At 50.9% G+C, this 81931-nt stretch carries 70 protein-coding genes and 3 pseudogenes; 33 read left to right on the top strand and 40 right to left on the bottom strand.

What is annotated here, in order from left to right:
• Positions 1–74: 74 nt before the first annotated feature.
• Both BOO20_RS02955 and BOO20_RS02950 read right to left on the bottom strand, forming a co-directional pair.
• Positions 75–1664 (bottom strand): carboxylesterase/lipase family protein, encoded by a 1590-nt coding sequence (locus BOO20_RS02955; protein ID WP_158068725.1) that lies wholly within the window; start codon positions 1662–1664, stop codon positions 75–77.
• Positions 1665–1755: 91 nt separating this feature from the next.
• The gene (locus tag BOO20_RS02950) at positions 1756–3087 is read right to left on the bottom strand and encodes a S9 family peptidase (protein WP_076790437.1); all 1332 of its coding nucleotides are present in this window, start codon (positions 3085–3087) and stop codon (positions 1756–1758) included.
• 258 nt (positions 3088–3345) lie between these two features.
• Here BOO20_RS02950 and rlmN point away from each other — a divergent pair, with 258 nt between their 5' ends.
• The 6 genes from rlmN (at position 3346) to BOO20_RS02920 (ending at position 9832) form a co-directional block, all read left to right on the top strand.
• On the top strand, positions 3346–4434 hold the full coding sequence (rlmN, locus tag BOO20_RS02945) for a 23S rRNA (adenine(2503)-C(2))-methyltransferase RlmN (RefSeq protein WP_083694512.1): 1089 nt from the start codon (positions 3346–3348) through the stop codon (positions 4432–4434).
• A 21-nt stretch (positions 4435–4455) separates the two neighbouring features.
• Complete coding sequence (locus BOO20_RS02940; protein ID WP_076790436.1) at positions 4456–5226, top strand: hypothetical protein; 771 nt, start codon at positions 4456–4458, stop codon at positions 5224–5226.
• Between the two features lie 10 nt (positions 5227–5236).
• The gene (adk, locus tag BOO20_RS02935) at positions 5237–5896 is read left to right on the top strand and encodes an adenylate kinase (RefSeq protein WP_076790434.1); all 660 of its coding nucleotides are present in this window, start codon (positions 5237–5239) and stop codon (positions 5894–5896) included.
• 69 nt (positions 5897–5965) lie between these two features.
• Positions 5966–8398: a primosomal protein N' gene (gene priA / locus BOO20_RS02930; RefSeq protein ID WP_076790432.1), complete on the top strand. Its 2433-nt coding sequence runs from the start codon at positions 5966–5968 to the stop codon at positions 8396–8398.
• A 108-nt stretch (positions 8399–8506) separates the two neighbouring features.
• The gene (locus BOO20_RS02925) at positions 8507–9007 is read left to right on the top strand and encodes a DoxX family membrane protein (RefSeq protein ID WP_076790430.1); all 501 of its coding nucleotides are present in this window, start codon (positions 8507–8509) and stop codon (positions 9005–9007) included.
• A gap of 6 nt (positions 9008–9013) precedes the next feature.
• Positions 9014–9832 carry a lipopolysaccharide assembly protein LapB gene (locus BOO20_RS02920; protein ID WP_076790428.1) on the top strand — a complete coding sequence of 273 codons (819 nt, stop codon included), beginning with the start codon at positions 9014–9016 and terminating at the stop codon, positions 9830–9832.
• A gap of 33 nt (positions 9833–9865) precedes the next feature.
• Here BOO20_RS02920 and aroQ read toward each other — a convergent pair whose 3' ends face one another.
• From aroQ to BOO20_RS02895, 5 genes are all read right to left on the bottom strand, one after another.
• Positions 9866–10342 (bottom strand): type II 3-dehydroquinate dehydratase, encoded by a 477-nt coding sequence (gene aroQ, locus BOO20_RS02915; protein WP_076790426.1) that lies wholly within the window; start codon positions 10340–10342, stop codon positions 9866–9868.
• A gap of 59 nt (positions 10343–10401) precedes the next feature.
• Positions 10402–11886 carry an ATP-dependent protease ATPase subunit HslU gene (gene hslU, locus BOO20_RS02910; protein ID WP_076790443.1) on the bottom strand — a complete coding sequence of 495 codons (1485 nt, stop codon included), beginning with the start codon at positions 11884–11886 and terminating at the stop codon, positions 10402–10404.
• Positions 11887–11967: 81 nt separating this feature from the next.
• Positions 11968–12516, bottom strand: a complete 549-nt coding sequence (hslV, locus tag BOO20_RS02905; RefSeq protein ID WP_076790424.1) for an ATP-dependent protease subunit HslV — start codon at positions 12514–12516, stop codon at positions 11968–11970.
• Positions 12517–12519: 3 nt separating this feature from the next.
• Positions 12520–13971 (bottom strand): RNA polymerase factor sigma-54, encoded by a 1452-nt coding sequence (gene rpoN / locus BOO20_RS02900; protein ID WP_076790422.1) that lies wholly within the window; start codon positions 13969–13971, stop codon positions 12520–12522.
• On the bottom strand, positions 13971–14543 hold the full coding sequence (locus tag BOO20_RS02895) for a DUF3109 family protein (RefSeq protein WP_076790420.1): 573 nt from the start codon (positions 14541–14543) through the stop codon (positions 13971–13973). Before BOO20_RS02895 ends, rpoN begins: the two co-directional genes overlap by 1 nt.
• Before the next feature lie 196 nt (positions 14544–14739).
• Here BOO20_RS02895 and folD point away from each other — a divergent pair, with 196 nt between their 5' ends.
• The 8 genes from folD (at position 14740) to BOO20_RS12695 (ending at position 21673) form a co-directional block, all read left to right on the top strand.
• The gene (gene folD / locus BOO20_RS02890; RefSeq protein ID WP_076790419.1) at positions 14740–15627 is read left to right on the top strand and encodes a bifunctional methylenetetrahydrofolate dehydrogenase/methenyltetrahydrofolate cyclohydrolase FolD; all 888 of its coding nucleotides are present in this window, start codon (positions 14740–14742) and stop codon (positions 15625–15627) included.
• A 6-nt stretch (positions 15628–15633) separates the two neighbouring features.
• Positions 15634–17001, top strand: a complete 1368-nt coding sequence (gene radA / locus BOO20_RS02885) for a DNA repair protein RadA (RefSeq protein ID WP_076790417.1) — start codon at positions 15634–15636, stop codon at positions 16999–17001.
• Positions 17002–17089: 88 nt separating this feature from the next.
• Positions 17090–17428 (top strand): phage holin family protein, encoded by a 339-nt coding sequence (locus tag BOO20_RS02880; protein WP_006365857.1) that lies wholly within the window; start codon positions 17090–17092, stop codon positions 17426–17428.
• A 47-nt stretch (positions 17429–17475) separates the two neighbouring features.
• Positions 17476–18432 carry an alcohol dehydrogenase catalytic domain-containing protein gene (locus BOO20_RS02875; RefSeq protein ID WP_076790415.1) on the top strand — a complete coding sequence of 319 codons (957 nt, stop codon included), beginning with the start codon at positions 17476–17478 and terminating at the stop codon, positions 18430–18432.
• A gap of 22 nt (positions 18433–18454) precedes the next feature.
• Positions 18455–19996, top strand: a complete 1542-nt coding sequence (locus BOO20_RS02870; RefSeq protein ID WP_076790413.1) for an ABC transporter ATP-binding protein — start codon at positions 18455–18457, stop codon at positions 19994–19996.
• A 13-nt stretch (positions 19997–20009) separates the two neighbouring features.
• Positions 20010–21041, top strand: coding sequence for an ABC transporter permease (locus BOO20_RS02865; protein WP_076790411.1), 1032 nt, complete (start codon positions 20010–20012; stop codon positions 21039–21041).
• 146 nt (positions 21042–21187) lie between these two features.
• The gene (locus BOO20_RS02860; RefSeq protein ID WP_076790409.1) at positions 21188–21430 is read left to right on the top strand and encodes a DUF2934 domain-containing protein; all 243 of its coding nucleotides are present in this window, start codon (positions 21188–21190) and stop codon (positions 21428–21430) included.
• Between the two features lie 81 nt (positions 21431–21511).
• On the top strand, positions 21512–21673 hold the full coding sequence (locus tag BOO20_RS12695) for a hypothetical protein (RefSeq protein ID WP_144277108.1): 162 nt from the start codon (positions 21512–21514) through the stop codon (positions 21671–21673).
• Positions 21674–21765: 92 nt separating this feature from the next.
• Here BOO20_RS12695 and BOO20_RS02855 read toward each other — a convergent pair whose 3' ends face one another.
• The 3 genes from BOO20_RS02855 to BOO20_RS12690 all read right to left on the bottom strand — a co-directional run bounded on the left by BOO20_RS02855 (position 21766) and on the right by BOO20_RS12690 (position 23910).
• Positions 21766–22500, bottom strand: a complete 735-nt coding sequence (locus BOO20_RS02855; protein ID WP_076790407.1) for a PASTA domain-containing protein — start codon at positions 22498–22500, stop codon at positions 21766–21768.
• Between the two features lie 64 nt (positions 22501–22564).
• Positions 22565–23539 carry a polyprenyl synthetase family protein gene (locus BOO20_RS02850; RefSeq protein ID WP_076790405.1) on the bottom strand — a complete coding sequence of 325 codons (975 nt, stop codon included), beginning with the start codon at positions 23537–23539 and terminating at the stop codon, positions 22565–22567.
• 74 nt (positions 23540–23613) lie between these two features.
• Entirely contained in the window at positions 23614–23910 is a 297-nt protein-coding gene (locus BOO20_RS12690; protein ID WP_144277107.1) for a hypothetical protein, read from the bottom strand.
• A gap of 10 nt (positions 23911–23920) precedes the next feature.
• Here BOO20_RS12690 and tatC point away from each other — a divergent pair, with 10 nt between their 5' ends.
• Together tatC and BOO20_RS02840 are read left to right on the top strand one after the other, a co-directional pair.
• Positions 23921–24850: a twin-arginine translocase subunit TatC gene (gene tatC / locus BOO20_RS02845; RefSeq protein ID WP_076790403.1), complete on the top strand. Its 930-nt coding sequence runs from the start codon at positions 23921–23923 to the stop codon at positions 24848–24850.
• Positions 24847–25872: an alpha/beta hydrolase family protein gene (locus BOO20_RS02840; protein ID WP_076790401.1), complete on the top strand. Its 1026-nt coding sequence runs from the start codon at positions 24847–24849 to the stop codon at positions 25870–25872. Before tatC ends, BOO20_RS02840 begins: the two co-directional genes overlap by 4 nt.
• On the opposite strand, the gene coaE is transcribed toward BOO20_RS02840, so the two are convergent.
• Positions 25837–26499, bottom strand: a complete 663-nt coding sequence (gene coaE / locus BOO20_RS02835; protein ID WP_076790399.1) for a dephospho-CoA kinase — start codon at positions 26497–26499, stop codon at positions 25837–25839. The two genes, BOO20_RS02840 and coaE, sit on opposite strands and share 36 nt — an antisense overlap.
• Positions 26496–26843: a hypothetical protein gene (locus BOO20_RS02830; RefSeq protein ID WP_076790398.1), complete on the bottom strand. Its 348-nt coding sequence runs from the start codon at positions 26841–26843 to the stop codon at positions 26496–26498. The genes coaE and BOO20_RS02830 overlap by 4 nt, the downstream gene beginning before the upstream one ends.
• Before the next feature lie 149 nt (positions 26844–26992).
• Between BOO20_RS02830 and BOO20_RS02825 the strand changes: the two genes are divergently transcribed.
• The gene (locus tag BOO20_RS02825) at positions 26993–27595 is read left to right on the top strand and encodes a superoxide dismutase (RefSeq protein WP_076790396.1); all 603 of its coding nucleotides are present in this window, start codon (positions 26993–26995) and stop codon (positions 27593–27595) included.
• A gap of 149 nt (positions 27596–27744) precedes the next feature.
• Here BOO20_RS02825 and BOO20_RS02820 read toward each other — a convergent pair whose 3' ends face one another.
• Positions 27745–28602, bottom strand: coding sequence for a DUF4292 domain-containing protein (locus BOO20_RS02820; RefSeq protein WP_076790394.1), 858 nt, complete (start codon positions 28600–28602; stop codon positions 27745–27747).
• A gap of 251 nt (positions 28603–28853) precedes the next feature.
• Here BOO20_RS02820 and BOO20_RS02815 point away from each other — a divergent pair, with 251 nt between their 5' ends.
• On the top strand, positions 28854–30035 hold the full coding sequence (locus BOO20_RS02815) for a class I SAM-dependent rRNA methyltransferase (RefSeq protein ID WP_076790393.1): 1182 nt from the start codon (positions 28854–28856) through the stop codon (positions 30033–30035).
• Positions 30036–30044: 9 nt separating this feature from the next.
• Here the strand turns inward: BOO20_RS02815 and BOO20_RS02810 are convergent, their stop codons facing one another.
• From BOO20_RS02810 to BOO20_RS12910, 4 genes are all read right to left on the bottom strand, one after another.
• Complete coding sequence (locus BOO20_RS02810) at positions 30045–30617, bottom strand: 5'-nucleotidase (RefSeq protein ID WP_198935405.1); 573 nt, start codon at positions 30615–30617, stop codon at positions 30045–30047.
• Between the two features lie 292 nt (positions 30618–30909).
• The gene (locus BOO20_RS02805) at positions 30910–31725 is read right to left on the bottom strand and encodes a tetratricopeptide repeat protein (protein WP_083694505.1); all 816 of its coding nucleotides are present in this window, start codon (positions 31723–31725) and stop codon (positions 30910–30912) included.
• Positions 31722–32399 (bottom strand): HAD family phosphatase, encoded by a 678-nt coding sequence (locus BOO20_RS02800; RefSeq protein ID WP_076790389.1) that lies wholly within the window; start codon positions 32397–32399, stop codon positions 31722–31724. Before BOO20_RS02800 ends, BOO20_RS02805 begins: the two co-directional genes overlap by 4 nt.
• 17 nt (positions 32400–32416) lie before the next feature.
• Positions 32417–32590, bottom strand: a complete 174-nt coding sequence (locus BOO20_RS12910; RefSeq protein WP_198935404.1) for a hypothetical protein — start codon at positions 32588–32590, stop codon at positions 32417–32419.
• Between the two features lie 231 nt (positions 32591–32821).
• Here BOO20_RS12910 and BOO20_RS02795 point away from each other — a divergent pair, with 231 nt between their 5' ends.
• Positions 32822–33172, top strand: a complete 351-nt coding sequence (locus BOO20_RS02795; protein WP_076790388.1) for a hypothetical protein — start codon at positions 32822–32824, stop codon at positions 33170–33172.
• A gap of 427 nt (positions 33173–33599) precedes the next feature.
• Complete coding sequence (locus BOO20_RS12565) at positions 33600–36761, top strand: tetratricopeptide repeat protein (RefSeq protein WP_233120859.1); 3162 nt, start codon at positions 33600–33602, stop codon at positions 36759–36761.
• 68 nt (positions 36762–36829) lie between these two features.
• On the opposite strand, the gene trxA is transcribed toward BOO20_RS12565, so the two are convergent.
• Together trxA and BOO20_RS02775 are read right to left on the bottom strand one after the other, a co-directional pair.
• Positions 36830–37159 (bottom strand): thioredoxin, encoded by a 330-nt coding sequence (trxA, locus tag BOO20_RS02780; protein WP_076790386.1) that lies wholly within the window; start codon positions 37157–37159, stop codon positions 36830–36832.
• Positions 37160–37252: 93 nt separating this feature from the next.
• Complete coding sequence (locus tag BOO20_RS02775; protein ID WP_076790384.1) at positions 37253–40828, bottom strand: DNA polymerase III subunit alpha; 3576 nt, start codon at positions 40826–40828, stop codon at positions 37253–37255.
• Between BOO20_RS02775 and BOO20_RS12835 the strand changes: the two genes are divergently transcribed.
• On the top strand, positions 40808–40978 hold the full coding sequence (locus BOO20_RS12835) for a hypothetical protein (RefSeq protein ID WP_198935406.1): 171 nt from the start codon (positions 40808–40810) through the stop codon (positions 40976–40978). The genes BOO20_RS02775 and BOO20_RS12835 overlap by 21 nt on opposite strands.
• 28 nt (positions 40979–41006) lie before the next feature.
• Here BOO20_RS12835 and BOO20_RS02770 read toward each other — a convergent pair.
• Positions 41007–43371 (bottom strand): annotated as a pseudogene (locus tag BOO20_RS02770) (glycoside hydrolase family 65 protein).
• 272 nt (positions 43372–43643) lie between these two features.
• Here BOO20_RS02770 and BOO20_RS02765 point away from each other — a divergent pair.
• Positions 43644–44846, top strand: coding sequence for a leucine-rich repeat domain-containing protein (locus BOO20_RS02765; RefSeq protein ID WP_076790382.1), 1203 nt, complete (start codon positions 43644–43646; stop codon positions 44844–44846).
• 82 nt (positions 44847–44928) lie between these two features.
• Here BOO20_RS02765 and BOO20_RS02760 read toward each other — a convergent pair whose 3' ends face one another.
• The 3 genes from BOO20_RS02760 to BOO20_RS02750 form a co-directional block, all read right to left on the bottom strand.
• Entirely contained in the window at positions 44929–46863 is a 1935-nt protein-coding gene (locus BOO20_RS02760) for a biotin/lipoyl-containing protein (RefSeq protein WP_076790380.1), read from the bottom strand.
• 131 nt (positions 46864–46994) lie between these two features.
• Positions 46995–48527, bottom strand: a complete 1533-nt coding sequence (locus BOO20_RS02755) for a fumarate hydratase (RefSeq protein ID WP_076790377.1) — start codon at positions 48525–48527, stop codon at positions 46995–46997.
• 135 nt (positions 48528–48662) lie between these two features.
• Positions 48663–49127: a universal stress protein gene (locus BOO20_RS02750; RefSeq protein WP_076790375.1), complete on the bottom strand. Its 465-nt coding sequence runs from the start codon at positions 49125–49127 to the stop codon at positions 48663–48665.
• A 233-nt stretch (positions 49128–49360) separates the two neighbouring features.
• Here BOO20_RS02750 and BOO20_RS02745 point away from each other — a divergent pair, with 233 nt between their 5' ends.
• Positions 49361–50929, top strand: a complete 1569-nt coding sequence (locus BOO20_RS02745) for a bifunctional aminoglycoside phosphotransferase/ATP-binding protein (RefSeq protein ID WP_076790373.1) — start codon at positions 49361–49363, stop codon at positions 50927–50929.
• Positions 50930–51111: 182 nt separating this feature from the next.
• Here the strand turns inward: BOO20_RS02745 and BOO20_RS02740 are convergent, their stop codons facing one another.
• The 8 genes from BOO20_RS02740 to BOO20_RS02700 all read right to left on the bottom strand — a co-directional run bounded on the left by BOO20_RS02740 (position 51112) and on the right by BOO20_RS02700 (position 60706).
• The gene (locus BOO20_RS02740) at positions 51112–51987 is read right to left on the bottom strand and encodes a VIT1/CCC1 family protein (protein ID WP_076790370.1); all 876 of its coding nucleotides are present in this window, start codon (positions 51985–51987) and stop codon (positions 51112–51114) included.
• A 31-nt stretch (positions 51988–52018) separates the two neighbouring features.
• Entirely contained in the window at positions 52019–53911 is a 1893-nt protein-coding gene (htpG, locus tag BOO20_RS02735; RefSeq protein WP_076790368.1) for a molecular chaperone HtpG, read from the bottom strand.
• A 277-nt stretch (positions 53912–54188) separates the two neighbouring features.
• Entirely contained in the window at positions 54189–55058 is an 870-nt protein-coding gene (locus BOO20_RS02730) for an N-acetylneuraminate synthase family protein (protein WP_076790365.1), read from the bottom strand.
• A 133-nt stretch (positions 55059–55191) separates the two neighbouring features.
• Positions 55192–55710: an HAD family hydrolase gene (locus BOO20_RS02725; RefSeq protein ID WP_006365826.1), complete on the bottom strand. Its 519-nt coding sequence runs from the start codon at positions 55708–55710 to the stop codon at positions 55192–55194.
• A gap of 427 nt (positions 55711–56137) precedes the next feature.
• Positions 56138–57526: a class II fumarate hydratase gene (fumC, locus tag BOO20_RS02720; protein ID WP_076790362.1), complete on the bottom strand. Its 1389-nt coding sequence runs from the start codon at positions 57524–57526 to the stop codon at positions 56138–56140.
• A gap of 191 nt (positions 57527–57717) precedes the next feature.
• Positions 57718–58320: a methyltransferase domain-containing protein gene (locus tag BOO20_RS02715; protein WP_076790359.1), complete on the bottom strand. Its 603-nt coding sequence runs from the start codon at positions 58318–58320 to the stop codon at positions 57718–57720.
• 379 nt (positions 58321–58699) lie between these two features.
• Positions 58700–59233, bottom strand: a complete 534-nt coding sequence (locus BOO20_RS02705) for an inorganic diphosphatase (protein ID WP_076790353.1) — start codon at positions 59231–59233, stop codon at positions 58700–58702.
• Positions 59234–59371: 138 nt separating this feature from the next.
• On the bottom strand, positions 59372–60706 hold the full coding sequence (locus tag BOO20_RS02700) for a sodium:alanine symporter family protein (RefSeq protein ID WP_076790350.1): 1335 nt from the start codon (positions 60704–60706) through the stop codon (positions 59372–59374).
• Positions 60707–60914: 208 nt separating this feature from the next.
• Between BOO20_RS02700 and BOO20_RS02695 the strand changes: the two genes are divergently transcribed.
• From BOO20_RS02695 to BOO20_RS02665, 7 genes are all read left to right on the top strand, one after another.
• Positions 60915–62510, top strand: coding sequence for a peptide chain release factor 3 (locus BOO20_RS02695; protein ID WP_076790347.1), 1596 nt, complete (start codon positions 60915–60917; stop codon positions 62508–62510).
• A gap of 162 nt (positions 62511–62672) precedes the next feature.
• Positions 62673–63668 carry a DUF4351 domain-containing protein gene (locus BOO20_RS02690; protein ID WP_076790344.1) on the top strand — a complete coding sequence of 332 codons (996 nt, stop codon included), beginning with the start codon at positions 62673–62675 and terminating at the stop codon, positions 63666–63668.
• Between the two features lie 248 nt (positions 63669–63916).
• The gene (locus BOO20_RS02685) at positions 63917–65035 is read left to right on the top strand and encodes a nitrogen regulation protein NR(II) (RefSeq protein WP_076790341.1); all 1119 of its coding nucleotides are present in this window, start codon (positions 63917–63919) and stop codon (positions 65033–65035) included.
• Complete coding sequence (locus BOO20_RS02680) at positions 65032–66387, top strand: sigma-54 dependent transcriptional regulator (protein WP_076790338.1); 1356 nt, start codon at positions 65032–65034, stop codon at positions 66385–66387. The genes BOO20_RS02685 and BOO20_RS02680 overlap by 4 nt, the downstream gene beginning before the upstream one ends.
• A gap of 264 nt (positions 66388–66651) precedes the next feature.
• A complete protein-coding gene (locus tag BOO20_RS02675; RefSeq protein ID WP_076790335.1) occupies positions 66652–68034 on the top strand; it encodes a sulfite exporter TauE/SafE family protein in 1383 nt (460 codons plus the stop codon).
• Positions 68024–68644, top strand: a complete 621-nt coding sequence (locus tag BOO20_RS02670; protein ID WP_076790332.1) for a DUF305 domain-containing protein — start codon at positions 68024–68026, stop codon at positions 68642–68644. Before BOO20_RS02675 ends, BOO20_RS02670 begins: the two co-directional genes overlap by 11 nt.
• Positions 68641–70923 (top strand): heavy metal translocating P-type ATPase, encoded by a 2283-nt coding sequence (locus BOO20_RS02665; RefSeq protein ID WP_076790329.1) that lies wholly within the window; start codon positions 68641–68643, stop codon positions 70921–70923. Before BOO20_RS02670 ends, BOO20_RS02665 begins: the two co-directional genes overlap by 4 nt.
• Before the next feature lie 27 nt (positions 70924–70950).
• On the opposite strand, the gene BOO20_RS02660 is transcribed toward BOO20_RS02665, so the two are convergent.
• The 3 genes from BOO20_RS02660 to BOO20_RS02650 all read right to left on the bottom strand — a co-directional run bounded on the left by BOO20_RS02660 (position 70951) and on the right by BOO20_RS02650 (position 73220).
• On the bottom strand, positions 70951–71604 hold the full coding sequence (locus BOO20_RS02660; protein ID WP_144277105.1) for a CAP domain-containing protein: 654 nt from the start codon (positions 71602–71604) through the stop codon (positions 70951–70953).
• Between the two features lie 78 nt (positions 71605–71682).
• The gene (locus BOO20_RS02655; RefSeq protein WP_076790327.1) at positions 71683–72771 is read right to left on the bottom strand and encodes an SO_0444 family Cu/Zn efflux transporter; all 1089 of its coding nucleotides are present in this window, start codon (positions 72769–72771) and stop codon (positions 71683–71685) included.
• Between the two features lie 83 nt (positions 72772–72854).
• Positions 72855–73220 carry a helix-turn-helix transcriptional regulator gene (locus tag BOO20_RS02650; protein ID WP_076790324.1) on the bottom strand — a complete coding sequence of 122 codons (366 nt, stop codon included), beginning with the start codon at positions 73218–73220 and terminating at the stop codon, positions 72855–72857.
• 182 nt (positions 73221–73402) lie between these two features.
• Between BOO20_RS02650 and bfr the strand changes: the two genes are divergently transcribed.
• On the top strand, positions 73403–73870 hold the full coding sequence (gene bfr / locus BOO20_RS02645; protein WP_076790319.1) for a bacterioferritin: 468 nt from the start codon (positions 73403–73405) through the stop codon (positions 73868–73870).
• A 130-nt stretch (positions 73871–74000) separates the two neighbouring features.
• Here the strand turns inward: bfr and BOO20_RS02640 are convergent, their stop codons facing one another.
• The 4 genes from BOO20_RS02640 to BOO20_RS02625 all read right to left on the bottom strand — a co-directional run bounded on the left by BOO20_RS02640 (position 74001) and on the right by BOO20_RS02625 (position 77241).
• Positions 74001–74291 carry a type II toxin-antitoxin system Phd/YefM family antitoxin gene (locus BOO20_RS02640; protein WP_076790316.1) on the bottom strand — a complete coding sequence of 97 codons (291 nt, stop codon included), beginning with the start codon at positions 74289–74291 and terminating at the stop codon, positions 74001–74003.
• Positions 74292–74390: 99 nt separating this feature from the next.
• Positions 74391–75365: a DUF1848 domain-containing protein gene (locus BOO20_RS02635; protein ID WP_076790314.1), complete on the bottom strand. Its 975-nt coding sequence runs from the start codon at positions 75363–75365 to the stop codon at positions 74391–74393.
• Between the two features lie 136 nt (positions 75366–75501).
• On the bottom strand, positions 75502–76782 hold the full coding sequence (locus tag BOO20_RS02630; RefSeq protein WP_076790311.1) for a Y-family DNA polymerase: 1281 nt from the start codon (positions 76780–76782) through the stop codon (positions 75502–75504).
• A gap of 6 nt (positions 76783–76788) precedes the next feature.
• Positions 76789–77241, bottom strand: coding sequence for a LexA family transcriptional regulator (locus BOO20_RS02625; RefSeq protein ID WP_076790309.1), 453 nt, complete (start codon positions 77239–77241; stop codon positions 76789–76791).
• 338 nt (positions 77242–77579) lie between these two features.
• Here BOO20_RS02625 and BOO20_RS02620 point away from each other — a divergent pair.
• Positions 77580–78269 (top strand): annotated as a pseudogene (locus tag BOO20_RS02620) (rod shape-determining protein); the annotation flags it as partial.
• Between the two features lie 117 nt (positions 78270–78386).
• On the opposite strand, the gene BOO20_RS02615 reads toward BOO20_RS02620, so the two are convergent.
• A complete protein-coding gene (locus BOO20_RS02615; protein WP_076790304.1) occupies positions 78387–80864 on the bottom strand; it encodes a sodium-translocating pyrophosphatase in 2478 nt (825 codons plus the stop codon).
• A gap of 312 nt (positions 80865–81176) precedes the next feature.
• On the opposite strand from BOO20_RS02615, the gene pth reads away from it, so the two are divergent.
• Positions 81177–81749 carry an aminoacyl-tRNA hydrolase gene (pth, locus tag BOO20_RS02610; RefSeq protein ID WP_076790301.1) on the top strand — a complete coding sequence of 191 codons (573 nt, stop codon included), beginning with the start codon at positions 81177–81179 and terminating at the stop codon, positions 81747–81749.
• A 5-nt stretch (positions 81750–81754) separates the two neighbouring features.
• Here pth and BOO20_RS02605 read toward each other — a convergent pair.
• A pseudogene (locus BOO20_RS02605) lies at positions 81755–81931 on the bottom strand (alpha/beta hydrolase); the annotation flags it as partial.

Here is an 81931-nt window from a genome sequence, read left to right as displayed (position 1 = left end):
GACAACTCTATCATACTTTACGCCTCAAGAGGCGGGGAATATGACCCATAGAGATTCAACCATCTCCCCTCTTTTCACTCTTTTGCCGCAGCTCTTCGCATGCTGCTTATCCGATCGATGAAATCAGCCTCTTTGCTGAACAGCTCTCTGTTGATGTGCAGGGTATCCGAAAACTCCAGATTGATGTCGGTTGTGGCGGTGTATGCCGGCCAATCAAGAAGGCCCGGACCATTGGGATTACCGGTTGCAGCAAAGTTGACCCAGTAAGCCATCATCTTTTCGGAAAGCCTCCTGTCCGTCTGATTGTAACCCCCGGATTCGGGCATATTTCCGAAAACGTATGCCAGTTCAACACCATGATGCACTCCAAGTTTTCGCGCCAGCACCGTGTCGGGAAGGCGGGTGAACTGGTAGAGATATGCCCTGGATTTTTTTTGTTCCATGGATCGGACCATGAGCCTTGCCGGTTGTGCATTTGCTGCTACCGTAAGGATTTTATCAATAGCCGGGGCAACATCTCCGGCTGTTGGCGCAGGGAAGAGTTCAAAGGCTTTCGCGGAATTATCGCCAAACCTTGATTGCAGGAATGATCGATATTGCTCAACTGATACATCTTTTTCATCGGCGAGATAAATATTGCCTTCATTGAGCGTGCTTCCGGTGATAAGCGGCACATCATGCTGCTTTCCTGCACGGTATGCTGCCAGCGGATCTTCGGGAAGCACCCGGCCATCAAATACCGGCGCAAAAAAAAGACCATCGGCAAATATGCTTGTAGTGCAATCGGCTGCCTTCACTATCTCCTCTGCTGACCTGGAGCGCATGGCAGCCACTACATCCCGAGCACTGTCGCAGCCAAGTTTCGAGGCCAGTTGCCGGCCCATTTTCGACACATTAGCCATGTCGCCGTTAAAGGCCAAAGAGAGGTACTCCGAACCGATAATCGGCCCGCCGCTTTCAGCTATAGCCCGATGAAAAAGCCCTGCTGACAACGGAGTGATCAACTGCAGCGAAACCGATCGGGATCCGGCGGATTGGCCGAAAAGGGTTACCCTACCCGGATCCCCTCCGAATGCAGCGATATTGCGATGTATCCATTTCAGGGCAGCGATCTGGTCGAGCAAGCCGTAGTTGCCCGAGGTGCCATAGGGGGATTCCTTTGAGAGCAGCGGATGAACAAGAAATCCCAGCGGCCCGAGGCGGTAATTGATGGTCACAACAACCACCCCCTTTCGGGCAAGATTCCTGCCGTTGTATTCGGGCAGTGATGCGGATCCAAAATTAAAGGCTCCACCATGAATCCAGACCATAACCGGCAGTTTCTCATCAGGTTTTTTGGCCGTGGTCCAGATATTCAGGTAGAGGCAGTCCTCGCTGTACAGAGCGTTATCCTTCTCTTTCGGCTGCGGGCAGGAGGGGCCGAACTCCTTGCAGTTTCTCACCTGTGCCCACGAAGCGACCTCCTCCGGGGGCTTCCATCTCAAGGAACCAACCGGGGGTGCCGCATAGGGAATCCCCAGGAAGATACGCACGTCGCCCTCTGCTCTGCCGCATATCGGTCCGCTATGCAGCTGAATAACATTACAGCTTATTCCGCCGGCGATCACCGGAAGCGGCAACACGGTGAGCAGCAGCAGAACTGCCAGCAGTTTACGAAAAGCCATACTTCCCATCCTTCCTGAATCTCCGCATCTCCGGATTTGAAAAGCAGTGTGCCACACAGGGTAGTCTCTTCGAGCAAACAGATACAGTATTTTACCTCCCCGTATCCTTGAAAACCTCATCCAGCCAGTCGAACAGGATCTCCCCCATCAGACTGCGGTTCTCGCCGATGCAGTGGCTGGAAGCCCCGTCCTCAAAACCTGTAACAATCAGCCTTGAACGGGAGTCGGGCAATTTAGCCATGCATTCCAGCTGCTGGCGCTGGACCTCCTTGCTGGCATACTCGCCCGCACCTACCAGCAAGAGGGTGGGAACCGTAACCTTTGCCGGATCAAAAGTAAAGCCCTTGTTGGCCGCAACCAGACCGGGAATATTGTCCATCTTCACGCCCCAGCGAAAAGCCACAAGTTTGACCACATTACGATGGAAGCTGGCAAAACCCTCCAGCACCCCGGGAGTCGTGGTAGCCACCGGCATGGTGCTGAAGAGCTGTTCGGCATCAACCACTGCCGCCGTGACTGCTACAGCCTTGATGCGGGAATCATGCATGGCAGCCTGGGGCACAAAACCCCCGCCGCCACTGATACCATAGGCCGCAAACCGCAAGGGATCAACCTCCGGGCGCTTGAGAACATAGTCAATGACTGCCGAGATGGGAAGGTTCATGGCTGGCCGGAAATACTTGCCTTTCCAGGGGAGCAACCCCTGGCCCGGAAGATCTACAGCGACGAAGTTGTATCCCCGCTCAAAGGTCTGGGGGGCAATGTGGAACCATAGATCTTCGGCAAACGTCTCCCCGCCGCCGACCATGAAGAGCGTCGGGCGAGGTTTCCCGCTCTTGTCAGCCTTGCGGAAATAGCCGGGCAAAACCACCCCCTCGAAGGGCACTTCGAAATACTCCAATGGCGGGTCCATCAACTCACCGGCCTTGCGGAGCAGCGTGCGGCTGCGGCCGGCAACTTCGTTGATGCGGGGATCATCGGGCAGCATGGAGATGATGCCCGCACGATAGTAATAGGAAGCCCGCTGCATCTGCCGGGCTGCACTGACCTTGTGGCCTTTGTTCAGGCTCTTTTCCGCTCTTGCCGCAAGCCGGTCTGCCATCCTGATCCACTCCGCCTGCCAACTGGCCGCCTCCCCGTCCTTGATCTGACTTGCGGTGTAGTAGGCCTCGCCGATCTCCATGCCATGGTTGCTCGTATTGCCGAGCAGGAAGCCGAAGGTCCAGTCCATATCATTATCCTTGAAATGGTAGCGCACCGTCGGGTCATGGGCATCGAAGTCGCTCTTCTTCTCACCGGGGTTTACGGCCTCTGCATCGGAGGTTTTCTTCTTTTCCGTTGCCCGGGATGAACGGCTGCCGCCTGTTGTCAGAACAACAGAGCAGAGCACCATAATTACTACCCTCAAGACTCTTCCGTACATTTCACCCTCCTTCTTTAGCTACATGAACCTTGTAATATAAAGCCACACCACCTGATATATTTCCGGGTTACTTCAGGGCAGTTACTCCCCGATTAAGGGGCCGCAGAAGGCGGTCTGCGATCCACAGTAAAGATAGAACAATATCAACACTGGTTTACGCAAAAGAGCATATATTCCGCATGAAGCATCACTGGCGCGCGTTCTGTGAAATCCATACAGCGCAACCGCAAACGTATACACCCTCTGTCGTAACATGAAATGGAGACCATGACCACCGCTCTTCCCAACATTATTGATCTGAGCTTCCCGGAGCTTCAGCATGCCATTGCATCGCTTGATGAACCCTCATTCAGGGCGGCACAGATTCATCAGTGGCTTTTCTGTCATCAGGCAAAGAGCTTTGAGGAGATGACAACACTCAGCCGGACACTTCGCCAAAAGCTTGCAGAAACCTTCTCTATCAGCCATCTTCAGCTTGTCGATCACCTTGAGAGTACCGAAGAGAGCGGGGAGAACCGCACAGAAAAACTCCTGCTGAAACTGCCGGATAACGAACTGATTGAAACCGTCCTCATTCCTGCCGAGAACAGATTGACCGCTTGCCTCTCCTCGCAGGCAGGGTGTGCGTTTCAGTGCACATTCTGTGCAACAGGAAAAATGGGACTGCATCGAAATCTTACCGCCGGGGAGATTGCCGGACAGGTTTATGCGCTCAATGCCATAGTTTCAAGGAGAAATCCCGACAAAAAAATCACCAATATTGTCTTTATGGGTATGGGAGAGCCGCTCATGAACTACGACAATATTCTGGAATCGATAGAAACCCTGACAACAAAAAACTACAACGTCACGCTATCCCAGAAAAAAATAACCATTTCAACCGTGGGTGTTATTCCGCAAATACAGAAACTGGGCGCTTCAGGATTGAAAACCAGGCTCGCCGTCTCCCTTCATGCTGCCGAACAGCAGAAACGGGAGTCACTCATGCCGGTCGCAGCAAAGCTCTATCCGCTTAATGAGCTCGGTAAAGCACTTGCCGGCTATAGCTCGGCAACCGCCATGCCGGTCACGATTGTCTATATGCTGCTGAAAGGTATCAACGACTCGCTTGAAGACGCAAAACTGCTGGCACGGTTTGCTCACGGCTTTTTATGCAAAATAAATTTGATTGATTACAATTCTATCATTAATATCAGGTTCAAGCCTGTAAACAGCTCCTCCAGAGAGGTGTTCCAGCAATACCTCATTGATTCAGGCCTGCATGTCACGGTCAGAAAAAGCTACGGTACGACAATTAATGCGGCATGCGGTCAACTGGCAACAACCGGCATGGCAGAATCGCAATAATCTATAATCGCCTTAAATACCATGGATTTGATCGATTTAATTCCTTTCCAGAATGAGTTCAACAAAACGTATCACGGCTTAACCAGCAATGCAACACACACGTCGGAAACGCCGGTATTTCATGAACTGAAAGTCAGACGATACGACAAACCTGTTGACGAAGTCAGAGATTTTATTTCCAGCAAAATTGATCACTGGGTTGGCTGGGAACTGAAAAGTGAAAAAACAGCTGTCGGCGGCACGACCACCATCAGGGGGGAAGTGACCTCCGTGCTTCTTTTCGGCATAAAAATCGATGTAACATTCGGCCTTTTTGAGGAGACCGATATCAATGGCCGGCCGATAACCACGGTCAACGCAAAAGCAGAAACCCGCATTGAATCGAGAGGTGATCTGGGCGAGAGCCGCAGGATTATCCGAATGATGCTTGGCGCACTTGATTTTGAGTTCCGCCATCAGCAGATAAAGGATGAGGACTATCACTATCGCTCGGTCGATGTAAACGGGCCATCAGCATCATTCCAGCAGATATTTGATAACGCCCGCCTTCACCATCAAAAAAAGCCGGAAGGGAGCCCTAAAGCAACCGCTATCGAATTCAAGAAAAGAGCACCGGTTCAAACCATACAGCTTAACAAGCCAGCCGAAAAAAATGGTGATACCTCTCATTCGGCAGGCAGTGCAGCAGAGAACGGCTCTTCTTCAGCTCAATCTGAAACCCCGGCATCAGCTGGCAAGGCAGTAGCCTCTCGGCCAAAAGTGACGATCATTACTACCAAAAAAAACATATAAACACGGTTTGATGATAATAATTCTACTCGGAGCACCAGGTGCGGGAAAAGGCACGCAGTCAAACTTCATCTCCAAATCTCTGGGTATACCACAGATTTCAACCGGTGATATGCTGCGCGCTGCGGTAAAAGCGGGAACACCTCTCGGTATCCAGGCAAAACAAATCATGGATGCAGGGCAGCTTGTTTCCGATGAGATCATTATCGGACTGGTCAAAGACCGGTTGAAAGATGCTGACTGTGCCAATGGCTGCCTTTTTGACGGCTTTCCCCGTACCATCGCACAGGCAGAAGCACTGAGAAGTGACGGGATCAAAATCGACCATGTCGTTGAGATCAATGTTGAAGACCGTGATATTATCGAAAGGATGAGCGGACGCCGCGTACATCCGGCTTCAGGAAGAACCTACCACATACAGTTCAATCCGCCGAAAACAGATGGAATTGATGATGAAACCGGAGATCCACTGGTGCAGAGGGCGGATGATGAGGAAGAGACGGTAAAAAAACGCCTTGAAGTTTATCATGAACTGACCTCGCCGCTGATCAATTACTATCTGAACCTCTCTTCACAGAACTGCACCGCAAAGGGGCCGAAATACAACAGGATCAAGGGAACCGGAAAAGTGGAAGAGATTCGCGACAGGATTCTCGAAGCGATCAATGGCTGAGCATTCCCGAAAGCGTATTCCGATAAAAAAAAAGTCAGTGCCCGACACTGACTTTTTTCATTCACCACCATGCAAGCACTGATCGTCGCAGAAAAACTGTTCAGGGGAGAACCATTTACCGTAATGGTACCCGCCTCAATGGAGCAGGAGATCCAGGCCGGATGCATGGTACTCCTTGCCCGAAAAAAAGGAGCAGAGTCCATCTCAATCGGCTACATCATCGAGCTTGCCGAAGATAATCCGGCTGAACCCTCAGAAACAGAGATCATCGATCTGCTCTATGATGGCAAACCGCTCCTTGGTGAAGATCTCCTGAATCTGACCGGGTGGATGGCTGATTACTACCTCTCCCGCAGAATTGACACCATCAGTGCAGCGCTTCCGGTGGCTGTGCGCACCACGATTCATGACCTGGTGGAACTCACCGACTTTTCCCTTCAGGCTGAAAACAGGCGGGTCATCAACACGACATTGCGGCGCTCAATCATGCAACTGATGATCAGGGAAAAACGGTTGACCATGCTTCAGCTTCAGCGGCGGCTCGGCAAAAAACAGCTCTACCGGACCCTCTCGGAACTTGAACGCGGCGGGCATCTGAGACTCACCAAAAAGTTCACCTCCACACAACCGAAACTGCAAACAGCTTACCGCCTGAGCGAAACCATACCGGAGAGCGCTGAGGAGAGCCTTCATGGCGCGCCGAAACAGCTTGAAGCGTTCCTTGCACTCTCATCCACTACCGGCCCCTGTGTTCCGGCAGAGACCATAGGCAGCTCAAGGGAGACGCTCAATGCTCTGGTAAAAAAAGGATTCGTTGAAAAGGTTCAGATTGAGGTGAAAAGTAATTTTTCAAGCGGATTTGCTGAAGAGCCTCAATCAGTCAAAAATCTGACAGCCGAACAAAAACAGGCACTTGAAGCATTGCAATCTGCCCTGAACAATAAACGGTATGCCACCTTCCTTCTGCATGGAGTGACAGGAAGCGGAAAAACCCTTGTCTATATCGAGTTCCTGAAACGTGTCCTTGCCGCAGGCAAAACCGCCATTGTTCTTGTACCGGAAATATCGCTCACGCCACAGACCGCCGGACGATTCCGTCAGCACTTCCATGATGATATCACGATACTGCACAGCGGGATGAGTAATCAGGAAAAATATGACGCGTGGCACAGCCTCAGGCAGGGGAAAACCAAAATAGCGCTCGGGGCACGGTCAACCATTTTTGCTCCACTTGAAAACCTCGGGGCAATCATTGTAGATGAAGAGCATGACGGCGCCTACAAACAGGATCGAACCCCCCGTTATCATGCCAGGGATACGGCAATCATGAGAGCCCTCTTCAGCAAGGCAATCTGTGTGCTCGGTTCGGCAACCCCCTCTTTTGAATCATACCATAATGCCCGAAACGGCAAATACAGCCTGATCAATCTCAGGGAACGTGTTGATGGTGCAGCAATGCCTCTTATCAAGCTTGTCTGGATGAAAGAGAGTCCGAAAGCCTCGTCATCAATTTCAGAGCTGCTCTTCCGCCAGATAGAGCTTCGCCTCAAAAAAAAAGAGCAGGTCATCCTTCTGCAGAACAGACGGGGGTTTGCAGGCAGTATCTTCTGCCTCTCCTGCGGTCACACCCCCCTTTGCCGGTTTTGCAACATCCCGATGGTCTACCATGCAGCCGAGAATCATCTCCGCTGCCACTACTGCGGTCATCGCGTAAAATTCAGGGCGTCATGCGAAAAGTGCCAGTCAACCGACCTGTTTTTCAAAAGCAGCGGAACCGAGCGCATTGAGGAGGAACTGCAAAAGCTCTTCCCGGAAGAAAAAATTCTCAGAATGGATGTTGATACAACAACAAGGAAAGGCTCTCATGGACGGATACTCAAAGAGTTTCATGATCAAAAAGCCCGCATCCTGCTCGGGACACAAATGGTTGCCAAGGGACTCGACTTCCCTGCCGTAACGCTCGTCGGAGTGCTTATGGCTGATATCGGGCTTAATATTCCGGATTTCCGAGCATCTGAACGGACATTCTCACTGCTCACACAGGTTGCCGGTCGGGCCGGCCGCTCTACCATGCCCGGAGAGGTCTATCTTCAGGTCTACAACAAGGAGAGTGACGTATTCACCGCCCTCCTGCAGGGCAGTTATGAAAAGTTCTTCGAACAGGAGAGTGCAACAAGAGCGGCACTCCGATACCCCCCGCTGTCACGACTCATAAAATTCGAGTGCAGTGCAACCGATGAAAAGGAAGCGGAATCGGCTGCGCTCTATTGCAAGGAGACCCTGACGGCCCATCTCCCGATCGAGAGCGGTACCGTTCTCGGACCAGCCCCCGCTGGAATCGCGAAAATAAAAGGACGATTTCGCTACCACGTACTGGTAAAGCTGTTCGAGGCAAAACTCTCGGCAGCGTTCGTCAGAGAGATGAGTGACCATATCATCTCCCGCTTTCGCAGTGCGGCACTCTCTTTTATTGTCGATGTCGATCCGCAGAACCTCATGTAGCGGTTTGCGAAAAAAAGTCCCCCTCGCCTTTCGTACCCGTTAAAGTAAAATATATTTATATTCAGCACAGTCAACAGCAAGGATCAACGAAACTCATCGCATCTGCTCATGAAGAGGTTTGAGTGGAAAAGGGAATACTTCAAACACTATCCGCTTAAAACTGCGGGAGTTATTCTTTTTCTTTCCGGCCGGTATCTCTTTGCGCTCTTCTTTCTTTACGGATTCTGGCACAAACTTGTAAAAGGTTGGCTCTGGAGCGACCTCATGCAGTTCTATTTTCTCAAAAGGCTTGCCGAACTGCCGGCTGAATCGTTCCAGGCACTCTACCTTCAGCAGTTTGCCATACCGCTTGCATTTCCGATTGCATGGATTGTTACCGTTGGAGAGCTCATCATCGCTATCGGGCTCATCTTCGGTATTGCCGTCAGAGCCAATGCGGCGTTTGCACTCTTTCTGGTAGTGAATTTTGCTGCCGGTGGTTTTTACAACCTCTCCCTTCCCCCATTCATGCTCTTTGCTCTCCTTATGATAATCTCTCCTTCAGGCCATTGGCTGGGACTTGACAGGATTCTGCACAATAAATACCCTGCTGCAATCTGGTTTAAATAAAGCACCATGACCAATACCCCGATATTTCGACGACTCTGCGGCTGCCGGAACTCACCCCTTCTTCTCTTTGCACTTTCAGCGCTCTTCTCGTTCATGCCGGTATCAGCCAAAGCAGTAGAACGCAGCGAATCGCCGGTTGAACTGGCTGACAAGGCATTCTGGAACATGAACTATCCGACTGCCGATTCAATCTACACCGCTGAACTGCACCGTAACCCGAGAAATGCCGATCTCTACTGGAAACTCGCCAGGCTGCATGTAAGCCTTGGTGAATCGGTCGATCGCAATAAAAAGGATGAACGGCTGCGCTACTACCGTAAAGCCCTGGAGTATGCAAAAACCTCTATCACCATCGACAGCACCATCGCAAAAGGGCACTCCTGGTATGCCGCTGCACTGGGTATCATGGCGGACAAAACAGGCTCAAATGAAAAACTGAACCGTGCAAAAGAGATAAAAAGGGCGATTGACAGTGCCCTGCGATTAAACCCGAACGATGAGACGGCCCTCTCGATTCTCGGATCCTATTATTGTGAAGCGGCTAAAATCAGCTGGTTTAAACGGATGGTGGGCAATGCCTTCATCGGCGAAATGCCGAAAGGCAATTATGATCTCGCAGAAAAAGCGTTCAGGAAAGCGATCAGCATTGACTCAAGAATTATCCGCAACTATCATGAACTTGTCCTGATCGAGCTTGATCAAAACAACAGGACTGAAGCTCTGAAACTCATGAAAACTGCGCTCAACAAACCGGTGATCATGCCGAGTGACCGGAGGCGAATCGAGGAGATGCGCGCGCTGCTGAAAAAATATTCCGAAGAGTGAGAGAGGGAGTCTCACCTCCCTCAGGAGAGCAGCTCAGTCCCCGTTCACCGCTACGGTTATTCTCTTCTTCCTGGGAGCAATGCCGAGCAACGAGCGGACGCCAAGATGGTAGCTGTTCGCTCCGAACCCGCTGATTACTCCCATGCACACTTCCGAAATCACCGATGAACGCCGGAACTCCTCACGAGCAAAGATATTGGAAAGATGAACCTCAACAACCGGCAGGCCGACCGCACTGATAGCATCACGCAATGCTATGGAGTAGTGTGTAAAGGCTCCTGCATTCAGTATGACCCCGATAAAACCGCCCTGGTCCTCACACTCAAAGAGTTTTTCAAGCAGCTGCCCCTCCTCCTCGGACTGGAAAAAATCAAAGCGAATGTCAGGAAAGCTTTCAGCAACTCCGCGATTGATATCGTCAAGTGTCTGATGGCCGTAAATTTCCGGTTCGCGTTTGCCGAGTCGTGAAAGATTCGGACCGTTAAGCACAAGTATGGAATTCCCGCTCATGGTTATGGCTTCTGGCGGCCCCTGCAGGGGTGCAGGTGCCGGCTGTTAAGAAAAAACGGTTAGAGTATGTATTGACTGAGATCCCTGTCAGCGACAACGTGGTTCAGTTTTTCCTTGACCATTGCTTCATCAATCTCAATCTTTTCATCGGAGACATTTTCCGGAATGTTGAACATCAGCTCCTCAAGAAGATTGGTCAGAATAGTATGAAGACGCCTTGCTCCGATGTTCTCTACACTCTCATTGACTTTAGCCGCAATTCTGGCAATTTCACGGATTGCACCCTCACTGAAGCTCAACTCCACCCCTTCAGTGGCAAGAAGAGCGGTATACTGCTTGATAAGGGCATTTTTCGGCTGGGTAAGAATCAGGAAAAAGTCCTCCTCGGTAAGACTTTTCAACTCCACCCTGATCGGAAAACGCCCCTGAAGCTCGGGGATAAGATCGGAAGGCTTGGCTACATGAAAGGCTCCGGAAGCAATAAAGAGCACATGGTCGGTCTTGACCATACCATGCTTTGTGGCAACATTTGAACCCTCGACAATCGGCAACAGATCGCGCTGAACACCCTCCCGGCTGACATCCGGCCCCTTGCCGCCTGCTCCGGTTGATGGTGCCGCGATTTTGTCAATTTCATCGATAAAGACAATACCTGACTGCTCAACCTTGTTTATGGCCTCCTTGACAACGCTCTCCATATCAATAAGCTTCTGCACCTCCTCCTGTTCGAGCAGTTTACGGGCTTCGGCTATCGAGACGCGTCTCTTTTTTCGCTTGCGGGGCAGCCCGCTCATAAGGTCCTGCATCATACCGCCGATCTCCTCCATCTGGCCGAGAGGGCCGAAAATCTGCATCATACCGCCACCCGAAGAGTCACTGGAGATATCCATCTCAATCTGGCGATCCTCAAGTTTGCCGCTGCGCAGCCTCTCCAGCATTTTCCGGCGGCTTCGGCGGTTTGCCTCCACTGACGGATCACCCTCTTCCGTGGAGAGAGAGAGCAGAGCCTCCCCTTCCGTGTCAGCGTCATCATCAAGTGAGTCCTGTGATTGCGCTACAGGAGGAAGAAGAATATCGAGCAGCCGCTCTTCAACAAGCAGTGCTGCCTTTTCACGAACCTCTTCAGACTTCTCGCTTCTGACCATTGCCACACTCTGATCAACAAGGTCACGAATCATCGACTCGACGTCACGCCCGACATAACCCACTTCAGTAAACTTCGACGCCTCAACCTTGACAAACGGCGCTTTGGCAAGCTTGGCCAGGCGGCGTGCAATCTCGGTTTTTCCTACACCGGTAGGCCCGATCATGATAATGTTGTTCGGCATGATCTCATCACGAAGCTCATCACTCACATTCTGACGGCGAAGCCTGTTACGGAGCGCTATGGCAACCGATTTTTTTGCATCCTTCTGGCCGATAATATATTTGTCAAGAAGCGCAACAATCTGGTTCGGGGTCAGATTATGCTCCGCAATAGAACTTCTTCTCCCCCCGTTTCCTTCAGGCAGAGCAAAAACATTCACCTTACTGTTCATAGTCATTTCAATGCAGAAAAAATTGTAATTACCACCCGGAATTTCACACAACAAGGCATCCGGAACACAGGAGAAACAACCCGACAGTTATAACTCTTCCACAATAATGTGATCGTTGGTATAGATACAGATATCGGATGCGATCTTCAAACTTTCCTGAACGATATCCCTGGCCGAAAGCGATGAGTGCTTCATGAGCGCACGCGCGGCAGAGAGCGCATACATGCTCCCGCTTCCGATAGCGACAATACCGTCCTCTGGCTCTATGACATCACCCGTTCCGGAAATGATAAGCGCCTTGTCACTGCTGACAATAGCAAGCATAGCCTCCAGACGGCGGAGATACTTGTCGGTTCTCCACTCTTTGGCAAGTTCCACGGCAGCACGATCAAGCTTTCCGTTATAGGCCTCAAGCTTCTCCTCAAACCGGTCAAGAAGGGTTACCGCATCAGCCGTTGCACCGGCAAACCCTGCAATCAGCTTCCCCTGATACAACCTCCTGATTTTGCGTGTCGAATGCTTGATGACGGTGTTGCCAAGAGTCATCTGACCATCACTTCCAAGCGCCGCCTTGCCATCTCTCAATACGCCGATCACCGTTGTTGAACGGATGATGGGCTTCTCGTTGTTTTTCATCAATTAAAATATTTTTTTCCTTAATCTTGCCACTGGAATTTGCATTTGTTCACGGTATTTTGCAACCGTTCTTCTCGCAATATGCACCCCTCTTTTCATCAACAACTCCGTCATAGCGTCATCACTCATCGGATTGTTGTGATCTTCACTCTCAACCATTTCAGCAATATATTGCCGGATGATCTTGTTCGAAAGATCTTCCCCGTCCTCAGTTGAGAGCCCTGCGCTGAAAAAGTACTTCAGCTCAAAAACGCCAAACGATGTCTGTACATACTTGCCGTTTACGGCCCTGCTGACAGTCGAAATATCAAGTCCGGTATCGGCCGCAATTATTTTCATACCCAGAGGCACAAGCTGCTCCGGCCCGGAGATAAAAAAAGCATACTGCCGGTGCATGAGTGCTTCAATAACCTTCAGCAGGGTCTGACGCCGGGTCTCGATGGCACTGGTAAACTCTTTGGCTCGATTGAGATTCTGGCGGATAAACTTTTTATCCTCTTTCAGGCTCTGCCTGTTCTTGAGCAAATCCTGATAGCGGTCGGTGATCCTGACAGAGAGCGCACTCCGGTCATTGAGCACCGCGGTCAGCTCCCCATTTTCATACGTCACAAGAAAATCGGGTGTAATATAATGGCCGCCCTCATCCTGAAAAACTCCCGGATGGGGATCAAGAGCGGCAATAGCGGAAATTGCCGACTCTACGCGTTCAGCGGGCTCATCGAGTTTTTTCAGCAGTTTTGCATAGCGACGATGAAGAAAATCATCATAATGGCCGGAGAGGATCCTGCGGGCCATCTCATAGGTAGCCGGTTCATGCCGGGTTCTGAAGAATTCAATCTGAACAAGAAGCCTTTCGCGAAGATCCCTGGCGGCAATACCGGAAGGATCCAGAAACTGGATTTTGCGAAGCATCAATTCCAGTTCGCTTTTACGAACCTCTATCCCTTCAAGCTGGAGGCTCTCGATAATAACCTCAAAACCATCGGTAAAATAGCCATCACCATCAAGGTTGCCGAGAATCTCAAGCGCAATTTTACCCTCTCTGGGCCCGACATCTTCGTGGAGGGCAAGCTGGCGGAGAAGCTGTTCATAAAAACTGTCATGCTGAACCGCCTGAAAAAAACGGTCCTTTGGCGCACTCTCATGGGTAAAATTCAGCCTGCCTTCGGCGGCTTCACCCGACAGCGGAGGATCATTTCCCTCTTTAAGTGAACTTTTTCTGAACCGCTCCTCGGAGTCAAACATCTCCTCATCATCATGGGTGTCCGGCACGTCAGGCAGGTCACCGGCAATATCTTTTCGTTCTTCAACAAGTTCAAGAAGAGGGTTCTCCTGCAACTCTTCAAAAATCCGCTCTTCAAGGTTCAACAACGGCAGCTGGAGAAGCTGACTGCTTAAAATCTGCTGGGCAGAAAGAAGGGTGGTTTGTTTCTGTTGAAGCCTGATTTCCGGCATTACCTTAAGGAAGATGTATCGACGAATAGTTTCAAACTCCTGACCCAGTCAGATCCGTAGCGTATCTCAAGAGCTTTATACACATAATCAATAAGTTGAATCCGAAGCTCTCCGCCTGCCTTGCGGGCAGAGCGGCACATTGCATGCTGTTCATAGACAAGATAATCCAAACCGAACTTTTTTCTCACCCTTATCGGAAACAATCGGCAGGAGAGCGGTTTATCAAAATCACACAGCCCATCACGAAATGCGATTTCAATGGCGCAAAATGTTATACCGTCACGAACAGTGCTGAAGACGCACTCCCGGTTCTCAATGGTTCTGCTGTAGGGCCGGCCCTGATAGATCTCAACCGGACCATGCCGCCTCAGATACTTCAGGTTTTTTTCCGGAATCATCCTCAACAGCTCTTCCGGTGCGTGGAGAAGTGCCTCTGCCTCCGCATCGGTTAATGGAGCACCGAGCTCCCCCTCAACACAACATTTTCCTTTACACTCATGAAGGTCGCAGGAAAAAAAAGCCTGCAAGAGATCCCTGTCAACAAGAACATCACCGATTGAAACCAGAGACATAACTATCTATAATTGATTATATTATATACACATGGATGTATCTTGACTGGAAATCCCGCCTCTTTTTGCACGCCTCCCCCGCCACTCTCTGCGTTTCCTGCTTGCGGCTTCGCTGAATTTTTCATAGCTATATGCTTTCACAGGCGGAACAACGCGTTCACCGACAAAAGAACAGACACAACAAAGCCAAACGACCATGCTCATTATTGATGGAAAAAAGGTCTCTCTCGACCTGAAAGAGGAACTGAAAACCGGAGTTGAAACCTACAGAAAAGCTACCGGCAAGGTACCAGGCTTGACCGTCATTATTGTCGGCCATGATCCTGCCTCGCAGGTTTATGTACGCAATAAAGCCAAAACATGCAAAGAGATCGGCATGTTTTCGACCGTAATTGAAATGCCCTCCGACACAACCCAGGCTGAACTGCTTGAAAAGATTCAGGAGTTGAACAATGATCCGGCGGTTCACGGCATTCTGGTTCAGCAGCCGCTGCCGAAACAGATTGACGAATTTGCCGTTACGATCGCCATTGACCCGGCCAAGGATGTTGACGGATTTCACCCTGAAAACCTCGGCCGCCTTGTCATGGGAGAGCTTGACAAATGTTTTGTCAGCTGTACCCCCTATGGAATCCTTGAACTGCTCGGACGTTACAATATTGAAACCAAAGGAAAACACTGTGTGGTAGTCGGACGCAGCAATATTGTCGGAAAACCGATGGCAAATCTCATGCTGCAGAAAAGCGATGCAACAAACTGCACCGTCACCATCTGCCACTCCGCCACAAAAAATATTCCCCACTACACCCTTCAGGCTGATATTCTCATCGCGGCTATCGGCAAAGCAGGATTTATCACGGCTGATATGGTTAAACCTGGCGCAGTGGTCATAGACGTCGGTATCAACCGCATCGAAGACCCTGCGACCAGGAGCGGTTACCGTCTGGTCGGTGATGTTGATTTTGAGGGCGTTTCTGCCATTGCTTCCGCCATGACCCCTGTTCCCGGAGGAGTCGGCCCCATGACCATAGCCATGCTGCTGAAAAATACCCTCCACTCCTTCCAGCGTATCAACGGCCTCTGACAATCCATGGCCAGAACAGCAACCAGATACGTCTGCTCAAACTGCGGCGCCGTTTCGCTGAAATATCAGGGGAAATGTTTTGAATGCCAGAGCTGGGGAACCCTCCAGGAGACCCGCCTTGAACCGGCAGAGAAAACCCGTCGGGAAAGTTCCTCCGGCGGGTTGCCGGTTTTGCAGAATCTCCATGACGCAAACGCTTCAGAGTTCCGCCGCACCCTGACCGGTATCGGAGAGCTTGACCGGGTGCTCGGAGGAGGACTCATGCAGGCCTCTGCTGTGCTTGTCGGGGGTGAGCCGGGAATCGGAAAATCAACCCTCATGCTGCAGCTTGCCCCGCGCCTTGCTCCGGCAAAAGTACTCTATATTTCCGGCGAAGAGTCACCGAACCAGATTCGCGAACGGGCCGAACGGCTCTCTATCCGGGCGGAAAACCTCTGGCTTATCCCGGAAGTGAACCTTGAGCGGATTCTTGAGATCATTGAGCGGGAAAAACCGGCTCTGGTCATTATCGACTCCATCCAGACCATATACTCAGGCGAATACCAGAGCTCTGCGGGCACCATAACCCAGATCAGGGAGTGCGCAGCAATGCTGATCCGGGCAGCAAAACAGCAGAATGTCATCCTCATGATTATCGGCCATATCACCAAAGAGGGTGCGCTTGCCGGGCCGAAAGCGCTTGAACATATGGTTGATACAGTTCTTCAGTTTGAAGGGGAAGGTTACCAGCGTTACCGGATTGTCCGGTCGGTAAAAAACCGGTTCGGCTCAACAAACGAAATCGGCGTCTTCCGCATGGATGAGAGCGGTCTTGAGGAGGTCAGCAACCCCTCCGAGTTCTTTATTTCCGGCCGTCGGGCCGATGTGCCCGGAAATGCTGTCCTTGCCGCTATTGAAGGCTCAAGGGCCCTTCTTGTTGAGGTGCAGGCCCTTGTGACCAAAAGCAACTACTCCATGCCCCAGCGCATCAGTACGGGTTTTGATTTGAAACGGATGTCGATTATCCTCGCTGTGCTTGAAAAAAGATTGAGCATCGAAACATGGGGTCAGGATGTCTTTGTTAAAATTGCCGGAGGTCTCAAGCTCGCTGAACCGGCGGCAGATCTCGCTATTGCTGCCGCTGTTGCCTCCGGGCTCATGAACCGTCCGGTCGATCCTGCAACGGTTTGCTGCGGCGAGATCGGTCTTGCCGGAGAGCTTCGGGCTATCAGCGACAGTGAGCGGCGCATCAGGGAGGCCGCTCACCTCGGCTTCAAACGTATCGTGCTGCCCGAAGCAAACACCCGTGAACTGAAACCATCACTCCGGAAACTGCCGATCACCATCTCGGGATGCACCACACTTCATGAGGCGCTCGACAGACTCGACATCTGAAGTGCCTCCGTATTATTGCCAACAGTCCGGAGTTTCGTACATTTGACTCTGAACCGGGCGATGAACATAACTTTTGACACCTGCTGTTATGAGTATACTTTTACAATGGCTGATCAATGCCCTGGCGGTCTACGCTACCGCGCATCTGCTTGAAGGCATTCACATCAAAAGCTTCGGGGCGGCGATTCTTGTAGCCCTTGTTCTCGGCCTTGTCAACGCTCTGTTGAGACCGGTGCTGGTCTTTTTCTCAATCCCCTTTATCATTCTCTCGCTGGGGCTTTTTCTGCTCGTCATCAACGCCCTGCTGCTCCAGCTCTCCGCCTCAATTGTCGGCGGATTTACCATTGACAGCTTCTGGTGGGCAATTGGCGGATCGGTGGTGATCAGCCTGATCTCCTGGATCCTCAGCTCTCTTTTGAATCTGTGACTGCCCCGAAAAACCATAGTTACCACACAACGTTTCAGTTATTACCTATGCAGGGAGAAGTTCAGGCCATTGTCTTGCAGAAAGCCAACAAAATGAAACTCCAGAACGCCCCGTACCTTGCCGATCAGCCAGGTGATGTTCTGATAAAAACCATTGCAAGCACCATAACACCGGGATATGACCGGCTGCTTTTGACCAATAAGCCGGTTACAAGCAGAGTCTTCACCTACCCGATCATGCCCGGCAGCGAGTCCATCGGTCAGGTGATCAATACCGGACCCGGTGTAAGCGACCTCAAGCCCGGTGATTTTGTCTATGCCTTCAAGGGTGACCGCTGGAGAGGAATTGAGCCCTACGCCGGTTGTCATGCGGAAATGATTCCCACTTCCCGCAGCAATGTTTTTGCACTTGGCCGCCAGCCCATTCACCGCGATCTGCTCATCGGCGTTCTCGGCTATGTCATCAGTGCCATTGAAAAAGTAGAACTCGCCCACTCATCGAGAATACTTCTGCTCGGTCTTGGATCCGTAGGGCTTATGGTTTCCGAGTATCTGAATTTTCTCGGTTTTCACCATTTCGATGCCGTTGAAACCTTCAGTATCAGAGGACAGCTCTCCCATGCCGAAAATATCGCGCTCGATATCAGTGACTTCACCACCGAGTTCAACAACCGCTATGATCTCATTATTGAAACCACCGGCAGGGTGCTCCTGATTGAAAAAGCGATGCGTCTGCTGAAACAGCAGGGAAAAATACTCCTGATGGGTAATTATGAGGTCATGGCCTACGATTACCGTCTTATCTGTCATAAGGAACCCGTTATCATCTCTTCCGGCATAACCACATTCAACCAGATATCGTCAGCTGCCGCAGTGCTTGAAGGGGGCAGAATTGATGGCGAAAAGTTTTTTACCGATGTTTTTCCGGTCTCCCAGTTCGAACTGGCCTACCGCAGGGCGCTTGACAGCAAGGAGTCCGTCAAAACCGTTCTGAGCTGGGTATAACCACTGAATATCACCAGAGATTATGGGTGTGGCAATCCGGTTAAACGGAGTAACAAAAAAGTTCGGCACCTTTGCCGCAAACAACAACATCTCTCTTGCTGTCGAGGAGGGCACCATTCACGCCCTCGTCGGTGAAAACGGCGCAGGAAAGAGCACCCTGACCAACATCATCTACGGCATGCTGCGTCCCACATCGGGCGAGATTGCTATCAAGGGAAACGCAGTCAGATTCTCCTCTCCCCGCGAAGCAATTAATGCCGGCATCGGAATGGTTCACCAGCACTTTATGCTGATACCGGAACTGACGGTAGCCGAAAACATCATGCTCGGCAATGAAGAGTGCCGACTCTTCAGTCGCATTCCTCTGAAGAGGATCAGAGCACAAATCGAGAAAGATGCTGAAGCTTTCGGGCTTGGCATAAACCCTGACGAGAAGGTTGCGCAGCTCAGTGTCGGCCGACAGCAGCGGGTTGAAATCCTCAAACTGCTCTTCCGCAATGCCTCCATCATGATCTTCGATGAACCGACAGCAGTGCTCACTCCATCGGAAACAGAGCAGTTTTTCACGACACTCCGCTCAATGCGCGACAAGGGAAAAACCATACTGCTCATTACCCATAAGCTCGATGAAGTGCTTGCCGTCGCCGACACCGTAAGCGTAATGCGAAAAGGAGAGCTCATCGGCACCCTCAAGGCTGCCTCGGCAACAAAACCGGAACTGGCAAGAATGATGGTGGGCCGAAGCGTGCTCCTCAAGGTCGATAATCCTCCCTCACAATCGGGCAAAACCCTGCTCTCACTAAGAAATCTCGGATTCATCACCCCGAAAGGTGAAACAATGCTTGATCATCTCTCGCTTGACCTGTCGGCCGGTGAAATCTACGCTATCGCCGGAGTAGAAGGCAATGGTCAGCGTGAACTGCTGCAGGTAATCCGGGGTCTTGCTCCGGCAGGCAGCACACTATCCGGCGAAGCAACGCTCAGGGGATGCTCGCTGATTGGAAAAACCCCTCGGGAAATAACCCGCATGGGGGTTTCCCATATTCCTGAAAACCGCCTGAGAGAGGGGATCATTCTTGACTATCCAGTCTCTTCCAACCTGATCTTCGGACGCCATCAGGAGCGATCCTTTCACAAAGGTGCGGGGTTTGATGATGCAGCAATAAAAAGCCACAACCGGATGATGATAAAGGAGTATGATATCCGGTGCAGCTCCCCGGAGCTCCAGCCCATCAGCGCACTCTCGGGAGGCAACCAGCAGAAGGTCGTTGTGGCAAGGGAGTTCAATCGCCCCGGAATATCGCTCCTGATACTTGCCCACCCTACACGCGGCGTTGATATCGGAGCTATTGAAATGATCCATAAAAAGATCATAGATGCCCGCATGCAAGGAGTGGCAATCCTCTTGCTCTCATCCGAACTGGAAGAGATCGTTGCACTTGCAACACGGGTCGGGTGTCTCTTCAAGGGATCAATCCGCCACGAATTCAGCCGGGATGAAGTCGCATTAAAACGGGCAGATGAGCATGAGTTCATCAAAGAGATCGGCCTTCATATCACCTGATACATCTCCGATTATGACAAAAAAGACCGGACAGCTTGTCACTCCCGCTCTCGCCATTCTTTCAGCTCTCCTCATCAGCACCCTCTTCATTAGGTTGAGCGGTCAGGATCCTACCATGATTTTCAGCAAAATGGTGCGCTCCACGATCGGCTCTTCATACGGCACCGGGCAGGTAGTGTTCAGATTGACAACGCTCATCCTCTCAGGGCTTGCGGTCGCTATTCCATTCAAGTTGCGCCTGTTCAACATCGGTGCTGAAGGCCAGCTTCTGATGGGCGCATTTGCTGCGGCAATAACCGGATCACTCATTCCGGAAACACTCTCTCCCGCTCTTGCCATTGCACTCTGTATCCTTTCGGCGATGGCTGCCGGAGGCTGCTGGGGGCTCCTTGCCGGAGTGCTCAAAATGCAGTTCGGTGTCAATGAGGTCATCGCAACCATTATGCTTAATTTTATCGCCCAGGGCATAACTGGATACCTGCTGACCTGGCATTTCGCACTCCCCTCCACGGTTCATACTGCACCGATACGTTCTGCTTCCGGCATTCCTTCAATTGAGAGCCTTACCGGCTGGTTTGCCAACTCACCGGCAAACCTCTCTTTGCTCTTCTCCATTGCGGCTGCACTGCTCTTTCAGATCATCCTTTTCAGAACACGGTTCGGCTATGAGATGCGTGCTGCCGGTCTTCAGCCGGAAGCCGCACGGCATGCAGGAATCAATGCCGGCATGCATACACTCATTGCAATGGGCACAGGAGGCGCTGTAGCCGGGCTTGGCGCTGCGAATATCATCCTTGGCTACAAACATTACTATGAAAGCGGAATGACCGGAGGGATCGGATTTACCGGCATTGCCGTAGCACTTCTTGCAGGAGCAAACCCTGTATGGATAATCTGCACAGCACTCTTTTTCAGTTCTCTTGAATATGGCGGGCTAACGGTCAATGCCTGGGTACCGAAGGATATCTTCATGATCATCGAGGCTATGACCATTCTGCTTGTCATCTCCTTCAGCGCACTCGAAAAACAGTTCCTGAACAGATAAACAGCAAAGCTTGCCGGATTTTTGCACAGAAAAGAGATGGGGAGATAAAAATTTTCTTGTAAACCACCCGGTAACAGGAATATTTTTTATCTTTATTCAATAAAGATGGGATCACGGTGAACCATATAATAAAGGAGACGAAAACAATGGCAAAAAAAATCGTTGAAAAAGAGGGAACAGAGAAAGCTCCGGCTAAAAAACCCGCAGGAGCAAAAAAGGCGCCTTCTGCCACTGCAAAAAAACCCGGAAAAGCAGCAGCGGGCCTTTCGCAGGAACAACGCGAGGAGCAGGTACGACTTGCGGCTTACTATCGGTGGGAACAAAAAGGAAAACAGCACGGTTCCCATAACGATGACTGGTTCGAAGCTGAAGATTCGCTTACGGACTGAGAACAACCATTTTTGCATGATTGAAACAAAAAGGCCATTCCTGAAGAGTGGCCTTTTTTATACTGCGAGCAGATAACTTCTATGCTAAAAAATATTTTCGACTCCCTCTCCCTTCTCTTCGCCGGTATCTGGCTGGTGATCCGCATCATCCTGGAGTACTTCGGCTTCATCAGCGACGGAAATGACCGGACAACCGGCATCAAGGATCTTCGCGATGAGTATAAAAAAGCAAACTACAAATAACACTCCTCTTCCGGCTGTACCCAACAATAGGCATCCAAACCTATATGGAATAATCAACAGCCGGCACTGCTCTTGATTGTCGTGATCGCCCCCTATTCTGCTGTGACCACCGTCAGCTCAACCTGCTGACCGGGTGCAACATAGGAACCGACCGCCGGCTTCTGGCTGATGACGGTATTGGGTACAAGAATGGCAGAATATTCGGTAATGATTTTTCCTGAATTAAGACCCGCTTCGGTGATAACCTGGCTTGCCTGCGACAGGGACATTCCAAGCACATCGGGAACAACAACCTTTCTCAGGCCTTCAGAAGACTCCTGATATCTGCCGATGATAAGAGAGAGCGCCGTGCCGGAACTCACCACCGTCTGCGGGGGAACGGACTGACTGAGTACCTTTCCATCATCTTCCGGATTGGTTACGGGACTCATCTGAACGCCTTCAAGTGTCAGCTCCATACGGGCGGCAGCCTGACGGGCATCGAATTCAGGACGCCCCTGAAAATCAGGCATCGGAAAGGTAGGTTTGTCTCGCCGGTTGAGTACCAGATAGACATTGCGTCCAGGCTTTACTTCAAGTCCGGCTTCCGGCATCTGGGAAATCACAACATTGGAATCAATGCCGCTGAGATATTTGACATAGTAGCTTTTCTTTGCCTCAAACCCTGCATGCCGAAGTTTTCGCACGGCATCCTCATAGGGCATTTCCGTAACATCAGGAACAACCCGAACGCTCCCCTGTGAAACATAAAATGGCATTATCAGTTTGTCGAATATCCCGATAACCCCTAAAACCAGTAAAATGACTACCCCGACTTTTTTCTTCATCTCGCTATTAACGGTTATTTCTCTTCATTTTCAATCATCACTGTTCATCGACACAGGGGACATACTAATTATCTCTTTTCATAACAAAATCCACAAGCTGCAACAGAGAGTGTTTGGCCGTACTCTCAGGAAAATGGGCGATGGAGGAAACTGCATTTGCGGCTAACCCTTCTGCCACTTCTGCCGCATAAACAAGACCGCCTTTATTTTTTACAAATGCCACAACATCACCGCTTCTTGATGCCCGTTTACCGGCACTTTTCAGAATGGAGCGGATGCCCTTCTGTTCTGACTCGGAAGCGTGGGAGAGGGCATAAATAAGCGGAAGGGTAATTTTCTTGTCTTTGATATCAATACCCATCTCCTTACCGGTTTTTTTGGAATCCCCCGTATAGTCGAGCAGATCATCCCGGATCTGAAAGGCAAGCCCGAGATACTCTCCATAACTTTTCAGCGAAGCAATAGCGCTCTCATCAGTTGTCGAACTCATGGCTCCCATAGCACAGGCTGATGAGATGAGAGAGGCCGTCTTGTCGGAAATCACACTCAGATAATCCTCTTCAGAAATATCCAGACTGCGGGTTTTCTGAATCTGAAGAATCTCCCCTTCACTCATACGGCGAACAGCTTCCGAAACCATATGCAGAAAACCATAATCCTTGTGTTCAAGAGAGTAGAGGAGACCCCGGGAGAGAAGATAATCACCGATAAGTACGGATATCTTGTTTTTCCACAGGGCATTGATTGAAGCCAGACCTCGCCGCATCTCGGCACCATCAACCACATCATCATGAATAAGGGTGGCCGAATGAAGCAGTTCGACCATAATTGCCGCCCGATAGCTCGACTCATTTACCCCGCCGCAGAGCTGTGCCGAAAGAAGAACAAGTGCCGGACGAATCTGCTTTCCCTGCTGTTTGAGAACATAGCGGGTTACCTTGTCAACCAGCGTATTCTGGGCATAGAGCACCGTTTTATAACGCTGCTGAAAAATCTCAATTTCATCGTTTACCGATGCCGTGACATCCTTGATATTCACCAGATCCCCGGAAATTTATCGTGACAAGCTCCCCAGATTGGAAGCTCCTGAAAACATTGAACAGGCTTGCTGTGTTACATAAAAAGCCGTAAACACTTTTCTTTCGTGAAATTAAAAGAATCTTCCACCACAAAAAAATGATTCCTGTCAAAAAAAAGAGAGGCTGTAACTGCTGCATCACTGTTATGAAGGGAAGATACGTAACGATGGGGTAACCCTGAAATTCTATCTGGCTGACCGTGCATCAATAACAGCACCTGTTGAGTAAAAAAAGCGTCATGGCAACAGCAATAAACATTTTCTTTGCTGCAAACATCTTTGTTGCTATGTTTTGATGCATCCGCACGAAACATCTCTACATGTTCACGCATAAATAAAATTATGAGCGAGGAAAAAGATACCACACAATCACCGGCAGCGCAGGAAAAAGGAGAAGAGAGCAGAACCGATGAAAATTCCGGGTTCATGAATCCCTATCCCCATGCTGTGGAGGAGTCCGGTGCTACCGATGAAGGTGAGCGGGAAAACGAAGAGGCTCCGGAGCGTGCGGAAGACGCTGTGCAGCATGATTCGGGCGCGGAAGGCGAACTCAATGTAATCGGCCATCTTGAGGAGATCCGGGCCCGGCTGATCAAGTCCGGGCTTGCCCTGCTCATCATTACCGCACTCTGCAGCATCAAGGCCGATTTTCTGGTAAACGATGTGCTGATCGGGCCATTGACAAGAAGCAGCAAAACCCTTGTGCTTCAAAACCTGATCCCCTACGGGCAGATATCGCTCTATCTGCAGGTCGTCTTTTTTTCAGGATTCATCATCTCGTTCCCCTTTATAGCCTGGCAGATCTGGCAATTTGTTGCGCCCGGCCTGCACGAAAACGAACGCAAGGCAGGCAGATTCTCCATACTCTTTATCTCCCTCTCCTTTTTTACCGGTATCGCGTTCGGCTATTTTGTCTTTCTCCCTGTTACCCTGCAGTTCTTTGCGGGGTTCGGAACACCCCTGATCAAAAACAACATCTCCGTTCAGGATTATGTCAGTTTTGTGATTGGCGCACTCCTGACCGCCGGACTGGTTTTTGAACTCCCCTTCATCTCCTATGTCCTCTCAAAAATCGGACTCCTCACCCCGGCCTTCATGCGTTTTTACCGCAAGCATGCCATTGTGGTCCTGCTGGTTGTGGCCGCCGTGGTAACACCCTCAACCGACGTTGTCACCCAGCTTGTCATCGGCCTTCCGATGATTTTGCTCTATGAGGTGAGTATCCTTATTTCCGCACAGGTCAACCGCAAGAGAAACGAACTGCTGCTATGACAGGCCATAGAGACCCATACCCCCGCATGATCGAAGTAACGTTGTCGGGCAAAACGCTCAGGGGAAACCCTCTGGGGGATCCCTGCTCACGCAGGATTCCGGTCTATCTGCCGCCTTCATACAACGATAAAAAACGATTTCCCGTCATCTACCTCCTTGCGGGATTTGCCTCAACCGGTCAAAGCTTCATGAACTACAGTTTCGGCCGTCAAACGGTGCCGGAAATGGCCAATGCACTTATAACCGGCGGGAAAATGGCGGAGTGCATTATTGTCATGCCGGACTGCATGACCCGTTACGGAGGCTCCCAGTATGTCAATTCAGTAGCTACCGGCCGGTACGAAAGCTATCTGGTTGAAGAGGTTATCTCTACTATTGACAACACCCTCTGCACCCTTTCAGAGAGAAAGCACCGTGCCGTTGCAGGAAAATCATCCGGAGGGTTCGGCGCGCTCCGCCTGGCTATGAGGCATCCGGAGCGGTTTGCCGCGGCGGCATGCCACAGCGGCGACATGGGATTCGAACTCTGCTATAAACCGAATTTCCCGGCGGCAGCAAGAGTGCTGGAACAATACCGGGGCAGTATAGCGGACTTTCTGCTCTCCTATGAAAGTGCTCTAAAAAAAAACCAGCGGGAGTTTACCCTGCTTGATATCATCGGCATGGCTGCCGCCTACTCTCCTGATGCTTCCAAAGAGGCTCCGGGAAATATCCGGCTTCCCTTTAACCCCCATACCTGTGAGCCCATTGAGGATGTGTGGCAGGAGTGGCTTGCTTTTGATCCTGTAGAGATGATCGAGCGTGAGGAGTATCGTGCAGCACTGCGTTCACTCAACACTCTTTTTCTTGACTGCGGAACGCTTGACGAGTACAATCTTCAGTTTGGTCACCGAATCTTTTCTGCCAAAGCAACTGCATACGCCATAAACCATCACTATGAGGAGTTTAGGGATTCACACAGCAACACCTCGTACCGCTACGCCGTATCACTCCCCCTGCTCGCAGCGTCGATTGCCGACTGAAGCTGCAAGAGTGAGCAGTTTCTGAAAAACTCTTTCGGTCTCTTTTTTCAGCTCCTCCCTGGAGCCGTTGTTCCGGATCACATAATCAGCCTTCTCGGTCAGCTTCTCCTGCGGCCACTGCATGGCAATACGCTGCATGATCTCCTCACGGGTTCCCATCCCTTTCTCAACGGCGCGCAGAATACGGCGATCCATATCGGAGGCCACAACCACAACGACATCAACATCCCGGTTGCCGCCCGTTTCAAAAAGAATTGCGGCCTCCTTGACCATAATCCTCGCACCCTGCTCTTCCGCTTCAAGCAGAGCCTTTCTGAACTCCCGGTAGACCCTCGGGTGTATAAGGCAGTTAAGCGCTTCAAGTTTTTCGGGAGAGGAGAACACAACCGAAGCAACTGCTTTCCGGTCAAGAGCAAGCGCTCCCCCGGCATCATGCCGATAGACTGCATCACCGAAGAGCTCCCGCATCCCCTTGATGACCGCGGAATCGGAGAGCTGCAGCTCCTTTGCCACGCGGTCAGACTCGAAAAGAGCACAGCCCGATTCAGACAGATAGCTGCAGACTGTTGACTTTCCGCAGCCGAGCCCGCCGGTTACACCGACAACCAGAGGTTTATGGCTGCTCATTGTGCGGAATCTGTTTTTTTACGGATATTCTCCCTTACCTGAAGAAGGACCAGCCGCCAAAGATCGGGATTGCGGCTGTAGGTTTGCGTCTTGAAGGTAAAGCGTTCACGACTGAGTGTATGGCGCACGAGCAGCGTGTCAAGCTGAGCAGGATCAAGAAGGGCTGAAACGATCACATCATCGCCTGCCGGTATGCCTGACTGAAGAAGATAGTCGCTGTAGAAGCCGGCAAAACGAATATCATCCATATCAAGCTTTGAAACTTTTTTTTCACTGCACCCAAAAAGGGCAGAACTGAAAATCAGGCAAAGAGTACATACCGAAAATCCCTGTCGCAACGTCATTTGCCTGCAACTCCTTTATTGATATTTTCTTAGGATAAATGAGAAGAATCAGGAATTTTTCGTTTTCAAGAAACTAAATCCCCAAATAGTAAGTTTAAACATTTTTAATCATACCTCGCCTTCTTTTAATATCAAAATAACAACCAATTATGGCATATCAGCAACCACCCCTTCCGTTCGCAGAAAACGCACTTGAGCCTTATATTTCCGCCAAAACTCTCGGTTTTCACTACGGGAAACACCATGCCGCATATATCACGAACTACAACAATCTCGTTGCCAACTCGAACCTGGACGCACTGAGCCTTGAAGAGGCAATCGCCATTGCAGCAGCAGACCCGCAGAAAATCGGCATTTTCAATAATGGCGCCCAGGCGTGGAACCACACCTTCTACTGGAAAAGCCTCACACCAAACGGCGGCGGCCTGCCAACAGGAGAACTTGCCGCTAAAATCACAGAGGATTTCGGCAGTTTCGACAAGTTCAAGGAAGAGCTGAAAAATGCCGCTGCAACCCAGTTCGGCAGCGGTTGGGCCTGGCTTGTACTTGATGGCAGCACCCTGAAAGTGGTCAAAACCGGTAATGCCCAGACCCCGCTGACCAGCGGTCAGAAGCCGATCCTGACGATTGATGTCTGGGAGCATGCCTACTATCTTGATTTCCAGAACCGCCGGCCGGATTATGTAGCCTCGGTTATCGACAACCTCCTCAACTGGGAGTTTGCCGCCGCCAACTACAAGGCCGCAAAGTAAGGTCAGCGAGTGGGCTTGTTATAAATTGTTAGATAAAATCAATCTATAACTTCCGGTTTTTCATACGTTGAAAAGGGCGCCTCCAAGGGAGCCCTTTTCTGTTTTTAACGGATGCAATGATCAGAAGCACCGTTCAAAATCGTACACCATTACATCCACGGCAACGCCTTGGCCTCATCCAGATTAATCACCCGTGCCCTCTTCGGCATCGAAAACGTGGCAGAAAGAGTCCCCTTGTTAAATGAGCGCTCATCGTAGGAGATCACCAGCTGATGCTCTCCTTTAATGCCGGAACCGCTGTTGTAGAGGAGCATATCAATCTCTTTTGGCACAAGCGTACGCTGCGCGGCAATAGTGAGGGTTTCGTAATTTCTGAAATGCACTTCGGTAGTCGTCACTCCCTCCCTGTTTTTCAGCAGGAGGGCGCTGAGCGTTCTGGTCACCGGATCAATAACAATCTCCTTGCTCCCCGTCAGACTCTCTACCGTAAACATCAGATTTCCCGCCCCTTTTTTAACCGATCTGATGGCACTCACCGGCTCTGAAATCTTAACAAGCCCGAGCAGAGACTCCGAGAGCAACCGGTAGCCGGAATTCACGCCGAGCATTTTCTCAAGATTCTCATCGTTGTTGCTGCCGACAAAAAGCAGGTTGTTGATCAGATCATGGACATAGAGTGAATCACGGCTGAAAAACATGTCGGCGACCGGCCACCCGAGCAGACCCGCACTGACGATCATACGAGCCTCGGCTCCACGATTGAGCCGGATATTGCAGAAAACCCGCTTCTGCCGTGTAGGTGTTTTTATCCAGACATCGGCATAACCGTCAAGAGAAACAACCGCCGGTGAAGCTGAAGCCACTTCACGATAGAGATCACTATACTCGGCAATCATTGCAATCTGTTCTGCAGGCAGCTCCTGGCGCCCCACACTCCTGAATTCAGAACATCCCGCGCCAAAAACAAGCAGGCATAACACCCATACCATCAATCCGATCCTCTTCATAACACACACTTTTATTTAATCATCCACACTTCACCGAACGCTCTCATCATCACTTTTATCCTGAGCCGATTTATTTCCTTTGAGATTGATCTCTTTTACAGCACATTGCAATCAGTCGCAAAGAGCACCGCATTGAACGCGCCCGAGTCAATATTTCATGTATCGGGAAACCGATACCGTTGCATTGATATTGAATTTTCATAGTAATGTACAATGCAGCACTATCAAAACCACTACCCATTTTCCATCCCATGTACGCACTATACCTGAAACCGAAAGAACATCACCGCATCCAGAAAGGCCATCTCTGGGTGTTCAGCAATGAACTTGCCAATGTTCCCCGTGATATAGCCGCCGGTGAAACCGTACAACTCTTTACCCACGACAAAAAATTCATGGGCACCGGTTTTTATAACCCGCACTCCCTGATCGCTTTCAGGCTCCTCACCCGCAAGGATGAACAGCCCGACAAGGATTTTTTCCTTAAACGATTCCTTGAAGCGCTCAAGCTTCGCGAAAAAACCTACTCACCGGAAGAGACCAACGCCTACAGGCTTGTACATGGAGAGTCGGACGGTCTTCCGGGTCTGATTGTAGACCGCTTCAACCAGGCAATCGTCCTTCAGGCATTTTCCGCCGGTATGGATGTGCATCTGCCGCTTATTACCAAGGTACTGCAGGAGCTTTTCAAACCTGAAGTTATCGTTGTTCGCAACGAATCCATCCTCAGGGAGCTCGAAGGCATTCCTCTCTACAAGGATGTTGTCATGGGTAACCGCAAGGCAACAAAACAGACCATATATGACGCAGGCATCTCCTATGATGTTGATGTGTTCGAAGGGCAGAAAACCGGATTCTTCCTTGACCAGCGCGAAAACCGCAGAGTTATCCGGAAGTTTGCCAAAGATGCCGAAGTGCTTGATGTCTTCACCAATGACGGAGGATTTGCCCTCAACGCACTCTACTGCGGTGCAAAATCGGCCATTCTCGTTGATGCCTCCCAGGAGGCGCTGCAACGTGCCGAGCATAACGCAAAACTGAACAATTTCAGTGAGTACAGCCTTGTTGCCGCCGATGCCTTTGATATGCTGGAACAGATGGGTGAGGCCAAAGAGTCGTTTGACCTTGTTATTCTTGACCCTCCGAGCTTCACCAAGAGCCGCAAAAACCTGCCCGGCGCACTGAAAGGATACAAGAGGCTCAACAAGCTCGGCATGCAGCTCGTAAAAAACGGAGGATTTCTTGCCACCGCCTCATGCAGCCACCATGTCTCCGAAGAGGATTTCCTGCAAACCATCCACCAGGCTGCTCTGGCAGCAGGGTGCCAGCTCAGGCTGATCTACAAAAATTCACAACCCTTCGATCATCCGGTGCTGCTCTCGATGCCGGAAACCAGCTACCTCAAGTTTGCCTGCTTCTACCTGACGCGCTGACCAACTCCCCTACCGGAAAGCCTTTACCAGCTCATAGACCTCCTGCCATGTTTCAGCCCTCGGGCCCGCAACATGGCGGTTGGTGCTGTTGGCAAAGCAGATAGTGTAGAGCCCCTTCTCCCGGAGCTGCAGGATATTATCAGCGGTATCCTCGACATAGATATCCGCCCCGACCTGCTCCTTCTCCTTCATGAAACAGAGATCCCAGTAGGGAATGCCGTTGCTGTCTAGCCACTCGACGGTCTGCTGGACGGCGGAAGCGTGGAAATAGTGGATAAAGAGGCGGTGCGTGATGATGCGGATACGGTAGCCATCATCGGAGAGCAGACGCAGATACTTGCGGGCTCCGGGAATCATCGGCATGGTTTTAAAGAGCTCCCGCTGGGTGACGGCAAAGCGGTGGAGGCTCTCATACTGGCTTTTACCGGTCACACCCCACTCTGAAAGACCGTAGGAGACCTCCCTCGGCAAACCATCAAGCGGACACTCGAACCACTCGGAAGCAATTTCGCGCATCCGGTCATAAAAATCTGCACAAACCCCGTCCAGATCAACACCAATAACTGTTTTCGGCTTCTCCATCATCATCTCATGGTAAGGTGAAGGAATTCAGACTCTACAATTAAGCTCCGGAGGAGCGACATATCGGTAGACCGACGCGAGTCGGAAAGAGGATTTCGAGCACCGCCCAACAAACTGATCGAATCGTGCAACAAATTTATAAGTGCTATCGGGCGTCACTATAAATTGTCGTGAGCGGTTTGAGTACGAGGCGGACGGAGCACAAAAACCGGAATGTACACAGGAGTACATGAGGATTTCGAGCACCGACCAACGATGTAATCGAATCGCGTAACAAATTTATAGCTACGCCCTAAAATGAGCGGTCAAATAATTTCCTGTACTTCCTCGTCACCTCATCATCCTCTCCGAGGTAGCGGAAAATAGCAATACAGGCCTTGCGTGATCCATCGTCATCGTACGAGCGGTTCTGCACAATCACCTCGATAAAGCCGGCAAGTGCCGCATCAAAATGCTGCTGCTTCAGCTCTTCAACAGCCGCAAAATAGTCATCACGAACACCGTCATCAGGAAGGTTGTCCTTACTGATCATACAGAGCCGGGCAAGCACCCTGACGGTCTCTGCCAGAGCGGCATACTGCGGCTCACTCTCAAGCGAAGCACTCAGGCGAAGCGCCTCCTCGGGGTGCACAAAGAGCCGAAGCCTTACGAGCAGTGCTCTTGCCAGAAGATTATCCGCCTCCTTGTGCAGCACCCCCTCAAGGAGCGAAACTGCCATGGCAGGTTTCCCCTGCTCTACCAGTTCGGCGGCAAGGGTAATCTCTTTTTCGTAAAGACCCGGCAGTGCCTGTTTCAGCCACTCCCTGATCCGCTGTTCCGGAATGGCTCCCGAAAACTCGCCGGTCATCTCGCCCTTGATAAAAAGCTGGACTGTGGGAATCCCCCTGACGTGGCAGGTTGAAGCGATATCGGGATGGTCATCCGTATTGATCCTGACCAGCTTCCATCGCCCCTCACTCTCCAGGGCAAGCTTCTCAAGCACCGGAGTCAGCATATGACAAGGCGCACAAACCTCTGCCCAGAAATCAACCAGAACCGGAATATCATGACTCTGTTCAATCACATCGCACTGAAAATCAAAAGGCTGCTGAGCATTCATATCGGTCATAAACTATAAGTGGAAAAGGGTTCTGTCCGGTCACAACGAAAAACAACATGTTTAAGCACTCCGGCGATGCTCTCTTCGACGGCAAAAGCGCGTTCAAACCGCTGAAGTCTGGTGAGGCTGTTCGGCACCACCACACAGGCAATACCAGCCGCATGGGCAGACGCAAAGCCCCTCAGCGAATCCTCGACAGCCAGAGCCTCTCCGGGTGCAACCCCGAGCGCATCAAGAGCCAGGAGATAGGGTTCCGGATGGGGTTTTGGATGCTCCACCTCATCCTCGGTTACAATCACTTCAAAAAAGTCCAGCAGACCGCTTTCGCGGTGCATCATATAGATCTGGTCACGCGGGCTGCCCGTCACCATGGCAAGCTTTACCCTTCCGGTCAACGCCTGAAGGGTTTCAAGTACATCCGGCCTTACCGGTATATCCTTTCCGATCAGCTCCCGGTACTCCCGGTTGCGCCTCTCGATCAGTGGCCCGACAAGAGCATGATCCATTCCAAGGTCGGCAGCAATCTCGAAACTTCTCTTGGCGTTGCCAAGGTACTCCTCAGCCCAGTACTCTTCAGTCAACGCAATACCGTAACCGGCAAAATGAGTACGCGTCAGCTCAAAAAAAACCGATTCGGTGTCAAGCAGAAGCCCGTCATTGTCAAATAAAAGCGCGTCAATCATAAGGTCAGCACTTCCCGCTATTTCGAAAGTTCAACAGTAGCAATTCGTATGTATGAAGAGGCTTCATCAAGTATTTTAAGAGCCTGGCGGATTTCATAATCATCATCCACATAATCCTTTGCCCGGTTCAACCTCTTCTTTGCATCCTCAATGGCATCAGATGCCAACTGTAGATTTGAGCTGATGGACATGGCACTCTCCCTGTTTGGTTATTCTGTATTGCAATACGTACCGTAATGTAGCACCAAATGCTCAAAAGTGGTAACGAAGCTAAAAGTAAAACAACCATTTCAGAGTAATCTGCAAGCTCGCACGTTCTCTTTTCTCCCTGAATGTGAAGAACCAATGCATTTACGCCAGAATTCCCGTATTTTGCAAAAAAACTGTACAGACAATAATTACAGGCACCCATGTAATACATCATGTACGAACCCCACCATACCAGACCCATCCCCTCCGCCCGGTTTGCACTCAGGATCATGCTGCATGGAGCGGTTGCTCTCTGCATTGTCGTCTTTTCACTTCTTATCGGTATTGCAGGATACATGGCAACCGAACAGATGGGGCTGCTCGACGCATTTCTGAACTCATCAATGCTGCTTGGAGGAATGGGGCCGATAAAAACCGAGGGACTCTCTCCTGAAGGAAAGCTCTTCGCCGGTTGCTACGCACTCTATGCCGGGCTGGTCTTTATCGCCGTGATGAGCATCATGCTCGCACCGGTTGTGCACCGGATAATGCACCGCTACCACTGGGATGAAAAACACGATTGAGAGCACCATGACAACAAAACCAAACTGTTATAGTGTTCCTGCCCTGCCGAGTTAAAAAAAGTCAGTAGCGTGGAATCGCCTCTTATGGAACGCGATCGTGCAAAATAAAGAGGCCACGGCGCGTCCAGTCTCACTCTTCCTGGCATAGCTAACACTTCATTATGGGGTTCACAACAAATAGGTTATCCTTTTTTAAAAAAACAGCAACTGTAGTATTAATTACCTCTGTCACTTACGTCCCCTAATCTACCCGAAAAAGAGTGCTTCTGCTGGGTGAATTCCCGTGATATGGTTCTTTTTTAACCCCAAACCGCTTATCTTTTCTCCTGAAGCTCTCACCTTGCAGGGTCAGGTATAACACGTTATCCTGCAAGCCTGGGGCTTTTTTTATGCGCATTCGATCAAGCCAGGCTAACTAATCATGCACATGCCCCGAACAAGTTCAAGCGATTCAGCGCAAGTAAAAGCAAAATTCAAAAGTGCGTTATCGTTTCATCAACAGGGAGAACTTGCTCAGGCAGAAGCGCTTTACGAGGAGATTCTGACAATACAGCCAAAGCAGGCTGACTCACTGCACATGCTTGGGGTTATTGCTTTGCAGAAAAAAGAGTACCGTAAAGCAGTTGATCTGTTCGGAAAAGCCATAGAGATCTATCCCCGCCATTCGGCCTTCTACAACAACAGAGGAAACGCACTCTATGAACTCAGGCATCTTGATGCAGCGCTTGCAAGCTTTGACCAGGCCATTGCGCTCAAGCCGGACTTTGCCGATGCGTACGCAAATAAGGGCATGGTGCTCTATGATCAGGGAGAGTTCAAGGCCGCTCTTGCAAGTTTTGACAAAGCTCTTGATCTCAAATATGACATTGCCAAAGCCTACTACTATAAAGGAAATATACTCCATCACCTGAATCAGTCTGGAGAAGCTCTTTCTTGCTTTGATCAGGCCATTGCGCTCAAACCGGATTATGCTGAAGCTTACGCTAACCGTGGGCTTGTGCTTAAGGATCGAAAAGAGCTGGATGCTGCGCTAACAAGCTTTGACTCTGCGATAAGACTCCAGCCTGACCTTGTTGCTCCCAGGGTTAACAAAGCAATAACCCTGCTCCTCAAGGGCAACTTCAAAGAGGGTTTCGAGCTTTTTGAGTATCGCTGGAAAAACGAGAAGTATCCATCCCCGAATCGCCACTTTTCGCAACCCCTTTGGCTTGGCAGAGAGCCTCTGAAAGAAAAAACCATACTGCTCCACAGTGAACAGGGGCTGGGCGATACCATCCAGTTCTCCCGGTACGCCAAATCCGTTGCTGATCTTGGGGCACGGGTCATCATGGATGTTCCTCTTTCGCTCATCAGTTTAATCAGGGAGATTGACGGGGTCTCTGAAACCGGCATACCCGGATCTCCATTACCACATTTCGACTTTCACTGTCCGTTGCCGAGCTTGCCTCTGGCATTCAGGACCGAGTTGGAGACCATTCCTTCCCCGCAACACTACCTGAAAAGCGATCCCGGCAGGGTAGCGCACTGGAATCTCAGGTTAGGGAACCAAACCAAACCCTGTATCGGTCTGGTCTGGAGCGGAAACACAGAGCCTTACCAAAACCGGAGCATTCCCCTCTCATCACTATTGCAGTGTCTCCCGTCAGGCTTTCACTATGTAAGTCTGCAAAAAGAGGTCAGAGAGCCTGACAGGGAAACACTGCTTGCTCATCCGGAGATCGTGGATTTTGGCGATGAACTGGTTGATTTCAGCGATACAGCTGCCCTCTGTGAGCTGATGGACATCACCATCACTATTGACACCTGTGTGGCACATCTGGCCGGTGCTTTGGGCAAAACGGTCTGGATAGTTCTGCCATTCGCTCCTGACTGGCGCTGGTTGCTTGATCGAACGGACTCTCCATGGTATGATTCCGCAACGCTCTACAGACAAAAGAGTACAGGAGATTGGGAGGGGGTATTGCAACAGCTCAGCGCAGATCTGATCACCGCTTCGACCCGGCTTGTTTCATCGCGCCCCTCAAACACCCTCACGGAGGCACAACTTGATGCAACATTCCGGCAGGCGTTAACACTGCATCAGCAAGGCAAGATCGCACAGGCAACGGTGCTTTACGAGCAGATTCTGGCAGTTTCACCAAAACACGTTGATGCACTTCACTTGTCCGGGGTGGCAGCGCTCCAGTCAAGAGAGCATCAGAGGGCTGCAGATCTGATTGGCAGGGCTATTGTGCTCTCTCCGGACAATGCAACCTTCTACAGTAACCGCGGCATAGCTCTTAAAGAACTCGGGCTGCTGGACGCAGCTGTAGAGAGCTATGACAGTGCCATTGCACGTAAACCGGAGTACCCCGAAGCCTACTCGAATCGAGGTCTGGCTCTCCATGAACTGAAAAAGTATACACATGCTCTTGCAAGCTTTGACAAAGCCATAACCCTCAAACCGGCTTTTCCCGAAGCGCTCTCCAATCGTGGAAATACCCTGCAGGAGCTCAACCGGTTTGAGGAGGCTCTCGACAGTTATGGACGGGCAATAGCCCTTAAAGCAGACTATGCTGAAGCTCTCTCGAATCGCGGCCTTGCCCTCCAGCAGCTCAACCGGTTCGACGAAGCGCTCAACAGCTTTGAGCAGGCGATTGCATTGAGAGCAGACTTTGCCGACGCATGGCTGAACAGGGCACTCGCCCTGCTCCTCAAGGGCAACTTCCAATCCGGCTGGGAGCTCTATGAGTGGCGCTGGCGGTATAGCAGATTCAGCTCCCCGAAACGTGACTTTGACCGGCCACTCTGGCTTGGAAAGGACGATCTTGCAGGAAAAACCATTCTTTTGCACAGCGAACAGGGATTGGGCGACACCTTACAGTTCGCCCGTTACACCCGGTTGGTTGCAGAATCAGGAGCCCGGGTAATTCTGGAACTGCCTCAACCGCTCTACGGGTTACTCAACCATCTGGAGGGTGTTACGCATGCTCTTCAGCAGGGTGATCCGTTGCCCCGGTTTGATTATCACACTCCCCTGCTCAGCTTGCCGCTGGCCTTCAAAACAGCGTTGGACACCATTCCCGATGCCGGTGGCTACATCAAAAATGATCCGCTTAAACTCGAATACTGGCGAGAGCGGCTCGGAGAGAAGAGCGCTCCCCGTGTCGGCCTGGTATGGAGCACTTCGGTGAAGCCTGACCACAACCGCAATATAGCGCTCTCCCTGCTGATTGAGCAGCTCCCTGAAGGCTTTCTCTATGTCAGTCTGCAAAAGGAGATAGAGGTGAGCGACAGGGATGCGCTCAACTCCTGCACCGATATCGTGCACCTTGGCGATGAGCTGAAGGATTTCAGCGATACGGCTGCACTCTCTGAACTGATGGATATCGTCATCACCATCGACACCAGTGTCGCCCATATAGCCGGTGCATTGGGCAAAGCGGTCTGGATACTCCTGCCCTATACACCGAACTGGCGATGGCTGCTTGACAGAGCGGACTCTCCGTGGTACAATTCAGCCAGACTCTATCGCCAACAACGCTTTGGCGACTGGAAGAGCCTGCTCGAAAACGTCACGCTTGATCTGGTCACGGAATACGGGAAATAACTGCATAAAAAAAGCCTCTGTCCCGTTAGAGAGAGAGGCTTTCCTGTTCCCTTGAACTTCAGTGGATATCAGACGAGCTGATCGTCGATTTTTTTGGCAATCTGTTTTTTCGGTACCGCTCCAAGCAACTGGTCAACAACCTGACCGTTCTTGAAGATCAAAAGGCTCGGAATGCTTCTGATGCCATATTTGGCAGCAGTGGCCGGGTTCTCATCAACATTGAGTTTTGCAATGACCGCCTTTCCCTCATAATCACCGGCAAGTTCTTCAATAACCGGGCCAAGCATCATGCATGGTCCGCACCATGCAGCCCAGAAATCAACAAGAGCCACTTTCGATGAATCAAGAATCTCGGCCTGGAAATTCTGGTCTGTTGCTACAAGATATTTTCCGCTCATTTTATTTTATGTACCGGTTTGAATTAGTAATACTGGAAACGTTTCTGCAAGAGAGCCGATAAGTGATGAAAGTAATAAAAAAAACAAATTTCTCTACCCCGAAATCCTGACATTGTCCGGTCCAAGTATCTTCTCAAGCTCTTCAATGGCGCTCTCGGAGGCCTCTACAGGGGTATTGCGGGCAAAAACCGTTATCATTTCAATATTATCTCCCGACTGCGCATTCACTTCGAATTCAACCGGAGTGCCCCCTTTATGTGCGTCAAATACTTTTTTTACTCCCGCCAGCCGTTCAAGCTGAAACAGGTCATCGGCATCAATTTTCAGAACAATTTTTTTAACAAGGGAGTTTCTCACCTTTTTAATCGGCACAACCTCCCTGACAAGCAGTTTGAGCATACCGCCGCTCACCTCTCCTTCGGCAATCAGCATCAACACCTCTTCGGGTTTTATCAGATGCCCGTACTGCTCAAAAACGCTGGCAAAAACGGTAAAATCCGCCTTTCCGGTAAAGTCCTCAATGGTGCCGAACAGCATCTGTTTTCCTTTCCTGTCCTGATAGGGCTTTACCGATACAATGACCCCGATAACCTTGTACTGCTTTGCCGCAATAATCTCCTTTGCATTGAGCTGAAGCGTCGTAAAAGCCTGCCAGTCGCGACGGTAGGGTGAAAGGGGATGATGGCTCAGATAAAATCCCACAAGTTTCTTTTCATGCAGCAGTTTTTCTGCTTCCGCCATCGGTTCTGCCTGATCCATATCAGGATAGTGCTCCTCTTCAAGCAGAGCGCCCTCTTCAGCGGTAAAAAAGCCGCACTGACCCAGCGTTACCGAGCGGTTCTGCATCTGGCCGAACTTGATAGCCTTGTCCACATTGGCAATCAGCCGTGCCCGATGCTGGTCAATCTCATCAAAGGCACCGGCAAGGATAAGGCACTCAAGAGCCTTGCGATTCATGACCCGAAGATCGACCGATGCTGCCAGGTCAAAGAGGTTCTGAAAGTCCCGCTTCCGGCGCAGCCTTGAGGTAACAACCCCCCGTGCGGCACCGCCGACCTGCTTGATGGCGCTCAGCCCTACCCGGATGGAGCATGAACGGCCATCATCGGAATCTTCAACAGAAAAGAGGGTATCACTTTTATTGATCGAAGGCGGCAGGGTCGAAATACCAAAGCTCTTGGCCTCATCGGTCAGGTGTTTCATCCGCTCAGTATCGCCAATTTCGCTGTTCAGCACTGCGGTCATAAACTCAATGGTGTAGTGAGCTTTCAGGTACCCGGTCCAGTATGCCAGAACCCCGTAAGCCGCAGAGTGACTTTTATTGAATCCGTATCCGGCAAACTCGGCCATCAGCTCGAACACCCTTGTGGCCAGGGTATCATGCACACCCTGCGCAATCGCTCCCTGAACAAAATCCGCCTTGTACTTCTCCATGATCTCTGGCATCTTTTTCCCCATAGCTTTGCGGAGATTATCCGCCTTGGCCAGAGAGAATCCTCCCATCACCTGGGAGATCTGCATCACCTGCTCCTGATAGACAATAACACCATAGGTCTCCTTGAGAATCTCTTCAAGCATCGGGTGCATATAGTCAATCGCTTCTCGCCCATGCTTGCGGTCAACAAAAAGATCGACAGCATTGCGCTTCTCATCGATCCGTGCGTTCAGTGCTCCCGGCCGGTAGAGGGCACTCATGGCTATGATATCACCGATCTGGGTTGGCTGCAGTCGGGTCATATAGCTCTGCATCCCCGATGACTCAAACTGGAAAATGCCGGCCATCTTGCCCTCCTGGAAAATCCTGAACGTCTTGCGATCGTTCATGGGAACCTTCTCCAGCTCAATATCAAGATCGTAACGCCGCTTGATCATGCGGAGCGTTTCGTCAATAACGGCAAGGGTTTCGAGGCCGAGATAATCAATCTTGAGCAGTCCCGCCGTTTCAATCCAGTTCTTGTCGAACTGCGTAACGAGCTGCTTTTCGTCAACACCGTCGGAACCCTTCATGCTGCCCGGACCGGGTTCGTCAAGATCGATCTCATCAGCGAATTTACGAACCTCGGTTTCTATCTTGTTGGAAACATAGAGAGGAACCTGCTCTTCGAGAGGACCGGATGTAATAACGACCGCACCTGCATGCATGGAGACATTGCGGGCTCTGCCCTCAAGAGCACGGGCATAACGTACAAGCTCGCGGATTTCGGGTGAACTTTCAGAAAACTGCTTCAGTTCATTGCTTTCATGCAACGCCTTTTCAAGCGTAATGCCCGGTTTGGTCGGAACAAGTTTCGCCAGTTTGTCTACCAGCGGTAGTGGAACCTCCAGCACCCTGCCGGCATCACGTATCGCCGCTTTGGCTCCAAGCGTACCGATCGCAATCACTTTGGCAACACTCTCGGTACCATATTTTTCAACCGTGTATTCCAGAACCTTCTGCTTGCCCACCGGAGTAAAGTCAATATCGATATCGGGCATTGAGGAGCGCTCAGGATTCAGAAACCGCTCAAAGAGCAGCTTGTAGCGTAGGGGATCAATCCTTGTAATACCGGTAAGGTAGGCCACAATACTTCCGGCAGCTGATCCGCGTCCTGGCCCTACCGAATAGCCGAGGGTACGGGAAGCTGCAATCAGATCACTGACAATGAGAAAGTAGGAGCTGAAGCCCATCTTTTCAATCACGCCAAGTTCAAGCTCTATGCGCGCCTTGACATCCTCCTTGGTGATCCCTTCGGCTTCCGAATCAGCATATTTCTCCTTTGCGCCCTCCCATGTCAGATGGCTGAGATAAGCAAACTCGTCCTGAAACCCCTCCGGCAGGGGAAAATGCGGCAGAACCGGCTCCTTCTGGCAGAAGGTGTAGGTACACTTTTCTGCAATCAGCAGTGAGTTGCTTAGCTCACGATGCTCATCACTGAAAAGACGGCTCATCTCGTCTGAAGACTTCAGATAGTGATCAGAACCGGCCAGTGCCTGAAGGTTCTGACTGGAGAGCTTCTCCTTGGTTCGGTTGGCAACCATCGCGCGGTAACAGCCGGCATCCTTTCTTTCGAGATAGTGAACATTGTTGGTTGCAACCAGTTCAATCGATAATTTTTCGGCAAGCGCTATGGTCTCCCTGTTGAGCTTTTCATCAAACGGTGTCTGGTGTTGCTGCAATTCGAGATAGAAGTTATCACCAAAAATCTCCTGGTAGTAGGCTGCAAAAGTTTCCGCTTCATCAATCGCACCGGCCAGCAGAGCCCGACCTATACGTCCCGAACTGTATGCGGATAAACAGACCAGCCCGTCATGATAGTGTTCAAGCAGACGGCTCTCAATATGCGGCATACCGTTGACAAAGCCGTCTTTTGCCGCCCGTGAGAGCAGAATACAGAGATTGCGATAGCCGGTATCGTTCTGTACAAGAAGCACAAGGGAGGGTGACGTGGGTATACGGCTGTGCTGGTGTGTATCGGATTCAAGCAGGAGGAGTTCACTGCCGATAATAAGCTTGATACCGGCATTTTTTGCTTCATAGAAAAGCTCCGGCATATTGAAAATAGCGCAATAATCAGTAACCGCGACACTCTTCATACCGAACCCTGCCGCTGCGGAAAAAAGTTCACCCGGAAAAATCGGACTGCTCTGCATTGAATAGTGCGTATGAGCATGCAAATGAACAAAATCCATAACGATAAAGACCTTCAGGGTTTGATTGATAGCCAGGGAAAAGAGCGGATAGATCGCTCCGCCTGCCGGGGAGCTTGTGAAGATGAAAATAGCAATTTTTTCGGTATCTCAGCCGCTCTCTCCATCATCCTGCAGAGAGTCGATGGGTGAAAACGATTCAGCGTAATCCAACGCTCTTTCAGGAAGAGCAATAAGGCAGCACGGTCAACCGGTTAACCTCTATTTTGTAGGTTTTCCGGTAGAGGCTCAAAGGTACCGGACTCTCTTCTGCGGATCGGATCATGACCTCCACGCTCTCATGATAAACCGTAATCTCAACCGCCCGCCCGCCCCACCGTACAGTGAACGAAAGGCTTTCCCATTTTTTCGGAAGCCATGGTTTGAGCACCAGACGATCGGACTTTATCGAAAACCCTCCGAAGCCGTAAATTGCCGTCTGCCAGGTACCACCAACCGCCGCAGCATGAATACCGAGCGCACTGTTCTCATGGAGGTTTTCAAGGTCGAAGAGAGCGGTCTTCATAAAATAGCTGTAAGCGCGTGTACGCCTGCCGGTAGTAAGACCCATCATGGCATGGATACAGTGACTCAGTGAGGATTTATGCACGGTACGCCGCTCGTAATAGTCATAATTGGCCATTTTATCCTCATCGCTGAATGCATGAGGAAAGAGCAGCATCATGCTCATGACGTCAGCCTGCTTGATAAGCCTTGTTGACTGAATATTGCGGTAATGTACACCCCGGGGAAGCACCGGATGACCCTTGCGGTCAAAATCGGTAATCACATAATCCCTGAGTGAAAAGTATCCATCAAACTGTTCATAGATCTCTGTTTCAGCGTTATAGGAGAGCTTGAGATTGCGGCTGATATCCATCCAGGACTCCACCTCCTCACCCGCCAGCTCTATCTTCGACGAAATGTTCCGGAGCATCCCTGCGTCATTGCGTACCATATACTTGTAAAGCATCGCAGCAAGACGAAGATGCCATTTGACAATAAAATTGGTATAGGCATTGTTATTGACATGCTCATGAAACTCATCAGGACCTATAACACAGTGGATCTCATACTGCTCGCCGATTTTGACCACACGCGAAGCCCAGAAGCGGGCTGTCAGAAAAACCATTTCAAGCCCGTAATTGATCAGAAAACTTACATCGCCGGTGACCCGGAAATACTTTTCCACACCGTATATGACGTCGGAAACAATATGATCCTCCTCGCTCCCGGTGTAGATGAGCCTGATGGTCTTCTCAAGCTTTGAGGCAAATTTCGGCGTAACATCCTCTCCGGTAACTGCCGACTCCCATGGATATTTAGCCCCTTTATAGCCCATTTTCCGGGCATTTTCCCTTGCTCCGCCAAGTGTATTGAAGCGGTAGGAGAAGCATGTTCCGGGCAATTTCCGGAAAATTGTAGATATAAAACGGAAGAATGAATATTTCGGTATCCCAGAAAACATGTCCGAGGTAGCCCTCGGAACTGAGGAATTTCGCCCCGATACCGGACGGGCAAACCGGCTCGTTGATAAGCAGTTGGTAGATATTGTAGCGTAATGCATGCTGAGCCTCTTCGTCACCCCTGATAACGACATCAGAATGCTTCCACTTCTCACTCCATACCGCAAGATAAGCCGTTATTTCACGCTCGGTACCACTGCGGACAAACGCTTTAAGCTTGCAGATCGAACCTTTGAACATCTCATCCGGCTTTATCTCCCTGCTCGTGGTAACAACTGCCAGCTTTTCAAAGATATAGCTCTCCCCTTTTTTTGCCTCGATGGTGATTTCGCTGGTAAACTTCTCTCCGTAAATTCTCGGCTCCCACTTCAGGTAGTGGAAAGAGGGTGAAACCAGACGCCATGAAGCTGCTTCCGAAATCCGTATTCCCCGCTCACGGGTTTTCATCTCCAGATACATAAAAACCCTGCCCCGCTCAATTCTTTCAAGTTGAAGATGCTTGAGCATTTCGCGAGGGAAAAACCCCCTGTTGCAGACATCTCCGTTCAGGCCGGTCAGCACCCGGATCGGTCCGGAAAAATTGCGGGGAGTAATTTTGACCTGCATGTATCCCAGATGCATGTCATGCATAAAGACAAGGCGAACAGTTTCGAGGGTGATGACCTTTCCGGCAGGATCCCTGAAGGTGGTACTGCGGTGCAGTGCCCCTTTTTTCAGATCAAGAGTCTGCTCGTGATGAAGTGCCTTGCAGCTTGAAAGACAGAATTTCTGCCCCTCAACCCATAACGACAGATCAGTCCACATCGGACATTTGACCAGCTCTTCAACATCGGCCTCCGATTTATCATAGATGCCATTCAGATACGTGCCGCCGGAGTGTCCCGGCGGAAGCTCCTCAAGACTTCCCCTGATATTGAGATAACCGTTTCCAATGGTCAGAAGGGTCTCGTTGACCTGTATACTCTTTTCGGATTTTCGAAACCCTTTTCACCTTAAAAGCCACTCCTCACCCGAAAGCGTGAGCAGCTTGTCCGTTACCGTTCCGGCAACGTTTCCCGGCGTTAACGCAGGGTTATCCATAAAAGGCTCCTCTCGGTAGACATCCTTTATTGAGGACTATACTTCACTGAACACCTGCTCAGTTTTCGCCAATAAACAAACTTACTTTAACAAACAAAGAACACCGGTTAAAGGCAATTAGTTTATTCATCGTCATACCGGTAAGGTGAAGTGAAATAAAGCGTAAAATACCTGCATGAATTTTCTGATCCTGTATGGCGGTAACGCTTTTTTTCTTATTATTTAATAATATTCCACCCTTTCTCTTAATCAACGCAAGATGCCGTATAATTTTGGAGCAAAACACCTATAATCAGTGCCCGGTTTGCAGTTATCCGCTCACAGAGCAAAGTGCAGTATGTCCCCGATGCGGAAATGATATACTTGAAGATATAACCTCACTTGACGAGCAATCACAGGAACTTCACCGTCAGCATATAGAGGAGAAAAAGGCTGAATGGTATACCCGTTGCCTTACCGAAAAACTCAATTGCAGTCCAAACCATCCAGCGGGTCCGCCGGTTGAACAACCTCCAAAGGATAATGGACGGCATCTTTATTGCCAGTCTGATGAGATTGAATACCTTCGCACCATCTCAAGGGCAGAGCTGCTCCGTGAGAGCAGTGCCCGTAAAAAGTGGTGGCAGACCATGACTGATGAGTGGAAAGAGATCATCAAAACCACTCTGAAAGTTGTCCGTGAACCTTCCGAGCAGGAGCTGCTTGATTTTCTTGAAACCACACACCTTCGCTGTGACAATCGAAGAATTCACGACCTCCTGCCTGTCAGGGTGCTTGAAAAACTTCAGCAGCTCCGCTGCGATGAGTCACCTGTTTCAGATCTTGAACCGCTGGCTTCTCTTGAGAAACTGCAGCGCCTCTATGCTTTTGACTGCGACTTCACGTCACTTGATCCCCTGCGCAACCTGACAAGCCTCAAACTGCTCTGGATTTCAAGCACACAGATCACGACGCTTGAACCGGTCAGCAAGCTCTCCAATCTTGAAGAGCTCTACTGTTCCGAAACACCGATCAATGACCTTTCACCGCTGAAAAAGCTTTTCAAGCTCGAAAAGCTGAGCTGTTACAAAACCGGGATCTCCTCCCTTGCACCGCTCAGACATCTTGAAAATCTCATCGAACTTGGCATCAACAGCTCCTACGTTACCGACCTGTCGCCACTCTCCGGACTCGGCAACCTCGAATATCTCCGCTGCAACAAAACAGCCATCGAAAATATCGAACCGCTGCGTTCACTTGCCGGTCTTCGTGAACTGAGCCTGGCAAATACCCATGTCATGACCATCGAAGCGCTTGAAGAGCTCACCTACCTTGAGGAGCTTGACATCTCAAACACGCTCGTCTCGTCCATCGACCCTCTGATGCAGCTTCAGAACCTTGAAAAAATAGAGCTTTCGCCCGGCAACATCCCCCGTGACGAACTCGAACGCTTCATCGAACTCCACCCCGAGTGTGAAGTAATTCTCAGAAAGTAACGCATCACCCCTCTCCCCTTTTAACGACAAAACCCCCGATCTCAGGGGGTTTTGTCGTCTGCGCAGTAGATTTATACTTCTGCTATCCGATGGTCATCATAATCTCTCCCATGCCAATGGTATCACCCTTGGCGACCGTGATGGAGAGGATTTTCCCGGCGCAGGGGGCTTTGACCGGATTTTCCATTTTCATGGCTTCAAGGACGGCCACCTCTTCGCCCTCCTTCACATCATCGCCAACCTTGACGGAAATCGAGAAGACGTTGCCGGGCATGACGGCAAGTACCGGGGTGCCAGCGGCTACTGCCGAAGCGGCTGCTGGTGCCGGTGCAGAAACAGCGGGTTGCGTTGATGCTCCCTGGGGGTTGATGGATGAACCTTCGGCAAAGGTCACATTAAAGGGAGAGCCATCAACATAGACGGTAAAGTTACCGGCCATGGAGATAACTTTCGGTGCAACGGCGACAGGAGCAGCTTCTACAGGAGCAGGTTTGGAGAAGAGCTCCTCAAGGCGGTGATTGACCTCCTTCTGATGGATATCGTGCTTGTGCGCTTCGTGGTAGGCGGCAACCACCTCAGCTTTGGTTTTTGCCTTGATTTCAACCGCAATATCGGCCTTGTAACGGATACCGGTTGAGCAATCGCCCTGAAGGAAAGCGATACCCTTTGCTCCGCAGGTCGCTGCGATAAAGATGTTCTCGTCTGTCTGCGGAATATGGGCTTTCTGAAGCAGCGCACGGTTATACTCGATCCCAAGCTCCGGGTTGCGGTCGTTGATGTCGTGTACATCCTCCGTGGTCGGCTCAAGACCGAGCTGTTCGGATGCAAGCCTGACCACTTCGGGATCAGGGGTGGAAGGTGTGCGGCCAAAGTAGCCGAGCACCATCTTGCCATATCCGTCGGTAATCTTCTTCCAGTCACCCTGAATGGTATTGGCAAATGCCTGCTGAACATAGAACTGTGAAACCGGAGTTACCGATGCGCCGAAACCGCCTTTGACAACCACTTCACGCATGTTCTTGATCACATCGGGAAGCAGGTGCAGCGTGTTGTTGTCGCGCATCATCTGGGTGTTTGCCGTAAGGGCACCGCCGGGCATGGGTGAAAAGGAGATCACAGGATTGACCGCCGTTGCTTCGGGCGGCATATAGTATTTGTACATCTGATCGATAAAGAGCGCCTCGACCTCAAGATATTTTTCATGATCAATGTCAAGGGTATACTCGGTACCGCGAAGCCGCTGCCACATGGTGAGAATATCAACCTCCGCTGTTCCTCCGCTCACCGGAGCCATGGAGAGGTCAATAATGTCGGCTCCGCCGGTGATGGCGGCAAAGTTGCAGGCCACACCCATTCCTGCCGTATCGTGGGTATGAAACTGGATGATGGTCCCTTCTGGCAGCATCTTGCGCGCCCCCTTGATGGTCTCGTGAACAACAGCCGGAGTTGTGGTACCGGAAGCATCCTTGAAGGCTACACTGTCGTAAGGAATATCGGCATCAAGAATCTCCTTCAGCTTGTCGAGATAGAACTGGGGGGTGTGACAATAGGTCTCATGCAGCCCCGGAGGAAGACCCATCATGGCCACAACAACCTGGTGCTTCAGCCCGGCATCATGGATACACTGGCCGGAGTAGGCGAGGTTGCGGATATCCATCAGCGCATCGAAATTGCGGATGGTGGTGATACCGTGCTTCTTGAAAAGTTTGGCATGGAGATCGATAATGTCACGTGACTGTGAAACCAGACCGACGACATTGGCTCCGCGTGAGAGGGTCTGCAGATTGATATCCGGCCCGACAATCTCGCGGGCGGCATCCATCATGGTAAAGGCATCCTCCTCACAGTAGAAGTAAAGGCTCTGAAAGCGGGCACCGCCGCCTATTTCAAAGTTATCGGTTCCGGCATGAACGGCGGCTTCCAGTGCAGGCAGAAAATCCTCGGTCTTGACCCTTGCACCAAAACATGACTGAAACCCGTCACGAAAGGAGACGTCCATAAACCTTATTTTTTTCATATACTCCGTCCTCTCAGTTAAATTCTTCAATTATTGGTAATGCCCTGGTGATCCTCACCTCCGGACAGGCAGGAGAGAAACTCCACGGTTAAAACGTTTCTTAAACAGCCATACCGCAATTGCCGGAGAGCTCAGTGACTCTCTGTGGCAAATTTGCCGAGGCGACGCAGCGACTCCTCATCAATCTTGCTGTGCAGGCTGTTACCGTGCGAATCCATGGTCACAATAGCCGGGAAGGCGTTCACCTGCAAGTGCCACATCGCTTCAGGTACACCCATCTCCTCAAGAAAATCAACACCGGTCACCTTTTCAATGCACCGTGCATAGTACTGGGCCGCACCACCGATCGCGTTCAGATAGACGGCACCATGATCCTGCAAACCCTTGAGGGTTTTTGGTCCCATGCCCCCTTTACCGATGATCGCCCGCAGGCCGAGTTTTTTGATCACATCTGCCTGATATGGCTCCTCACGGCTTGAGGTGGTCGGCCCCGCAGCCGTAACGCGGTAGCTGCCGTCTGCATTTTTCAGCACAACCGGACCGCAATGAAAGAGCACTCCCCCATTGGAGTCGAGATGGGCAGGAAGGTCATGATGCATGATATAGTGATGGAAGGCATCGCGACCGGTATGCATTTCTCCATTGATGAGCACCATGTCGCCCACCTTGAGACTGCGGATCTGCTCTTCGGATATCGGAGCCTGGAGAACAACCTCCCTGCCGGTAAGGGGAATACCTTCACCCCTTGCCATTCTCTTGATCTCATCGCTGTCACGATACTGCCAGTGGACAATAGAGCCGTTTTCAGGGTCAAGCAGTACGCCAAGCCTGCGGTATGCCCAGCAGTTATAGGCCACCGAAACATAAAAACTTGCAGGTACCCGGTGTGATTTGCCGATTTTACAGCCAAGCAGGGTGGTCTTGCCGCCGAACCCCATGGGGCCGATCTCCATCGTATTGGCTTTCCGGAGAATATCCTGCTCAAGCAGGTCGAGCTCACTGTCGGGGTTGCGGTCGTCAATGCGGCGGAAGAGCTGCTTTTTGGCAAGCTCAAAACCGCTGGTACGGTCACCTCCAATGCCTACGCCGATAAAACCGGGGCTGCACCCCTGCCCCTGCGCCTGATAAACCGCATGCAGCAGACATTTACGCACCCCTTCAAGGTCACGTGACGCACTTCCGAGTCCGGGAATCTCCATCGGGAGCGAATACTGAATATTTTTGTTCTCACACCCGCCGCCCTTGAGGATCAGCTTTACCTCTATCTCACTCTTCTCCCATGGTTCAAAATGGATCACCGGAAAATGATCACCGAGATTATTGCCGGAGTTTTTTCCCGTAAAGGCATCCACGGCATTCGGGCGAAGCTTGCCGGATCTGGACGCTTCAGCGATGGCCTCCTCGATCTCCTTTTTCATCTGAAGCTGATCAACACCGCGAGGAGTATGAATAAAAAAGGTCGGCATACCGGTATCCTGGCATATCGGCGAAATATTGTCAACAGCCATATCGATGTTAACCGATATGGTAGACATGGCAAGACCTGCCTGTGAGGCGGGATCTTCCTGATCAATTGCTCTTGAAATTGCACAACGCACGTCACTCGGCAGATTTGCCGAAGTTTCAGTAATAAGCGTAAGTATGGACTCCCTGAAGTTTTTCATAGACTATGATAAAGCTATTATTTACAAGAATTTATAATAAAACATATCCATCAGCCCCCGGCTCGTCGGAATTACAACTATTGCGACCGCAACAGGTCAGGAATGAAGAAGAGAGATGCGATGTTCAGATGTACATCACTCGGCAACAACTTTGTCTGCAGCACTCTTTTTAACCAGGAGAACAGGAATATCAGAGGAACGGAAAACATCTTCAGCCACACTGCCCATCATCAGCCGTTGCAGACCGCTTCGGCCATGGGAGCCCATAATAATGAGATCAGCACCCCAGAGGCGGGCCTGCTCACTGATCACTTTGGATGCCTCTCCCCTGAGAATGCGTATATCGGCACTTAATCCCTTTTTTATCTCCGCCATCAGGAGCGTTGAAATATTTTCAGGGATAGCATCATCCTCTTCCGGTATAAGGCACTCCGGCGCATCACCTTCCGGAACCTTCACGCAGGGAGCCTGCGGAGTGACGATATGCAGAATCCTGACATGAGCACCAACCTGCCGGGCAAATTCAATGGCATAGCGAACAGCATTGTCCGAAGTGGCAGAATAATCAGCCGGGCAGAGTATCTTGGAGAGATGGATCATAAACGTAAGGTTAACCCGCGATGATAAGATGCCAAATATCCTTTCCGCAAAATCTTAATGTACATTTTTTTTCTTAATCCATGAGCATCTTCAGGCATAACCAAAGAGGATTGAGCAGCTTTCATTCATTGATTTTTCAGGTCAATCAGCCTGCTCACCTTTTCTGGCAACCTGGTTATATTGCATGAACTGACTCTTTGCGACTTTTGAGGCAAATCTTAACTCCACCCGATATGGAATCGCTGAGAGAAGCACTGACAAACCCCCAGGCTTACCCGCATAAAACCGGCACCATCGAGGTTGTTGAAACCCATATCTCCTGGATTTTCATCACCCGCGACTTCGCCTACAAGGTAAAAAAGCCGCTCGATCTCGGGTTTCTGGATTTCTCCACCCTCGAAAAACGCCTTCACTGCTGCCGTGAGGAGCTGCGGCTCAACCGGAGGCTCTGTCCTGAAATTTACCTTTCGGTTGTGCCGATTATCCGCCATGGAGAGCGACTTCTGCTTGATGAAGATGGAAACGGTGAAGGCGAAATTATCGACTACGCAGTTAAAATGGTACGCTTTGACCGTACCATGGAGCTCGACCGGATGATGGCTGCCGGAAAACTTCGCAGTGAGCATATTGACTCACTCTCGCTCCTGATTGCCCGTTTCCATGAGGGTCTCGCTTCCGCTCCGCCCGAAAGCGGATTCGGACTGCCGGAGAATGTGATCAAACCGGTGCTCAACAATTTTCTGCATATGGAACCGGTGCTCGATATAACCGGGGAAAAAAAGCGGATTGAAGCCCTCAAGGCATGGAGCCTTCAGGAGCATCAAGCGCGCCATCAACTCTTTCTGCATCGAAAGCGTAACGGTTCAATCCGCCAGTGCCATGGTGACATGCATACCGGAAACATGGTGCTCTGGCGTGAGCAGATCCTGATTTTTGACTGCATCGAGTTCAGCGAGATGCTCAGCATTATTGACGTCATCAGTGATCTCGCCTTTCTCTTTATGGATCTTGAGCATGCCGGGCTTATTGCTCTGGCGTGGCGCCTCCTGAACGGCTATCTGGCAGAAACAGGCGATTACTGCGCCCTGCCGCTGCTGCGCTTTTATGCCATGTACCGGGCCATGGTGAGGGCAAAAGTAACGGCAATCCGTTACAGCCAGACAACCGAGCCTGCGGCTGCGGTAAAGAGCCTCGAAGAGCACCGCTCATACCTTGAGCTTGCGGAAACATATACCCGGAAAAAAAGCCCCCTGCTCTGCATAATGTTCGGCGTATCCGGCAGCGGAAAAAGCCATCTGCTCACCGCTCTCGCTCCGGAAATACCCGCAATCCATCTGCGTTCGGATGTTGAACGAAAAAGGATCTCCGGACTCAAGCCGCTTCAGAGAAGCAAACAGGAGGGTACTCTGTCAATCTACACCGATGAGGTCAGCCGGGCAACCTACACACGCCTCCTTGAACTTGCGGAGCTCTGCATCAGTGAAGGTATTTCGGTTGTGGTTGATGCCACCTTCCTGAAAAGAGAACAACGCAAGGTGTTCATGGAGCTTGCTGCTCTTCGAAACACCCCGTTCAGGATTCTTCATGTTCATGCTCCGGAAACACTGCTCTTTGATCGGGTGCAGAAACGATTCCGTGAAGGGAGTGATCCCTCTGAAGCTGACAGTGCTGTACTCAAGGCGCAGCTTGTATCAATGGAGCCGCTCAGTGCAGAGGAAGAGGCCGTGAGTATATCGATAGATAGCTCTCTGGAGATCGATACAGGAGCCATTGCCAAGCAGTTGCGACTGCTGAGAAACTGAATGGATGATATGGAGGTGTCATTCCGACCGCAGGGAGAGATCTCTCATCTATTATTCGGGAGGGATTCGGGATGACAAAATGTCACAAGGCAGATACATTTGGCTGTATGCAAAAAAGCCGCAGCACAAAAAAGCATTGTGCTGCGGCATAAAAAAAAGAGACAGGGGAAAGTTACTGGTAGTTAGATGACAACCCCGAATGCATACCGTATCGCATACCCCGCAAGGAAACTCAGAGCAGCCACGCTGAAACTCAATCCGATCATCTCAAGGAAACGGCTCTTGAACGGCTCATCACGCACCACTGAAATATAGTAGTTGAAAAACCCGATGATGCAGATTGCCGCAAAAAATGCCAGCCCGAGGCAGATATACAGGTCCTCAAGGAACAGATAGGGCAGAATCAGCAGAAGCACCGTAACGATATAGGCAATACCGGTGTAGAAGGCGGCAAGAAAAGGATTTTTTCCACCCGGATCCGACTTGGTGGCAAGATAGCCGGATGCAGCCATGGAGAGGGCCGCGGCAAAACCGGTAATGGCTGCCGTCAACGCAACAAGAGTGGTATTCTGCAGGGCAAAGGTCAAACCGGCAAGCACACCCATCAATTCAACAAGGGCATCATTGAGGCCAAAGACAATCGCACCGGTATATTTAAGGCGATCTTCATCGAGCAGTGAAATAAGCGCCTGTTCATGCTCCTCCTCGTCACGGACAATCCCGTTGATCTCCTTGAATGAACCCGGAATCCGGCTGTAGGTATCATGCGCCCTGTGCTCCCCCTTCTCCATCAGCTTCAGGCCGAAGGTGAAACCGAAGAGCATGCTGACAAACGAGTAGAACCACACCTTGAAGCGTCCGGGAGCTATTTCTCTGCCGGTATAGCTCTTCCAGACATTGTAGTGACGCATCTCATCGTCGGCAATCTGGCAAAGGATGCGCCGGTTCTTCACCCCGCCCACCTTGTCGGAAAGATTCTTGTAGATGTAGTGCTCGGTTATCTCGTTTTTCTGAAAAACCGCCGCTGCCCGTGCCTCGAACTCCCTTCCCTTTTTCACAAAGTAACTGGTTAAAAGTTTGTAATGCCGCTTACCTTGACAGCGTTGCCGCCTCTATCAGTTCATTCATTCTCGATAAAAAGTCTGTTGTCGAGTCAAGACTTCCCTCAACAAGCAGCGCACCTTCATAGAGCTGTCGAATTGCCGTTTTGATCAGCGGATTCCCGGCGTTTGCGATAATCATACCGGAAATATTACGGATAATGGGATGAGCGGTGTTCACCTCAAGAATCCTCTTTCCGGCAGGCATGTTTATCCCGCCCTGCATCATCTTCATCATCTTCTCCATCTGGCTGTCAAGCCCATCCTTTCCGCTTACCAGCGTAACCGGAGAGCTGACCAGACGGTGGGATTCGATAACATCCTCGACACTCTCTCCAAGCGTATCACGGAAGAGCTGGAGCACCGGCGCAAGCAGATTGTCGGCAAGCGGCTCTTTGTCATCCTTCTTCTCTTTTGAAAAGTCAATATCGGCTTTTTCAAGCGATTTCAGGGGCTTTTTGTCATACTCATGAATTGAGGGGATAACAAAAACGTCAACCGGATCGGTGAGCAGCAGCACCTCTATCCCCTTCTCCTGGAAGTACTCAAGATTAGGGTGGGCAAGCAGTTGACTGCGGCTCGCCCCGGAAAGGTAGTAGATCTCTTTCTGTTCGCTGCCCATTCTTTCCGTGTACTCCCTGAGGGTCACGTAGCTGTCATCAGCGGTTTTTGTGCTCTCGAATCGCAGCAGCTCAATAAGCTTTTCGCGATTGGTAAAGTCCGTATTCAGACCGATTTTGATAATCGGGCCGAACGCCTTGTAGAAGGTTCTGAACTTTTCAGGCTGCTCCTGGGCCAGTGTTTCAAACCAGCCGAGAATCTTGCTGGTAAGAATCTGACGGATTTTGGCCATCACAGGGCTGGACTGCACAACCTCTCTTGAAACATTAAGCGAAAGATCTTCGGTATCGACCACGCCGGAGATAAAGCGCAGGTACTCCGGCAGCAGATCGCGGCACTCATTCTGGATCAGTACCTTCTTCACATAGAGCTGGGGTCCGCGGTTTTCAAGCTCGCCCTGACGGTAGAGCAGCTCGGGCGGAGCCTCGGAGGGCAAAAAGAGCAGGGACTTGAAGCTGACCATACCCTCAACAGAGATCGGCAGATAGTCAAGCGGATCCTTGTAGTCATTGGCAATGAACTTGTAGAACTCGTTGACCTCTTCATCCTTCAGCTCATTTTTTGAACGCTGCCAGAGAGCGGTGATGCTGTTCAGCTGCTTGTCAGCCAGATAGATCGGGAAATCAACAAAGTTGGAGTACTTTTTGACAATCTGCTCAACACGGTACTCCTCGGCAAACTCCTTGTAATCCTCTTTCAGCTTGAAGGAGATTTTTGTGCCCCGCTGAGCCCTCTCGATTTTTTCAATCGTATAGGTTCCCTGGCCGCTTGAACGCCACCGGTAGGCTTGTGAATCAGGCCTTGCACTGCGGGTTTCAACCGTTACCTCTTCGGTTACCATAAATACCGAATAGAACCCTACACCGAACTGGCCGATAAGATTGCCGTCAAGCTCTTTCTGCTGCTCTTTGAGCGACTGCATAAAACCGAGCGTGCCCGACTTGGCCACCGTGCCGAGATTGGCAATCAGCTCCTCCTCCGTCATGCCGACACCGCTGTCTTCAATGGCGAAGGTCAGCTCTTTGGAATCGATGGAGAGACGGATGGCGAGCTCTGACTCCTTGTCAAGAATATCCTGATCGGTCAGGGCATTGAAACGCACTTTGCTCAGGGCGTCGGAACCATTGGAGATCAGCTCCCGGAGAAAAATTTCAGGGTGGGTATAGAGTGAATGGACAATAAGATCCAGAAGCTGCTTCATCTCAGCCTTGTATTCAAACTCCTGTACAGGTGCGGTATCGTTTTTGCTCTTCTTGCTCATGATTGCTTTACGTTGTTTTTTTTGACTTGTGTTCCGGAAATTCCGGATAGCTGTTAGCATATTTCAGTGTCGCACGGCAGCAGAACTGCGCACTCCCCGGCTGAAAAAACAGACCGGATAAACGACGGGTAAATTTAAGGGAGGAAAATAAATATAACAAGCACCCGGAACAATTAATAGTGATGGCCGGGTAACAGATATATACACTGAATAAGCATGCATAAAAAAAGCCGGAACTGGCTTATTCCGGCTTTTTTCATGCTTTACTTTCCCGATTTCAGGAGCGGCGTAACTTCTTGCGAGCCGCTGCTTCTCCCTCATAGACACGCTTCACTCCGTCACCGAGGGCTTTTTCAATATCGCGAATGTTTGAAACCAGCCGCGACATACCCGATATCTCAACCGAGGCGGCCTGATCAGAGCCCCACATGGCCCGGTCAAGCGTAACATGGCGCTCTACAAAAGCCGCACCGAGGGCCACCGCCGCCCAGGTGGTGGAGAGCCCGACCTCATGACCGGAGTAGCCGATAGGCACTTCAGGGAAGAGCGATTTATAGGTCGTGATCATCCGGAGATTCAGCTCCTCAATCGGGCAGGGGTAGGTCGAATTGGTGTGGGCAATCATCAGATTGTCACGTCCAAGCTCTGTAATGGCCGTTTCAACCTCTTCCATGGTTGACATACCGGTTGAGATGGCAAGCGGCCGTCCGGTTGCCTTGGTTTTTTTCAGCAGCCCGAGGTCGGTCAGCGAAGCTGAAGCTCCCTTGTAACAGGGAGGATTAAACTGCTCCATAAAATCAACCGAATCCTCATCCCAGCACGATGCAAACCATAAAATCCCCTTCTCAAGACAGTAACGGTCAATTTCAAGGTACTCATCGCGCCCGAACTCGACCTTGTAGCGATAATCGATATACTTCATGCGGCCCCAGGGGGTATCACGCTCAATATCGCGCTGATCTTTCGGAACACAGAGTTCGGGTGTACGCTTCTGGAACTTCACCGCGTCACATCCGGCAAGAGCAGCACCCTCAATCAGCTTTTTGGCAACCTCCATCGAACCGTTGTGATTGATACCGATTTCAGCGATAACAAATACAGGTTGGCCGTCCCCTACTTTTCTGTTTCCTATCGTTAATTCTGCCATAAACAAATAATAAATGATATGATAAAACGAGCCTTGCCGTTGCCTTTAAGCGAATGCACGGGAATCGCAGTTATAAAAATATGCTCTCTTTACTGGTAAATACGTTCTATCCGTCAGCTGTAACCGGTCAGAATCAGGAGACTCTGAGATCAATCAGCCACTCGGCAAAATCCCTGAATGCGCCGTGACCTCCATCAGCTTTGGCCCGATAGTGAACACAGGGCTCTACAAAAAGCGTTCCGTCCTGGGGGCAGGCCGTCAACCCTTCCGGAGCAATAACATGCATGATCCCGATATCGTTTACATCGTCACCAATATAGGCAATTTCACAGAGTGCAAACCCTGTTTCCGCCTGCACGGTATCAAGCATCGCAACCTTGTCCTTGATGCCGAGATAAAGGTTCCTGATCGCAAGTTTCTCCGCCCGTTTTTTAATGCTCGGTGACAGCTCACCGGTCATAATTCCGGTCTCGATGCCTTCAGCCCTGAGCCGCTCAACCCCCATGCCGTCCCGGATGGAGTAGCGCTTCATCTCCTCCCCCCGCTCCGAATAATAGACCCCGTTATCGGTAAGCACGCCGTCATTATCAGAGAGCACCAGCTTTATCCGCCCTGCTCTTCTCCTGAGTTCTTCGATCGGCAGTGACAACATAGGTTAACGGGAAATTGGTTTTGAAAACAAAACAGTCGCCAATATATCACTTTTCCACCATATCACAGGAAGAAGCCGTAAAAAGATACATTTTTGCTTCTTTTTCAGATAAGGGCACTATCCAACGCAGTAACCGGGTTTCGGAACAAATAAATAGAGGGGTCCATAGGTTATCAACAATCTGTCCACAATTGATTACGCATCTTTCACCGAGCGCAAACAGCCGCAACTGACGCGGCCCGCAGAAAAGCGGTAATTTCAACTTATTATTTTACAACAACATAATATTTAACTGCAATCAAAACAGGAACATCACCATGTTAACGCTTACAGCTTGAAGTTCAAGGAAATCAACACTTTTCAACACATTCCGCCACATGTCAACATATACGTAAAATGAGCCACCGTTTCTTGCAATGAGCATCTGTCAACCGATCATTTTCCCTGGATCAACCCACCGGTCAAACTCCTCCGCTGTAAGATATCCTGACAGCACTGCTGCTTCGCGCAGCGTTATGGCCGAGTCAGCCGCTCGCTTCACAATTTCAGCCGCCCTCTCATAACCGATATGCGGATTCAGGGCCGTTGCAAGCATGAGCGAGCGCTCCAGATGAGCCGTAATGCGCTCCGGCTCCGGCTCAATCCCCCTGACGCAGTTGATGGCAAAGGAGAGAGAGGCATCCCCAAGCAGTTCAGCCGACTGCAGGATGTTGGCAATCATGACCGGCCCGAACACATTGAGCTCAAGATGACCCTGCATGCCTCCAACGGAAAGCGTAACATCATTGCCTATAACCTGTGCGCAAACCATGGTGAGTGCCTCCGCCTGTGTCGGATTGACCTTGCCCGGCATAATCGACGAACCCGGTTCATTTGACGGCAGGCGAATCTCGCCGATTCCGCAGCGGGGGCCGGAGGCAAGCAGACGGATATCGTTGGCAATTTTCATCAGGCTGACCGCCGCCTGTTTCAAGGCCGCATGGGTTTCAACCAGAGCATCGTGTGCGGCTGTAGCCTCAAACTTGTTCTCCGCACTCACAAAGGGGTGTCCTGTGAGCTGGGCAATGGTCCGGGCTACTTTTTTGGCATACCCTTCCGGGGCATTGAGCCCGGTTCCCACCGCCGTTCCACCAAGCGCAAGCTCGGTCAGATGCGGCATGGTATTGCTGATGGCAGCAAGCGCATGATCAAGCTGGGAAACATAGCCCGAAAACTCCTGTCCGAGCGTTATCGGTGTAGCATCCATTAAGTGCGTACGGCCGGTTTTGACAATATCCATGGTGGCTTCCGAAAGCACCGAAAGCTCATGGCGGAGCTGCTGCATGCCCGGAATGGTTTTCCGACCGATCATGCCGTAAGCCGCAATGTTCATCGCCGTCGGGAAAGCGTCGTTGGATGAGTGTGAGAGGTTGACATCATCATTGGGTTTCAACAGCCGCTTCCCCTCCCCGAGTCGTTTGCCGGAAAGAATATGGGCACGATTGGCAATCACCTCGTTGACATTCATGTTGGTCTGGGTACCCGATCCGGTCTGCCAGATCACAAGAGGAAAGTGGTCGTCCAGCTCCCCGGTAATGATCTCGTCGCACACCATGGCAATGGCGTTCATCTTCTCCACATCGAGCACGCCAAGCTCACAGTTGGCAATTGCCGAAGCTTTTTTCAGATAACCGAACGCCTCAATAACCGCCTTCGGCATCGAACCCGGAGGCCCGATCCTGAAATTCTCAAGCGACCGTTGGGTCTGAGCCCCCCAGTACCGATCCGCCGGCACCCTCACCTCACCCAGAGTATCCTTTTCAGTACGGTATTTCATCGCTCTGTCGTTTTAAAGTGATCTCTCATTAAAAGCACTCTGTTTCTCACGTAACATATCTACCTCTTAAAGTTACGCGAACTCTACCCACAAACGCAAAAAGCGGGCATTGCATGAAAACAGTGACTGCCTTTCTGACGATAGTCGAATATATGAGCAGTTCAGTGCAGCGAAGAACCCAAGGGGCCAATCTATCCCGGGAAATGGATTGAGGCCAGATTACGCAGCTCCGGTTCCGGTATCATGGTCGTGACAGCAAGTGCCCACAGGTCGAAATAGGGAGCACTTCGCCTCCGGAAGGCAACCATGGTAAATCCGGCAACCCGCAGCGTTCCGGTCAGCACCTTTTGTGTAAATCCGCAGCGATGGGCCATGTACTCCTGACCCCTGGCCAGGGAGGGACGATGACCATAAAGGATGTCAAGAGGCGAAATCGGACCTGCCGGTGAAACATAAGCCTGATCGGTAAGCTTGTCATCAGCGATCAATGCGGCAACCGATTGCAGATCCGGACAGGTAATGACTGCAAAGCCTTCAGGGTTGAGTACACGCCTGAACTCGGCAAGTGCAACAGGAACCTGGTGAGCATAGAGATGCTCGATACTGTGGCTTGAGAATACAGCATCAACTGATGCACTCTCAACGGCGGACATATCCGTCATGGTACCGATAATATCAGGAGAAACTGCTGAATCAATATCAAAACGCAGCTCTGACCATTCCGGAGTATTGAATCCGCGAGTTGTCTGGCTCTTCTTGCGGGGTCCGCATCCGACATGGAGAAAACGTTTCATCGTTGTTTGGAGATGGTGGTCTGGAGGATGATGGATGTAATCAGATCAAAAGCACAATAAAAAGAAATCAATTCTCAAGCAAATCAAACCGTGTTCCGGCGATAGCCAGAACCAGCTCGGCAGGTTCGGCAATCACTACTGCCAGAAAAGAAAAAAAGCGGGCACTGCCTGAAAACAGTGACCGCCTTTCTGACGACAGTCGAATATATGTGTGTGCGCAAGGATAAACCTCATCTGGTTCCGCTAATTTATTGTCGTGAGCGGTTTGAGTGCGAGGCAGACGGAGCGGAGAAACCGGAGTGTACATGAGAGTACATGAGGATTTCGAGCACCGGCCAACGAAGCAATCAAATCGCGCAACAAATAAACAGTGGGACCATTAAGAGAATACCTTGATATAGTTGTCAATCGAATGCTTCACGCACTCACGGGCGACCGCTGCATCCTGGAACTCTTCGACAAGCACCGTCTTCTCTTCAAGCGCCTTGTACTCCTCAAAGAAGTGCTTGAGCTCGGAACCGAAGTAGGGTGGCAACTGGTCGATGTTGTGGACGTTGCTCATGCTGACATCATCCTCGGCAACTGCGATGATCTTGTCATCACCTTCGCCATGGTCAACCATGCGCATAACACCAATAACCCTTGCGCGTACCATGCACATCGGAACAATGTCACACTGGGATATAACGACGATATCAAGCGGATCATGATCATCACCAAGTGTTCTCGGGATGAAGCCGTAGTTTGCAGGGTAGAAAATGGAGGAGAAAAGAACACGGTCAAGCTTCAGCATTCCGGTTTTCTTGTCGAGCTCATACTTGGTTTTACTTCCTTTTGAAATCTCGATAATGGCGTTGACAACATTCGGCTGACCCTCTCCAATCTCAACGTCGTGCCAGGGATTAAAATTCATGGTATGACTTGCTTATTTGATTAATAAAACGGTGTGCTATTATACCATTTTTTTTATAACCTCAAGGGGTGAAAAATCCGGAAATCAGGATTATTTCACCCCCCTGAAAAGCGATGGCAACTTCTTTTAAAACTCCCCTCACCTTTCGGCTTTCGGACGGGAAAAATAGTCTTTGGTTTCGGCGGCAACGACAGGGCTGAGCACGATAAGGGAGACAAGGTTCGGCAGCGCCATAAGGCCGTTGGCAATATCGGCAAAGGTCCAGACCGCCTGAAGGGATGCCACGGAACCAACCATGACGGCGGCAACCCAGAGCCAGCGGTAGGGCATGATGAGTTTTTTGCCGAAGAGGTACTCTATCGCCTTTTCACCGTAGTAGGACCAACCAAGAATGGTTGAAAAAACAAAGGTGAGAAGGCCGAAGGTCAAAACGGCATTGCCAATATAGGGCACCTCGGTAAAGGCTGCGCTGGTAAGCTCGGCCCCTTTCAGACCGCTCTGCCACATGCCGGAGTTGACCACCACGATCCCGGTTGCAAGGCAGACAACAACAGTGTCCCAGAAGGTACCGGTCGAAGAGATAAGCGCCTGTTTTACCGGATGTTTGGTCTGGGCCGCAGCGGCTACAATCGGAGCGCTGCCGAGGCCCGACTCGTTGGAGAAGAGTCCCCGGGCAATACCGAAGCGCATCGCCTCCCTGACACCTGCTCCGGCAAATCCGCCGATAGCGGCCTGACCGGAAAACGCCGATGAGATGATAAGCTGGATGGTATCCATGATGGTCTCATGACGGATAACAAGCAGAACAACACAGCCAAGAACATAAAAAATTGCCATAAAGGGCACAAGGTACTCACAAACCTTCGCAATGGAGCTTATTCCGCCGATAATGACAATGGCGGTGATCACGGTGATCACGGAGCCGGTTATCCAGGGGGAGATGTTGAAATTGTGCTGCACCATAACCGCAATGGAGTTTGCCTGCACCATGTTGCCAATACCGAATGCGGCAACCGAGGTAAAGAGTGCAAAGAGCACTGCAAGCCACTTCATCTTCATCGCCTTTTCAAGCACATACATCGGCCCGCCGGAAACCGTGCCATCCTCTGCAACCGTGCGGTACTTCACCGAGAGCACCGCTTCTGCATATTTGGTGGCAATACCGAAGACGCCGGTCAGCCACATCCAGAGCACCGCACCGGGGCCGCCGGCGGCAACCGCAGTGGCAACTCCGACAATGTTGCCGGTTCCGATTGTGGCGGCGAGGGCGGTAACAAGAGCGCCGAAATGGCTGATCTCCCCTGCGCCCTCTTTCGATCTCGTAAAGGACATCCGGATCGCCGTAAAGGTGTATTTCTGGATAAAGCCGAGCCGGAAGGTCAGGAATATATGGGTTCCGAAGAGCAGAACAAGCAGCGGAACACCCCAGACATATCCGCTGATCTGATCGAGAATTTTTTCAAGTGAAGCCACATTACCCCCATTAATGGTTAGATGATGATGTATGTTATTTTCCGAAAATAACTAATCGAGAGCAATCCCGCGACAGTAAAAGCATCCTGCCAGCCCGGATTCTTTTTATTGCCCTGCTTCTTTGTATCTTGGCCCACTCTTCAGACCATTTTTTTACAACACCCTGCCTGGCAGTCATGAACTGAAAGCAGGAGCACGAAAACACGCAATGGATTTAATAAAGGAAACCGCACGGCGGAAAACGTTTGCCATCATAAGCCACCCGGATGCGGGTAAAACCACACTGACCGAAAAATTTCTGCTCTTCGGCGGCGCCATCCAGACGGCCGGTGCTGTAAAAAGCAACAAGATCCGCAAAACCGCTACCAGCGACTTCATGGAGATCGAAAAGCAACGTGGAATATCGGTTGCCACCTCGGTCATGGGGTTTGAATTTACAGGAAAAAGGGTGAATATTCTCGACACTCCCGGTCACAAGGACTTTGCTGAAGATACCTACCGCACCCTGACGGCAGTGGACAGCGTCATTCTCGTCGTGGACTGCGTCAAAGGCGTTGAAGAGCAGACCGAGAAGCTGATGGAGGTTTGCCGCATGCGCCACACCCCGGTCATCATCTTCATCAACAAGATGGACCGTGAGGGGCGCAACCCCTTTGAACTGCTTGACGAGCTTGAGGCAAAGCTTCAGATCAACGTCAGGCCGCTCACCTGGCCGATCAGCCAGGGGCAGAGCTTCAAGGGGGTATATAACCTTTACAAAAAAGGGCTCAACCTCTTTGAAGCCAATACCACAAAAATCAGCGAAAGCATCATCAAGGTCAGCGACCTGAACGATCCCGAACTGGAAAAATGGATTCCGGAGAGCTTCTGCCGGAAACTTCGCGAAGATATCGCCCTGATTGAAGGGGTCTATGAACCCTTTCATGAGGAGACCTATCGTGACGGCCTGCTTGCTCCGGTCTTTTTCGGCAGCGCCATCAACAACTTCGGCGTCAAGGAGCTGCTTGAAACCTTTCTCACCGTGGCCCCAAGCCCGGATGAACGTGAAGCGGCAGAACGCATTGTCAGGGCTTCGGAACCGGCGATGAGCGGGTTTGTCTTTAAAATCCACGCCAATCTCGACCCGAATCATCGAGACCGCACCGCCTTCTTCCGGATCTGTTCCGGCAGTTTTGAGCGCAACAAGTTTTACTACCACACCCGGCTGCAGAAAAAAATCCGCTTTTCAAGCCCGACCCAGTTCATGGCCAATGAAAAAAGTGTGGTTGACGAGTCGTTTCCCGGAGACGTGATCGGCCTTTACGACAACGGTTCACTGAAAATCGGTGATACCCTTACCGAAGGCGAGGAGCTTCACTTCCGCGGTATCCCGAGCTTCTCTCCGGAGATCTTCAAGGCGCTCGAAAACCGCGACCCGATGAAGGCCAAACAGCTCGACAAGGGGATACGCCAGCTCACCGAAGAGGGGGTCGCCCAGCTCTTCATCCAGCACGGAGCCCGCAAAATTATCGGCACCGTCGGCGAACTCCAGTTCGACGTCATCAAATTCCGTCTGGAACACGAGTATGGTGCCCAGTGCGACTTCACTCCCCTGCGCTTCCACAAGGCATTCTGGATAACCGGCAGCAACAAGGAGATGCTTGACGAGTTTCTGCGCCGCAAATGGAATGCCATTGCGCTTGACAAGGAGGATCATCCGGTCTTTTTTGCCGAGAGCGAATGGATGATGAAAACCGCACGGGAGGACTATCCCGACCTGGAGTTCCATACTACCTCGGAGTTCAAAACCGAAGGTTCGAAATAAGGGGCTCTACATCCTTGCAATGGGGATGATAGCACTGCATAAAAGGGGGTATTTTGTTTTCAGGATTGTCGAAGATATATTTGAGTTTATAGCGACGGACTGTGGATTGCTGCGGAATATGACAGGTCTGTCGAATGTACATACCTGTATACAGCGTAACGTATGGATACTTCGAGCGACCAATACGATACCCCCTGGAAAAAGGCTATTGAGCACTACTTCCAGGAGTTCATGGCATTTTATTTCCCGGATGCCCATGCTGAAATAGATTGGTCAAAAGGTCAAATCTTTCTGGATCAGGAGCTGCGGGCCGTGGTTCAGGATGCCGAATTAGGAATGCGTTTTGTTGACAGGCTGGTCAGGGTCAATGTACTGAATGGTGATGAAAAATGGATATACATTCACGTTGAAGTACAAGGGGCAATGCAGGCTGAATTTGCCAAACGCATGTTTGTCTACAACTACAGAATTTATGATCGATATGACCGGCCTGTAGCCAGTTTGGCGGTACTGGCTGATGAGCATAAGCAATGGAAACCAACCTCTTATGGTTTTTCCGTGCTGGGATGCACCCACGCCATCACATTCCCGGTGGCCAAGTTGGCCGATTACGAAAACAAACTTGATGAACTGCTGACATCGGATAATGCTTTTGGATGGATTACTGCAGCGCACATCCTGACTCAGCAGACCCGAAAGAAGCATCAGGAACGCTACGAAGCAAAACTCCGTTTGATAAGAATACTCTATCAGCGTCAATGGGATAAACAACGAGTCATTGATTTATTTTGTGTTGCAGATTGGTTGATGCAACTGCCGGAATGGCTGAACAGCATGATCTGGCAAGAACTTGAAACAATCGAGGAGAGACAAAAAGTGCAATACATTACAAGCGTAGAACGAATCGGAATGGCCAAGGGGATGGCCAAGGGGATGGCCAAGGGGATGGCCAAGGGAGAAGCAGAAGGAATAGTCAAAGGCCGTGTTGAAGGCGAATCCAGATTACTGAAAAGACAGCTTGAACGCCGCTTTGGCCTTTTGCCTCAGTGGGTATCAGAGCAGTTAGGAAGTGCCAAAGAAGAGGAGTTGGAGGCATGGAGTGAAGCTATTCTCACTGCCCCGACACTTGAAGCTGTTTTTGGAAAAACCGACGTATAGTACACGACAAAAACATGACGCTATCCATCCCGCAATCATTCAGAGAGGTTTTATCATGAAAATTCAGTTACAGGATAAAATGCATGTCCTGTCTGTTGATCATAAATCGAGTAATATCAAAGGCTTGAATAAACTGGCAGGTTCAATAAAATTCTTAAGCGTTGATCCGTTAAAATTTCAGGAGGAGCAACGAAATGAGTGGAGTATAGTTAACTAAACTACAGAGACTGCGCACAGGGCCGGAACACATGGAAACAGCAACACGCATCCGGACGCTCTCACTGGCAGCCTCGGTTATCGCCATCAGCCTGCTGCACTACCTGACGCCGCTCCAGCTTCCCTATCTGCACGACATCTTCCAGCGGCTCTACTATCTGCCGATCATCCTGTCGGGGCTCTGGTTCGGCTTCCGGGGCGGTCTCTTCTGTTCACTCTTCGTCAGCATCCTCTACGCCCCACATATACTCTACCAGTGGGGCGGCCACCCCGGCATGGAGATGGAAAAATATCTTGAGATACTGCTCTACAATACAGTCGGAATTGTCACCGGCATGCTCTCGCAACGGGAACGGGAAAGAACCGGAGAACTCCAGAAAAGCAGCCGCGAGTTGACCGAGTCCTATCGCAAACTGCAGAAGCAGTCAACAGAGACCATCATCATAGAAGAGCAGTTACGGCGCGCCGAGAAGCTCTCCACCCTGGGGGAGATGGCCTCAGTCCTCGCGCACGAGATCCGAAACCCCCTCAGCTCCATCCGCGGAACTGCCGAAATCCTCCGGGACGACTACCTGCCCGACAACCCCAAACATGAGTTCATCGATATACAAATCCGCGAGACCGAACGACTGAACCGGGTGGTGGAGGAGTTTCTGCACATGGCGCGCCAGCAGCCGATGGCGATGAAGCCCTGCCGGGTGCAGGATGAGCTGGAGACCATCGTAACCCTCGTGATGAACGATGCCCGCAAACGGCAGGTTGCACTACAACTTCAGCCGAACGCTGTTGCAATGATCGTTATGGCCGACAGCGAGAAGCTGCGCCAGGCATTCCTGAACATCATCATCAACGCACTGCAGGCAACGCCGGAGGGAGGGCGCATCACCATCTCAACAGCACTCGATCAGCATGCATTCTGCGAAATCCGCTTTTGCGACAGCGGCCCGGGCATTGAAAAAGCGGTTCTGGATCGTATTTTTGAACCGTTCTTTACCACCAAACCCGATGGAACGGGACTTGGTCTTGCGATCACAAAAAACATCATTGAAAACCATAAAGGAACACTGCTTGTAGAGAGTGAAGCGGGGAATGGCACAACCGTCACCATCAGACTTCCTTTGCTCCTGGCAGATTCGGGAGAAGCAACGTGAAAGCAAAAATACTTGTCATCGACGACGACACCTCACTGCGCAGGGTGCTTGAATATAACCTTCAGGAAGAGGGGTATGCTGTAGAGGCCGCTGCTTCAGGAGAAGAGGGGCTGGCACGACTTGAGGAGTTCGGGCCGCATCTGGTTATCACCGACATGAAAATGACCGGTATGGATGGCATGAGGGTGCTCAAAACTGTTCGGGAACGATCTCCGGAAACGCTTGTGATCATCATCACCGCCTTCGGAAGTGTTGATGCCGCCGTGGAAGCGATGAAAGCCGGCGCCTTCGACTATATCACCAAACCCTTCAACCGCGATACGCTCCGCATCACGGTCAGAAAGGCATTGCAGTTCTCCGGCCTGAGCGAGGAGAACCGCCGACTCAAACGGGTACTCTCCGACAGAGAGGATTTCCGCACCATCATCGGTTCTTCAAAAGAGATGGAGCAGCTCTTTGCGGTGATCCGCAAGGTGGCTGACACCGAGGCTTCAGTACTCATCACCGGTGAGTCCGGCACAGGCAAGGAGCTGGTTGCCCGCTCCATTCATGCCGGAAGTTCCCGCAGGGATGGTCCGTTCGTTACCATAAACTGTGCCGCCATTCCCCGCGACCTGCTTGAGAGCGAGCTGTTCGGCCATATCAGAGGTGCGTTTACCGGAGCAATAAAGGATAAAACCGGAAAATTCCAGCTTGCCAACGGCGGGACCCTCTTTCTTGACGAAGTCGGTGAACTGCAACTTGAGCTGCAACCGAAACTCCTCAGGGCACTGCAGGAAAAGGAGGTTGAGCCGGTTGGCGGCTCGAAGGTTGAAAAACTTGATGTCCGGGTCATATCAGCCACCAATCTTGATATCGACCGGGCTGTGGAGGAAGGCTCCTTCCGCGAAGATCTCTACTACCGACTCGCCGTCATCCCTCTCCATCTTCCCCCGCTTCGCGAACGACGGGAGGACATTCAGCTCCTTGTCCGCTATTTCTCATCAAAACATGGAGGAGAAGCGGTCACCTTTGAGAAGAGCGCGCTTGCATTGCTGAAGGAGTATGACTGGCCCGGAAACGTGCGTGAGCTTGAAAACACCGTCGAGCGCATCCTTATCATGCGAAACAGCGATACCATAACCGTGGATGAACTGCCCTCCAAATTCCGGGAGAAGAGAACGACGGGCCGCGCCATACTCCGGCTGCCGGAAGAGGGGTACCCGCTTGAACAACTTGAACGGGAAATTGTGGTTGAAGCGCTTGAACGCAATGGGTGGAACCAGACCGCTGCCGCCCGCTTTCTCAGAATACCCCGCCATACCCTTATCTACCGGATTGAGAAGTATGGTATCGAACAGCCCGGGAAATAACCGGATCCGGCGTTATCTCCTGCTCTTCACGTCGCACTTCTCCTCCAGCAACATGGAGAATAGTCAACCCTGAGTGTAGAATATTCTCCATATCTTTCATCATACAGAGAACGCCCTCCCGCCTGGAACAGGCCTCGCCGGGTTTGGCACGATATCTGTTACTCTCTAATAGCTGGCAGAACCCGGCAATGGAACCTTTACCTGTTCAATACAGGTAATAGCTGATACATCTATAACCCTTGCAGCACATCTATCCTTTACCATATGATTATGAAACACCGTACCTATACAGTCAAAGGCATGTACTGCCCGGCGTGTAAAGAGATTATTGAAGAGACGCTGCTTGAGTCAGGAAAAGTCACCGAGGCCGAAGCATCCATGGCAAAGGGAACGGTAAGGGTGAGCTATGAGGGCGAAAATGTTACCGCCGGAGAGCTGAACGCACTCTTTTCCAACGGGGCCTATACCTTTTCCGACACCCCTGCACAAAAAAACAGTGTTGATGATCTCCTGAAAGCTGCTGCCGTAGCGCTGATCATAACAGGATTTGTTACCACAATCTCCTATTCCGGACTGCAAAGTATCCCGGCAATCGGCACGGCAAGCTCCTTTGGCGCGCTCTTTCTCTTCGGGCTCCTTGCCGGACTTTCAAGCTGCGCCGCACTTGTCAGCGGAGTGCTTCTCTCACTCACATCGCAATGGATGAGCAAATACAAGGAAGATACATCACTCCTGCATAAAATGGAACCCCATCTCTTTTTCAACATCGGACGTATTGCAACCTACACACTCTTCGGTGCGCTGCTCGGGCTTCTTGGCGAAACCATCCGTCTCTCGCCGGCATTTACATCGTTTATGATCGTAACCATTTCACTCCTGATGATTGTGCCCGCGCTGCAGATGCTCGGCATCACCTTCTTTAACCGCTTCAGCATTGCACTGCCGAAAAAAGCAGGTCGCCCCTCATCACTATCCGGAAAGAGAACCGCTTCTCCACTGCAGGCCGCAGGTGCCGGAGTCATGACCATACTGGTACCATGCGGTTTTACCATGGCAGCGGAAGGTGCAGCAATACTCTCCGGTTCGGCATCGACGGGAATGCTCATCATGCTTTTTTTTGTACTCGGCACAACACTCCCGCTCTTCATCATCGGTTTTTCAAGCACAAAACTCGGAAGCAACCCCCGAACATCCAGACTCTATATGAAAACTGCCGGAATGCTTATCATCCTCTTTTCATTCTATAATATGAATGACCGCTTCGATCTCACCGGCCGGTTCTCCCTGGCGGGAAGTTCCGGAGCCGGAACATCAGAGAGCGTTGCCGTTGCCGCTGTAACAAACCAGAGAGAACAAACTGCCGCTGAGGGCAATGCTGCACTTGTCAAAACCATCTATACCAATGCAGAGGATATTACTCCCTCAACCTTCCAGGTCAAAACAGGCCAGAAAGTACGTATGGTTGTTGATTCTCGCGATACTGGCACCGGATGCATGAGCACTATCATGATTCCCGGTCTCTACGAGAAACCGCAGTCACTGGTTAAGGGAACACCGGTTATTATGGAGTTCACGGCAAAAAAACCGGGCAGCTATAAAATCACCTGCGCCATGGGAGTGCCAAGGGGCGTTATCAATGTCAAGTAATGACTTCAATCTTTTCCTTGAAAAAACAATGAAAAATATCTCTCTCTTCCTGGCCGTTGCGCTGAGTATAGTCATGGCGGTAATCGGCATCGGTGCGGGATACTGGCTCACTCCGCAGTACTCTCTATCCATGTATGACAAAAACAGCATGGATCTGGGCCAACCGGACAAATGGGTTGACCTGCGCTACCTTGACGGCATGATCGCCCACCACCGGGGAGCAATCCTGCTTGCTGAAAAGGCCTCGATAAGCCAGCGGACGGAGATCCGAAATCTGTGCAAGGAGATCCTGAAAAACGAGCCTGTTGCCATAGCCGAACTCTACAAATGGAAAAAGGAGTGGTATGGAGACCAGAGAAAGGTCCGGGACCCGCAGGTAGCGAACCTCGGGAGCAGTGACAGCAAGCTGGATCTGCGTTTCCTAAATGCTCTGATAGCTCATCATGAAAATGGCGTCCGCATGACCAGGGAGATCCGCCTGAAATCGAGCAGGAGTGAAGTACTCGACAATGCCGATGCTGTGGAGCTGTTCCTCAAGGGGGGGCTTGGTATGCTCAGGGAGTGGAGAAAAGAGTGGTATAACGTTATTGACACAAATCCCTACCTATGACAACGACCGGAACATACAGCGTGAAAGGGATGCACTGCGCAAGCTGTGCAGCCATCATCACCAAAAAGCTCTCAAAGGTTGAGGGAATCACCCGGGCCGATGTCAATCTTGCCACAGAGAAGGTCACCATTGCATTCGATCATGAAACCCTTCCGGTTGAAGCACTCAATGATGCTGTCAGCAGGTATGGCTATGCCATTGCTGCTGAGCCGGGAGCCGCAGGCGCCGGGGAATCGCAGAAAATCGCAGCTTCCGTAGCCATCCGCCTGAAGGAGGAGAAAGAGCAGGCGCTTCTTGATCAGAAAGCAAAGGTGCAGTTTGCCCTGCCGATAGCCCTGCTCATCTTTATCCTCATGATGTGGGATATCGGCTCAAGATTTATTGAGAGTGTCCCGAACCTTCCAATCCCGATGGAGCTGTTCAATATTATCTCCATGGTTCTTGCCACCTGGTTTGTCTTCAGGATCGGAGCACCATTCCTGCACGGCATCGTCATGTTCCTGCAGAGCGGAGCCGCAAGCATGGATACCCTCATCGGCATCGGTACCCTCACGGCATACGTCTACAGCGCACTCATCACCCTTATCCCCTCACTGCGGGAGCTGCTGCGCGTGCCCGACTACACCTACTTTGACGTCACCATTGTGGTAATCGGTTTTGTTCTGCTCGGCAAATATCTTGAGGCCCGCTCAAGGATGAAAACCGGTGAAGCCATTGAAAAGCTGATTAATCTTCAGGCCAAAACCGCCATTGTGCTCAGGGAGGGAAAAGAGATCGAGATTCCGTCAGAAGCGGTCAGAAAAGGCGACACGGTTATCATCAAACCCGGTGCAAAACTTCCGGTAGACGGCATCATCATTGAAGGGTTCTCCGCAATAGACGAATCGATGGTGACAGGAGAGTCCATTCCTGCTGATAAAAAGAGCGGGGATGAGGTTATCGGCGGCACCATCAACAAACAGGGCTCCTTCACCTTCAGGGCATCAAATGTCGGCTCCGACACGGTTCTGGCCCGCATCATCCGGATGGTTGAAGAGGCGCAGGGGTCAAAAGCGCCGATACAGGAGATTGCCGACAAAATCGCCGGGATTTTTGTGCCTGTTGTGCTCATTATTGCGGCTGCAACCTTCCTGATCTGGATCACTGTCGGCTCTTCATACCTCGGGTTTTCAGTCGCCCTCTCCTACGCCATATCGGGCATGGTCGGCATTCTGGTGATCGCCTGCCCCTGTGCGCTCGGGCTGGCAACCCCGACCGCCATCATCGTAGGCATCGGTAAAGGGGCTGAATACGGCATCCTTATCCGCAACGCCGAAAGCCTTGAAAAACTCAGCTCGATCGATACCGTTGTGTTTGACAAAACCGGCACCATTACCACCGGAAGCCCAAAGGTTACCGACGTCACCCCTCTCAGTGAAGGCACAACATCAGAGTCGCTGCTAGAGATCGCGGCCAGTGTTGAAAACCGCTCCGAACACCCTCTGGCAGAGGCTATTCTTGATGAGGCAAAAAAGCGCTCGATCACCCTCAGGGATATCTCGGAATTCAAAGCACTTGAGGGGATGGGTGTATCGGCAACCATTGCCGGGCTGCCGGTTACTATCCGCAAGCCGCTGGAGACTGAAAGGGAACTTGCCGAAGTCAAGAGGCTTCAGGCAGAGGGAAAGACCGTTGTCATGATTGAAGAGAACCGGATCGCTCTGGGGTTGATTGCGCTCAGTGACACCGTCAAAACTGAGGCGAAGGCGGCCGTAGCGGCACTGCACAGGAGAGGGCTGAAGGTCATCATGCTGACCGGCGACAACCGTGCTGCGGCGAACTACATGGCTGGTCAGGTCGGCATTGATGAGGTGATTGCAGAGGTTCTCCCCACAGAAAAGGCGGCTAAAATAAAGGCGCTTCAGACTGAAGGGAGAAAGGTCGCCATGGCGGGTGACGGCATCAATGATGCTCCTGCCCTCGCCCAGGCCGATGTCGGCATTGCCATGGCAACGGGAACCGACATTGCCATAGAGTCCGCAGGGATAACCCTGCTGAAGGGCGATATCAACAAGGTTGCCCAGGCCATCACCCTCTCACGCTCAACCATGAGGGTTATCCGCCAGAACCTCTTCTGGGCTTTTATCTACAACATCATCGGCATACCGCTGGCAGCGGGTGCACTCTATCCCTTCTGGGGAATCTTTCTGAACCCGGTATTTTCAGGGCTTGCGATGGCCGGAAGCAGCGTTTCGGTAGTAAGCAACTCACTGCGCCTGAAGGCAAAAAAACTGAAGTAAAAAAGGCTGAATGTTCCGGGAAGAGACTTACCTCCCGGAACTGTCGGACTCCTCTCCGAACCAGACAACAGCATAGGAGTCGGATATGGCCAGACCAACCGCATTCCAAGTGAGTCGCTGCCACTTGCCGGAGTTGGTGATAACCGCATTATGGGCGGACGATGCTTCCCAGAGAGCCAATGCATGAGCCGGCACCATCCTGCCGCTGCTCGAAAAGGCCGCAACTTCAAAGCCGTTTCCGTTGTAGGAGGTCAACTCCCTCGGCTTGCTCCACATCTTCAGTACACTCTCTCCGCCGTTGTAGCAGACCGGCTGCCACGGACCATATTCTGACCAACTGTGCAGGTTGCAGGAGCCTGAAGGCGGATGAGCTTCAAGGTCACGCACATGTAGGCGGGCAACATGCGAAAGATTTGGCGAAAGCGGAATGGAGGAGAGACCCTGACTCCTGCGATAGTCCATAAGTATCCTGTACAACTGTGCTTCCGCATCCGTCAGAGCAACCGTTGACGCCGAGGCGACGTTCCGGCTTTCGGCAGTTACCGCTCCGCGTGAAGCCTGAAGAGTCCCGGAATCACCTTCATACAAAGAGCCATCAATGGCAAAAGCGGAAGGAGAAAAAGAGATAACGAGAGCGGCAGAAAGCGCTATCCCTGCAATTGAACGTAACAAACTACTCATATCCTGAATCATAAACAGTGTCAAATCCATAAACATCAACGCATCCGCAATATAGCGTAAATATGGTGAATTACACTCTTACCGGGAATGACCACTCTGTTTTTTTGGCAGCAATGATTTCACTACCAGCAGGAGAAGCAAAACAGATGCAGCAATGGAAAGAATGCCTCCCCCCTCGTGAGCCCCTTTACTGACCCAATGCATGATGTCGTAACCGAGATAGCTGTAGAGATCATTGACCACTACTCCCGCAATGAGAGAGATGAGTACAATGCTCACCAGATAGATAAGCGCGGATTTTCTTCCAAGCATTCTGAAAATCACCGGGAGCGATGCCGCATTGGTTGCCGGGCCTGCCAGGAGAAACACAAGGGCTGCTCCCGGCGACAGTCCTTTCAGGGCAAGAGCAGCAACGATCGGAGTCGAAGCTGTAGCGCAGACGTAGAGCGGGATGGAAACGATAAACATCAGAAGCATCGAAAGATATTCATTCGACAGATAGCGGCTGACCATCTCCGTTGAAACAAAAACCGAGATCAGGCCGGAGAGCAGGATACCGATAAAGAGCCAGAGACCGACATCTTTCAAGAGACCGCCAAAAGCAAAGCTCATGCCGTGCCTGAATTTTTCAACCACCGTGGGCTTTTTCTCCGCTTCCTTCTTTGCATTGCCGCAGCAGCATGAAGATGTGCATGCGCTCTCCCCCGGTTTATCTGCGTCAGCCGCTACGTTGCTTTCGCTCTGTTTCTCTGAAAAAGAGACCGCAATACCGGTAAAAACCGCCATAAAGAGCGCAACTACCGGACGGAAAACGGTCATCAGCGGATCGAGCAGAGCCCAGGAGACGGCAATGGAGTCCACCCCGGTTTCGGGTGTTGAAATAAGAAACGCTGCAACCGGGCCATTCCCGGAGCCCTGTTTTTTCAGCCCTGCTGCCGCCGGAAGCACGCCGCAACTGCACAGGGGAATGGGAATACCAAATAACGATGCCTTGAAAATGCTTACAACTCCCCTGCCACCAAGATGGGTCGCAATAAAATTGTCAGGAACAAAGGCCTTGAGCAGCCCGGCAATAAAAAAGCCGAGCAGCACAAAGGGGGCGGATTCAAGAAGCACACTCCACGAAGCGAGAAGTACTTTCGAGACAACAATCAATAATTCATTCATAAGAAAACCTCAATTGGAGTACTTTTGCACACATTCTCACATGATTATATGTTCATGTTTAAAGCAAAAAAAAAAGAGCAGTGTTACTTCCCTTCCCTGATGTGTTCGGAACCGGTCCGGATAAGCGTTGAGACATGGGTGTCGTCAAGAGTGTAGAGCACATTCTTTCCCTGCTTGCGCGACTTCACCAGCTTGGCATCCCGCAGCACCCTCAACTGATGCGACACTGCCGACTGATTCATGCCGAGAATAGAGGTGAGATCACAGACACAGAGTTCCGAGAGACAAAGCGCATTGAGAATGCGAATCCGCGTGTGATCGCCAAGCACCTTGAAAAGCTGTGCGAGCTCCTCCTGCAGCGGCTCCCCCGGCATCTCTGTGCGAACACGCTCCACCACATCCGGATGAAAACACTCCTCCTGACAACCTTCAGCTCTATGATCCTGCATAGCTATAACTCAATTACATGAACAACCATTCATATGATAATAAAAACAGATATATTCGCAAAATCTCTCCTCTTCAAAAATAAATCCCGGCAAAGATGTTGCTGGATTGCGGATTATCCGCTTTATTATACGAAGTGGCTATATGAAAGATTCCATTATCAACACGAATCAAGGAGAGACCGATGAAAGGAAATCCGAAAATAATCGAAAAACTCAACAGCCTGCTCGCTGACGAGCTGACGGCAATCAACCAGTACATTGTGCATTCGGAGATGTGCAGCAACTGGGGTTATGAAAAACTCCACAACGCTGATGAGAAACGTGCGATTGATGAAATGAAACATGCCGAAAAACTTATTGCAAGAATCCTCTTTCTCGAAGGTATTCCGGTAGTCACCGACCTCAAAAAAATAAAGATAGGTGCCGATGTGGCTGCCCAGCACAAAAACGACCGGCACTCCGAAGATGGCGCCATTGCCTCCTACAATGACGGAATCAGGCTTGCTGTTGAAGTCGGAGATAACGGAACCAGAGAGCTGCTTGAATCAATCCTCCGCGATGAGGAAGCCCACATAGACTGGCTTGAGGCTCAGATTGACCAGATCAGCCAGATGGGGATACAGAACTATCTTGTAGAACAGCTTGGATAAGGGCGGCAATATTAATTTTAAAAGGGCGATCACGCAGGATCGCCCCTACAGAAAATCGTCTGTTTCGTGGTTCAAAATCTTCTCCCCCGCTCACGACAATTTATAGCAGCACGTTCTGAAAACTCTACGTTCACTGTTTTTCAGCTTCAGCAATAATCTTGTCAAGGGATGGAAACAGCTCTTCCGCCGGGATGGTGCGGTTATTGCGATACTCTTCCAATCCCTCCGTAACCAATTGCATAAAGGTTATCTGATCAAGCATCTTCTGGTATTGTTCCGCATCGAGCAGCACTGCGGCACTCTTTCCATGCTGCGTTAAAAGCAGAGGTTTCTTGCTGACGGAAAGCTCCTCCATGTACCGTTTAATATTGTTTCTGAAATCAGTTAACGGCGTAACATTTCTTGTATCGATGGCGTGCATGGCATGTCAGAAATAAATATGACAGAATAATGTACAATATAACGTCATTCAAGGACAAAACATCTACACCCCGTTATAAATTCATTCCGTGAGCTCCAGCTATCCAAACAGTTCGCCCTGATGCAATCCGGAATCGGATTGAGTTCGTGCTGAAGCCGCTCTCTTGCGGAGTGCGGGCGTGGTGATGGTTTCGTCTCCATTGAGGTGGTCGCAAAGCATGGGCGACGCGGGATCAAAGGCTTCAAAAGCTTTGCATGATTTTGTCTGGCTGGAAACAGCGTAGCAGTAAAGGCATCCGTGCGGGCAGGTGTCATAGCTGCCGATATCGCGGCTCTCGACACACCCGCAGGCGTGACGCTGGCTGCTGTCTTTTTTGGTTACCGTCATCCTTCGGCCGCAAATGCGCTCGACAAGCCCGCCATCAATACAGCGGCTGTGCATGATGCCGTAACGGGAGAGATCAACCTCCTGGCTGCAGGTAAAGAGTTCAATGTTCTGTTTTGCAGCGATGTCGGCAACAATAGATGCAAGCTCCTCCATCTCCGCGTTGTCGGGCAGGGTGAAGCGAAGATTGCGCATACGGCTTCTCACCTTGCGGTAGTCGTCAAGAAAGCTGATGATACAGCGCTCTGTATAACCGGAAAATCGTTCTGCGAGCTTTTGAAATGAAGCAGCATGCCAGGCCGGGGTAAACTGATCGGTGATGACAACGGGATCATACCTCCACACCACTTTTTCCGGCCCAATAAGTCGGGAGAGCCGCCGGAACACCTCAACAAGAGAGCCTTTTTCAGGCACACCGGGCTCCAGCGTTGCGTCATAGGGTGTCAGGGTAAAAAGAAAATAATATGAGTATCCGAGAGCATCGATTTCCGGCAGACGCGAGAGAAAGGGTTCAGGGTTCTTGGTCCAGAAGACAAGGGCATCAACCGTTGCCGGGGCAAGCATAATTCTGCTCACCTGTTTCGGCTGCATGGGGTTGCGCACCAGCACCTCACCGGCCTTCAGGCGGTTCACAAGCCACTCACCGTAGAAGGCGGGGATGTCGGTACGGCGGCTGGCGCTGATAATCATAATGGCACCTCTATTAATCTATTCCTGTATTCAAAAGGGCGATCACGCAGGATCGCCCCTACACAATTTCGTGCCTTTTCGTCTGTTTCGTGGTTCAAAAATCTTTCTCTTCAATCCAAAATCCGGAATCAAAAATTCACAATCTCACCTCAATGATATCACTCCAGCGGGTTGTGTAAGCGGGAGAGAGTTTTTCCTGCCGCTGCTTCCAGCCCGATGAACTGTCGGAGGCTACGCGGAGTGTTCCAGGTCCGTAACGGGAGTTCAGCGCATCAAGTGCCTCCATCAGGCTTGCCGATCTCCCCTGTTTTTCCGGCAGCGGATCGGTGTCGAAAAGCGAAAGCGTAGTCTGTTGCGGTTCGCTCACGGAACCGATCCCGCTCAGAATAACCCCGGCTTTTTTGTACTCATATCCCCTCCGGTAGAGACGCTCAAGCGCAAGCGTTGCCGCCTTGAGCAGAAGCAGGGTATCGTTTGAGGGTGCCGGAAGCGAAAGGGTCTCGGTTCCCCAGTACCGCTTCTCCTTTGGGGCAAACGGGCTGGTACAGGCAAAAACCGTAACCAGCGAAGCTCTTGATTCTTCCCGGCGGAGCTTGAACGCACATTTGGAAGCAAAATGCACCACGGCATGCTGAAGCTCCTCTTTTAGAGTAACGGAGGTACCGAACGAACGGGATGTACAGATCGACTGCTTTGGTGACCGCACCAGTTCAAGCGAGAGGCATGAGCGGCCATTCAGCTCCTCCTGCACCCTTGCCCCGGTAATATGGAGGTTCCGTCGGACCCAGGGAGCAGGCACACAGGCAAAATCAAGTGCGCTATGAATTCCGTTCCGGTGCAGGAGCACGCCGTAACGCCTCCCGATTCCCCATATATGCTCAACCTCCATGCCGGAGAGGGCATCGCGGATCCCGGCATCGGTTCTCAAGAGAAAAACGCCCCCGAGTGCCGGGTTTTTCTTGGCCATACGGCTTGCCGCCTTGGCAAGGGTTTTGGTTGCACCGATACCGATGCTGACCGGAATGCCGGTATGCTTCTCCACTGTCCGCCGCATCTGACGGGCATAGCTGTCAAGATCAAATCGGTCAAACCCGCTGAGGTCAAGAAAACATTCGTCAATGGAGTAGATCTCAATATCGGGCGCAAAATCGGCGAGAGTCCTCATCACCCGCCCGGAGATATCACCATAGAGCGGAAAGTTGGCAGAGTAAACTGCTACCTGATGCCGCCGAAGCAGCTCCCGGCACTTGAATGCCGGTTCACCCATACCGAGACCTATAGCCTTGGCCTCTTCCGACCGGGAGATAAAACAGCCATCGTTGTTGGAGAGCACCACAACCGGACGACCCCTCAATCCGGGGTTGAACAGCCGCTCGCACGACACATAAAAGTTGTTGCAGTCAATCAGGGCAAACATGACGCTCTACCTGGCCTTGTGGATGATATAGGTTACAACACCCCATACCAGAAAATCATTCTCCTCCGTGATCCGTATCGGAGTGAACTCCTCGTTGGCCGGCATCAGGAGAAGCCCGTCAGCGTGCTGCATAATCCGCTTGACCGTAAACTCCCCGTCAAGAAAACAGATGGCAATATCGCCATCCTTCGGATCAATGGATTTGTCAATTACCAGTATATCCCCTTCCATAATCCCGGCATCAATCATGGAGGAACCCTTTACCCTTGCATAAAAGGTGGCGGCCGGATGGCGGACAAGCGCCTTGTTGAGATCAAGGCTGAGCTCCATATAATCATCAGCCGGAGAGGGAAACCCGGCTGAGACCCCGGTTTCGGCAAACGGAAGCCGCAGTTCGGTCGAAAGATCCGGCGAGTAAAAGTCAATCACACGACTCTGATATATTCTGGTCAGTTTCATAGGTATTCATCCATTCTGACGGCAATGGTGATCAGGTGAAATCAAAAAGAGCCGCCCGCAAATACAAGCAAACAAATATATAACGTATACAAAAAGCGTGCAGATATCCTGCCGTACGGCAACCGGAACATCCTCTTTGTCTCTGGGTAAACATAAACAGAATCAACTGCATTTCCCCCTGATTTCTGAACACCTTTACTTCGGTCAAAAAAATTTGCTACTCCATTGAGAGTGTTCCTGTGATTTTTTTTGGGAGTGAGCTAAAGCATTGTGTAACTTGACGCATTCAGAAAAGTGGCACCGCTCATCATAACCCGGAAGGAGAGATCAATGGTATAGCCGCCGAGCATATAGGAGCCAAAGAGATCTATCTGGTATCGGAACCGATAGCCGCTGCCATCGGCATTGGACTTGAGTTCAATGAGGCAAGAGGAAACATGATTGTCGATATCGGGGGCGGCACAACAGATATCGCCGTTATTTCACTTGGCGGTATTGCATCCGGAGAGTCTCTGCGGGTTGCCGGAACTGATATAACCAACTCGATTATCCGGCACTTCCGGAAGACCTACAACATGTCCATCGGTGAACGTACCGTTGAAGAGATAAAAATGCAGATCGGCTCTGCCTACAAGCTCGACACAGAAATGACCATGACCGTAAAGGCGGTCAACATCAAATCCGGCCTTCCCGAAGCAATGAAAGTCGATTCAGTAACCATCAGGGAGGCCATTTCCACCCCGATCGGCCAGATCATTACTTCGATAAAAAAAACCCTTGAGATGCTGGTCGTAAAACCGGAACTCTCGGTGGACATTCTTGATCGCGGCATTTTCCTTGCAGGTGGAGGAGCACTCATCAAGGGCATTGACAAGAAAATCTACGAAGAGACCAAACTTGCCGTCCATATCACCGATGACCCTCTGACCGCTGTAGCAAGGGGAACTGGTGAAATCCTTGAAAATATCGAAAAATACCGCCCGGTGCTCCATTCGAGCAAACGCTATGCGCTGAGAATCCCGGGATAAGGCAAGCCTCCTCTCCTGAGCCATTTTTTCAAGGCATTCATTTCCGCAATTACCGCATACAACAACAAAAGCCGCAGCAATGCGGCTTTTGTTGTTGTGTCGAAAAGGCCTGTCTTACTATTCGTCAACCTTGATTCTCATGGAGAAGAAGGAACGATGAACATAAACCAGTGAGAGAGCAAAGAAAATTGCCGACATGGTCAGCGCAAGCTGCGGAGGCAGCTCGATAGCCAGCTCAATGGCAAGCAAACCAAAAAGCGTGGTGAACTTGATGATCGGATTCAGGGCAACCGAAGAGGTGTCCTTGAATGGATCGCCAACCGTATCACCGACAATTGAGGCATCATGCAGTTCGGTACCTTTGGCGTTAAGCTCGGTTTCAACAAGCTTTTTCGCATTGTCCCAGGCTCCACCGGCATTGGCCATGAAGATTGCCTGATAGAGACCAAAAAGGGCAATGGAGATCAAATACCCGATAAAGAAGAAGGAGTCAAGACAGGCAAAGGCCAGTGTTGTAAAGAACACGGTCAGAAAGATGTTGAGCATACCTTTCTGCGCAAACTTCGTGCAGATCTCCACAACCTTCTTGCTGTCCTCAATTGAAGCCTTTTCTGCACCACTATCCAGCTTGATGTTCTGCTTGATGAACTCAACCGCATAGTAGGCTCCGGTAGTTACCGCATTGATGGATGCACCGGTAAACCAGTAGATCACTGCGCCGCCCATCATGAGACCGAGCAGGAACGGTGGCGAGAGAATGGAGAGCTTTGCAATGGAGCTGACATCGGCAAGACCGTTGGTAAGGATCATGATAATCGAAAAAATCATGGTCGTTGATCCCACCACAGCCGTACCGATAAGCACCGGCTTGGCCGTTGCCTTGAAGGTATTGCCTGCGCCGTCATTGGCTTCAAGGTAGCGTTTTGCATTGGTAAAGTCAGGCTGGAAGCCGAACTCGCTCTCAATCTCTTTCGGCGAAACATTTTCGATAAGCGAAAGCTCATAGACCGACTGTGCGTTATCGGTAACAGGTCCGTAGGAGTCCACGGCAATGGTCACCGGACCCATGCTCAGGAAGCCGAACGCGACAAGACCGAAAGCAAAGACGGAAGGAGCAAGCATGATCACCTTGTCAAGCCCGACCGTAAGGAGTCCCTGTGCAGCAATAAGCTCGGGAGTAAGTCCCAGTGTCGTTATTCCAAGCGTACTGAGCCCGTAAGCGCCTGCCATCAGACCCACAATGGCAAGACCCATCCAGTAGGAGCTGAAGTTACCGGCAACCAGACCGGAGAGAATGTTCAGGGCGGCTCCACCCTCTTTGGTGCACTGCACAACGTTGCGTACATGGGCACACTCGGTTGAGGTAAAGCGGTTGACCAGTTCAGGAATAAGAGCACCGGCAATTGTTCCGCAGGTGATAATCGAAGCGAGCTTCCACCACATGGTACCGTCACCGAGCGTGCGGATCAGGTAGTACGATGCAACATAGGTAAGCACAATCGAAACAATGGAGGTAAGCCATACCAGCGTGATGAGCGGTTTCTCAAAGTTCATCTCGTCAGCATTGCTGTACTTCATCTTCGCATAGGCAGCGTTGACCCAGTAGGAGACTGCACTTGCCAGAATCATGACCAGACGCATCGCAAAAATCCAGACAAGCAGCATGATCTGGATTTCGGGAGCCTTGATAGCAAGCAGGATAAAGGAGATCAGGGCAACACCGGTAACACCGTAGGTTTCAAAACCGTCAGCGGTAGGTCCAACCGAGTCACCGGCATTGTCACCGGCACAGTCAGCAATAACACCGGGGTTACGGGCATCATCCTCCTTGATCTTGAAGACGATTTTCATGAGATCGGAACCGATGTCGGCAATCTTGGTAAAGATACCGCCGGCAATACGGAGCACCGAAGCACCGAGAGACTCACCGATGGCAAAGCCGATAAAGCATGGCCCGGCAAAATCATTGGGAACAAAAAGCAGAATACAGAGCATGACGAAGAGTTCGATGCTGATGAGCAGCATACCGATACTCATGCCGGCTCTGAGCGGAATGGCATAGGTCGGAAAGGGTTTTCCGCCAAGACTTGCAAATGCGGTTCTTGAGTTGGCAAAGGTGTTGATCCTCATGCCGAACCAGGCAACCGTATAGCTTCCGAGGATACCGATAAGACTTGCCGCAAGAATGGAAAGAACCTTTATGGTTTCCAGATTGCGAAGCCAGCCGAAGTATGCAACAATAATTGCGCCGATGAGAACCCAGAGAACAAGAATAAACTTGCCCTGTGTGATCAAATAGGTTTTACAGGTAGCATAGATCAACTCGCTGATCTCCTTCATGGCACTGTGAACAGGCAGATTGCGGATGCCCATATACTGTACTACACCAAAGAGCATGCCGAACAGGCAGATGGCAAGCCCCCATAATAAAAGCGTGTCACCGGGTATTCCACCCAGAAAAGATACCGAATGCAAATCCGGCAATACCAGATCGGCTTCGCTTGCATGCGCAACCTGCGACTGCAGCAGAAGCCCGAGACCTCCCAGAACCGATCCGGCTCTGGCTAACCATGTTACGTTCAAAGGTTTTTTCATTGCACTGTTTTTCACTGTTATTCTTGATTCAAAAAAAGAATGTTCTCAGCAAAATCATGTCAACTTGATAACGACCTGCCAATCACAGGATTACGTAAATTGCAACTTTTTTCATGAATCTCAATACCTTTTCGCAGAACTTCTTAGCTCTTCCCCGCTATTTTTGATCTTCCCGAATTCTCTCTGTTTCCGGCTCAAAAAATGATCGTTCATTACATATTCTGCCCGGCCTCTCTTATATTCATTCCGTCGGCAATTGGCATATCGTCCAATTGTAAACCAAAATCACTTACCGATTTACGCTTCTTCGCCATGAAACTTGTTGTCGGTCTCGGAAATCCTGAATCCCGCTACACAGGAACCCGCCATAATATCGGCTTTGAAGCTGTGGAAAAAATCGCTGATTTTTTTCAGGAAGGATTCAGTGCCGGTAAAGGCAAATACCTTGCGGCTAAAATCCGGCATGGAAAAGAGCAGGTTATCCTTATCAAACCGATGACCTACATGAATCTCTCCGGCCACGCGGTTGTAACTGCCATGAATTTCTATAAAATCGCAGCGGGAGATATCCTGGTAATCTGTGATGATCTGAATCTTCCGTCAGGATCAATTCGCCTTCGGTCCAAAGGATCAGCGGGTGGACAGAACGGCCTGAAACATATTATCGAATCTCTTGGAAGTGATGAGTTTGCACGTCTGCGAATAGGTATCAAACCTCAGGATCAGCCTCTGGGCTCTTTTTCATCGTTCGTGCTTGGAAAATTCAGTGAAGAGGAGCGATCGGTTATGACGGGTGTGCTTCCGGTATGCCGGGATGCCGCGCTTGATTTCGCCGTGAACGGTATCAATCATGCCATGAACCACTTCAATAAGCCGACAGTATAGCTCCTTCAGGAGGAGGCACATCGAAACACCGTCGCTTCAGGCAGCATACCCGAAGATATTTTTCTCAAAAACAGTATCGCCCGGCTGTTGAACTCGGCCGGTTGATCGACATTGCAGACATGACCGGAATTACCGATCACCTCAAGCCATGAATTGGTGTGGCGGGTTATGATGTACCGTAC

It is taken from the genome of Chlorobium sp. KB01, from assembly GCF_001975465.1.
Taxonomy (GTDB): domain Bacteria; phylum Bacteroidota; class Chlorobiia; order Chlorobiales; family Chlorobiaceae; genus Chlorobium.
This window is presented reverse-complemented; position numbering and strand designations above follow the sequence as displayed.

What these genes read in the sequence shown, in the direction of transcription:
- BOO20_RS02705 (WP_076790353.1), bottom strand. Translation starts at nt 59,233, where the DNA reads ATGAATTTTAATCCCTGGCACGACGTTGAGATTGGAGAGGGTCAGCCG.
- BOO20_RS02675 (WP_076790335.1), top strand. Translation starts at nt 66,652, where the DNA reads ATGATTATGAAACACCGTACCTATACAGTCAAAGGCATGTACTGCCCG.
- BOO20_RS02870 (WP_076790413.1), top strand. Translation starts at nt 18,455, where the DNA reads ATGGGTGTGGCAATCCGGTTAAACGGAGTAACAAAAAAGTTCGGCACC.
- folD (WP_076790419.1), top strand. Translation starts at nt 14,740, where the DNA reads ATGCTCATTATTGATGGAAAAAAGGTCTCTCTCGACCTGAAAGAGGAA.
- BOO20_RS02665 (WP_076790329.1), top strand. Translation starts at nt 68,641, where the DNA reads ATGACAACGACCGGAACATACAGCGTGAAAGGGATGCACTGCGCAAGC.
- BOO20_RS02730 (WP_076790365.1), bottom strand. Translation starts at nt 55,058, where the DNA reads ATGGCAGAATTAACGATAGGAAACAGAAAAGTAGGGGACGGCCAACCT.
- BOO20_RS12690 (WP_144277107.1), bottom strand. Translation starts at nt 23,910, where the DNA reads ATGCGTGAACATGTAGAGATGTTTCGTGCGGATGCATCAAAACATAGC.
- BOO20_RS02775 (WP_076790384.1), bottom strand. Translation starts at nt 40,828, where the DNA reads ATGGATTTTGTTCATTTGCATGCTCATACGCACTATTCAATGCAGAGC.
- BOO20_RS02855 (WP_076790407.1), bottom strand. Translation starts at nt 22,500, where the DNA reads ATGAAGAAAAAAGTCGGGGTAGTCATTTTACTGGTTTTAGGGGTTATC.
- BOO20_RS02660 (WP_144277105.1), bottom strand. Translation starts at nt 71,604, where the DNA reads ATGAGTAGTTTGTTACGTTCAATTGCAGGGATAGCGCTTTCTGCCGCT.
- radA (WP_076790417.1), top strand. Translation starts at nt 15,634, where the DNA reads ATGGCCAGAACAGCAACCAGATACGTCTGCTCAAACTGCGGCGCCGTT.
- BOO20_RS02750 (WP_076790375.1), bottom strand. Translation starts at nt 49,127, where the DNA reads ATGATCCATCTCTCCAAGATACTCTGCCCGGCTGATTATTCTGCCACT.
- aroQ (WP_076790426.1), bottom strand. Translation starts at nt 10,342, where the DNA reads ATGAGCGGGAATTCCATACTTGTGCTTAACGGTCCGAATCTTTCACGA.
- trxA (WP_076790386.1), bottom strand. Translation starts at nt 37,159, where the DNA reads ATGAGCGGAAAATATCTTGTAGCAACAGACCAGAATTTCCAGGCCGAG.
- BOO20_RS02830 (WP_076790398.1), bottom strand. Translation starts at nt 26,843, where the DNA reads ATGACGTTGCGACAGGGATTTTCGGTATGTACTCTTTGCCTGATTTTC.
- BOO20_RS02685 (WP_076790341.1), top strand. Translation starts at nt 63,917, where the DNA reads ATGGAAACAGCAACACGCATCCGGACGCTCTCACTGGCAGCCTCGGTT.
- BOO20_RS02865 (WP_076790411.1), top strand. Translation starts at nt 20,010, where the DNA reads ATGACAAAAAAGACCGGACAGCTTGTCACTCCCGCTCTCGCCATTCTT.
- adk (WP_076790434.1), top strand. Translation starts at nt 5,237, where the DNA reads ATGATAATAATTCTACTCGGAGCACCAGGTGCGGGAAAAGGCACGCAG.
- coaE (WP_076790399.1), bottom strand. Translation starts at nt 26,499, where the DNA reads ATGAGCAGCCATAAACCTCTGGTTGTCGGTGTAACCGGCGGGCTCGGC.
- bfr (WP_076790319.1), top strand. Translation starts at nt 73,403, where the DNA reads ATGAAAGGAAATCCGAAAATAATCGAAAAACTCAACAGCCTGCTCGCT.
- BOO20_RS02955 (WP_158068725.1), bottom strand. Translation starts at nt 1,664, where the DNA reads ATGGCTTTTCGTAAACTGCTGGCAGTTCTGCTGCTGCTCACCGTGTTG.
- priA (WP_076790432.1), top strand. Translation starts at nt 5,966, where the DNA reads ATGCAAGCACTGATCGTCGCAGAAAAACTGTTCAGGGGAGAACCATTT.
- BOO20_RS02895 (WP_076790420.1), bottom strand. Translation starts at nt 14,543, where the DNA reads ATGTCTCTGGTTTCAATCGGTGATGTTCTTGTTGACAGGGATCTCTTG.
- fumC (WP_076790362.1), bottom strand. Translation starts at nt 57,526, where the DNA reads ATGAAATACCGTACTGAAAAGGATACTCTGGGTGAGGTGAGGGTGCCG.
- BOO20_RS02795 (WP_076790388.1), top strand. Translation starts at nt 32,822, where the DNA reads ATGTACGAACCCCACCATACCAGACCCATCCCCTCCGCCCGGTTTGCA.
- BOO20_RS02810 (WP_198935405.1), bottom strand. Translation starts at nt 30,617, where the DNA reads ATGGAGAAGCCGAAAACAGTTATTGGTGTTGATCTGGACGGGGTTTGT.
- BOO20_RS02625 (WP_076790309.1), bottom strand. Translation starts at nt 77,241, where the DNA reads ATGAAACTGACCAGAATATATCAGAGTCGTGTGATTGACTTTTACTCG.
- BOO20_RS12835 (WP_198935406.1), top strand. Translation starts at nt 40,808, where the DNA reads ATGCAAATGAACAAAATCCATAACGATAAAGACCTTCAGGGTTTGATT.
- BOO20_RS12565 (WP_233120859.1), top strand. Translation starts at nt 33,600, where the DNA reads ATGCCCCGAACAAGTTCAAGCGATTCAGCGCAAGTAAAAGCAAAATTC.
- hslV (WP_076790424.1), bottom strand. Translation starts at nt 12,516, where the DNA reads ATGAAAAACAACGAGAAGCCCATCATCCGTTCAACAACGGTGATCGGC.
- hslU (WP_076790443.1), bottom strand. Translation starts at nt 11,886, where the DNA reads ATGACTATGAACAGTAAGGTGAATGTTTTTGCTCTGCCTGAAGGAAAC.
- BOO20_RS02815 (WP_076790393.1), top strand. Translation starts at nt 28,854, where the DNA reads ATGTACGCACTATACCTGAAACCGAAAGAACATCACCGCATCCAGAAA.
- BOO20_RS02755 (WP_076790377.1), bottom strand. Translation starts at nt 48,527, where the DNA reads ATGAAAAACTTCAGGGAGTCCATACTTACGCTTATTACTGAAACTTCG.
- BOO20_RS02880 (WP_006365857.1), top strand. Translation starts at nt 17,090, where the DNA reads ATGAGTATACTTTTACAATGGCTGATCAATGCCCTGGCGGTCTACGCT.
- BOO20_RS02650 (WP_076790324.1), bottom strand. Translation starts at nt 73,220, where the DNA reads ATGCAGGATCATAGAGCTGAAGGTTGTCAGGAGGAGTGTTTTCATCCG.
- BOO20_RS02920 (WP_076790428.1), top strand. Translation starts at nt 9,014, where the DNA reads ATGACCAATACCCCGATATTTCGACGACTCTGCGGCTGCCGGAACTCA.
- BOO20_RS02940 (WP_076790436.1), top strand. Translation starts at nt 4,456, where the DNA reads ATGGATTTGATCGATTTAATTCCTTTCCAGAATGAGTTCAACAAAACG.
- BOO20_RS02670 (WP_076790332.1), top strand. Translation starts at nt 68,024, where the DNA reads ATGTCAAGTAATGACTTCAATCTTTTCCTTGAAAAAACAATGAAAAAT.
- BOO20_RS02635 (WP_076790314.1), bottom strand. Translation starts at nt 75,365, where the DNA reads ATGATTATCAGCGCCAGCCGCCGTACCGACATCCCCGCCTTCTACGGT.
- BOO20_RS02950 (WP_076790437.1), bottom strand. Translation starts at nt 3,087, where the DNA reads ATGTACGGAAGAGTCTTGAGGGTAGTAATTATGGTGCTCTGCTCTGTT.
- BOO20_RS02715 (WP_076790359.1), bottom strand. Translation starts at nt 58,320, where the DNA reads ATGAAACGTTTTCTCCATGTCGGATGCGGACCCCGCAAGAAGAGCCAG.
- BOO20_RS02805 (WP_083694505.1), bottom strand. Translation starts at nt 31,725, where the DNA reads ATGACCGATATGAATGCTCAGCAGCCTTTTGATTTTCAGTGCGATGTG.
- BOO20_RS02820 (WP_076790394.1), bottom strand. Translation starts at nt 28,602, where the DNA reads ATGAAGAGGATCGGATTGATGGTATGGGTGTTATGCCTGCTTGTTTTT.
- BOO20_RS02745 (WP_076790373.1), top strand. Translation starts at nt 49,361, where the DNA reads ATGGAATCGCTGAGAGAAGCACTGACAAACCCCCAGGCTTACCCGCAT.
- BOO20_RS02925 (WP_076790430.1), top strand. Translation starts at nt 8,507, where the DNA reads ATGAAGAGGTTTGAGTGGAAAAGGGAATACTTCAAACACTATCCGCTT.
- BOO20_RS02800 (WP_076790389.1), bottom strand. Translation starts at nt 32,399, where the DNA reads ATGATTGACGCGCTTTTATTTGACAATGACGGGCTTCTGCTTGACACC.
- rlmN (WP_083694512.1), top strand. Translation starts at nt 3,346, where the DNA reads ATGGAGACCATGACCACCGCTCTTCCCAACATTATTGATCTGAGCTTC.
- BOO20_RS02630 (WP_076790311.1), bottom strand. Translation starts at nt 76,782, where the DNA reads ATGTTTGCCCTGATTGACTGCAACAACTTTTATGTGTCGTGCGAGCGG.
- BOO20_RS02840 (WP_076790401.1), top strand. Translation starts at nt 24,847, where the DNA reads ATGACAGGCCATAGAGACCCATACCCCCGCATGATCGAAGTAACGTTG.
- BOO20_RS02875 (WP_076790415.1), top strand. Translation starts at nt 17,476, where the DNA reads ATGCAGGGAGAAGTTCAGGCCATTGTCTTGCAGAAAGCCAACAAAATG.
- BOO20_RS02860 (WP_076790409.1), top strand. Translation starts at nt 21,188, where the DNA reads ATGGCAAAAAAAATCGTTGAAAAAGAGGGAACAGAGAAAGCTCCGGCT.
- BOO20_RS02615 (WP_076790304.1), bottom strand. Translation starts at nt 80,864, where the DNA reads ATGAAAAAACCTTTGAACGTAACATGGTTAGCCAGAGCCGGATCGGTT.
- rpoN (WP_076790422.1), bottom strand. Translation starts at nt 13,971, where the DNA reads ATGCCGGAAATCAGGCTTCAACAGAAACAAACCACCCTTCTTTCTGCC.
- BOO20_RS02690 (WP_076790344.1), top strand. Translation starts at nt 62,673, where the DNA reads ATGGATACTTCGAGCGACCAATACGATACCCCCTGGAAAAAGGCTATT.
- BOO20_RS02825 (WP_076790396.1), top strand. Translation starts at nt 26,993, where the DNA reads ATGGCATATCAGCAACCACCCCTTCCGTTCGCAGAAAACGCACTTGAG.
- pth (WP_076790301.1), top strand. Translation starts at nt 81,177, where the DNA reads ATGAAACTTGTTGTCGGTCTCGGAAATCCTGAATCCCGCTACACAGGA.
- BOO20_RS12910 (WP_198935404.1), bottom strand. Translation starts at nt 32,590, where the DNA reads ATGTCCATCAGCTCAAATCTACAGTTGGCATCTGATGCCATTGAGGAT.
- BOO20_RS12695 (WP_144277108.1), top strand. Translation starts at nt 21,512, where the DNA reads ATGCTAAAAAATATTTTCGACTCCCTCTCCCTTCTCTTCGCCGGTATC.
- BOO20_RS02725 (WP_006365826.1), bottom strand. Translation starts at nt 55,710, where the DNA reads ATGTTGTCACTGCCGATCGAAGAACTCAGGAGAAGAGCAGGGCGGATA.
- htpG (WP_076790368.1), bottom strand. Translation starts at nt 53,911, where the DNA reads ATGAGCAAGAAGAGCAAAAACGATACCGCACCTGTACAGGAGTTTGAA.
- BOO20_RS02760 (WP_076790380.1), bottom strand. Translation starts at nt 46,863, where the DNA reads ATGAAAAAAATAAGGTTTATGGACGTCTCCTTTCGTGACGGGTTTCAG.
- BOO20_RS02640 (WP_076790316.1), bottom strand. Translation starts at nt 74,291, where the DNA reads ATGCACGCCATCGATACAAGAAATGTTACGCCGTTAACTGATTTCAGA.
- BOO20_RS02695 (WP_076790347.1), top strand. Translation starts at nt 60,915, where the DNA reads ATGGATTTAATAAAGGAAACCGCACGGCGGAAAACGTTTGCCATCATA.
- tatC (WP_076790403.1), top strand. Translation starts at nt 23,921, where the DNA reads ATGAGCGAGGAAAAAGATACCACACAATCACCGGCAGCGCAGGAAAAA.
- BOO20_RS02655 (WP_076790327.1), bottom strand. Translation starts at nt 72,771, where the DNA reads ATGAATGAATTATTGATTGTTGTCTCGAAAGTACTTCTCGCTTCGTGG.